The following is a 113440-nucleotide window of genomic DNA, read 5'->3' as shown; positions in this document are numbered from 1 at the left end:
AACCCTTAGCCTTGGGTTCGATAGTCCATTCGGAAATCAGATAGGAGCGCGCCCCTTGCCGAGTTTCTCGCGCAGTCTCGAACAGGCGCTTCACCGGGCTCTGGCTCTGGCCAACGAGCGCCGTCACGAATACGCCACCCTCGAACACCTCCTGCTCGCGCTGGTCGACGACCAGGACGCGGCGGCGGTGATGCGCGCCTGCAGCGTCGATCTCGACCTGCTCAGGCGCAATCTGGTCGATTACATCGACGCGGAATTGACCAATCTCGTCACCGACGGACGTGACGATTCCAAGCCGACCGCCGGCTTCCAGCGCGTCATCCAGCGCGCGGTGATCCATGTCCAGTCCTCGGGCCGCGAGGAGGTGACCGGCGCGAACGTGCTCGTCGCGATGTTCGCCGAGCGTGAGAGCCACGCCGCGTACTTCCTGCAAGAGCAGGACATGACCCGCTACGACGCGGTCAACTACATAAGCCACGGCATCGCCAAGCGTCCCGGCGCCAGCGAGAGCCGGCCTGTCCGTGGGTCCGAGGAGGAGGGCGAGCCGCAGCGCGAGCAGCGCTCCGAACAGGGCCAGCCCGAGGACAAGGACAAGAAGAAGAAGGAAAGCGCGCTCGACGCTTACTGCGTCAACCTCAACCGCAAGGCGAGGGACGGGCGCATCGATCCGCTGATCGGCCGCGAGGCCGAGGTGCAGCGCACGATTCAGATCCTGTGCCGCCGCCAGAAGAACAATCCGCTGCTGGTCGGCGACCCCGGCGTCGGCAAGACCGCGATCGCCGAGGGCCTCGCGCTCAAGATCACGCGCGGCGAGGTGCCCGAGGTGCTGGAGGACGCGACTGTCTTCTCGCTCGACATGGGCACGCTCTTGGCCGGGACGCGCTATCGCGGCGATTTCGAGGAACGCCTCAAGCAGGTGATGAAGGAGATCGAGCAGCACCCGAAGGCGATCATGTTCATCGACGAGATCCATACGGTGATCGGCGCCGGTGCGACCTCGGGCGGCGCGATGGACGCCTCGAACCTGCTCAAGCCCGCGCTGGCCTCGGGCTCGCTGCGCTGCATCGGCTCGACTACCTACAAGGAATACCGCCAGTATTTCGAGAAGGACCGGGCGCTGGTGCGCCGCTTCCAGAAGATCGACGTCAACGAGCCGTCCGTGCCGGACACGATCGAGATCCTCAAGGGGCTGAAGCCCTATTTCGAGGAGTTCCACAAGCTGCGCTACACCAACGACGCCATCAAGGCGGCGGTGGAGCTCTCGGCGCGCTACATCCATGATCGCAAGCTGCCGGACAAGGCGATCGACGTGATCGACGAGACCGGCGCCTCGCAGATGCTGGTGACCGAGTCGAAGCGCAAGAAGACGATCGGCGTGAAGGAGATCGAGGCGGCGATCGCGACCATGGCGCGCATCCCGGCCAAGACCGTCTCCAAGGACGATGCCGAGGTGCTGCGCAATCTCGAGACCACGCTGAAGCGCACGGTCTACGGCCAGGAGAAGGCGATCGAGGCGCTGTCCTCCTCGATCAAGCTGGCACGAGCCGGCCTGCGCGACGGCGAGAAGCCGATCGGCTGCTATCTCTTCGCCGGCCCGACCGGCGTCGGCAAGACCGAGGTCGCGCGGCAACTCGCGTCCTCGCTCGGCGTCGAGCTGATCCGCTTCGACATGTCGGAATACATGGAGCGCCACACCGTCTCGCGGTTGATCGGCGCGCCTCCGGGCTATGTCGGCTTCGACCAGGGCGGGCTCCTGACCGACCAGATCGACCAGCATCCGCATAGCGTGCTGCTGCTCGACGAGATCGAGAAGGCCCATCCCGACCTGTTCAACATCCTCCTGCAGGTGATGGACCACGGCAAGCTGACCGACAATAACGGCAAGCAGGTCGATTTCAGGAACGTCATCCTGATCATGACGACCAATGCCGGCGCCGCCGACATGGCCCGCAACGCCTATGGCTTCACCCGGACCAAGCGCGAGGGCGACGACACCGAGGCGATCAACAAGCTGTTCGCGCCGGAATTCCGCAACCGGCTCGACTCGGTCATCTCCTTCGGCCATCTGCCGAAGACGGTGGTCGCCCGCGTCGTCGACAAGTTCGTGCTGCAGCTTGAGGCGCAGCTCGCCGACCGCAACGTCACCATCGAGCTTTCGGACGAGGCGCGCGAATGGCTGGTCGATAACGGCTATGACGAGGCGATGGGCGCTCGCCCGATGGCCCGGCTGATCCAGCAGACGATCAAGACGCCGCTCGCCGACGAGGTGCTGTTCGGGCGCCTCAAGAACGGCGGCGCGGTCAAGGTCGTCGTCGTCCAGTCCGAGACCGGCATCAAGGTGCTCGGCCTCGAGTTCCCGGACGGGCCGGCCAGGCCCAAGCCGGAGAAGGATGTCGAAGCTGCCACGGCCAAGCGCGTGCCGAAGTCGCGCGCGAAAGCTGCGGCTGCCGGAAAAACGACCAAGACTCCGCCGCGGCGAGCGCCTAAAGGTGGCGGCAATCCCGATGGAACGGGTGGTGGTTCGCCGAAGGCTTCAGCCAAGGGCGTCCGCACCGTGCCGAAGGTTCCGCTGACGAAGGCCTGAGAACGTGTTGTTCAAGCGAAAGACCGCGAGCCTCGCCGCCGAGAGCGGCGAGGTGCTTCAGGAGGCGCCGGCGACGCCCGCGGCGCCGGCGCGTCCGAAGAAGGACAAGGAAAAGCTCGGCTGGTTCGAGAAGCGGGACCGTCGCCGCCGCCGCCGCAAGATTTTCGAGGAAGTGCTGGGCTGGATCCTGGTGCCGGCCTTCATCTACCTGATCTATCTCGGTATTCAGGCGATCGGCGGTATTCCCAAGGAACTGATCGACTTCGCCAACGAACTCATCGCCATCGCGATGAAGGGCGGCAAGGGCTGACCGGCGGCGCCAGCGGCCTGCGAAAGATGCAGGTCCGGCCGGCTTGCCGATGCCTAGGCAAGCGTCGCGTGCATGAACGATAGAGGAGACGGCTCGCGATCCTGCGGCCCGCAACCCTGTCGAGCCATCCCGCAGCGATGACCTCATGAGCGTATCCGCCGACTGGAGCTGGCAGCGCGTCGCGCTGGCCGGCATGCGCGATGCGCTGATGCTGCCGGCCTGGATCGTCGGCTTCGGATTGATCGGCATCGGCTCGCTTGCGCGCGATGTCGGCTACCCCGTCGATGTCGCGGTGCTCTCGACGATTCTTGTCTGGGCCGGCCCCTCGCAGGTGCTGTTCTTCGCCTCGATCGCCGCCGGCGCCGCCTGGAGCGCGATCGTGATCGCGATCGCCTTCGCCTCGCTGCGCTTTCTGCCGATGACGATGGCGATCCTGCCGCTGCTGCGCCGGCCCGGCCAGAGCATCTGGCAGCAGCTCATCCTCGCGCATTACGTCGCGGTCACCGCCTGGAGCGAGGGCCTGCGGCGCCTGCCCGGAATCGCCCCGCATCAGCGCGTCGCCTATTTCCTCGGCTTCGCCAATACCTGCATGGCGGTGAGTTCGATCGGGACCTTTGCGGGCTATTATCTGCTCGGGGCGCTGCCGGTGCCGTTCGCCGCCGGTCTGCTGTGCCTGACGCCGATGTTCTTTCTGATCTCGCTGATCGCGGGCCTGCGCCATCGTGGCGACAGCGCGGCGCTTCTCCTCGGGCTCGCCTTCGCGCCGATCTCCGCGCGCTTCATCGGCGGCGGCTTCGACCTGATCGTCGCCGGCCTCATCGCGGGAACGCTGGCCTTCCTCATCGGACGGAAGTGCAAGCCGGCATGACCCAGCCGATCGCCATGCTCGACGGGCCGCTCTGGCCCTATCTCGCGCTGCTGCTCTTCGCCGTTCTGCCGACGGAAATCTGGCGCTGGCTCGCTGTCGGCTTCTCGCGCGGGCTTTCCAACGATTCGCCATGGCTCGAATGGGTGAGGGCGGTCGCGACCGCACTGCTGGCGGGGATCGTCGCCAAGCTGATCGTCTCGCCGCCGGGCGTGCTGGCGGTGGCTCCCGGCTGGGTGCGCGTCGCCGCGCTGGCTGCCGCGGCTGCCGTCATGCTTCTCGACAAGCGCCGGATGATGCTCGCGGTGCTCGCCGGCGAGACGGTCCTGATCGGCGGCGTCTGGCTGTTCGCGGGCTAGGTCTCAGCCAGCAATCGCCGGACGTGGCCGAGCTTGTCGGGGTTGCGGATGATGTAGATCGCGGCGACCGCTCCGTCGCGGATGTCGAGCGCGATCGCCTGCACGGTCTCGCCGCGCTCCAGGCTGACATAGCCGGGCAGGCCGTTGATCATGACGAACTCATAGCGCGTGGTCGCGCGCGCATCCCGCTCGACATGGCGGTTGATGCCGGCGAAGAAGCGGCCGATCTTGTCGCTGCCGAGGATCGGGTTCAGCACTGAATTGACCTTGCCGCCACCATCGGCGCGCAGGATCGCGTCATGGGCGAGCATGCTCTTCAGAATCGTGGCATCGGTGCTGTGAGCGGCCTGGAAGAAGGCCTGGGCGTAGCGCCGGGCGTCGTCGGCCGAGAGCGGATGGCGCGGGCCGTCCTCCTCGCGGGCATGGCGGCGCGCCCGCGAGACCAGTTGCCGGCTGGCGGCCTCGCTGTGCCCGAGCGTGTCGGCGATCTCCGCGAAGGGCAGGTCGAAGACGTCGTGCAGGAGGAAGGCCGCACGCTCCAACGGCGATAGACGTTCCAGTGCGAGCTGGAGCGCATAGGGCACGTCGATCGCTTCATCGGCGCTGGGCACGCCGCCGATGGCCTCGATCAGGGGCTCGGGCAGCCAGGCGCCGACATAGGCCTCGCGCTTGCGCCGCGCCGATTTCATCAGGTCGAGGCAGAGCCGCGTCACCACGCGCCCGAGCCAGGCGCGCGGGTTTGCGATCGCCTCGGGCGCGGAATCATGCCAGCGCAGCCATGCATCCTGCACCACATCCTCGGCGTCGCTGAGCGAGCCGAGCATGCGGTAGGCGAGGCGGGTCAGGTAGGACCGGTTGGCCTCGAACAGGCTGGCAGGCGCGCCTGTCATGCGCGCAGGGTTGGTGTCATCAGGCGGCGGCCTCGGTCTTGCGCGGCCGGTCGGCCGGATGGCGCGTGCGGAAACCCGCATTGATGCGGTTCCAGGTGTTGATCGCGCCGATGGCGAAGGAGAGATCGACGCTGTCCTTCTCGCTGAAATGCTCCCGGAGTTCCGCGTACGCCGCGTCGCTCGGGCTACGCTCCGATACGCGGGTCAGTTCTTCCGTCCAGCGCAGGGCGGCGCGCTCGCGCGGCGTGTAGAGCTCCGACTCCTCCCAGGCGTTGAGCAGGTTGATGCGCGCCTCGGTCTCGCCGGCCTTGCGCGCATCGAGCACATGCATGTGCAGGCAATAGGCGCAGCGGTTGATCTGCGAGGCGCGGATCTTCACCAGCTCCATCAGGCTGTGCTCGAGGGCCGACTGATTGACGTATTCCTGCAGGACCAGCATGGCCTTGTAGGCTTCGGGCGCGATCTGGAAGGCGTTGAGGCGTTGGCTCATGATTGTCTCCATCGGTTGATGACGACAAGACGAGGCAGCGCGCCTCGCTGTGACATGGCCCGTCAGATTCTTTTCAGCGCCTCGCGGATTTTCTCGGCATTGCTGGCAAGGACCTCGTTCTTCTCCATCGCGCCGGTATGCGGGCGCAGCGCCACGCCCTCGAAACGCGGCATGACATGGACATGGAGATGGAACACGACCTGGCCGCCGGCGGCCTCGTTGAACTGCTGGATGGTGACGCCTTCGGCCGAGAAAGCGGCCTTCACGGCGCGCGCCAGCTTCTGCGTGGTCAGCGCCACCGCCTTCAGCGCATCGGCGGGCGCGTCGAAGACATTGCGGCAGGCCGTCTTCGGGATCACCAGCACATGACCGTCGGCGCGCGGCATGATGTCCATGATCGCGAGCGTCTCGGCGTCCTCGTAGACGGTGTGGGAGGGCAGTTCGCCACGCAGGATCTTGGCGAAGACGTTGGATTGATCATAGGCGGTCATGGCTGGTCCGGCAGGATCGAAAGGGTCGGCGCAAGCTGGGGCGCGCCAGCCGGGGCGTCAAGGCCGCGGACCGTCTGAGGGCCCTGCCTCAAGCGCCGAGCGGCAACACCGTCTCGACATGGGCATCGAGCACGAGATCGTCGCTCGCGCCCATGACCTGAAGCTCGGTGACGGTCAGGCCGAGCAATGGCCTATTCCACCAGCGCGCGACGATGTCGGCCAGCGCCGCGGTCTCGGCAGCGTCGAGATCGTCGGTGAGGTTGTAGAGCCCGACGAGCCAGAGATCGCCCGGTGCCCGGCCGAAGGCGCTCTGGACCTCCTGCAGTGTGTTCCGGCCGGCGCGCTTCTCCGGATAGACCGGGAGATAAAGGCGGCCGCGATTGACGTTGCCGGAGAAGAGCCCGCGCAGCTCGACCGCGAAAGGCTCGATCTTGCGCAAGGCTTCGCGCGTCTCGGCGGGGATGGCCGGCGGCTCGGAGAGGCTGAGAGAGCCGCAGACTGTCGCATGTAGCCGATCCTGCCGCTTCGGCAGGAGGTCCCAGGCGATCTTGTCCGCGAAAGGCGCGGCCTTCAGTTCTGCCTCCAGTGCGAGGAAGGCCGGGGAGGCGCGCAAAGCCTCATCTTCCAGGGGCAACACCAGCGAATAGACCGCCGGGTGGCGGCCCATCTCGTAGAAACTGCCTTCGCGCCGGGCGATCACGCCGGGATGATCCGGCGCTAACAGAGGCAGATGCGCCAGCCGGTAGCTCTCGTCGAGCGTCAGCGGCGTCGTGAAATCGGTGAGGCTGCGGCGATAGCCGAGCTTGTCGTCCTCGCAGAAGATCGGCGCGGAGGAGGTGGTGGTCGCGATCGCGGCGTCAGTCATCGGCGGTATCCGTCTTGCGGAAGGGGCTTTCGACCGCCAGCGCTTCGCGGGCCGCCGCGATCTGCTCGCGCTCCTGCGCGAGATAGGCGGCGACGGGCCGGCGCAGGCCGGGATCGGCGATATGGTGCAGCGAGCGGGTGATGACCGGCCGGTAGCCGCGCGCGAGTTTGTGCTCTCCCTGCGCGCCGGCCTCGACGCGGGCGAGACCATGGGCGATCGCATAGTCGATGGCCTGGTGGTAGCAGACCTCGAAATGCAGGAAGGGGTGATCCTCGATGCAGCCCCAGTTGCGGCCATAGAGCGTGTTGGCGCCGCGGAAATTGATGGCGCCGGCGATGTAGCGCTCGGCGCGTTTCGCCATAACCAGCACGATGCGTTCGCCCATCGCCGCGCCGACGCTCGAGAAGAACGCGCGGTTGAGATAGGGCCGGCCCCATTTTCGCGAGCCGGTATCCTCGTAGAACGAGAAGAAATCGTCCCAGACCGCCTCGGTGAGGCCGTTGCCGGAGAGGACTTCGATGCTGATTCCGCTGGTCAGCGCCTCGCGCCGCTCGCGCTTCAGCGCCTTGCGCTTGCGCGAGGCCAGCGTCGCCAGGAAATCGTCATAGGTCTTGAAGCCCTCGTTCTGCCAATGGAATTGCAGATCGTTGCGCTCGATATAGCCGGCCTGCTTCAGCGCGGCGATATCCGGCTCCTGCGCGAAAGTGATATGGACAGAGGAGGATTGCGTCTGCCCCCGCAAGGCCTCCAGCCCGCCGATCAGGGCGGCGCGAGCCTCCTCGGCACGCGGACCGTCAGCGACCAGCAGGCGCGGGCCGGTTGCCGGGGTGAAGGGCGCCGCGACCTGGAGCTTCGGATAGTAGCGTCCGCCGGCGCGCTCATAGGCATCGGCCCAGCTATGGTCGAAGACGTATTCGCCCTGGCTGTGGCTTTTCAGGAAGCTGGGCGTAGCCGCCAGTAACTGGCCGGCATTGTCCTCGACGAGGAGATAGGCCGGCGACCATCCGGTGCGGCCGCCGGTGCAGCGGCTGTCCTCCAGCGCCATGAGAAACTCGTGGCTGACGAAGGGGTTGTCCCGGTCGAGCGCGGAATCGTGCGAAGGCGTGGCGGGCGACGAGATCGCGTCCGCCAGCGCGTGGGGATTGGCGCAGGCGTTCCATGCGCCCGCGGGGACGGCCTTGAGGGAGGTCGCGACACGAACGGTGAGATCGCCGTTCCCCGCTTCGCTCAAGGGCGAAAGCCCTCGAAGACCATCTGGTCGGCCATGGCCGCGGCCCGCTCTCGCTCTTCCGGTGTGCGCACCGTCCAGCTCATCAGCGGCAGGCCCATCGCGTTGCGGCAGAGATAGGGCGCGGCGCTGTCGAGATCGGTGACCTTCCAGGAGATGAAGTCCGGCCGGCTCTCGGTGAAGTGCAGGAGATTGGCGAGGGCATGCTTCCGTTCGGCCGAGAGCTTGTCGTAGTCGCCGTAATCATAGGCGTTCATCGCCACGATGCCGCGCGGAATCTCCGGTGCGAGCTCGCGCAGGGCCGTCACGATCGCGGGATCGAAGGATTTGATCACGATCGGATGGTTCTTGTAGCCTGCGACGACCTCCACGGTCCGCTTGGTCAGGGTCAGATCGCCGTCGAAGCGACTCTTGATCTCGATCACGAGCGGCACGCGCCCGCCGATCAGGTCGAGGAAGGCCGAGAGCGTCAGGATTGGATCGCTCGAGCCCTTCAGCGTGATCGCGCCGAGTTCCGCCGCCTTGCGCGCGACGACGCCGCCGGTCTCGCCGGTCAAGCGGTCGAGCACGAAATCATGGAAGACGACAGCCTCGCCATCGGCGGTGAGCTGGACGTCGCATTCGATGCCGAAGCCGCCGGCGATCGCCGCCGTGGCGGCGGAGGGGCTGTTCTCGATCACGCCGGCGGCGAGATCATGCAGGCCGCGATGGGCGATCGGCTTCGCCACCAGCCAGCCCAGATCGGGCCGGCCGGCATCCTTGAGCATCCCTGCGGACATCAGGCGATCTCGAACATCGCTTCGACCTCGACGGCGGCATCGGCCGGCAATTCGGCGACGCCGACGGTCGAGCGGGCATGGCGACCCTTGTCGCCGAGCACTTCGACCATCAGGTCGGACGCGCCGTTCATGATCGCCGGCAGCGCGGCGAAATGCGGGGTCGCATTGATGAAGCCGCCGAGACGGACGCAGCGCACGATGCGGCCGAGATCGCCGCCGAGCGCGGCCTTGGCCTGGGCGAGAACGTTGATGGCGCAAAGGCGCGCGGCTTCGAGGCCGGCTTCGTTGAAGATCTCGGCGCCGAGCTTGCCCTTGTGCTTGTCGGCGAGCTTGCCATCCAGCCCGAAGCAGATCTGGCCCGAGATGACCAGCAGGTTGCCGGTGATCACATAGGGCACATAGTTGGCGATGGGCGCGGCCGGGGACGGCAGGGTGATGCCGAGTTCGGCGAGGCGGGTATCGGCGGCGTTCATGATCTTGGCTCCGCGAGCGAGGCAGGGTGCCTTCGGGCAGGCCTTTCATGGCCGATGCGGGCGGCCCTCGCAAGCATCGCGGCATGCCCGGCGGACAGGGCCGGTGCGATGCATGAGAGCGGCACTTTCGCCATGTTTGCGCCATTGCCGCGATGCACCTAGATTTCGCAAAGGGCCAGACACGGACAAGCGGCGCATGAACGGAACAATCTCGAAGCTCGCGACCCAGGCGAGCGGGGTTTTGGCTGGGGCGCTGGTTCTGGCCGCTATGCCGGCCTGGGCGCAGGCCGCGTCGGAGCGGGTGGTGCTGGCGCCGCATCGCGCGGTCTACGATCTCGTGCTCGACAGCACCAAGCCGTCCGGCAATATCGAGACGGCGAAGGGCCGCATCGCCTTCGAGTTCACCGGCGATGCCTGCGAGGGCTACGCCTTGTCCTTCCGGCAGGTGACGCAGCTCGGCACCGAATCCGGGCCGCGCCTGATCGACGCCCGCACCACCAGCTTCGAGGCCGGAGACGGCGCGAATTATCGCTTCAAGACCGAAAGCTCCACCAGCGGCGCCAAGCCGGACACGGTCGACGGCACCGCGCAGAAGAGCGGCAGCGGCTACGAGGTGAAGCTGCGCCAGCCCAAGGCCGAGACGCATCGCGAGGCGAGCGACGCCCTCTTCCCGAATGCACAGATGAAGGCGGTGATCCAGGCGGCGCGCGCCGGCCAGAAGACGCTGAGCGTCAGGCTCTATGACGGCGCGAATTCGGGCAAAGAGGTTTATGACACGCTCTCGATCATCGGGAAGCGGATCGAGGCCGAGCCTTCCGAGAAGCCGTTGCAGCGCCCGGAATTCGGGAAGATGGCGCGTTGGCCGGTGACGATCTCGTATTTCAAGGCGGGCTCCGGCGAATCGACGCCGGCCTACAGCATCAGTTTCGAGCTCTACGAGAATGGCGTCACCGGCGCGATCCGGCTCGACTACGGATCTTTCTCGTTGCGTGGCACGCTCACGCGTCTGGATCTTCTTCCTCAGGAGCCTTGCGCGAAATAACCGGCTCCGAAGCGCGGCGCTGGGGCAGGCGAAGGCTCAGGCCCTTGCCGATCGCCTCATCGCCGAAGCGGGCGCGCAATTTGTCGAGCGCGCCTTCCATCGCCTTCAGGCGCGGCGTCGCGGTATCGGCGAGGTCGCCATGGTCGGCGGCTTCCGGCGGGCTGAAGTCGCTCGCGCCGATGCCGATCAGGCGATAATGCGCGCCATTGCATTCGCGCTTCAGCAGATCGCGCCCCGCGGTGAAGAGGCGCGCGGCGAGCTGCGTCGGCTCCGGCAGGCGGGCGGCACGGGTGATGATCTGGAAATCGGCCGTCTTCAATTTCAGGGTGATGGTCCGGCCCGCAAGCTCCTGCGCCTTCAGCCTTTTCGAGGTCTTCTCGCAGAGCCGCCACAGGATCGGCTCCAGCTCCTCGAAGCGGGCGAGATCGACATCGAGCGTCGTCTCGCTCGAGACGCTCTTGGTCTCGCGTTCCGGCGTGACCTGGCGGGGGTCGATGCCGTTGGCGAGGTTCTTGAGGCGCGGGCCGTCCTTGCCGGCGAGTTTGAAGAGCTTGTCGACCGGGGCCTCGCGCAGGTCGCCGATCAGCTTGAAGCCGCCTTCCGCCAGCCTCGCGACGCCGGCCGGGCCCATGCCGGGGATGAGGCTGATCGGCTTGGTCGAGAGGAAGGCTATCGCCTCGCCCCGCCCGATGATCGAGAAGCCGCGGGGCTTGTCGAGATCGGAGGCGACCTTGGCCAGGAACTTGGCATAGGACAGCCCGACCGAAATGGTGATGCCGAGCTCGGCCTCGACATGCCGGGCGAAGCGGGCCAGCGTCACCGCGGGGCTGGCATGGTGGAGGCGTTCGGTGCCGGAGAGGTCGAGGAAGGCCTCGTCGATCGAGAGCGGTTCGACCAGCGGCGTGAGCTCCCGCATGAGCTGGCGGACCTGGCGGCCGACCGCGACGTATTTCGCCATGTTCGGCTTGACGACGACAGCCTCGGGGCAGGCCTTCAGCGCCTTGAACATCGGCATGGCCGAGCGCACGCCATAGGTGCGGGCGATATAGCAGCAGGTGGAGACCACGCCGCGCTTGCCGCCGCCGACGATCACCGGCTTGTCCTGCAGGCTCGGATCGTCGCGCTTCTCGATCGTGGCGTAGAAGGCGTCGCAGTCGATATGGGCGAGGCTCAAGCTGTCGCGCTCGATATGGCTGAGCAGCCGCGGCGAGCCACAGGCCGGGCAGCGCTTCATCGGCCCGGATGCGTCGTGATCCGCGAGGCAATCGCGGCAGAGCCAGCGCGGCGAGGGCGCGCCCGTGCTCAAGAGAAGTCGTCCGGCTCCGGCCCGGCGAGGACGCGCCTGGCATCGGCGACGATTTCGGGATTCAGCCTTAAATTTCCGGCAAACTCCAGCAGGAGCGAATCGCTCGAGCCGATATGGTCGAGCAGGGCGGCGAGGAAGCCGGGTTCGCCGGCTGCCTGGCGCAGATTGGCCGGGTTGAGGCCGGTCACGCTCAGAAAGGGCTCGATCCGCTCGGGTTCGGAGGCCAGGAAGGCTAGGGCCTGGAGCGCGAGCGCCTCGGCCTCGTCGGTGGTCGGTCGTCGGATCATGAGGGGCTTTAGTCGCGTATCCGGTTTGCGTTTCGTCAATAGCTCGCGTGTTACGCAATCATCTGATGACGCCGCCAATTTGGAAAGCCCGCCTTCGGCGTGAGCTTCCCGGCGCGAATGAAGGGCGGCCCGATGAAGACGGTTCTGATCGTCGAAGACAATGAGCTCAACATGAAGCTCTTCAACGATCTGCTCGAAGCCCATGGCTATGCGACGCTGAAGACGTCGGATGGCATCGAGGCGATCGAGCTGGCGCGGACGCATCATCCGGCGCTGATCCTGATGGATATCCAGCTTCCGGAGGTCTCCGGGCTCGAGGTCACCAAATGGATCAAGGAAGATGACGACCTGAAGGCGATTCCTGTCGTCGCGGTCACGGCCTTCGCGATGAAGGGCGACGAGGAGCGGATCCGGGAAGGCGGCTGCGAGGCCTATCTCTCCAAGCCGATCTCGGTCGCCAAGTTCCTGGAGACCGTCCGTACCTATGCCGGCGCGGCCTGAACCGCGGAAAGCCTTTTCATGACCGCCCGCGTCCTCGTCGTCGACGACATCCCCGCGAATGTGAAGCTGCTCGAAGCCAAGCTCTCGGCAGAGTATTTCGGCGTGGTCACGGCGACGAACGGGCGTGATGCGATCGCGCTCTGCGAGCGTGGCGAGGTCGATATCGTCCTGCTCGATGTGATGATGCCAGGGATGAACGGCTTCGAGGTCTGCCGGCGTCTGAAGGGGGCTCCGTCGACCGCGCATATTCCGGTGGTGATCGTCACCACGCTCGACCAGCCGCGCGACCGCCTGCAGGGCCTCGATGCCGGCGCCGACGATTTCCTGACCAAGCCGCTCGACGATACCGCACTCTTCGCCCGCGTGCGCAGCCTCGCCCGGCTGAAGGCGATGACCGACGAATTGCGCAGCCGCGCTGTCGCTTCCGTTCGGCTGGGCATTGCCGATCCGCTGGCGACGGCGGCGGCAGAAACCGGATTGAACGGCCGCATTCTCGTGATCGAGGATCGCCCGAGCGCCGCAGACAGGGTGCGGAGCGCACTGTCTGCCTTCCATGTGGTGGAGGTCGAGAGCGATGCCCAGCAGGCGGTGATGCGCGCCGCCGAGGGGGATTTCGACGCCGTCGTCGTCAGCCTGGGCCTACAAGGCCAGGACGGCCTGCGCTTGTGCAGCCAGTTGCGCTCGCTGGAGCGGACGCGCGACATCTCGGTGCTGCTGATGGGCGAGACCGAGGATCGCGAGCGCATCCTGCGCGGCCTGGAGATCGGCGCGCATGACTTCCTCGTCCGCCCGATCGATCGCAACGAGTTGCTGGCGCGGGTGCGCACCCAGGTACGGCGCAAGCGCTTCACCGAGCGGCTGCGCGACAGCGTGCAGTCCTCGATGGAAATGGCGGTGATGGACCAGCTCACCGGGCTGCATAACCGCCGCTTCATGGACAACCGGCTCGCGGTGATGTTCGACGAATCGGCGTTGCGCGCCCGCTCGCTCTCGCTGCTCGTGCTCGACATCGATCATTTCAAGTCGGTCAACGATAGCTGGGGCCATGATGCAGGTGACGAGGTCCTGCGCGAATTCGCCGACAGGGTCCGCGCCTGTACGCGCGGCATCGATCTCGTCGCGCGCATGGGTGGCGAGGAGGTCGTCGTCGTGCTGCCCGATACCGGGCGCGATGCCGCCTATCGCGTGGCCGAGCGCATTCGCGAGCGGGTCGAGAGCGCGCCTTTCGCCGTCCAGAACAACACGCGCGACATCAAGGTCACCGTTTCGGTCGGCGTCTCCAACCGGCGCGCCGGCGATGCCTCTTCCGCCGAGATGATGAAGCGCGCGGATGATGCGCTCTACCGGGCCAAGGCCAGCGGCCGCAATCGCGTGATCGTCGCCAGCGCGGCGTAAGGCCTTCCGGCGCCCGCGCCTGTTCCACCATGTCCCAAAGGCGACGACTGCAGTCCGAGCGTATGGCGGAGGCATCTTCACGTCGTCTTCAAGCTTATTCTCAGGCACCTGAGGCAAGCTGCTGATGTCGGCCAGTGAAACGCCTCGCAACCGGTTTGGTCGATGCGGGCTTTAAGCTTAGTGGGTAGGGTTAACGATCGATGAAAGCCGCCGATCGGTTGGATTTGATTGATTCGGATGCGCCGCATTGTAGAGATTGTGCGACGCAGCGATCGCAGAGATCGCTCCAAAATGCCCCTCGGGTGCTCAGGTCCGCCGCATCTCCTGGGAAACCGAAGGGCTCGGCCGGTCGGTGACGGATTTCTGGCCTCCTCAGAACCGCTACCGGCCGGCCACCTCGCGTCCCATGATTTCGGTAGTTGTGCGCCAGCGAATACTTGGCGTGTCTATTCCGCCTCGGCTGTGCGGTGTGCTATTCCTTCTCTCCAATCTTCAATTGCGTGCCGCATCGCTCTTCGGCGGTTGCGGTCGTGAAGTGTCGCCAGGCGGAACCGACCAGGTCGCCGTCCAGGTCTCGCTCAAGGTGCGGTTGCGCGCCCTCAGGAACATACGTAGCTCCGCCGACTGTCCGTCCGGCAGCGTCGCGTCGACGATGGCACGCACGCCTTTCAACGGCGGATTGAATGTCAGGATCTTCGTGGCGATCGCGCCGGCGGTCGTCGTCGCGACGAGCTCCAGGCGGTCGGGCTCGCTCTGGTAATAGGCAAGGTCGCCGCCGGCGAAATCGACGATGAAGCGTTTCGTGCCCTTGCCCTCGGAGACGCCGTCCTCGATATCCGAGCCGTTGAAGCTCTGCTGAACCTGCGCATAGGGGTGCAGGTGCCAGGTCGTCGACAGTGCCGAGATGCGGTAGCTGAACGTGGCGGCTTCTCCGACGGGCAAGGGCTTGCCGGGTGTCCAGCACGCGACGATGTTGTCGAAGGCTTCGTTATCCGTCGGTATCTCGATGAGGTCGATCCGGCCTTCGCCCCAGTCGCCCTGAGGCTGGACCCAGTAGCCGGGCCGCGCATCGTAGCGCGCTTCGAGGTCCTGATAGCTGCCGAAGTCGCGGTCGCGCTGCATCAGTCCGAAGCCGCGCGGGTTCTTGTCGCCGAAGCTCGATATGCGCAGCGCCTTGGGATTGCGTATGGGGCGCCAGATCCATTCTCCGCCGCCGGATTGCAGCATCAGCCCGTCCGAATCGTGGATTTCAGGGCGGAAATCTGTCCGCTGCACGAGATCGCCTTCGCCAGCCTGGAACATCGAGGTCAGCGGCGCGATGCCGATCCGCTCGATCTCACGGCGCGGGATGATGGTCGCCGTGACGTCCATATGCGTGTCCCGGCCCGGGCGGACGACATAGCGGAAGGCTCCCGCGACCGATGGTGAGTCGAGCAGGGCGTAGATGACGAGCTCGGTCGTGTCCCGCGACGGCTCCTCCAGCCAGAGCGCCCGCATGAACGGGAATTCCTCCGGCCCCTGGCCGCCGACATCCAGCGCCAGCGAACGCGCCGAAAGCCCGTAGCGGTGCCCGCGGCCGATCAACCGGAAATAGCTCGCGCCGAGGAAGGAGATGACCTCGTCCTGCACCTTCGGATCGTTCAGGTTTGTGGTCACCGCGAAACCCGCGAAGCCCAGCGCCGGCGAGAGGCCCTTGGGGACGGGCACCTTGCCATATTCGAACAGGCCTGTCGTGAACGGGATCGGGATCGCGTTGCCGTGGTTGATGATGTGAACCTGGACCGGCTTGTTGTGCAGGAAGCCGAGATGGAAGGGCAGCAGGCGGAAATCCGAGCCGTTCTCGCGCCAGAACGCCTTGTCGCGGCGAAAGCGGATTTCGCGATAGCTGTCATAGGTCAGGTTCGAGAGCTCGTCCGGAATCTTGGCGCTCTCGGCATCGAAAGGCTGTTTCGCCAGGGCCGTCGCCTGCTGGACCACATCCTCGTAGCCGAAGCTTTTCTTGGATCCTGCGGTCGCCTGGGCGTGCGCGGAGCGGTTCGCCAGCATGCAGGCGCCGGAGAGCAGGGCGAGCATCGCGCGACGAGACGGTGCGGACAAGGCGGATTCCCCCGAATTGATGGCCAGCCTCCAAAGGGCAGGCGCGTTTAGAACACCCGCGCGGCGCCGGGGGTTCCCCAGGGGCTCGATCATCGGTCGGGAGGGTGGCTCTCGGCGAAAGCAGGATCGGCCCCTGCGGCAAACCGGCCTGGAACCCGGCCTGCCGGTTTCGGTTCACTTCGCAAGGAGGATGGAGCGATGACCAAGGTTTCCGACCGCATCACGGATGCGCCGGCCCCCTACAGCACGGCCCGAAGGCCGGGCCAGCCCGGAGAGGAGAGCGAGAATCGCGCCGGCCCCAATCCGCGATCGGCTCACCCGACGGGGCCGCACGCCCCGTACGAGCCGGACGATCCGGAAGGGCTGGCGGCCGAGAAGCACCATTCGGAGCCCGTGCAGGCTTCGGACGAGGCGGCCGCCGAGCGCAAGCCGAGCGGGACGATCAGGGTCGTCGACCTCGCAAAGCCGTCGCATCGTTCCTGACAGCTTCAAGCGGATGCGCCAAGCTGGGGCGGCCCGCCGCGTCTGCGGGTGGGGACCGCCCCCTTAGCCGGTCGCGAGGTCCTTCACCTTGTCGGACGGCGCAATCTGATCGATGTGGGCTGGTCGTCAGGCCGTTGTTTTGTCATCGGGATGCGGCATCTCGCAGAACTTGCCGCCGAGATGGCGTCCCGCAGGCGATAGCGGGTCGAGGGCAGGAGCGTTCGCTTCGACCTTGGCCCGGAACGGCTCCGAACTGTCCTGCGGGTGATAGCCGAGATGGCTCGCACCGCTGTTGTCGACTGCCTTCACGGTGTTGTCGGAGGTGCCGAAAGCGATCGTGTGGCCGACGAAGGGCGCGGTCAGCGCCGCCGTGACGAGGCGCACGCAGTCGGCAAAGGACAGATAGGACCACAGCATCCGGCGATCGGCCGGCTCCGGGAAGGACGAGAAGATCCGCAAGCATGCCGTCTCGATGCCGTGCTTGTCCCAGTAGAGCCGGCTGAGGCTTTCCACGAAGGTCTTGCCGACACCGTAGAGGCAGTCGGGCCGAACCGGCGCATCGACCGGAATATGCGCGCCGATCTCGTGGAAGCCGATCGCGTGGACGGACGAGGCGTAGACGATGCGCTTGACCCCGTGTTTCCGCGCGCCTTCGTAGATGTGGTAGGAGCCGCGGATACTGGAATCGAGGATGATCTGCCATTCGCGTTCGGTCGGCGCGCCGCCGAAATGGACGATGGCATCGCAGCCTTCCGTCGCGGCGATCGTCGCTTCCATATCGGCGAGGTCGAAGATCGCCTCTTCCTCATGGGCGGCGAGCGGGCCGAGCGGCTCGCGATCGGCGAGGCGGATCACCTTCGCCAGCGGAGCAAGCCCGGCGCGGAGCTGCGAGCCCAGGCGCCCGGCCGCGCCGGTGATCAGGATGCGGTTGTAATGCGGCATGCGATCCTCGCGTCTGACGGCTGCATCGCGGTGATGCAGCCGTGCTTAGGCCATTCCTGTCGGAGGACGCAGTGAGGCATCGCCCGGTGATCGCTGGCAAGCCGCGGCACGGGCTACCTCACCGCTAGCGAGGCAACTCACCGCGTCGCGCCGTGGCCAGCACATTGGCCACGCGCTCCTCGGACAGCCCATAATCGGCGCACGCGGCCTCCGCCGAGACATAGCCCAGGGCGAGGTCACGCTCCACGCTGCTCGCTGGCCGCTCGGCGGGCGCGCCGTAGCCAGCACCGCCCGGGAAGGCCATGACGACCTTGCGGCCATGCGGCACGAATTGCTTGCCCTTGCCCTTCATCGCCGTGCCGTCGTCGAGCGCGATCGTCGTCGGCGCGCCGCCGCCGCCGCCGCGTCGACCGCGGGCTGGGTGATGGACGCGGTCGAACATCGCCTGGATGTCGAATTCATAGCCCTCCCAGGCGCCGACCTCCATGTGCTGGCCGAGGCCGCCGCGATGCTGGCCCTTGCCGCCGGAATCGGGCCGGAGCTCCTTGCGCCAGACGATGACGGGGCCGACCTGCTCGGTCGCCTCGACCGGCATCGTCATCACGCCGGAGGGGAAGGCGGTGGCGTTCATGCCGTCGAGCGCGGGCCGCGCGCCCGAGCCGCCGGAGTTGAAGGTCAGAACCTCGGCGCGCACGGCGTCAGTCGGCCAGGGGCCGTCGCTGCGCGGCCGGAGCGAGACCTGGAAGTTGCAGAGGCTGCCGGCGCCCTCGGCCGGGACGAGGCCGGGCAGCAGCTTGTCGAGTGCGTCATAGATCGTGTCCGGCACCATGTGGCCGATGATGTGGCGCAGCGCGACCGGCGCCGGCCAGACCGCATTGACGATGGTGTGCTCCGGCGCCGTGATGCGGAACGGCTCCAACGAGGCGGCGTTGTTCGGGATTTCCGGCGCGATGGCGCATTTCAGCGCGTAGCATGTATAGGCCTTCGTATAGACCAGCGGCACGTTGATGCCGTTCTTGTCGACGCCGGAGGTGCCGGCCCAGTCGCAGAGCACGCCGTCCGGCTCGATCGAGATCTTCACCTTCAGGTCGATTGGCCGGCTGTAGCCGTCGATCCGCATATGGCCCTCGGCTTCGCCACGCGGCAGGGCGGCGATCCTGTCGAGCGTCGCCTGGCGCGAATTGGTCAGGATGAAGTCGGAGATGCCGGCAAGGTCGGCGAGCCTGAACTCGACCATCATCTCGATCAGCCGGCGATGGCCGATCTCGTTGCAGGTCGCGAGCGCATAGACGTCGCCGACGAGCTGGTCGGGCTCGCGGACATTGCCGCGGATGATGGTGACCAGTGTCTCGTTGACCGTGCCGCGGTCGACGAACTTCATGATCGGGATATGCAGGCCTTCCTCATAGACCGAGTTGGCATCGGCACCGAAGCCGCGCCCGCCGATATCGACGATATGGGCCGTGCAGGCGAAGAAGCCGACATGGCTACCCCGGTGGAAGGAGGGCGTGACGACGGTGATGTCGTGCAGGTGGCCGGTGCCTTCCCAGGGGTTGTTGGTGATGTAGACGTCGCCCTCGGCGATGTTGTCGCGCCCGATCCGGCGGATGAAATGGGCGACGGCATCGGCCATGGCGTTGACGTGGCCGGGCGTGCCGGTCACCGCCTGCGCCAGCATCTCGCCCTTCTCGTTATAGACACCGGCGGAGAGATCGCCGGCCTCGCGCACCGAGGTCGAGAAGGACGTGCGGATCAGCGCCTGCGCCTGTTCCTCGACGACCGAGATCAGGCGGTTCCACATGACCTGATAGGCGACCTTGGAGATCTCAGACATGGGCGGGCTCCTTCCGCGCGGCGACGGCAGCGGCGGGTGCGGCTTCTGAAAGGCGGATATCGATGCAGCCGTCGTTCAGCGTGACGGCGAAGCGGCTCGACGGCAGGACGATGGTGGTCTCGTCCTCGGTGACGATGCCGGGGCCATCGATGCGGCTGCCAGGGGGCAGGGCGGTGCGGTCATGGGCTTCAGCCTCGACGCGGCGGCCGAGACCGGCATCGAAGACCGAGCGGCTGCCTTCCGCCGGGGCGTCGCGCATCTGCGAGACCGGCGCGACCGGAGCGACGGCCTCCTGCGGCGTATGGGCATTGACCGACCAGACCGTGATCTCGGCGGCAAGTCCCTTCACGGTGCGTCCGAACAGGTTGGCGTATTCGTGCTCGAAGCGCTGGAGGATGACGGCCGGGTCGGCGGCGCGGGCCTCTTCCGGCGTCAGCGTCACCGGGATTTCCCAGCCCTGGCCGGCATAGCGCATATAGATCTTGTATTCGGCCTGGATCGCGCCAGCCCAGCCGCAGGAGAGCACCACCCGCGTCGCTTCCTGCTCCATCTCGTCGAAGAGTTTCGTGACGCGCGCGGTGTCGAACTGGGCGAGCCGCATGAACAGGGTGCGGTTGGCCTCGAAGCTGAACGGCGCCCTGAGGAAGCCGATCGCCGAGCCGACGCCGGCGCCGGGCGGCACGAGGCAGCGGGCGATGCCGAGCTTTTCGCAGAGGCGGCCGGCATGGAGGGGCGCGGCGCCGCCGAAGGCGATCATCGTGTATTCCGAGAGGTCCTCGCCGTTCTCGACGGCATGGACGCGCGCGGCATTGGCCATGTTCTCGTCGACGACCTCGGCCACGCCCCAGGCGCTTTCCTCGGCAGCCATGCCGAGCCTGCCGCCGATTTCGCTCGTCAGCGCCGCGGCCGACTGGTCCGCGAAGAGCGGGATCGTGCCGGCCGCGAAATTGTCCGGGTCGATCTTGCCGAGGATGACGTCGGCATCGGTCACGGCCGGGCGCTTGCCGCCGCGGCCATAGCAGGCGGGTCCGGGCTCGGAGCCAGCGCTTTCCGGCCCGACGCGGATCTGGTTCATCGAGTCGACATGGGCGAGGCTGCCGCCGCCGGCCCCGATCTCGACCATGTCGATCACCGGGATCGAGATCGGCATGCCCGAGCCCTTCTTGAACCGGTAGGTCCGGGCGACCTCGAAGACGCGGGCGGTCTTCGGCGTGTAGTTCTTGATCAGGCAGATCTTTGCGGTGGTGCCGCCCATGTCGAAGGAGAGCACCTTCTTCAGCTCGTGCCGCGCGGCGATGTCGGCGGCGAAGACCGCGCCGCCGGCCGGGCCGGATTCGACGAGGCGGACCGGGAATTCCGAGGCGCTTTCCAGCGAGATGATGCCGCCGCCGGAATGCATCAGGAAGATCGGGCAGGAAGCGCCTTCCGCTGCGAGCCGCCCCTTCAGCCGGACGAGGTAGCTTTTCATCAGCGGCTTGATATAGGCGTTGGCGATCGTCGTGTTGAAGCGCTCGTACTCGCGCATCTGCGGCGAGACTTCCGAGGAGAGCGAGACCATTGCGCCCGGCAGGCGCTCAGTCAGTACCTCCTGGATCAGGCGCTCATGCGCGTCGTTGACATAGGAATGGAGCAGGCCGACCGCGACGCTCTCGTAACCGGCCTCGCGCAATTCATCGACGAGGATTTCGACGGCGGCGCGATCCAGGGGGACCAGGACCTTGCCGCGCGCATCCATGCGTTCCCTGACCGTGTAGCGCCGGTTGCGTGGCAGCAACGGCTCCGGCAGCGTCAGGTTGAGGTCGTACTGCTCGAAGCGGCTCTCGGTCCGCATCTCGATGACGTCGCGAAAACCCTCGGTGGTGATGAGCGCGGTCTTGGCGCCACGCCGCTCGATCAGCGCATTGGTCGCCAGCGTCGTGCCGTGGATGATCTGCCCGATGGCGGAAGCCGGAACGTTCGCCTTCTCGCAGACGCGGTGCATGCCCTCGATGATCGCATCCTCGGGCGCGGCATAGGTCGTCAGCACCTTGGTCGAGAACCGCTCTCCGCCCTGTTCCAGCACGACGTCGGTGAAGGTTCCCCCGATATCGACGCCCAGGCGGGCCCCGAGAATGGACATGGCTTACGCGCCTCCGTTGTCTGAGAAGCGGAAGATGGAGCGCGCCACCGATGTCGTCGAATTATTATTTTCAATGCTATTCGATAGGATATCTTTATCGCTGTGATGAATGCCCGGTGGCCTCCAAGGGCCATCGCAGATCGCCCTGGTGATGCCGTGCAGCCCTATCGCCAGCGAGCTCGGCAGCCCGCTTCAGCAGAAAGCTGGCCGGTGTGTGGGCATATGAAGCCGTGAAGATCAGGGCGCTCGGCTTCCATTCATAAGGGAACTCCACAAGCTCGCCGGTGTCGAGGAGCTTTTCGACGAGCGTGCGCGACATCGGCGCGATGCCGAGGCCGTCGATGGTCATCTGCAGGCTGGCCGCAAGGCTGCTCGACGGCACGATCCGGACCGGCCGCTCCCAGTTGTCGCGGAAATGCGCGGAAAGCTCGACGAAATGGCGGGTATTGCGCGCATGGGTCAGGATCGTATGCGAGGCCATCGTCGCCAGATCGGAGCCGGCGAGCCCAAGCCGCGGCGAGGCCACCCACAGATAGGGCACGGAGCCGAGATCGACATTGGTGATGTTGAAGTTCGAGATCGGGCCGTTCAGCAGGCACAGGTCGAGCGACCGCGACACCAGCTCTTCGCGCAGGTTGATCGTCAGATCCACCCTGAGCTCGACATCGACATTCGGGAAAACCTGCCTGAGGTCGAGCAGGTAATCGCGCAGCCAGGTCTGGGCGATGAGTTCGGCGACGCCGAGCCTGAGGATGCCGATCTGCTGGTCGGAGCGGATCGATTGCTGCGAGAACTCCTCGGAGGCCTGCAGCACGCGCTCGGCCTGTCCCAGCAGCGAGTGGCCGATCGGCGTCAGCGCGACCGAGCCGGAATCGCGATGGAACAGCCTGACGCCCAGCACGGATTCGAGCTGCGAGATGCGCACGGAGATGTTGGGCTGGGTCGTGTTCAGGCGCTCGGCCGTCGCCCGGAAGCTGCCGAGCTTGGCGACCCAGACAAAGCTCTCGAGTTGCTTCAGCGTCCAGTTCGGCATCGCGTGTTTCCGGCACAGCCGCGCGAGCGGATAACGGCGGCGTATCCTCGATAAAGAAAATGCATCGCAAAAACAGCAAAATTCAATTGGCTGCTATCGGCGGAACGCGGTGGACTATCGTTAGCCGTCGATCGGGCTTCGGCACGGCTCCGGCTCCTGAAACGCGCGCGGTCTCCGCAGCGCGACAAGAACGAGGGGAACCATGAACCGCAGAGCTTTGATCGCGTCCGCCGCCCTTGCCCTGAGCTTCGGGCTCGCCGCTCCCGCCGTCGCCCAGACGAGCTGGACCATGGCTTCGGGCTACCCGGAAAGCAGCTTCTTCACCCAGAATATCCGGGAGATGATCAAGGAGATCGAGGAGAAGAGCGGTGGCAAGCTCAAGATCGACCTGCGCTCGAACGACAGCCTGATCAAGCTCGACGCGGTGAAGCGCGCCGTCCAGTCCGGCCAGATCCAGATCGGCGAGATCCGCCTCGGCGTCTACGGCAACGAAGGCGCGATGTACAATCTCGACAACATCCCCGGCGTCGCCACGACCTATGACCAGGCGACCAAGCTGACCGAGGCGCAGGCGCCGTTCTTCGAGGCGATGTTCAAGAAGAACGGCCTGCGCGCCATCACCTATGTCGCCTGGCCGGGGCAGGGTTTCTATACCAAGGCCGAACTCAAGGGTCTGGCCGATCTCAAGGGTCAGAAGCTGCGCATCTATTCCAAGCAGACGCAGATCATGGGCGAGAAGCTCGGCATGGAAGCGCTGATCCTGCCCTTCGCCGAAGTGCCGCAGGCCTTCTCGACCGGGATGATCCAGTCGCTCTGGACCAGCGCCCAGACCGGCACCGACGTCCAGATCTGGGATTACGTCAAGAACTTCACCTATACCGGCACGATGCACAACAAGAACGCGATCCTCGTCAACGAGCGCGCCTTCCGCCAGCTCGACGCGGCGACGCAGAAGGTGGTGCTCGACGCCGGCGAGGCTGCGACCAAGCGCGGCTGGGAACTATCCAAGAAGGCCGGCGAAGAGCGCGAGGGCGTGCTCAAGAGCCATGGCGTGGCGATCGCCCAGTCCCCGAAGGACATCCTCGACGCCATCGAGGCAGCCGGCAAGGGCATGGTCGCCGACTGGCTCAGCACCGCCACCGCCGAGGAAAAGGCCGTCTACGAGACCTACCAGAAGAGCCTGAAGTAACCGGACCGGCTGCACGCTGCCTTTCCCGTCAAGCATGCCAGCGGAGTGACCGGGTGATACGCGGAGTTCTCGACAGGTTCTACGAGGCGTGCGGCTATATCGCCGCCGCCTTCATGGTCGGCATCGGGCTGGCCATCGTCGCCCAGATCGCCGGGCGCATGCGCGGCGTCACGCTCGATGCCACCGAGGCGGCAGGCCTGTGCCTGGCGGCATCGACCTTCTTCGGCCTCGCCCATACCTTCCGGCGCGGCGGCCATGTGCGGATCAACCTGATCGTCGACCGCCTGCCGCAGCGCTGGCGGCACGGCATCGAGATCTTCAACTGCCTGCTCGGCACGGTGGTGGTCTCGTTCCTTGCCTGGCATGTCGCATCGCTGGCGCTGCAATCGCGCGAGTTCAACGATGTCAGCCCGGGCCTGCTGGCCATGCCGTTCTGGATTCCCCAGACCGGCGTCGCCATCGGCATCGCCGCCCTGGCGATCGCCTTCATCGACGAGCTCATCTGGCTCCTTGCCGGCGGCAAGCCGCGCTACGAGGCGCCCGACGAGGTCGAGCTCGACAGGCCGGTGGCATAGGGGCGCCGATGATGGATACGACCGTTCTCGCCTCGCTGGTCCTCGCCAGCTCGCTCCTCCTGCTGCTCGCCAGCGGCGTCTGGGTCGCGCTCTCGCTGCTCACCGTCGGCATGGTGATGATGGGGCTCTTCACCACCGCGCCGATGGGTTCGCTGATCGCCTCCACGCTCTGGGATTCGAGCTGGGGCTGGGCACTGACCTCGCTGCCGCTCTTCATCTGGATGGGCGAGATCCTGTTCCGCTCGAAGCTTTCGGCCGACATGTTCCAGGGGCTTGCGCCCTGGGTGTCGCGGCTGCCGGGCCGATTGCTCCATGTCAACGTGCTGGGCTGCGGCATCATGGCGGCGGTCGCCGGCTCCTCGGCGGTGACCTGCGCCACGATCGGCCGCATCAGCGTGCCCGAATTGGAGAAGCGGAACTACCCGCTCAACATGACCATCGGCACGCTCGCCGGCTCCGGAACGCTCGGGCTGCTGATCCCGCCCTCGATCATCATGATCGTCTACGGCGTCACCGCCGAGGTCTCGATCGCGCGGCTGTTCATCGCCGGCGTGCTGCCCGGTATCCTGCTCATGGTGCTGTTCATGGGCTACACGGCGATCTGGAGCCTGCTCAACCCGGACAAGATGCCGCCGGCCGAGCCGCCAGTGCCGTTCCTGGAAAAGATCTATCGCTCGCGCCGATTGATCCCCGTCGCGCTGCTGATCGGCTCGGTGGTCGGCTCGATCTATGGCGGCATCGCCACCCCGACCGAGGCTGCGACGATCGGCGTGATCGGCGCGCTGATCCTGGCCGCGGTCGGCGGCGGACTGACGCGCGCAAGCTTCATGGACGGGCTGATGGCGGCCATGCGGACCTCCTGCATGATCTCCTTCATCATCGCCTGCGCGGCCTGCCTGACCATCGCCGTGGCCTTCGTCGACATTCCCCGCTCGCTGGCGAGCTGGGTCGACGCCATGCATCTGTCGCCCTATGCGCTGCTGGCGGTGCTGGCTGTGTTCATGCTGATCCTCGGCTGCTTCCTCGAGGGCATCTCGATCATCGTGCTGACTTCTTCGGTGATGCTGCCGATGGTGCAGGCGGCCGGCATCGACCTGCTCTGGTTCGGCATCTTCGTGGTGATCCTGATCGAGGCCGCGCAGATCACCCCGCCGGTCGGCTTCAACCTATTCGTGCTGCAGAGCATCACCGGCAAGGACATCCTCGCCGTGACGAAGGCTGCGATCCCCTATTTCTTCGTGCTGATGCTGCTGCTGGTGCTGATCACCGTGTTTCCGCAGATCGTGACCATCCTGCCGAAGATGATGACTGGGTGATCCGCGCTCAGGCGTCGCAAGCCAGCGTCGTCGCCTCGATGGCGAGGATCTCGCAATCGGCGGCGGAGCCATCTTGCCAGGACTGGACGAGGAAACGCGCATCCGCGCCGGTCGCCATGATCGGATGATGCCAGAGCCCGCGGCGATAGATCATGCCCTGCGCCGCGGAGAACGCGAAGGCGGCGAGGGTCGAGAGGTCGGGGGTGCCGTCGGGCTTGCTGTGGCTGACGATGACGATATGGCCGGCGCCATCTAGCGGCATGATCAACTGAACCGAGTTCACATGCCGTTCGAGCATCGCGATCGCGCTGGTCGGCGGTTGCTCCCTCGCTGCGAAGATCGAGGTGACGAGGCTGGAGCCCGGCCGGACATCGGCGGCGGCGTGCGCATGGATGTCATGCCGGCGCGCCGTACCGTTATTCGCGTCGCGGCCGGAATCGCCGGTTTCGACCAGCCAGCCGAAGGGCTCGAAGGCGGCCTTCGTGACCGGAACCACGCGCAGCGGGCGAGGGGAGGCAAGGCCGCCTTCGATCTGATCGCCTGATATCATCGCCGGGCTTTCTCCGTGGCATGCGAGGCGGAGGACCGCTTCGCGTGGTCCCGTTCTGGCGCAGGCGGTCGCCGTCTGTCGAGGGATGTGATCTCCCGCAAGTGCCGGAGCTTTCAGTTCCGGTCGGTAAAATGGCCCCTTGTGAATCGCGTCAGCCGCGCGAAATGCGCTACGAGAGCAGGGCCGGTAACCGGCCGAGCCAAGGGCAGAGCTTCTCGTAGAGGGAGGCCACGGCCAGCAGGTCCGCATCCCGGCGCGGTGCCGCGATGATCTGCAACCCCATTGGCAATCCGGCCTCGTTGAATCCCGCCGGAACGCTGACGGCGGGAGCGCCCGCGAAGGTCGGCCCTATGACGACCTCCATCCAGCGATGATAGCTGTCCATTCTGCGGCCGGCGATTTCGGTCGGCCAGCGAGTTTCCGCCGCGAAGGGGAAGACCTGCGCCGAGGGTAGCAACAGGAAATCGAAGCGCTCGAACGCCCGGAGCAGGGCCTTGTGCCAGGCGCCGCGCGCGAGGCCGGCCTCGTAGACCGCGAGCCCGCTCTGGCCATGGCCTTTCTCGATTTCCCAGATCGTCTGCGGGTTGAGGAGGCGCCGCGTCTCGGGATTGCCGTAGTCGTTCTGGTGCCGGCCGCTGATGCTGTGGCTACGCAAGGTCGCCCAGGCTTGCCAGAGGCGCTCGGGGTCGAACGCGATCGTCGCGGCCTCGACCTGTCCGCCCGCGGCCTCAAGGAGCCGGGAGGCCTCTTCGCAGAGCTGCAGGACGCCCGGCTCGAACGGTAGATGGCCGCCGAGATCGCCGAGCCAGCCGAAGCGCACGCCCTTGAGCGTCTGGCGGAGTCCGCGCCATTGCGTCAGCTTGGGATCGTCATGGGAGAGCGGCGCCCGCGGATCGGAACCCGCCTGCACCGACAGCAACATGGCGACGTCGTCGATCGAGCGGCCCATCGGGCCCTCGACGGCCATCTGGCCGTAGAACGGGTCCAGCGTTTCGGCCGGAATGAGCCCTTGCGAGGGGCGGAAGCCGAAGACGTTGTTGAAGGCGGCCGGGTTGCGGAGGGAGCCGCCCATGTCGCCGCCATCGGCGACCGACAGCATCCGCAAGGCCAGCGCGACGGCGGCGCCGCCGCTCGACCCGCCTCCCACCCTGGACTGGTCATAGGCGTTGCGCGTGAGGCCGAAGATCGGGTTGTACGAGTTGGAACCGTAGCCGTATTCGGGAACGTTGGTCTTGCCGATGATCAAGGCGCCGGCAGCCCGCATGCGCTCGACAATGATGGCGTCCTGGTCGGGCACGAAATCGGCGAAGAGATGCGAGCCGAAGGTCGTCCGGAGGCCCTTCGTCAGGGCGAGATCCTTGATCGCCTGGGGAACGCCGTGCAAGGGGCCGACGGCCTCGCCCCGCGCCAGCGCCTCATCGGCCTTGCGTGCTTCAGCCAGAAGCTCGGCCCGCGGCCGAAGCGAGATGATCGCGTTGACGGCGGGGTTCACGCGTTCGATGTGGTCGAGATGGGTACGCATCACCTCAGCCGCGCTGACATCGCGCCGGCGGATCAGCTCCGCCAGCGCCACGGCGCCGAAGGCGCAGAGCTCGGGAAACGCGCGCGCAGCGGGAACGCTTTCATTCATCGTGACGACCTCTAACCAAGGCTTTGGCGGATTTTGTCCTGGACCCTGTTAGGGACGCCCAGGCGCCGAAGGATCAGCGCGGCCCATCGTGCTCAGGAGAACGGCTTTCGTCAAAAAAGAAGCCTGCCGCGCGATGCAGGCAGGCCGTTTTGGGATGCGAGGGCAGAGGCACGGCCCTGACCATCGCTCGCTTCGTGCAGCCGCAACGCGATGTCATGTTCCTGAATTCCGCGACGGTGCTACCGAGGCCAGCAGCGAGGGCAAAAAGCTGCCGCGGGAAGGTTTCGCTACGACGATGTCGCGGCACTGGTTTCTCGGATGCGACTAGTGCGGAGGCGTCGACTCAGTCTGACCCGAGATCAGCAATATCCGGCCTGCTGCGCCTGGATGATTTCGACATCGTCGACCCGACTGAGCCGGTATCGGCGAGGCGGGCAATGCGGTCTCGACTATAACCTTATTCCAGCGGGTCCGCGATGTAGAAGCCAAAGGCCGAAGCGCAGGCCAGAACGACGCTGATTTCAAGCAAGCCCATGATCTCCTCCTCACAATGCCGAGGAAGCAACCACTTCAGCCTCGCCATTGTTCCGCCATGTTGCGTTATGCAGGGCGGAATCTTGTGGTGGCGACCCAGGTCCCCGGAAACAGCCGCATTTGCTCGCGGGCGATAGACTGGATCTCGCCGCAAAAGCCTGAACGAAAAGCCCCGTCAGTCGAGCTGCCGGGGCGAGTTTGGTTCCGAGGTGAAACGAGAGACAGGTGAACGCCGGTGGGCGGCCCGAGGTTCCATTGCTCACGACTGCTCCGATGCCATCGGTAAGAGGCTGGATTTGTGAAGGCCATGAACCCGGCGGCCAGTTTTTCAGGCGCTGGAATTCGCGAGCCGCAAGCCATGATGCGACCGCCGCAGCAGCGCCATGAAAGTGGGCGCCTGATCGAATATCTCGGAGAGGGACGAGGCGATGCTGACGCCGCTGGCGGACAAGGCCGTTTTCCTGAAAAGCGGAGCGGTGGATCGGTCGTACGGCATCTGCGGCGGCAAAGCCGCTTCTACCTCCCCGATATTGCTCAATGCCGGAATATACGTTGTTGAACGCGAGTGAGGTCTGCGACGAACCGGGCATATTCGCGAGACCGAGCATCCTCGTCCGGAAGGCGCAGCAGAAATGAGGGATGGACGGTGGCCAGCAGCGGCGTGCCGTCTTCGAGCGCGAGCTCGCTATCCCGTGCGCTTGCCAGCGAACCGGCATGCCCCGTCAGCGATCGCAGGGCGCTGGCGCCGAGGGCAACGACAAGCCGGGGTTTCACGAACTGCAATTCGAGATCGAGCCAGAACCGGCAGGCCTTGATCTCCCCGACATTCGGCTTCTCATGGATGCGCCGTTTGCCGCGCAGGTGGAATTTGAAATGCTTCACCGCATTGGTGACATAGGCGCGTGCGCGATCGAGACCGGCCTCCTTCATCGCCCGATCGAAAACCTGCCCTGCAGGTCCGACGAATGGCCGGCCAGCAAGGTCCTCCTGGTCTCCAGGCTGTTCGCCGACGAAGAGAACCGGCGCGTCCAGCGGACCCTCTCCGAAGACCGATTGCGTCGCGTTGCAATGAAGGTCGCAGCGCGTGCAGCGTTGCGCGGCGGCGGCGGCATCCTGCCAGGACGTCATCGCGGGTTCATCGGCCGGCATTTCGGGACGGTGCCGAAGCTGCCTGACATGACGCGCGGGTGGCTGCGTCGGGGCGCGCATCACCATATCCTCTGCTCGCCGGGCGGCGTTTGCGATCAGAGGCACAATCAATTCAGCCTCGGGCAAGTTCCGCCAGTATTTCACCGGCATCTCGCTTTTCATCGCCTTCGGCTTCAGGCGCGCCGGATTGAAGATATTGGCGTAGTAAGTGAGCCAATAGGCTTCCATGGCATCACCATCCGGCGCATCAGCCTTGCTGGCGGCGGGGCCGAACTGCAGCGTGCCGCCATCCCAGTGCAGCGATCCCTGCGGTGTCATGATCGACCAGGTCATCCCGGCGAAGCGTCCCGTGAAGAAGCTCGCGACCCGTTCGAGAATGAAATGCTCCGGCTCGAACCAGGCGATGAAAGGGCCGTCCTCCCCCGCGCCCGACACCGCCCGGAAGCGGACGAAGGCCGTCATCTTGTGTAGATCGCGGCGCACCGAGCGGGCCATCGCCTCGGCGCGTGCGATATCGGGATCGGCTGCATTGTCGAGCAAGCGCGGCTCGTCCTGCAAACGCAGCAGCAGGCGGTGCAGCAAGACGAAGCGGCCGGCATCCCGATGACAGACGACATTCTCGGCAAGCTCGATGAAACGGCGAGACACGGTTAGCGTGGCGCCTCTGTCTTCGACCGGGGCGACGCTCCCGATCACGAACAATCCGGCATCGTCCTCGCTCGTCAGCCAGGCGACGGCCTCGGGCCGAACGCCGGCCAGCGCCAGCCGGCGCGTTTCCCGACGCCAGCCGGCAAAATCCGCAGGGCCGTTCAGCCGGGCCGCAATCACGGGAAAAGCGACAATTGCCGCGGTTGCGGCATCAGCCGGGCCCGCAGGTTCTGGGCGTCGAGGCCGCCGCCCGGGCGCCAGCCCTCCGCCAGGATGAAATGCCGGATCGTCGCGAGCGATCGCGTCAGCCGGCCGACATCTTCCAGCCTGAGCCGGCGAAACCGCCGCGAGGCGAGGATGCGATCGACACTGCGCGTGCCCAGGCCCGGCACCCGCAGCAGGGTTTCGCGATCGGCCCGGTTCACGTCGACGGGGAAGCGTCCGCGCTCGCGCAGTGCCCAGGCGAGCTTGGGGTCGAGATCGAGATCGAGCATCTCGTTGCGCCCCAGAATTTCCTCGGTCTCGAAACCATAGAAGCGCGTCAGCCAGTCGGCTTGATAAAGCCGGTGCTCGCGCATCAAAGGCGGCGGCTGGAGCGGCAACTGGCGCGAGGCATCCGGGATCGGGCTGAAGGCCGAGTAGTAGACGCGCTTCAAGCCGAAGCTGCCATACAACCAAGCACTGCGCTTCAGGATGGCGGAATCGCTCGCGCCATCGGCGCCGACGATCATCTGCGTGCTTTGTCCTGCGGGCGAGAAGGCAGGGGCCTTCTCGCTCTTGTCACGTTCCTCCCGCGCTGCCTCGATCTTCAGCTTGAGGCCACCCATCGCGCTTTTGATCTCGCCGGCCTGCTTCTCCGGAGCGAAGCGGGCGAGCGCCGCTTCGCTCGGCAGTTCGACATTGATCGACACCCGGTCCGCGAACAGCCCCGCGCGCTCGATCAGATCGCGGCTCGCACCGGGGATCAGCTTCAGATGGATATAGCCGCGGAACCCATGTTGCCGGCGCAGCGTTTCGGCCACTCGCATCAGTTCCGCCATCGTGTAGTCGGCAGAGCGGATGATGCCCGAGGACAGAAAGAGACCTTCGATATAATTGCGGCGGTAGAAATTCAGCGTGAGTTCGACGACCTCTTCGACCGAAAAGCGGGCGCGGCGGACATTGCTCGACGAGCGGTTGATGCAGAAGACGCAGTCGAAGCTGCAGAAATTCGTCAGCAGTATCTTGAGCAGCGAGATGCAGCGGCCGTCAGGCGCGTAGGAATGGCAGATGCCGGCGCCGGTCGTCGAGCCAAGCCCCTTTCCGTCCCGCGAATCCCGCTTGGTGGTGCTGCTCGATGCGCAGGAGGCGTCGTATTTCGCGGCGTCGCTGAGAATTTCCAGCTTCTCCAGGACCGTAAGCTGTGCCATCGCCCTTCCTTTGTTCACTATATGTTCCTAAGACAATCTCAGGCCGAATTCAAGCCAGTCCATTGGACAGGGATGCCGTGCGGACCAGGAAGGGGAGAAAATCCGCAATGAAAACAGCGCGGATTTCACTGATATCGGGTTATAGCGATGCCGAGGCGGAACGATTCCAGGTGCCCACGGAATGATTGAGATCAGAAGTTTCCTGCGCGATGAGACCAACGAGCTTCATCGCGAGCTGGATGCCATCGTTGGCGTGTTTTCGAGCCGTTCCGAATATGCCAACTTTCTGCAGGGCACGTTTCGGCATCGCGCGCCGGTCGAGGCCGCCTTGCTCGAAGCGGCGGAATTTTCGCCCTGGCGACCGCGCAAGCTCCTGCCGGAACTGACGGCGGACCTCGCCGATCTGGCGCTACCGCTCCCGGCGGCCGACCCGTTCCATCTGTCAAATGACATCGCTGCCCAGCTCGGAGCCGCCTATGTTCTGGAAGGTTCGGCTCTTGGGGCTCGCGTGCTGGTAAAGGGAGTGGAAAACCTCGGCTTCGGGGCGGCTTTCGGCGCACGTTACCTCTCGGCGCAGGCCGGCTCGCTCGATCAGTGGCGCACGGTTCTGGTCGCTCTCGAAGGGCTCGACCGCCAAGTGTGGGATGCCGCGGCGCAATCGGCCAGGTCCGTTTTCCTACACGCCATCCAGGCCTTTACATCGGAAGAACTCTCTCCCGCATGACGACCGTTGATCTGACGAACTGCGATCGCGAGCCGATCCATATTCCTGGCAGCGTCCAGCCCCATGGCTGCATGATCGTGTGCGATGCCGAGGCGGTGACGATCCGGCGCCATTCCAGCAATGCCAGCGCCTTCCTCGGCCTTGGGGAGTTCGAGCTGGTCGGCCGCAGGCTCGAAGAGATACTGGGCGGACCGGTCGTGCATGAGATGCGCAATGCGCTAGCCCGTTCTGGCGTGCCCTCCCGCGCGGGCCTGATGCCCCGCTATCGCCTGCCTTCACTGGATCGCGAGTTCGATATCTCGATCCATGCTTTCAAGGGCAATGCCATCATCGAGTTCGAGGAGAGCGTTTCGGCCGGGCCGAGCTCGCCGCTCGAATTCGCCCGGACGCTGGTCGGCCGGCTCTCGGACGTGACGACTCCCGCGCAGCTCATCAAGAACGCGGCACGCCTGCTGCGGGCCGTGCTCCAGTACGACCGCGTGATGATCTACCAGTTCGCGCCCGACGGTTCCGGCAAGGTCGTCAGCGAGGCAAAGCGCCCCGACCTCGAAAGCTTCATGGGGCAGCATTTCCCGGCGAGCGACATCCCGCAACAGGCACGGCAGCTCTATCTGCTCAATCCGATCCGCGTCGTCTCCGACGCGAGCGGAGAGCGCTTCCCGATCATGCCCGTGCTGGATGCGGCGGGCGAGCCGCTCGACCTGTCTTATGCCCATCTGCGCAGCGTTTCGCCGATCCATTGCGAGTACCTGCGTAACATGGGCGTCTCTGCCTCGATGTCGGTCTCGATCATCGTCGACGGCGCGCTTTGGGGGCTGATCGCCTGCCACCATTACAGCCCGCGCTCGCTCCCGATGAACCGCCGGATCGCGGCGGAAATCTTCGGCGAGTTCTTCGCGCTTCAACTTGGCGCCCTGACGCAGAAGCAGATGCTGCTCGCAGCCGAGCGGGCGCGGGATTTCCTCGACGGCCTGCTTTCGTCCGCCGCCCATGTGACCGATGCTTCGGGTTTCCTCGGTCAGCACCTCGCCGCGTTCCGCAATCTCGTCGAAAGCGACGGGGTCGGGGTCTGGGTGAATGGCGAGTGGCGTGCCGAAGGCAGCGCGCCGCCGGCGGAATTCGCCGAGGAACTGGCCGCTTTCGCCGGCTCGGTCTGTGAAGGGCGGATCTGGGCGACGACGGCGCTGGCTGAGGGGTTGCCATCAGCGCGCACTTACGCCGACGCATTCGCCGGTATGCTCGCGATCCCACTCTCCCAGCTTCCACGCGACTACCTGTTCTTCTTCCGTAAGGAGCTGGTCCACACGATCGAATGGGGCGGAGACCCCAACAAGACCTATACGACCGGCCCCCATGGCGACCGTCTTACGCCTCGGCAGAGCTTTGCCGTCTGGAAAGAGACCGTGGCCGGCCATTCCAAGATCTGGACGCCTGTCGAGCGTGAGTTGGCCGAATCTGCGCGTCGGACCCTGATCGAGGTCGTGCTGCGCCAGAGCGAACTGCTGGCCGACGAGCGGAACAAGGCCGAAATCCGCCAGAAAATGCTCAATCAGGAGCTCAACCACCGGGTCAAGAACATCCTCGCCCTGATCAAGTCGATCGTCGCCCATCCGCTCGCCGAAGGCGCCACGATCGAGAGCTTGGTCGACTTGAACTGCTTGGGCTCGTTGACGAAGCTCGCCGTCGCGGTGCCGCCGCGGCCATAGATGAACTTCTGGACCGAATCGCGGTCGATCAGCAGGTTGATCGCCTCGCGCACCTTCGGGTCCGACAGGGTCGGGTGCTTGGTCTTGACGCTCGAACGCTCGCCATCGACCTCGGTCCACGGATCGGTCGTGTTCAGGATGATGAACTCGATATCGCCCGAAGCCACGGCGCTGATCTTGCCGCGACCGCCGGTCTCCATGCGCTTGAGAACCTCGTCCTCGACCTGCAGGTTCCAGGCGTAGTCGTATTCGCCGGTCTGGAGCACGGCGCGAGCGGCCGAGACCGCGTCACCGCCGCCCTTGACCTCGATCGTGTCGAAATGCGGCTGATTCTTGATGTGGTAATCGGCGAAGCGCTCGCCAGTCAGGACGTCGCCCGGCTTGAAGTCGACGAACTTGTAGGGGCCCGTGCCGATCGGCTTCAGGTTGTCCGGGGCTTCGCGAGACTTGGCGCCGACATAGTCGCCGAAGCGGTGCTTCGGCAGGATCTGGCCGACAGTGCCGACGAAGGGGTCGGCCCAGAACGGCGTCGGCTGCTGGAAGATCACCTTGACGGTGTGCTCGTCGACCTTCTCGACCTTGATGTTGTTGTAGGAGCCCGTGGTGTAGGCGGCCGTCGCCGGGTCCTTGGCGTATTCCCAGGTGAAGACGACGTCGTCGGCGGTCAGCGGCTTGCCGTCATGCCACTTCACGCCCTGCTTGATCTTCCAGGTGACGCTCAGGCCGTCGGCCGAGAGACCGCCATTGGCCTTGGTCGGAACCTCGGCAGCGAGGCACGGGATGAGATTGCCTTCCTTGTCCCAGCCGGCGAGGGGCTCGTAGAAGATGCGCGAGGCGATCTGGTCCTTGGTACCCGAGGCGAAATGCGGGTTCAGCAGGGTCGGGGCCTGCCAGAGCAGCATCTTGAGCGGTCCGCCGCCGCCGGCCTTGGTCGGCTTGTATTGCAGCGTCGCATTCGCCAGCGCGACGTCGTTCCACATCAGGATCTGGGTTGCGATCGGCGCGGCGATGCCGACCGCCGCCATTTTCTGCATGAAGGAGCGGCGCGACAACGTGCCTTCCTTCACATCCGCGACGAGCCCGCGGATTTCCTGTTCTTTCATCGAATGCCTCCACCTTTAAACAAAATTTATCCCCGGCGCCTTCGCACCGTGTTCTCGTTGATGGGGCCAGCAAGCCATGTGCCAACGAAAGCGTCAACTGTGCAGCGCAGGGCAGATGCGCGTCTGCCGCGATGCGTGGCTGCCTAAAATGGCTTCATTTGCATGAATGTGCCGAACTCAGTGGAATTGTGGCAATTTTATGCGGGCCGTACGACGAAGACGACAGTTTTCTTTCCGTTGAGAACGGCTCCCCCGAGACCGGCCCTGCACCGCTGAGACGCGCTCCGGGAAACGCCCGCCCTCCTGAAAGCCGAGCGGCTCCGCGGCATCTTTCACCACCGCGTCGATGCGCCTGCCGGTTCGCTTGACTCGTCCGTGCCGAAAATGGAATGTTTATTCCAACTAGCGGGAGGACTAAAAAAATCCTGCCATTCGCTCGGGAGGCGGGTCTTTGTCGCAAGCCGGTTCGTTCAGCCGTGATCTCCACGGCAAGGTCGCCATCGTCACCGGCGGCAGCCAGGGGCTGGGCGAGGCGATTGCCCGCGAATTCGCAGCGCGCGGCGCGCGCGGGCTCCTGCTGACCGGCCGCAATGCGGCGCGTGGCGAGGCGGTGGCGGAAAGCCTGCGGGCGGCGGGCTGCGATGCCCGTTTCCATCAGGTCGATCTCGCCGATCTCGACGCGGTCAGGCTGGTCGTCCCGGCGGCGGAACAGGCTTTCGGCCATCTCGACATTCTCGTGAATGCCGCGGGCGACACTGATCGCGGCACGATTTTCGATACCTCGCCCGCGCTCTACGAGCGCATCATGGCGGTCAACCTGCGCGCGCCCTTCTTCCTGATCCAGGATGCGGCCGATCTGATGCGCCGGCAGGATATCCCGGGCGCTGTCGTCAACATCCAGTCGATGTCGGCCCATGGCGGCCAGCCTTTCCTCTCCGCCTACAGCGTCTCGAAGGCGGCGCTCGCCGCACTCACCAGGAATGCTGCCTACGGCCTGTTGAAGCACCGCATCCGCGTCAACGGCCTCAATATCGGCTGGATGGCGACGCCGGGCGAGGATGCGATCATGAAGCTGCGCCATGATGCCAAGGACGGCTGGCTGGATGAGGCCAATGCCTCGCAGCCCTTCGGTCGCCTGATCGATCCGCGCGAGGTCGCCAAGGCGGTCGCCTATCTCGCCTCGACCGAATCCGGCCTGATGACCGGCTCGAACATCGACTTCGACCAGACCATTCTGGGCGCACACGACTAACTGGCGGATGAGAGCCTCATCCGCCCCTTTCTAAAGAGACGCGACGACGGGAATGACCAAGGCCATGAAGATCGGATTGCTGGGCGCCGGCCGCATCGGGCGCATCCACGGGCTGAACATCGCCGCGCGCGGCGATGTCGCGCTGGTCGCCGTCACCGACGCGATGCCGGAGGCCGCCGCCTCGCTCGCCGCCGCTACCGGCGCGAAGGCGACGACGACCGAGGCGATCCTCGCCGATGCCGCGATTGACGCGGTGCTGATCTGCACCCCGACCGACACCCATGCCGACCTGATCGAGCAGGCTGTCTCGACCGGCAAGGCGGTGTTCTGCGAGAAGCCGGTCGATCTCGATGCCGCCCGCATCCGCCGCTGCCTCGCCACGGTCGAGAAGTCCGGCAAGCCCTTGATGATCGGCTTCAACCGCCGCTTCGACCCGAATTTCGCGGCGTTGGAGAAGCGCCTGCGCGCGGGCGAGGCCGGCGCGATCGAGATCGTCACGGTGATCTCGCGCGATCCCTCGCCGCCGCCGGTCGATTACGTCAAGCGCTCCGGCGGGCTCTTCCGCGACATGATGATCCACGACTTCGACATGGCGCGCTTCCTGCTGGCCGAGGAGCCGGTGGAGGTCTTCGCGCTGGGTTCTGCTCTCGTCGACAAAGCGATCGGCGAGGCAGGCGATGTCGACACCGCCGCCGTCATCATGAAGACGGCCTCGGGCCGCATCGCGCAGATCTCGAACTCGCGTCGCGCCACCTATGGCTATGACCAGCGCATCGAGGTCCATGGCTCCAAGGGCATGCTGCGCGCCGGCAATATCCATGAGACCACAGTCGAGATCGCGACCGGGCAGGGCTTCCGCGCCGATCCCGTGCAGAACTTCTTCCTGGAGCGCTATGCCGCTGCCTATCGCGCCGAGCTCGATGCCTTCATCGCCGCCTGCAACGGCAAGGCAGCGGCCTCGCCGACCGGGCTCGACGGCCTGAAGGCGCAGATTCTCGCGGATGCCGCGACCGAATCCGCGCAGACCGGCAAGCCCGTCCGCGTCGACCTGGGAGCCAAGTGATGACACCGGCCGAACGCGACCTGCGCTATTATGCGGCGCTTGGCCTCGCGGCCGAGGCGAGCCATCTGGCGCTGGGCTATTTCAACAGGCGCGAGTCGCTCGGCATCACCATGAAGGGCGCGCAGGACTGGCTCACCGTCGCCGACGGCAAGGTCGAGGATTTCCTGCGCCGCCGGCTTTCGGAACTCTTCCCGAATGACACCGTCATCGGCGAGGAGGGCGGCGGTCAGGCGTCGGACGCCGTCTGGATTCTCGATCCGATCGACGGCACCGCGAATTTCGCCCATGGCGATCGCAACTGGTGCATCTCGATCGGCTTCCTGGCGGACCGCAAGCCGGAGATCGGCGTCGTCGCGGCGCCGGCCCTGGGCGAGGTTTATGCCGCCCGCCGCGGTGCGGGCGCGACGCTGAACGGCGACGCGATCAAGGTCTCCGGCGCGGCCGATATCGCCCGCGCCTCGGTTGAGCTCGGCTGGTCGACCCGCATTCCAGCGCAGAACTACCTCAAGGTGATCGAGCGCGGCTACACGGCCGGCGCCGCGATGAAGCGCGGCGGCTCGGGCACGCTCGGCCTCTGCCATGTCGCCAATGGCTCGAGTGATGCTTATGCCGAGCTCCATATCAACGCCTGGGACGTTGCCGCCGGCATCGTCATCGCCGGCGAGGCCGGCGCCTCGATCAACGACTTCTTCGCGGGCGAGGGCATGGCCAAGGGCAATCCGATCCTGTGCTGCACGCCGGGATTGGCCCAGCCGCTGCGGGAGATCACCGGAATCCTTTAGCCAGCACCATAGTCCATTGATCTTTCGCAAAAATTCATCTCAGCTTCGTCTCAAGCGACAAGAAACGAAAGATCCGAACAGGGAGGTTCACATGCAGACGAAATCATGGCTCAAGGCGGGGCTTTTCGCCGCGCTTGCCACCGCGGCCTTCGCCGCCACACCGGCCCGCGCTCAGGGCTCGCTCGTCATGTATTGCGGCGTCCAGGAGGAATGGTGCCGCGCCATGTCGAGCGCCTTCGAGAAGGAGACCGGCATCAAGGTCGCGATGACCCGCAAGTCGGCGGGCGAGATCTATGCCCAGCTCAAGGCCGAATCCTCGAACCCGCGCGGCGATATCTGGTGGGGCGGCACCGGCGATCCGCATCTGCAGGCGGCGGAAGAGGGGCTGACCCAGGAATATGAATCGCCGAAGAACAAGGAGCTGCATCCCTGGGCGCTCGACCAGTGGAAGGCGGCCAAGCAGCGCTCGGTCGGCATCTATGCCGGCGCGCTCGGCTTCGGCTTCAACACCGACCAGATCAAGGCGAAGGGCATCCCCGAGCCGAAATGCTGGGCTGATCTGCTCAATGCCAAGCTGAAGGACGACGTCCAGGTCGCCGATCCCAATTCCTCGGGCACGGCCTATAACCTGCTGGCGACGGTGATCCAGCTCATGGGCGAGGACAAGGGCTTCGAATACCTCAAGGCCCTGCACAAGAACATCAGCCAGTACACCAAGTCGGGCGCCGCGCCGGCCAAGGCCGCGAGCCTCGGCGAGACCGCCGTCGGCATCGTCTTCATCCATGACGCGGTGGTCTTCGCCGTGCAGGGCGATCCGATCAAGCCGGTCGCGCCCTGCGAGGGCACGGGCTACGAGATCGGCTCGATGTCGATCGTCAAGGGCGCGCGCAACCTGGACAATGCCAAGAAGTTCTACGACTGGGCCCTGACCCCGGCCGCGCAGGCGCTCGCCGCTCCCGCGAAGTCCTATCAGGTGCCGTCGAACAAGGCTTCGCCGGTGCCGGCGCAGTCGCCGAAGATGGATCAGATGAAGCTGATCAACTACGACTTCGTGAAATACGGCTCCTCGGCCGAGCGCACCCGCCTGCTCGCCAAGTGGGACAAGGAAGTCAAGGCGCTGCCGAAGTAAGGCTGCGTCTTTCCGGCGTGTTTCCAGGCCATCTCGGAAACACGCCGTCATCCCGGGCTTGACCGGGGATCCATGCCTGAACCTCCGCCGGATGCGCTCCGGCATGGCTCCCGGAACTTCGCTTCGCTGCGTCCGGGATGACGCTGGAGGTTCGGGCGCAAGACAAGGGCTGGGCCGTGAAAGCCGGGGCAACCGGTTCGGGCCGACGGGAAATGTGAGGGCAGGGCAACCATGGCGCCAGCGACGAGACTCGTGCTGCTGATCGGCTGGCTCGGCTATGCGCTGATGCCCTGGTACCTTGTCGAGGGCATGAGCCTGACGAACTGGGCCTGGCTCGCCGAATATCCGTTCGGCAAGGCTGGCAGCGCCTTGGCGCTCGCCCTCTCCGGTCAGGCGCCCTGGCTCCTGCCGATCGGTGTCGCGCTCGCCGCTGCGACGCTCTTCTGGGGCAGTGCCGACCGCCAGCGCACCGCGACAGTGCTGCTCTGGGCCGGCCTGCTCGGGATGACCCTGTTCTTCGCCCAGGCTTTCTCGATCGTGCTGAAGGATCAGGGCATCTCCTGGCTCGCCGCCTTGCTCGGCGGCGCCGGAGCCTCCCAGCGCGGTATCGGCGGCGGCGCCTTCCTGACGCTGCTCTCGCTGCTCTTCCTGCTCTGCCACGGTCTGGCCTATCGCGGCGTCTGCCGCGGCGACCTCTTCACGACCTCGACGATCGGTCTCGTCGTCCTGCTGATCGGCATCTTCATCTTCTTCCCGGTCGCGATCATCCTGAAGAGCGCGCTGGTCGACCAGAACGGCGCCTTCGCGCCTTCCGCCTTCATCGAGCGTTTCCTCGATTCCTCGATCTGGGGGCTGGGCTGCCTCAGCGCCAACGTCAATTGCGGCGTCGCCTGGAACACCCTGATCCTGGCCGTGCTCTGCGGCGTCATCACCACCTTGCTCGGTCTCGCCTGCGCCCTGCTGATCCTGCGCACCGGGATGCCCGGCAAGCGCGTCATGCGGGCGCTGACGGTGTTGCCGATCATCACCCCGCCCTTCGTTATCGGCCTTGCGCTGATCCTGCTCTTCGGCCGCGCCGGCGCCGTCTCGACCCTGCTCTACGAGTGGTTCGACATCCCGCGCTCGCGCTGGCTCTACGGCCTGCCGGGCGTGCTGCTGGCGCAGGTGCTGGCCTTCGCGCCGATCGCCTTCCTCGTTCTGATCGGCGTGGTGCAGGGCATTTCGCCCAGCCTCGAGGAGGCCTCGCAGACGCTCGGCGCCAAGCGCTGGCAGACCTTCCGCACCGTGACCTGGCCGCTGCTCAGGCCCGGCATCGCCAATGCCTTCCTGCTCGGCTTCGTCGAGAGCATGGCCGATTTCGGCAATCCGCTGGTGCTCGGCGGCAATTTCGAGGTGCTCTCGACCAAGATATTCTTCGCCGTGGTCGGCGCCTCCTACAATCAGGGGCAGGCGGCGGTGCTGGCCATCGTGCTGCTTGCCTTCACGCTGGGCGCCTTCTGGGTGCAGCAGCGCTGGCTCGGCGACAAGTCCTACACGACCGTCACCGGCAAGGGCGATGCCGGCCTGCCGACGCCGCTGCCGCGTCGCATCACCTGGCTCTCCGCCGCCGTGATCGTGCCCTGGGTCGCGCTGACGGTGGTGATCTACATCGTCATCCTGGTCGGCGGCTTCGTCCGCAATATGGGTCGGGACTACACGCCGACGCTGCAGCACTATCTCACCGGCTTCTCGATCGACTTCAGCAACGGCCTCTATTTCCAGGGCTCGGCCTGGCCGTCCTTCTTCACCACCGTGAAGGTCGCCGCGATCTCGGCCCCCCTGACGGCGGTGATCGGCCTGCTCACCGCCTATCTGCTGACGCGCCAGCGCTTCAGCGGCCGCGCCGGGCTCGAATTCGCGACGATGCTCTCCTTCGCCATTCCCGGCACGGTGCTCGGCGTCGCCTATATCCTCGCCTTCAACGTGCCGCCGGTCGAGATCACCGGCACCGGCCTGATCCTCGTCATCGCCTTCGTCTTCCGCAACATGCCGGTCGGCGTGCGCTCCGGCATCGCCGGCCTCTCGCAGATCGACAAGAGCCTGGACGAGGCCTCGACGACCTTGCGCGCCCGCAGCTTCACCACGCTCTGGCGCGTGGTGCTGCCGCTGCTCAAGCCGGCACTGGTCTCCGCGCTGGTCTATTCCTTCGTGCGCTCTATGACGGCGGTCAGCGCCGTGATCTTCCTGGTCTCGGCCGAGTACAATCTCTCCACCGCCTATATCGTCGGGCGCGTCGAGGCGGGCGAATTCGGCCTCGCCATCGCCTATTCCTCGGTGCTGATCGTCTTCATGGCGCTCGGGATCGTGCTCATCCAGTTCCTCGTCGGCGAGCGCAAGCTCGGCCGGCGGGCCCGCACCGCCACTGTTACCGCACCGGCCCCGGCCCCCGCGATCGGATAAGGACAGAGACCCAAGATGGCCAAGGCCGGACCCGCTTCCGTCGAATTCCGCAACGTCTCCATGCGCTACGGCGCGGTGACGGCGGTCGACAACATCAACTTCACCATCGAGGCCGGCAAGCTGGTCACGCTGCTCGGCCCTTCCGGCTGCGGCAAGACCACGACCTTGCGCATGATCGCGGGCCTCGAGATCGCCAGCGAGGGCCAGATCCTGATCGGCGGCAAGGACGTCACCAAGCTCTCGGCCGCCGACCGCGACGTCTCGATGGTGTTCCAGTCCTATGCGCTCTTTCCGCATATGAGTGTGCTCGACAACGCCGCCTATGGTCCGACTGTGAAGGGGCTCGGCAAGGAGCAGGCCAGGCAGATGGCGCTGGAGAAGCTGGCGCTGGTCGGCCTGAAGGGCTTCGAGAACCGCTACCCGTCCGAACTCTCGGGCGGCCAGCAGCAGCGCGTCGCGGTCGCCCGCGCCCTGGTGCTGGAGCCGCAGGTGCTGCTCTTCGACGAGCCGCTCTCCAATCTCGACGCGAAGCTACGCCGCCGCGTCCGCGAGGAAATCCGGGAACTGCAGCAGGACCTCAACCTGACCGTGGCCTATGTCACGCATGATCAGGAGGAGGCGCTCGCCGTCTCCGACCGCATCATCGTGATGTCGAATGCCCGGATCGCGCAGGAAGGAGCGCCGCGCGACCTCTACGAACAGCCCTCCAACGCCTTCGTCGCCGACTTCATCGGCGACGCCAATCTGGTCGATGTCACCGTGAAGGCAGTGGCGGACGGACGTGCCGATGTCGCCATCGGCACCGCCACGGTCAACCTGCCGGCGCGTGGTCTCGGTATCGGTCCCGCCAAGGTCGCGATCCGTCCTGAAGCGCTCTTGCTGGGTGGGACGGGGCAGGCCGGTTCGCTCCCCGGCACGATTCGCAAATGCGCTTATCTCGGCAATCATCTGGACATCATGGTCGAGACCGAGGTCGGCGAGCTCTTCGTCGTGCAGTATGGCGGGCGCGAGATGCTGGAGCCGGGCAGCCCGGTCGCCGTGTCCTTCGCGAACAAGGGCGTGACGCTGATCCCGCCGGCTTGAGCGCCGCGGAATCCGGCACCCATCCACTGGTCTGCGCGGCTTGAGGGCACTGCCCAAATATCAGCACTTTCAGTGTGTATTTCTGTTGAGTTGGCTAATCAAAAATTGATAGATTTGGCCGAAGATGAAGCCCTGAATCGGGGAAAGACCGCACGAAAATGGCCACGGGCGAGAGCGCAACCAACATCCTGATCCATCTTGCCGGTGGCGTCGCGCTGCTGATCTGGGCGGTCAGGCTGGTGCGAACCGGCGCGATGCGCGCCTTCGGTTCTCAGCTCAGGCAGGCGCTGCAGAGTTTCACGCGCAATCGCTTCGCCGCTTTCGGCAGCGGCGTCGCGGTGACCATGGTGCTGCAGAGCTCGACGGCGACGACGCTGCTGGTCTCTTCCTTCGCCGGTCAGGCCCTGATCGTGCCGGCCATGGCGCTCGCGGTGCTGCTCGGCGCCAATCTCGGCACCTCGCTCGCCGCCTTCGTCATCTCGATGGATCTGGGCTGGCTCTGGGGGCTCTGCGTCGCCATCGGCGTTGCCATGTATCTCTCCAGCGAGGCGATGGAGCGCGCGCGCAATATCGGCCGCGTGCTGGTCGGTGTCGGTCTCATCCTGCTCTCGCTGATCGAGCTCAATGCGGCCGCCGCCCCGCTGGCGCAGTCGCCGACCTTCCGCGTCGTCCTGGCCGCCATGGGCTCGGAGCCGCTGCTCGGCATCCTCGCCGCCATCGCCGCGACCTGGCTCGTGCATTCCTCGATCGCGATCATCCTGCTCGTCGCGACCTTCGCGGCTTCCGGCCTGTTCCCGCCCGCCACCGCGCTGACGCTGGTCATCGGCGCCAATCTCGGCAATGCCGTGATCCCGGTGCTCGACCAGCTCGGCGCGCCTGCCGCCCAGCGCCGCGCCGCCGTCGGCAACCTGCTGACGCGCGTGGTCCTGGCTCTCGCGGTGCTGCCCTTCGTCGGCCCGCTCTCGGCCTGGCTCCTCGGCTTCTCCTCTTCGCCGGCCCGGCTCGCCATCGAGTTCCACGTCGTGCTGAATGTCGTAGGCGCCCTGGTCTTCCTGCCCTTCGTCGGGCCGATCTCGGCGCTGGTCGAGCGCTTCATGCCCGGCAAGGAGGACAAGGCGGAAGCGGTGACGCCGCGCTATCTCGATCCCAACGCGCTCGACAGTCCGACGGAGGCGCTCGCCGGCGCGATGCGCGAGGCCCTGCGCCTGGGCGACCGCGTCGAGGGCATGCTGCGCGATACCATGACTCTGCTGGAGAAGGACGAGCTCAAGCTCTCTCGTGCCATCGCCCAGGCCGATGACGGTGTCGACACCATCCACGAGTCGATCAAGCTCTATCTGGTCAAGGTCTCCCGCAACGAGCTCTCCGAGGAGGAGAGCCGGCGCCTGTTCGAGATCATCACCCTGATCACGAACCTGGAGCATATCGGCGACATCATCGACAAGAACCTGCGCGAGCTCGCCGAGAAGAAGATCCGCAAGCGCTATGCCTTCTCGCCGGAGGGGCTGGCCGAGATCCGCGATTTCCACCATCGCGTCGCCTCGGCGCTGGCGCTGGCGCTCAACGTGTTCGCGACGCGCGATCTCGTGCTCGCCCGCCAGCTCTTCGCCGACAAGGCGGCGATGCGCGATGCCGAGCGGCGCGCCACCGACAGTCATTTCCAGCGCCTGCGCTCGGGCCGCCCTGAATCGATCGAGACCAGCGCGATCCATCTCGACATCATCCGCGATCTCAAGCGCATCCACGGCCATATCGTCTCGATCGCCTATCCGATCCTGGAGAGCGCCAACGAATTGCGCGAGAGCCGCCTGCGCGACACGAAGGCTGCCGCTGCGCAGCGCGAGACGCCGGCCGTGCTCATCCCCGCCGCGCATTCGGGCGGGTAAGGCCGGCCTTCAGCGCGGCGCGGCCAGGATGATCGCGGCGCCGGCGAGGCAGATGGCGCCGCCGGTCAGGTCCCAGCGATCGGGCCTGATCCCCTCGACCGTCCAGAGCCAGCCGAGCGAGGCGGCGATATAGACCCCGCCATAGGCCGCGAAGGCGCGTCCCGCCGCCGCGCTCTCGACCAATGTCAGCAGCCAGGCGAAGAGCCCGAGCGAGACCAGCCCCGGTAGCAGCCACCAGATCGGCTTGCCGAGCCGGAGCCAGCCCCAGAAGGCGAAGCAGCCGGCGATCTCGAAGAGCGCGGCGGCGATATAGGTGGCGATGGTCGGCATGGCGGGCGGTGGGTCTCGGGGCTTTGCGGTTAGAGGCCGCCAGTCTAAAGCCATGCCACGCAAGACGGAAAGACGTGGTCATCCCGGACAAGCGGCGAAGCCGCGCCGATCCGGGATCCATTCCTGAACCTCCAAGGAAAGGCCCTGGAATGGACCCCGGGTCTCCCTTTGGTCGCCCGGGATGACCGATGAGGGGTAAGGAACGCATGCCCGATATCGCCATCATCGGCGCCGGCCCCGCAGGCCTGATCGCCGCCGAGCGGCTGGCCGGTGCCGGGCATCGCGTCACGATCTACGAGCGCATGGCCTCGCCGGCCCGCAAGTTTCTGCTCGCCGGGCGCGGCGGCCTGAACCTCACCCATTCCGAGCCGTTCGACGTCTTCCTTCGCCGCTATCGCGGGGCAAGCGGCTGGCTGGAGCCGGCCCTTCGCGCTTTCCCGCCGCAAGCCTTGCGCGACTGGGCCGACGGGCTTGGCGCGGAGACCTTCATCGGTTCGAGCGGCCGTGTCTTTCCGCGGGCGATGAAGGCCTCGCCGCTGCTGCGGGCCTGGCTCGGCCGGCTCGACGCGCTGGGCGTGACGCTCTCGGCCGGCCGGCTCTGGACCGGTTGGAATACCGATGGCGCTCTGACATTCCGTTTGGCCGGCGGCGAAATCGAAACGGTTCGTCCGGATGCCACGTTGCTGGCGCTCGGCGGTGCGAGCTGGCCTCGCCTCGGCTCCGATGGCGGCTGGGCGCCGCTGCTGGCTGCGCGCGGCGTCTGTGTCTCGCCGCTCCGCCCGGCCAATGGCGGTTTCACTGTCGCCTGGTCGCCGCAGATGAGGGAGCGCTTCACTGGCCAGCCTCTAAAGCGCGTCGTTGTCCGGTGTGGGGACGAAACGGCGGCCGGCGAAGCGATGATCGATGCGGACGGCATCGAGGGCGGCGTGATCTATGCGCTGTCGGCGCCGATCCGCGAGGCGATCGCGCGTGACGGCGTGGCCATGATCGCGATCGATCTGCGGCCCGATCTCACGGAGCCGGAGCTAGCCGCCCGCCTCGCGAAGCGCCGCAAGGGCGAGACGTTGAGCAACCACCTGCGCAAGGCGGCGGGCCTCGCCCCTGCCGCGATCGCCCTGCTGCGCGATGCGGCGGGAGCAGCGCTCCCCGACGAGCCGGACGCGCTCGCGTCGCTGATCAAGGCGGCGCCGCTGCGGCTCGCTGCGCCCATGCCGATCGCACGCGCCATCTCGACGGCCGGCGGCATCGCCCGTGACGCCTGCGACGACGGCTTCATGCTGAAGCGCCTGCCGGGCGTCTTCGTCGCCGGCGAGATTCTCGACTGGGAGGCGCCGACCGGCGGCTATCTGCTGCAGGCCAGTTTCGCGACGGGCGTTGCCGCAGCGGTCGGCATTGGCGCATGGCTCGCCGAGCGAGTGTGAACCGATTTCCGCTTTGCTACGTTACTCCACAGGGGGAGTTGAACAGAGGGCCGAATGTCAGAGCCGCTGAAGCCCGGAACAAATGTGACATGGCGCTGGGGCGCGCATCGCGCCCACGGCCGCATCGAGCAGGTCTTTACCAGGCCGGTCAGCCGCACGATCAAGGGAACCCGCGTCCGCCGCAACGCGTCCGAGGAAAAGCCTGCCTATCTCGTGACGCAAGCCAAGGGCGGATACGCGCTCAAGTCTCATTCCGAGCTGGAGCGCCTGCAATAATCCAGATCGACCGAGCCTCTGTCTGAAGCGGCTCATCCTGTGCCGGTCAGGCGTCGCGCGAAATGCTGTCCACCGTCGAGCGTGGAGATTTCCCCGACGCGCGCCAGCGAGATCAGGATGTCGCGGATCGCCCGCTCCACCTTGAGGCCCTGGCGGAATTGCCCCGCCATGGCGGCTGCATCGATCGGCGCCGGCATTCCCGCCAGAGCCGCAAGCACGGCTGCGACGCGGCCCACGGCATCGGTCGGGAATGCAGGCTTGCTCGCTGCTGCCGGGACGGGCATCGGCAAGGCCGCCTCGACCTGCTCGCCCATGCGACCGGAAGTGCCGAAACGTGGACGCTGATAGTCCGGCCTGAGCCAGCGCATCATAGCCTGCGCTTCCTCCTGCATGCGTTGCCGGTTGAGGGCAACGAGCCGGGCCAGAACCTCTTCTTCGCTGAGGTCGACCGGCCAGCCATAGGCCGTTGCGACGGCGGCATCGATCGCCTCGTGGTATTCGTCGAGGATCAGGACGAGGCCGCGGTCGCGGATATCCAGTTCCGCGGCCTTCAGCGCGTAGCCGGCGAGGAGAGCCTCCCGCACGTTATAAAGCTTGGTCAGCGTCAGGTCTGGATAGTCGGCGATGACACGCTTGCGCAGGGCATCGAGCGCCTCCGCAGGGCGGCGGATGGCCTCTTTCTGCTGCTCGGTCGCATCCGGGAAGGGGAAGGGATCGAAGCAGCGGGATTTGGAGTAGCGCGGCCGATCTTCGAGCGTGCCACCCTGTGCCAGGCACCATGTGACATGGGCGCGCGACGACAGGACGCCGAGATGGAAGGAGTCGGACAGCCCGACGACGACCAACATATTGTCCGGCAGGATCGATGCGTCGAGAAACTGGAAGATGCGATGCTTGGCGGTCTCGGCCGTGGCGATATAGCGCTGAAGCGGAGCAAGCGCGGGGCGCAGCTCGCGTCGGGGCTCGCCGAATATCCACCAGAGCTCCCGGTAGCTTTCGCGCCGGTTCGCATCGCGGCCGATGAGCTTTCCGTCGCCGTCTTTTTCCTCTTTCACCATCCGTTTGATGTGCTGATAGACCTCCGGGAACCGCTCCCGGACCTCTTCCGCAGTGAGGCCGAGCAGATCGATCACCATGACGTCGCGCGAACGGGACGTCAGGTCCCGCCCGTTGCGATAGTCGCGGACATGACCTTCGAGGCCATCCCGGTGGCCCAAGCCGAGGGCCCGTGCCTCGGCGGGCGTCACGATGAAGCCCGCGCCGTGCAGCTTCATGCCGGGCGAGCAGAGCCCGTCATTGCTCCGCAGGGCCGCGGCCTGGGTCATGTCGGCGCCGATGGTCAGGTCGGAATTGATCCGCCCTTCGCTGACGCCGATCTCGATCTGCGGCTGGTCGGTGTCGAGTCCGATTTCGGACAGGACCGTGCAGAGCTTGCCGTCGTGACGGCCTGATTGCGCGACCGTCATCGCGATCCGCACGGCCGCGCTGTCACGGCCGGCTTTCGTCCAGGGATGGTCCGGGATCGCCATGACGATCGAAAGCGGGCGCTTGCTTGTGAGATGCCTCTCGACCGTACGACGCTGGAAGAGCTGCGTGATCGAATTCGTCGTGACGAAACCGAAACGGCGCAGGCACGTGCCCGGTCGTGTCAGCAACTCGGCGGCATGGTCCCACCAGTACATCACCAGATCGGCGCTCTCGTTCACTTGCGGATGGGCGGCCCAGAGCGCCTCGGCGTAGACGTTGCCCAGGCGTGCCCGCAGGTCCTTGCCACCGATGAAGGGCGGGTTGCCGACGATGAATTCGGCTTCGGGCCAGTCTGGCCGGCGGGGTGTCGGCAGGGCCTCATGGCCGTCGCGCCAGCCCGGAACCGGATAGCCGTCCCAGCTCAGCACCGCATCCTGCTTGTAGATATGGTCGAGCTTTTCGAGGATCGGCTCGCGCGGCGCATGGGCGCGCGTGCGGAAATGCCATTGCAGGTGGCCGATCCAGAGGACGAGATCGGCGATCGCGACGGCCCGGCGGTTGGTCTCCAGGCCCAGGAACTGATGCGGCCCGACCTGATGTGCAGCGAAGCCGGAGAGCTCCTCGTTGCGGCCGAGCTCGCCGGCGGCATCGAGGACTTCGCCCTCCAGTTTCTTCATAAGCTCCTGTGAAACATGCAGGAAATTCCCCGTTCCGCAGGCCGGGTCGAGAATCCGCGTCGTGCAGAGCGTTTCGTGAAAATCCTCGACCAGAGCGAGTGCCTTGCGTGCATCGCCGCCGTCGCGGGCCTGCTGCGCCGCGCCGAGAACCGCGCGCCAGTCTTCGCGCAGCGGCCCGATCACCGTCTCGACGACCAGCCGCTCGACATAGGCGCGCGGCGTGTAATGGGCCCCGAGACGGGCGCGCTCCTGCGGGTCGAGCGCCTGTTCCAGCAGCGTCCCGAAGATCGCGGGCTCGACCTCTTTCCAGTCATGCTCGGCAGCGGCGAGCAATTCCCCGATCTCCTCGCGCCCCAGCGGGAAGACGCGGGCATCCTCGTAGAGCTTGCCGTTGAAGCGCTTCATCCGCTCGCGCACGGAGGTCGAGTACTCACCCTTGTCCATCGCCTGCCACAGTTCCGAGACTAGAGGCAGGAAGGAATCCGGCACGTCGCGGCACTCGCGCAGCAGGGCCTTGAAGGCGTCCTTGCGGATCAGCCCGACATCCTCGGCGAACATCGTGAACAGGCAGCGCATCAGGAAGAGCGCGACCTCCTCCGGGTCATGCGCGCGCTCCAGCACCCGGGACACGGCGGCGAGCCGCTCGGCGATGGCGCGGGTGACGCGGGCGGCATGGCGGGCGGGGTCGAGCGAGAGCGGCTCGGTCCAGATCGTTGCAAGGCGCTTCCGCAAGGCGGGGTCGCGCAGGTCGTCGAGATAGACGCGGTAGCTCTGCCGGTCCGGGAACTGGACGTAGTTCTTACCTTGCCCGGTGAAGTCGGCATAGAACTCGAAGCAATGCCCGACATCGCAGACGATCAGGAAAGGCGGCCAGCCATGGCTCGCCGGCAGAGCCTTGGCATAATCCTCGGCCTGGCGTCTGGCATTGAGCATCAGCACGTCCCAGGCGCGATCGGCCCCGCGCCGGCCGCGCGGCCCGGCCGGCTCGGCGAAGGGCAGGGCGCCCTGCGCCGGCAGAACCTCCTTGGCCTGCCCCTTAAGGCGGCTCTGCTTGGCTTCGAGGACGAAGGCGCCTTTCCGGTAGAGGTCGATGCGGCCCGTGCTGTGCCCGCCCTGCCCATCCGGAAAGCGCACGGGATATTCGAAGCGGTAGGTCACGGCGCCGGAATCGCTGGTCGGCGGCTGCGGCGGCTCGACGCCGATCAATCGGCAGAGCTCGCTGAGAAACTGCGCATAGGCCGCCCGCTCCGCCCCTTCCGAGAGGCGCCAGCGGGCGATGAAGGCCTCGACCGCCGCCATCTCGGACTCGGACCCGCCCCCCGACATGGTCCATCTCCACAGGTTGTTGTTATCTAGTGTATACAACTTAAAGTTGCGTTACGTCACCCTGTCAACTCCTGTCATCAATCATGCCCGGAGAGCGCCACGCCCTCTCGCATCGCCGCGCGTTCCGTCCCATATTGCGGCCATGCCGAAAAGCTCCGACACCACCGCGACCAAGCCGAAAGCGGCCAAGAAGCCGTCCTCGGCCCGCACGCCCAATTCCAAGGCGACCAAGCCCGAGCTGAAGCCACTCGAAGGCTATCTCGCCGACCTCTTGAACCCGGCGATCAACCGCGGCACGGCGGTGCCCGGCGGCGCCTCAGGCTTCAGCGACAGGCCTCAGGCCGGCTACGAAACGAAGCAGGATTACGCGCTGGAACGGCCGGGCGGTGAGGAGCGGCCCAAGCGCAAGCTCTCCAAGAAGGCGGATTCGGCCTTCATCGGCGCCGAGGGCGCGGCGGCCGCGACGGCGAGTTCGCTGCAGCATCTGCTGGAGACCGGCAGCCCGTTCATCCAGCCCGGCAAGCCCTGGACGCCGCACCGGCCGGAGCGCCCCGAGAAATCGGAGGGCGGCATCGCCTTCACGATGAAGAGCGACTTCTCCCCGTCAGGTGACCAGCCGACCGCGATCGCCGATCTCGTCGACGGCATCCGCCGGCAGGAGCGCGACCAGGTTCTGCTCGGCGTCACCGGCTCGGGCAAGACCTTCACCATGGCCAAGGTGATCGAGGAGACGCAGCGCCCGGCCCTGATCCTCGCGCCGAACAAGACGCTGGCAGCGCAGCTTTACGGGGAGTTCAAGAGCTTCTTCCCCGACAACGCGGTCGAGTACTTCGTCTCCTATTACGACTATTACCAGCCGGAGGCCTATGTCCCGCGCTCGGACACCTATATCGAGAAGGAATCCTCGATCAACGAGCAGATCGACCGCATGCGCCATTCGGCGACGCGCTCCCTGCTCGAACGCGACGACGTGATCATCGTCGCCTCCGTCTCCTGCATCTACGGTATCGGCTCGGTCGAGACCTATACGGCGATGACCTTCTCGATAAAGCTCGGCGAGCGCATCGAGCAGCGCCAGCTCATCGCCGATCTCGTCGCGCTCCAGTACAAGCGCACCCAGCATGATTTCGCACGCGGCACCTTCCGGGTGCGCGGCGACGTGATCGAGCTCTACCCGGCGCACTATGAGGACCGGGCCTGGCGCATCGGCCTGTTCGGCGACGAGGTCGAGAGCATCAGCGAGTTCGATCCGCTGACCGGCCAGAAGACCGGCGAGCTCGAATTCATCAAGGTCTACGGCAATTCGCACTACACCACGCCGCGCCCGACGCTGACCCAGGCCGTGAAGTCGATCAAGGAGGAGCTCAAGGCCCGCCTCGACGAGCTCAACCGCATGGGCCGCTTCCTGGAGGCGCAAAGGCTCGACCAGCGCTGCACCTTCGACATCGAGATGATCGAGGCCACCGGCTCCTGCAACGGCATCGAGAACTATTCGCGCTATCTCACCGGCCGCAAGCCGGGCGAGCCGCCGCCGACCCTGTTCGAATACCTGCCCGACAACGCCCTCGTCTTCACCGACGAGAGCCATGTCTCCGTGCCGCAGATCGGCGGCATGTACCGGGGCGACTTTCGCCGCAAGGCGACGCTGGCCGAATACGGCTTCCGCCTGCCCTCCTGCATGGACAACCGGCCCTTGCGTTTCGAGGAATGGGACGCGATGCGGCCCCAGTCGGTGCATGTCTCGGCCACGCCCGGCGGCTGGGAGATGGACCAGACCGGTGGCGTCTTCACCGAGCAGGTCATTCGCCCGACCGGGCTGATCGACCCGCCGGTCGAGATCCGCCCGGCCAAGCATCAGGTCGCGGATCTCCTGGACGAGGTCAAGGAGGTCACCGAGCGCGGCTACCGCACCCTCGTCACCGTGCTGACCAAGCGCATGGCCGAGGACCTGACCGAATACCTGCACGAGAATGGCGTGCGCGTGCGCTACATGCACTCGGACATCGACACGATCGAGCGCATCGAGATCCTGCGCGACCTGCGGCTCGGCGCCTTCGACGTGCTGGTCGGCATCAACCTGCTGCGCGAGGGCCTCGACATCCCCGAATGCGGCTTCGTCGCCATTCTCGACGCCGACAAGGAGGGCTTCCTGCGCTCCGAGACCTCGCTGATCCAGACCATCGGCCGCGCCGCCCGCAATGTCGACGGCAAGGTCATCCTCTATGCCGACCACGTCACCGGCTCGATGGAGCGGGCGATGGCGGAGACCACCCGCCGCCGCGAGAAGCAGGAGGCCTACAACCTCGAACACGGCATCACGCCGCAGACGGTGAAGAAGAATATCGGCGACATCCTCGGCTCGGTCTATGAGCGCGACCATGTCACGGTCGACAAGGGGCTGGTGGCGCCGGCCTCGGGCCACAACCTCAAGGCCGCGATCGCCGATCTCGAGAAGCGCATGCGCGAGGCCGCGGCCGATCTCGAATTCGAGACGGCGGCCCGCCTGCGCGACGAGATCAAGCGCCTGCAGGCGACGGAGCTGACGATCGCGGACGATCCGCTCGCCCGGCAGGGCGATGTCGAGGCCTCCGCCGGCAAGTACAAGGGCGAGCGCTCTTACGGCTCCAGCGCCAACCTGCCGCCGACAAAAGCCTCGCCGGCAGGCGACGGCGTCTACAAAAGTCGCGCCCGCAAACCGACGGACGAGGACATGGGCCCGCATAACTGGGGCGGCGGCGAGGGCAAGCCGAAGGCCGGCGAGAAGCCGAACCCGCTTTTGACGGGCACCTCACGGGTGCGGAAGCCGACCCTGGACGAGATGGGCCCGGTGCCGGAATCGCGGCCGAAGGGGGCGGGGGAGAGAAGAAGGAGGAGGTAATAAGAGCTCAGTACTCTTTGCTGAGAGCTTCTCGTTCTAGAATTAACTGTTTGTATTTTCTCAAAAATATCTGGCGCTCATTGCCTTGAAGCGGGCAGTCGATTGTCCCGTACGATTTGGCGCGAAGGACATCCAGAATCCTCATGTCACCGACTATATATGGCTCAAGAGCCTCTCCTAAGAGCCATAGTGCAATTCTAGCTGCCTCAGTGTCGAGGGGCGGCTTTTCGCTAAAGTACGGATAGATAATTTTATTTGTTTCGTCGGATATGCTCAAGGCGAGAAGGTTCTCAATCTTCACGATGCAGTTTATTTCTTCCAATAGGAACTGAGTTTTGACCGATTGTTCGATAAGGACATAAGATTCATTCCTCCATCGTCTTTTCTCGTTCCACCAGCGCAAAAATCCATCCCTAAGTAATGGGTAAAGTCTCTTGGTGTTTTTTAGTTCCGCTATCCGCAATGGGATCTGAATTTGTAGATCAAGATTTCCAGCGACGTGGGCTTTCGCATCAGCCCAAAATGGCCCGAAAAAATCGCCGCCAGATTCCTTAAATCCCAGCAGTTTATTTCTTTCTTGCCGAATGTCGCTTCGTAGTAGTGCTTTTCTCTGCGAGGGCGAGGCATAAAATAATTGAAGGAGTTTTCTCAGATTGATTTTTTGGAGTGCCACGACAAAATAGTCTCCGGCTGTAAACATAACCTAGGGTTGTTTCAGGCCGATTCGCAAGAGCGCAAGCTACCAGCGGAAGCCATCTTCGTCCAAAGCGGGTGAAGATGGTGCTGGTGGGACCCGAAGCATCCTTTGGAATGAGCAAGTCTCATCCGGTGCGTCGCGCCACCTTCCCCTACCTGAAAGAGGGGCGCCGCAGTTCGAGAGTCTTCGTTCGTGGAGGCCTCAGGCCCCGTCGAAAGCCGCGTGATAGCGCACCGTGCCGGCCGGCAGTTCCGCGCCGAAGCCGAGGCGCATGAAGTACTCCGGCGGCACGCCCTCCAGCACCAGGGCCGGATCGTTGGCGAAGCCGAAGCGGCCGTAATAGGCGGGGTCGCCGAGCAGGACGCAGCCAGCGGCGCCCATCGCGCGCAGGCGCCGCAGGCCCTCGCGGATCAGGCCCGAGCCGATGCCGCCGCGCTGCCGGCTTGATTGCACCGAGACCGGCCCGAGCCCGAACCAGCCGCGCTCCGTCCCGTCGATCGTCACCGGCGAGAAGGCGACATGGCCGATAAGCTCGTCCCCCTCGACGGCAACGAGCGAGAGCGTCAGCGTCCCGGTCGCCCGCAAGGCGTCGACGATCGCCGCTTCGGTGCCGCTGCTATGCGGCGCCGTCGCGAAGGCCTCCGTGGTCAGGGCGCGGATGGCCTCAGTATCGGCGGGCTGTTCGGTGCGGATATCCATGCGGGTTTATGCCATGCCGGTATCGCCCATGAAAACTAATCCCCGCCCGCGCGTCTCCCGCCTATTCTCTGTTCACCTCACCCCGAGGGGCGGCCATCCGGAGGCATGCTGCATGGCGGGGCGGGGGCGGCGCCCTGCGGCCGGGTTTGCACCCCGGACTCGGGAGGCTGCGGGAACCGCCCTGGGGGTACTACGGCCCCTGCGCGAGGAGCCTCGCTAGGAGAGGCGGCGCGGCGGTGGCGAGATGGCAGACGCGCGACGACCCGCTGAGGGAAGCTGGCACGCCCTGTCCGTCCGCGATCGACGCTCCGCCCAACGGAAGCGCGGCCCGCAGCTTTCAAGAACGCCGGCAAGCGGAGCGCCACGGGGCGTGCGGATGGTGGCTCAATCCATCCGCGCCGCATCCTGGCTCAACGGAAGCGGCAAGATACCCCGCGCCTCGCGGCGCTCCGCTGCCCCTCATTCTCCCCGCACGCGGCGACGCGGGCGGCAGCAGGCGCTTGCGCGTTTCCCGGCGCCGCCAACGTAGATGTGATGGCCCCGCTGCAACCCGTCCGTGGCAGGCTGGTTGTTGGGAGGCGCGCGGCTCGCGCGCCCGAGCAGGGAGACGTTGCATGACGATGCTGAACCGCCGCCGCCTTCCCCTCCTTCTCGCCGGCCTCGCCGCCACCGTCGCGCTGCCGGCGCTGGCGCATCACGGCTGGGCCTGGGCCGAGGGCGAGCAGATGACGCTCAAGGGCAAGATAAGCAAGATCTCGATGGCCCCGCCGCATCCGATGCTGATGGTCGAGGCCGAGGGCAAGCTCTGGCAGGTCGATCTCGGCAATCCCAACCAGACCGAGCGCTCCGGCTTCCGCGGCGACACGGCCAAGCCGGGCGATGCCATCACCGCGCTCGGCAACCGCCATCTCGACAAGACCAAGCTGCATATGAAGGCGGTGCGCATCACCCTCGCCGGCAAGGATTACGACATGTATCCGGAGCGCATCCGCACGAACTAGCATCGGCCCGAAAAGTGGGAACCAGTTTTCGGAGACTGCCGATGCGGACAAGATATCCGAAAAGGCGCGCAGCGGCTTGAGCGTGGCCGGCCTGATCGAAGCATTGGGGCACTGGCCGGGCGCGCTGTGGCTGCAGCGCTCCGGCACGGCCTATCTCGTCGTCAACGCCGCCCATATCCTCGGCATCGGCCTGCTCGTCGGCGCGATCCTGCCGCTTGATCTCCGATTGGTCGGCCTGCTGCGCGGCGCCCCGCTCGCCGTGCTCGCGCCCTTCCTGACCCGCGCCGCCGCCTTCGGCCTCGCGCTGGCGCTTCTGACCGGCGCCTGGCTGTTCACGGTGAAGCCATCGGAATATGCGGGCAATCCCGCCTTCCTCGCCAAGCTCGCCCTGCTCGCGCTGGCGCTCGGCAATATTGCGCTCCAGCATCGGGGCAGGGCGCTGGCGGAGGCGCTCGCGACCGAGCGAGTGTCAGGGCGTGTACGGGCGAGCGCGCTCGCCTCCTTCACGCTCTGGCTGGCGGTGCTGTTGGCGGGGCGCTGGATCGGATTTGTGTGAAGCGCAGTCTCAGGCGGCGACGGCAAGCTGCGTGTCGAGCTTGCGGATCACGGTGCTGAGCTCCGGCTCGTCGACGAGGTCGGCGGCGTCGGCGAGCTTGAACCAGTGCAGCTCGCGCTGGTGCTGCTCGGCCCAGCTATCGAGCTGCTGCTCCACTTCGAGCAGATAGAGTTTCACCTCGCAGAGGGCGAAATGGTCGCTCATCCGCTTCCAGTAGGTGTAGCGCCCGGCCGGCTTCTCGCTGACGCGGCCGATCACGCCGGCCTCCTCATAGGCCTCGCGCGCGGCGGCGTCGCGGTCCTTCAGGCCCTTCATCGGCCAGCCTTTGGGCACGATCCAGCGGCGCGTGGTCCGCGATGTCACGAGCAGGATTTCCGTCGAGCCGTCGGCGGCGTGGCGGATCGGCATGGCGGCGATCTGCGACCGCTTCTCCCCCGGTTTCCGCTTGGCCTTCTTCATCGACGTTGAGAGCCCTTTCCTGGCTGCACATTCGTCCGGCTCCGAATCACAAATGATCGCCGGAGCGAATAAATATTGCATCGATTCGTAGAAATGGAAGAGGCGTTCCGCGGAATCGCATCAGGCTTTCGATTCGTGCATGCCCTCCGGCTTTGCCAGCCGCAGCAGGAGCCAGCCGCAGATGCCCGACAGCAGCGACCCCGCGAGCACGCCGATCTTGGTCTGGTCCTGCAGCGCTTCCGAGGCTGGGAAGGCGAGCAGCCCGATGAACAGGCTCATGGTGAAGCCGATGCCGCAGAGCAGGGCGATGCCGTAGAACTGCGCCCAGGAGGCGCGGGCCGGCAGATCGGCGAGCCCGGCGCGGATCGCCAGCCAGCCGAAGCCGAAGACGCCGATCTGCTTGCCGAGGAACAGCCCGAGCATGATGCCGAGGGGCACGGCCTGACTGAGCGTCGCGAGGCCCAGCCCGGTGAAGGAGACGCCGGCATTGGCGAAGCCGAAGATCGGGATGATCAGGAAGGCGACATAGGGATGCAGCGCGTGCTCCAGCCGGTGCAGCGGCGAGACGGCGCTGTCGGGCCTGGCCGGCGAGGGCGTGAGCGGGATGGTCAGCGCCAGCGCGACGCCGGCGAGCGTCGCATGAACGCCGGATTTCAGGGTGAAGTACCAGAGCGCCGCGCCGAGCAGGAGGTAAGGAGCTAGCCTGACCACGCCGAAACGGTTCAGCGCGATCAGCGCGACGAGCGTGGCAGCCGCGAGGCCGAGATGCAGGCCGGACAGGTCGGCAGTGTAGAAGATCGCAATGATGATGACCGCGCCGAGATCGTCGAGGATCGCCAGCGCCGTCAGGAAGACCTTGAGCGAGGCGGGCACGCGCGAGCCCAAGAGCGACAGGACGCCGAGCGCGAAGGCAATGTCGGTTGCGGCGGGGATCGCCCAGCCGCGCAGTGTCTCGGGCGAGCCGAGATTGAAACCGACATAGACCAGTGCCGGCGCTATCATGCCGCCGAGCGCGGCGAAGCCGGGCAGCGCCCGCCGCGCCCAGCTCGACAATTGCCCATCCAGCATCTCGCGCTTGATTTCGAGGCCAACGAGCAGGAAGAATACCGCCATCAGCGCGTCGTTGATCCAGTGCAGGACCGACAGCCCGAGCACATAGCTCTTCAGCACGCCGAAATAGAGCGGCGCCAGCGGCGAGTTGGCGACGACGAGGGCGAGCGCCGCGACGACCATCAGGACGATGCCGCCCGCCGCTTCGCCGTGCAGAAAGTCCCGCAAGGCGGAGAGGGGTTTCGTCCGGGTCGCGGGGGCGGCCATCAAGCTCTCCTTCGTCGATCAGACGCGGAGAGATACGACAGGCGGCCGGCGATGACCAATCCTGGCGACGCCGCAGGAGGCCTCAGGACTTCTTGCCGTCCTTGTCGAACTGCTTGAGGAAGGCGGTCAGGTCCTTGATCTCCTTCTCGCTCTTGATGCCGACGAAGATCATCTTGGTGCCCGGGATCTTGGCCCTGGGGTCCTTGATGTACTCGGCGAAGGTCGCCTCGTCCCAAGTCAGACCGGAATTCCTGTTGGCGGTCGAGTAGCTGTAGCCTTCGACCGCGCCGGAACGCCGGCCGATCAGCCCGTTGAGCTCCGGGCCGACGAGATTGCGCGCGCCCTCGCCGACCTGATGGCAGGACCGGCATTTGGCGAAGGAACGCTCGCCGGCGGAGATGTCCTGCGCCGCGGCGGGCAGGGCAAGGAAGGGGAGGAGGAGAGCAAGGCTGGAGAAGGTGGCGCGCATGATCATGTCTTTCGACTTGGAGACATTCTCAACGTAGCGCCGAGTCATCAGGTGGCGGCATGAGCCATTTCGCCGCGCGGCGCCCTGTTCAGAGTTCGCCGATCCACTCCGCCACGGTCGCGGTGAAGGCATCCGGCCGGGAGATCGGGAAGAGATGCCCGCCGGTTTCCATGATCGCCCGGCGGCAGCCGGGCAGGGCGGCCGCGAGTTCTTCCTGATGATAGACGGGAACGACCATGTCGTCCCGCGTGCCGAGGACGAGTACCGGCATCATCAGCGAGGCGACATCGGCGGTGCCATCGAAGGCGAGCAAGGCGTCGAGGCGCTCGCGCGTTACCGTCCGGGCCTGCTCGCTGACGGGCGCGGCCTCGATTGCGGCATCGTAGACGTGCCAGTTCGCCTCGATCCAGCGTGGCTGGTAGCCGCTCAGCACCGAAGCGGCGGCATAGGCGTGGGGGTCGCAGGCGAGGATCGCCCGCCGCGCGCCGAAGACGGCGTTGATGTAGCGGCCGGATTTCAGCCAGCTTGCGCTCAGGATCAGGCCGTCGAGCCGGCCGGGAGCCTGCTTGGCGATGGCCTGTGCGATGCAGCCGCCGGTGGAATGGCCGAGCACCACGGCCCGCGAGATGCCGGCTGCGTCGAGGACGGCGAGGCTATCCTGCGCGAGGAGGTCGATCGAGCAGGGCGCCTCGCCGCGCGTGCTGGCGCCGATGCCGCGCTGATCGAAGCGGATCACCTGGAAGGAGCGAGAGAGCGTTGCCGCGATCTCGCCCCAGAAGGCGGCGCTGCCGCTCAGTCCGCTGACGAGCAGCAGCGGCTGGCCATGGCCTTCCTTGAAGGCATGCAGCGTGGCGCCGTCGGGCGTCTCGATCTTGAAATCGGTGATGTCCGTGCTGGCCGTCATGCGTCACCTCGCGGATGGAGATGCCGAATGCTGCGCTGCCTGCGCATGATCTCGTCCATGGCCCCATCTCCCTGGAATACTAGGTCGCCCGCCCCGATCGCTCGGTCTTGATTGGCCGATGGGATCGCTTTGTGGCAGGATGGCGCATTGGAACCGCCCCCGCCATGGCTTGAGCGCAGGGGGCGCAATGTCCTTGACGCAGATCAAATAGACCAAAGACTAATTGGTCTGCGTCTGATGCATGTCTCCGCGCGTGATGCGGCGGACGGTCGACATGATGTCGTGCGCGGTCGCGGGATCAGGATGGATTGAGCCCTTCGCTCAGCGCGTAGGGGGCAAGCACGTCGCGGATGTCGCGTTCGATGCGCGGCGTCAGCAGCGCGCGGGTGACGACGGCCCGCAGATGGTGGTCCATCAGGTCGGCGGCTCGCGCGGCGTCGCCGGCCCGCAAGGCGTCGATCAACTGGCGATGCTCGGAGACGGCGCATTCGGTCGAGTGCGGACGCCCGTAGATCGCCAGGATCAGCGAGCAGCGCGACGAAGCCTCCTGGACATAGCGCAGCAGCAGCGCGTTGCCGGTCATCTTCGCAAGCTTGATGTGGAACTCGCCGGAGAGGCGGATCGATTCCGGTCCGTCCTGCTCATGCGCCTTCTCCTCTTGGCGGACATGGGCTTCCAGCTCGGCGACCTGGGCGGTCGTGATGCGGCCGGCCAGGCTTTCCGCCACGAGCCGCTCGAGGCCGCGGCGGACCTCGAAAACATCGCGTGCCTCTTCCAGCGTGGGATAGGCAACCGAGGCGCCGCGATTGGGCTTGAGCTCGACGAGTCCCTCGACGGCAAGTCGCCCGAAGGCCTCGCGCACGAGGGTGCGGCTGACGCCGAGCTGCTCGCCGATCGAATCCTCCGGCAGCTTCATGCCGGGTTTCAGCGCCTGCTCGATGATCGCCCGGCGCAGCGCCCGGTAGACGGATTCGGCGCGCAGAACCGGGGCTCGCTTCTCGCCCATCGTGGCTGTCCCTCGTGCTGGAACGACTTTGTCCGGGGGCGTCAATGTCACGATCGCGGGCTCCGCGCCAGTTTCCGCTTGTGTTCAATAATCGCATACAATACGCTTCTCACATCGTATGCAAGTATGCCTGATAATCGCACACGAAAATGGCGCGCAAAGCGCCAGGTGCATAACGGGACGGCAGAACGCGACCGACACTCGGCGGGTCCGGAGGCCTGTCGATGCAAAAAGGGGAGAAGTCGATGAAGAAGGCCTGGTTGCTGGCGGCCGTCGCTGCCTTTGCGCTCACGGGAGCTGCGGAAGCCAAGACGCTCAAATGGGGCGCGTCGCGCGAGATCGCCTCGCTCGATCCTTATTCCTATGGCGAGACCTTCACGCTCGCCGTCCTGAACCACGTCTATGAAGGGCTCGTGCGCTATACCGGCGATCTCAAGATCGAGCCGGCTCTGGCCGAGTCCTGGGAGACGGTGTCACCGACCGTCTGGCGCTTCAAGCTGCGCCAGGGCGTCAAGTTCCACAATGGCAACCCCTTCACCGCCGACGACGTCATCGCCTCGCTGGCCCGCGTCACCCACGACACCTCGCCGCTCAAGGGCAATCTTCCGGCCTATAAGAGCTCGAAGAAGATCGACGATTACACGATCGAGCTCGAGGTCAACGGCCCTTATCCTCTGCTGCTGAACGACCTCACCAACATCTTCATCTTCGACAAGGAGTGGATGGAGGCGAACAACTCGCTGCTCCCAACCGATTCCGGCAAGGGCGTGAAGGGCTACGCTACCGACAATGCCAACGGCACCGGCCCGTTCAAGGTCGAGAGCCGCCGTGCCGATTCCAAGACGGTCTTCGTCAAGAACGCCGGCTGGTGGGACAAGCCGAAGCACAATATCGACGTGATCGAGTTCTCGCCGATCACTTCGTCATCGACCCGTGTCGCGGCCATGCTGTCGGGCGAGATCGACTACACCAACGTCGCCCCGCTGCAGGACCTGCCGCGCCTCTCCGCCTCGCCGGACGTCAAGGTGCTGCAGACCAACGAATTGCGCTCGGTCTTCTTCGCCCTCAACCTCGGCGACAAGCTGATCGAGAGCGACGTCAAGGATAAAAACCCCTTCAAGGACATCCGTGTCCGCGAGGCGCTCTATCGGGCCATTGACATCGATGCGGTGCAGAAGCGCGCCATGCGTGGCCTGTCGCGCAACACCGGCGCGCTCGTCGCCCCGGCGATCCCTGGCTACGAGCCCTCGCAGGATGAGCGCCTGCCCTTCGACCTGAACGGCGCCAAGAAGCTCCTGGCCGATGCCGGCTATCCCAACGGCTTCTCGTTCCAGATCAACTGCCAGAGCGACTCGCTCGTCAACGAGGAGGAGTTCTGCCAGGCGGTCGCGGCGATGTGGTCGCGCGCCGGCCTGAAGCCGAATCTCAGCATGGCCCCGCGCAGTCAGCAGACGCCGAAGCGCGTCAAGGGCGAGTTCGACGTCATCTCTTTCGGCTGGGCCAACGAGCCGATGATCGACGCCTATTCCCTGCTGGTGCAGGTGCTGCGTTCCAAAAGCGGCACCGGCGGCGTCTTCAACTGGGGCAACTGGGGCGATCCGCGGATCGACGCGCTGATCGACAAGGCCGGCGTCGAGCTCGACACGCCCAAGCGCATCGAGATGATGAAGGAAGCGCTCAAGATCGCCAAGAAGGAGCAGCTCTTCATCCCGCTGCATCAGCAGCCGATGGCCTGGGCGATGCGCAGCACGGTCGTCTCGACGGTGCAGGCCTCGGACAATAAGCCGCGGCTGTGGCTGACCGTGATGAAGTGAGGCTGACGCGGTCGACCGCCATGGCCGGGCTTGACCCTGGCCGTGGCGCAAACCAGCGCCTCTTCTCCTGAAGTTCCCGGGTCTTCGCCGCGCGAAGCCCGGGAATGACGCCGGAACGCAGGAGTTCCCATGCCGGCCTTTCTCTTGAAGCGACTGCTCAATGCCGCTGGCGTCATGCTGGCGGTGGCCTTTCTCGCCTTCCTGATCTTTCGCTTCGTCGGCGACCCCGTGGAGCTGATGCTGAACGAGCAGGCGAGCCAGCAGCAGCGCGATGAATTGCGCGTCCGCCTCGGCCTCGACAAGGGCTTCGTGCTGCAATACGCGACCTTCGTCAGCAATGCCGTGCGCGGCGATTTCGGCATTTCCTACCGCAACCAGCAGGACGTGTTCACGCTGATCTCGGAGCGTTTCCCGGCGACCTTCGAGCTGGTTCTGGTCGCGACCTTCCTGTCGCTCGCCGTCGGCGTTCCCTTGGGCGTCTACACCGCGATCCGGCGAGACAGTTTCCTCGCCAAGACCCTGCAATTCGTCTCGGTGCTTGGAGTTTCCCTGCCGAGCTTCGCGCTCGGCATCCTGTTTATCCTGATCTTCTCGGTGACGCTGCAATGGCTGCCGGCCTTCGGGCGCGGCGAGGTTGTTCAGATCGGCTGGTGGAGCACGGGCCTGCTGACCGCCTCCGGCCGCAAGGCGCTGATCCTGCCGAGCATCACGCTCTCGCTCTTCCAGATCACGCTGGTGATGCGGCTCGTCCGCGCCGAGATGCTCGAGACCATGCGCACCGATTTCATCCGCTTCGCCCGGGCGCGCGGCCTGCCGTCCCGTGCCGTCCATTTCGGCCATGCTTTGCGCAACTGCCTGATGCCGGTCATCACCGTCACCGGCCTGCAGATCGGCAACCTCATCGCCTTCGCGCTGGTCACCGAGACGGTGTTCCAGTGGCCGGGCATGGGCATGCTCTTCGTCCAGGCGGTGACCTTCGTCGATATCCCGGTGATGGCAGCCTACCTGATCGTCGTCTCCTTCATCTTCGTCACCCTCAACACGCTGGTGGACCTGACCTATGCCTGGGTCGATCCGCGACTGCGCGAGGACGCGCTGACGGGAGGCGCAAATGCCCGCTGATACCGTGAAGAAACCAGGCCGCCTGCGCCGCTTCCTCGACAGCGATATCGGCTGGAGTTTCTGCCACACGCCGGTGGCCTGGCTCTCGACGCTGGTGCTGGCGCTGCTCGTCCTGAGCGCGCTCTTTGCCCCGCTGATCGCGCCGCAGAACCCCTACGACCTCGCCCAGGTCTTCATCGACAAGGCCGAGATCCCGCCGATCTGGCAGGATGGCGGCGAATGGCCCTTCCTGCTCGGCACCGATCCGCAGGGGCGCGACGTGCTCTCGGCCATCCTCTACGGCTCGCGAATCTCGCTGATCATCGGCTTCTCCGCCGTGGTCGTCTCGATGCTGATCGGCGTCTCGATCGGGCTCACGGCCGGCTTTCATGGCGGGCGCATCGACAACATCCTGATGCGGCTCGGCGACACCGTGCTCTCGATCCCGACGCTGCTGATGGCGATCCTGGTCTCGGCGATCTTCCGCGAGATGCTGCCGCCGGCCCTGCGCGAGCCCTTCTCCGCCGTGGTGCTTGTGCTGTCGATCGCGCTGACGAGCTGGGTGCAATATGCCCGCACCGTGCGCGCGCTGACCATGGTCGAGCGCCGCAAGGAATACGTGCTCGCCGCCCGCATCATCAAGGTGCCGGCGACGCGGATCATGGGCCGCCATATCCTGCCCAACACCATGACGCCTGTGATGGTCTCGGCGACGCTGAGCCTCGGCCTCGCCATCCTCTCGGAGGCGACGCTCTCCTTTCTCGGCGTCGGCATGCCGATCACCCAGCCTTCGCTCGGCACGCTGATCCGCATCGGCAACCAGTACCTGTTCTCCGGCTCATGGTGGCTCGTCGTCTTCCCTTCGCTTCAGCTCGGCCTGATCGTGCTCTCGGTCAACCTGCTGGGCGACTGGCTGCGCGATGCGCTGAACCCGAAGCTGCGCTGAGGCCATTGTCCGCAATGGCATTTTTGATGAGGACTAGCCTGTGAGCCTGCAAGCCAAGAAGCGCCCCGAAGGCCGCATCCTGATGACCGCCCGCTGGGTCGTCGGCCACAAGGACGGCCGCCATCGCCTCTATGAGAACGGCGAGGTCGTCTTCGAGAACGGCGAGGTCGTCTTCGTCGGCCACGGTTTCCCCGGCGAGGTCGCGCGCCGGATCGACTATGGCCATGCCCTGATCGGACCGGGCTTCGTCGATTGCGACGCCCTTTCCGACCTCGACACCACCATCCTCGGCTATGACAACCAGCCGGCCTGGAAGAAGGGGCGCGTCTGGCCGCGCAGCTATCTCGAGGCCGGCCCCTACGAGATGTATACGCGCGAGGAGCTGGCCTTCCAGAAGCGCTATGCCTTCTCCCAGTTGATCCGCAACGGCATCACCACGGCGCTGCCGATCGCCTCTCTGTTCTACCGCGCCTGGGGCGAGACGGTGCAGGAATTCGAGGATGCCGCGGCTGCCGCCGCCGATCTCGGCATGCGCGCCTATCTCGGCCCGGCCTATCGCACCGGCAATCAGGTCGTCGAAAGCGACGGACGCGTCGTCACCTATTACGAGGAGGAGCGCGGCCTCGCCGAGCTCGACGCGGCCATCGATTTCGCCAGGCGCCATGAGGGCCAGGCCGGTGGCTTGATCCGCGCGATGTTCGCGCCCGATCGCATCGAGACCTCGACGGCCGAGCTCCTGCGCCGCACCGCGGCCGCCTCGCGCGAGCTCGATATCCCCGTCCGGCTGCATTGCTGCCAGTCGAAGATCGAATACGATCTCGTCCTCGCCCAGCACGGCATGAGCCCGCCGGAATGGCTGGAGAGCCTCGGCTTCCTCAACGAGCGCTGTCTGCTGCCGCATGGCACCGTCGTCTCCGGCAGCCGCCTGATCGACCGTCCCGGCCGCGATCTCGAGATCATCCGCGATTCCGGCGCCAGCATCGTGCATTGCCCGCTCGTCTCGGGCCGGCACGGCAACAGCATCAATCATTTCGGTAGCTATCGCGCCATGGGCCTGAACATCGCCATGGGTACCGATACCGCCCCGCCGGACATGGTGATGAACATGCAGACCGGCATGATCCTCTCCCGCACCATGGCCGGCAATGTCGGCGCAGTGCGCTCCGAGGACTATTACGACGCCGCGACCATCGGCGGTGCGGATGCGCTCCAGCGCCCCGATCTCGGCCGCCTCCAGCCGGGTTCGCGCGCCGACATCACCGTCTTCGCGTTCGACCGGCCGCATAGCGGGCAGGTCATCGACCCGATCCAGACGATGATGCTGACCGGCCATGGCCGCGATTTCGCGACCGTGGTGATCGATGGCCGCTTCGTCATGGAGAACCGGGCGATCCCCGGCCAGGACGAGGCCGCCGACAACATCCGCGCCCAGAAGCAGTTCGAGGGCGTGATGGCACGTTATCCCGAGCGCACGCTCGGCCACCCGCCGATGAGCGAGATCTTCTCGTCGAGCTACGCCATCGAACGCAGCGAGGCCTCTGCATGAACGCGCCCGCCGCCCAGCCTCTCCTGTCCGTCCGCGACCTGCGCATTGTCTTCGATGGCCGCCACGGTCCGCTGACGGCGCTGGACGGCGTGTCCTTCGACATCGCGCCGGGGGAAATCCTCGGCGTGGTCGGCGAATCCGGGGCAGGCAAGTCCCTGACCGGCACGGCGGTGATCGGCCTGCTCGATCCGCCCGGCCGTGTCGACGGCGGCGAGATCCATCTTGCCGGCCAGCGCATCGACAACCTGCCGGCCGAGCAGATGCGCAAGCTGCGCGGCCGGCGCATCGGCGCGATCTTCCAGGACCCGCTGACCTCGCTGCATCCTTTGCTCAAGGTCGGCGACCAGCTCGTCGAGACCATCCTGACCCATCTGCCGGTCAGCCGGGCGGAGGCCCGCAAGCGCGCGCTCGACCTGCTCAAGGAGGTCGGCATCCCCGCCGCCGAGACGCGGATCGACCATTTCCCGCATCAGTTCTCCGGCGGCATGCGCCAGCGTGTCGTGATCGCGCTCGCGCTATGCGCCGAGCCCTCGCTGATCATCGCTGACGAGCCGACGACGGCGCTCGACGTCTCGATCCAGGCGCAGATCACCACGCTCCTGAAGCGGCTCTGCCGCGAGCACGGCACGGCGATCATGCTGGTCACCCACGACATGGGCGTCATCGCCGAGACCGCCGACCGGGTCGCGGTGATGTATGCCGGCCGCATCGTCGAGATCGGCCCGGTCCAGGAGGTGACGCGCCGGCCGAGCCATCCCTACACCGCCGGGCTGATGGCCTCGATCCCGAGCGTCCATGTCCGCCACGAGCATCTCAACCAGATCGACGGCGCCATGCCGCGTCTCAACGCCATCCCGCCGGGCTGCGCCTTCAATCCGCGCTGCGGCCGGGCGGAAGCCTTCTGCCGCGAGAACAAGCCCGGCCTGCCCCCGACCGGGCATGCCGCAGCCTGCCATTTCCCCCTGAAGGAGGCGGCCCATGCTTGAGCAGGTTTCGACGCTCGCCCCCGCCCGCGCCGTGGGCGACGACATCATCCTCGACGTCGCTGCCGCCTGCTGTCGCTTCGACGTCTCGGCGCCGGCCCTGTCGCGGCTGCTCTCGAAGGAACCGCGGCGCATCCTGCGCGCGGTCGAGAACGTCTCCTTCACGGTCAGGCGCGGCACCACCTTCAGCATCGTCGGCGAATCCGGCTGCGGAAAATCGACGCTTGCCCGCATGGTCGTAGGCCTCCAGCGCCCGACCGAGGGCCGGCTCAGCTTCCGCGACATCCGTCGCGCCGACGGCACCATCGGCCCGCCGCGCGTGCAGATGATCTTCCAGGACCCCTATGCCTCGCTCAATCCGCGCTGGCGCGTCGGCGACATCATCGCCGAGCCGATCCGCGAGTTGAACCTGCGCGCCGACGAGGCGGCGATCCAGCAGCGCGTCGGCGACCTGCTGGAAGTCGTCGGCCTGTCGCGCACCGATGCGAGCCGTTATCCGCACGCCTTCTCCGGCGGCCAGCGCCAGCGCATCTCGATTGCGCGTGCGCTCGCGACCGAGGCCGATTTTCTCGTCTGCGACGAGCCGACCTCGGCGCTCGACGTCTCCGTGCAGGCGCAGATCCTCAACCTGATGGTGCGGTTGCAGAAGGAATTCGGGCTGACCTATCTCTTCATCAGCCACAATCTATCGGTCGTCCGGCACATGTCGGACGATCTCGCGATCATGTATCTCGGCCGCTTCGTCGAGGCCGGGCCGGCCGAGCAGGTCTTCACCCGGCCGCAGCACCCCTATACGCGCCTGCTGCTCGACACGATCCCCGATGTCGAGCGGCCGAACCGGGAGCGTCGGCCGATGTCCGGCGAGGTGCCGAGCCCGATCAGCCCGCCGGCCGGCTGCACCTTCAACCCGCGCTGCGCGCAAGCCGCCGATCGCTGCCGAGTCGACCGGCCGGAGCTGCGGCAACTGGGTGGCGTCGAGGTGTCCTGCCATTTCGCCTGAGGCGACGGGTTACCCTGTGATTCCGGATTTACGTCTGTGCGAGGCGCCGGAATCATCTAGAGCAGTCTCGGTTCGAAGCGACTGGCTCGTCTTATGATTCAGGGTTCAATTTTAAGTTCGATAATTTTATTAGATATGCGATAGCCAAAGTTTCCTCAAAGAAGCTCTTTTTGTGAATCTTATGATTGCGTTCACAATAAAAAACTTCATACCCGCCACAATATTCTATGATACAGTACTTATCTTCCCATTTATAGTTTTCGTTGGTTTCCATAATTGAGATGGAGCGAGCCGACGGGTGATTTTCGGCAAATGATTTCAATTCAGATATGGTATTCAACTTTTTGAACATTCTGACACCAAGGCGTCACCGTGCTTTTGTGATTGGCTTGGATATCCGCCTCCGCGTCAAGCCATCAATCCGAAAGCCCCGCACCGATCGTTTGATGCAGGGCCAACGGTGGTCAGGGCGCGCTCAACCCACCAGCGTCGCTTCCAGCGTGATCGGCGCCTTGAGCAGCTTCGAGACCGGGCAGCCGGCCTTGGCCTTGTCGGCCAGCGACTGGAAGGTGGCCTGGTCGGTGCCAGGCACCTTGCCCTTGAGCGTCAGGTGGATCGCGGTGATGGCGTAGCCGTCATCGAGCTTGTCGAGCGTCACGCGCGCCGTGGTGTCGAGCGCATCGGCCTTGAGATCGGCCTCACCCAGGATCAGCGAGAGCGCCATGGTGAAGCAGGCGGCATGCGCCGCGCCGATCAGCTCTTCGGGATTGCTGCCGGGCTTGCCCTCGAAGCGGCTGGCAAAGCCGTAAGGATAGGCGTCGAGCGCCTTGGTCTCGGTCGAGATCGTGCCCTTGCCGTCCTTGATGCCGCCTTCCCAATGGGCCGAGCCGGTCTTGTTGATCGCCATGATGCTGTCTCCTGTTCGAGTTTCGGAGGGCTATCCTGCTTCCGGAAAGCTACCTTTTGACAACGGCCCAGCGCCCCTCGGGTTCACCGGCATATGAGCGCGACGAGGACAAGAACGCCGAATTGCCGTAAAGTCATCGCTCCGAACGCTGGAGGCTGCGATGACTGCATTCAATGCCGTTCGTTTCAAGGTGAAGCCGGGGATGGAGACCGCTTTTCTCGATGCCCACCGCAACGTCGCGGCCGACTGGCCGGGCCTGCGCCACGCCAACATCATCGCGGCCGGCGAGGGGCGCTACTGCATCATCGCGGAATGGGAGAGCATGGACGCGATGGCGGCGGCCCGCCCGCAGATGATCGCCACGCTCAACGGCTTTCGTCACACGCTCGACGATCTCGGCAACGGGCTCGGCGTCACCGATCCGATTGCCGGTTCAGTCGCTCTTTCGCTGAAATAGGACCCGCCGCTCCGCGCGGCCGTGGGCTGCGTCGCAAGAGAAAGACCCGCACCGATCGCTCGATGCGGGCCCTCGGATTGGCCGGTGATGTCGCTGCTCAGCGGAACAGCGCCAGTGACTTCGACAGCGTGATCCAGACGCCCCAGGCGATCGGCAGGCCGACCACGGCCCAGGCCAGCAGGGCCGTGCCGTCGAAACCACCCTTGCCGATGCCGTAGGAGCCGTAATGAGCGGCGGCGTCGACGCTCGCCGACCGCTTCTGCAGCGCCGCGACCTCGGCATCCTTCATGAACCATTTGGCCGCGACCGGGCGGACCAGCAGGTTGCAGAGGAAGCCGAGCACCAGCATGCCCGCGAGGATATACATGGTGCGGTCATAGACCTGCGCGCGTGGCACGCCGGCATTGATCTGGGCTTCACGGATATAGTTCACCACGACAGGGCCGATGATGCCGGCGGTCGACCAGGCCGTCAGCAGACGGCCATGGATTGCGCCGACGAACTGCGTGCCGAACATGTCGGCGAGATAGGCCGGCACCGTCGCGAAGCCGCCGCCATACATCGACAGGATGATGCAGAAGAAGCCGACGAAGAGCGCGAGCGACCCGGCATGGGCCGCCCAGGGCGAGAGCGCGTAGAGCAGGATGCCCAGTCCGAAGAACGTGGCATAGGTCAGCTTGCGGCCGAGCTTGTCCGAGAGCGAGGCCCAGAAGAAGCGCCCGGCGATGTTGAACAGAGAGAGCAGGCCGACAAAGGCCGCCGCGATCGTGGCGATCTGCGTCTTCTGCGCGGCGTCGAGCGCGGCAAAGCCGATCTCGGGCTTGCCGATCAGCGAGCCCGCGAAAATCTCCTGCAGCATCGGCGAGGCCATGCCGAGCACGCCGATACCGGCCGAGACGTTGAGCGTCAGCACCGACCAGATCAGCCAGAATTGCTTGGTCTTGTGCGCGTCCTTGAGATGCACATGGCCGGAGGTGATCATGGCGTTCTGGGTCGCCGGCGGGGTCCAGCCCTCGGGGCGCCAGTTGGCTGGCGGCACGCGATAGCCGAAGGTGCCGGCCATCATGAAGACGAAATAGATCGCGGCCATCGCGACGAAGGTCTGCCAGACGCCGACCGAGGCGGGCGTCTTGAAGTAGTTCATCAGCATGTCCGCCAGCGGCGAGCCGATCATCGCGCCGCCGCCGAAGCCCATGATCGCCATGCCGGTCGCCATGCCGCGCCGGTCCGGGAACCATTTCACCAGGGTCGAGACCGGCGAGATATAGCCGAGCCCGAGGCCGATGCCACCGATCACGCCGGAGCCAAGCCACATCAGCCAGAGCTGGTGCCAGTAGACGCCGAGCGCAGAGATCAGCAGGCCGCCGCACCAGCACAAGGTCGAGACGAAGGCGGCCTTGCGCGGACCGACGCGCTCGAGCCAGCCGCCCCAGATCGCGGCCGAGGAGCCGAGCAGCACGAAGAACAGCGTGTACATCCAGCCGAGATCGGCGACCTTCCAGTCGCAGGCCGTGGTGAAGAGCGAGCCGATCAGGCCGACATCAGCCGCGCAGGCGACGGGCTTGGTGATGCCGATCGCCTGGCTCAGCGGCAGCCAGAACACCGAGAAGCCATAGGCCATGCCGATGCACAGATGGATGCAGAGCGCGGCCGGGGGCACGAGCCAGCGGTTGAAGCCCGGCTTGGCGATGGTCCGTTCACGGTCGAGCAGGCCGATCCCGCCCCCGATCTGTCCGATATCGTCTGCGACACTCATTCCCCGGTTCCTTTCCCCATGGCTTCGCCGTTCGGGCCGGGTAGGGTCCCAGCTCGTTGTCATCTCTTGTCGCCGGCATGACCGGCGTCGGGCTGCTAACCTCCGCGCCCCGGCCTGATCTGCGGCAGGGCATGCCGCAGCAGGGGCGGAAGGTCCTCCGGCCGGTTGGCGAAGGCGGCGAGGAAGTCCCCGCGCATGCGTCCGGTCCAGAACTGGTTGATATGGTCGGCGACGGAATGGGCCGCTTCCGCCTCCGGATACGCCTTGAAGAAATCGGTGATCTGCCCGGCCATACGCCGGAGCTTCTCGACGTTCTCTGCGTGGTGATCGGTAGTCAGGCCAGCCTCCGTCATCGGGCGATCGTCTCGGATTCGGGCGCGAGCGCACCGGTGAAGACGATGCAGCCGTCGCGCCGCGCGACCGCCGCCAAGGTCAGGCCGAGATGCTTCGCCCGCTCGATTGCGAGCGAGGTCGGCGCCGAGATCGCGACCAGCGTGCCGGCGCCGAAGATCGCGGCCTTCTCGACCATCTCGAACGAGGCGCGGCTGGTGACGAGCAGGAAGCCTTCGCTCGCATCCGCGCCAGCCCGCAAGCGGGCGCCGATCAGCTTGTCGAGGGCGTTATGCCGGCCGACATCCTCGCGTACCGCCAGGATCGCGCCCGAGGCATCGCACCATGCGGCGCCATGAACGGCTCGGGTGAGCTGGTTAAGAGGCTGATGCTTGTCGAGTTCCGCGAGCGCGGCCTCGATCGCCGCGGCGGAGACAGCACGCGACGCTCGCGTCGCCGCATCGGCCATCGGGATTTCCTGGATGGTCTCGACGCCACAGAGGCCGCAGGAGGTCCGGCCCGAGAGATTGCGCCGCCGCGCCAGATGCTCGCGGAAGCGGCCCGGCGCGAGCTCGACCGTGACGATGACACCCTCGTCCTTGGGCTCGACGGCGATGCTGCGGATCTCGCCTGCGCCGCGCACGATGCCCTCCGTCAGGCTGAAACCGGTGACGAAATCCTCGAGATCGGACGGGCTCGCCATCATCACGGCATAGGGCATGTTGCCGTAGACGATGTTGATGGGAGTCTCGACCGCGACCTCGATCTCGCGCGCGTCATCCCGCGCCGCGCCGAAGCGCAGCGGCTGCGCCGTGACGGCGACCGAGGCCGGCGGCTGGGCTTCACGGTTATTCCGCGGCATCGGGCAGGCGCTCCGCGATCCGGCGCAAGGTCACGTCCTCCTCGAAATTCTTCTCCTGCCAGGCGGAGTAGGCGTTGGTGCGCCGGACGTCGACAGCGGTGACCTTGTATTCCGGGCAGTTCGTCGCCCAGTCCGAATAGTCGGTGGTGATGACGTTGGCGCCCGTCTTGGCGTGGTGGAAGGTGGTGTAGACCACGCCCGGCTGCATCCGCTCGGAAATCACGGCCCGGAGCGCGATGTCGCCCGAGCGGCTGGCGAGCGCCACGAGATCGCCGTCGCGGATGCCGCGGCTCTCGGCGTCGAAGGCGTGGATCTCCAGCACGTCCTCGTCATGCCAGGCGCCGTTCTCGGTCCGCCGCGTCTGCGCGCCGACATTGTATTGCGAGAGAATGCGGCCGGTGGTGAGCAGCAACGGGAAGCGCGGCCCCGTCCGCTCGTCGGTCGGGACGTATTCGGTGATCATGAACTTGCCCTTGCCGCGCACGAAGCGGTCGACATGCATCAGGGGCGTGCCGGTCGGGGCCTTGTCGTTGCAGGGCCACTGCACGGAGCCGAGCTTCTCCAGCTTGTCATAGGAGACGCCGGCGAAGCTGGGCGTCAGCCGCGCGATCTCGTCCATGATCTCGCTGGGGTGGCTGTAGCCCATCTCGTAGCCGAGCGCCCGCGCCAGCTCGATCGTGACCTGCCACTCGTCCTTGCCGGAGAGCGGCGCCATGACCTGCCGGACGCGGTTGATGCGCCGCTCGGCATTGGTGAAGGTGCCGTCCTTTTCCAGGAAGGAGGCGCCGGGCAAGAAGACATGGGCGTATTTCGCCGTCTCGTTCAGGAAGATGTCCTGGATGACGACGCATTCCATCGAGGCCAGCCCGGCCGTGACATGCTTGGTGTTCGGGTCGGATTGGGCGATGTCCTCGCCCTGGACATAAAGGCCCTTGAAGGTGCCCTCGACCGCCTCGTCGAGCATGTTGTTGATGCGTAGGCCCTGCTCGGGATCGAGCGGCACGCCCCAGAGCATCTCGAAGACCTGCCGGGTCGAATCGTCGGAGACGTGGCGATAGCCCGAGAACTCGTGCGGGAAGGAGCCCATGTCGCAGGAGCCCTGCACATTGTTCTGCCCGCGCAGCGGATTGATGCCGACGCCGTCGCGCCCGATATTGCCGGTCGCCATGGCCAGGTTGGCCATCGCCATGACAGTGGTCGAGCCCTGGCTGTGTTCGGTGACGCCGAGCCCGTAATAGATCGCGCCATTGCCGCCGGTGGCATAGAGCCGCGCCGCGGCGCGCACATCCGCCGCCGGCACGCCGGTATAGGCCTCGCTCGCCTCCGGCGAATTCTCCTCGCGGGCGACGAAACGGGCCCAGTGCTCGAAATCGCCGAGATCGCAGCGCTCGCGCACATAGGCCTCGTCGATCAGCCCTTCGGTGACGACGACATGGCTGAGCGCATTGAGCAGCGCGACATTGGTGCCGGGCCTGAGCGGCAGGTGGTAGTCCGCCTTGATGTGTGGCGACTGCACCATGTCGATCTTGCGGGGGTCGGCGACGATCAGGCGGGCGCCCTCGCGGATGCGCTTCTTCATGCGCGAGGCGAAGACCGGGTGGCCGTCGGTCGGGTTCGCGCCGATGACGAGAATGACGTCGGACTTGGCGACCGACTTGAAATCCTGCGTGCCAGCCGAGGTGCCGAGCGTCGTCCTGAGGCCATAGCCGGTCGGCGAATGGCAGACGCGGGCGCAGGTATCGACATTGTTGTTGCGGAAGGCGGCGCGCACCAGCTTCTGGACGAGGAAGACCTCCTCGTTGGTGCAGCGCGACGAGGTGATGGCGCCGACGGATTCACGACCGTACTTGGCCTGAATGCGCTTGAACTCCGAGGCCGCGTAATTGATCGCCTCTTCCCATGACACTTCGCGCCACGGGTCCGTGATCTTCGCCCGGATCATCGGCTTGGTCATGCGGTCGGTATGGGTCGCATAACCCCAGGCGAAGCGGCCCTTGACGCAGCTATGGCCCTCGTTCGCCTTGCCGTCCTTGTAAGGCACCATGCGGATGACGCGGTCGCCCTGCATCTCCGCCTTGAACGAGCAGCCGACGCCGCAATAGGCGCAGGTCGTGACCACAGAATGCTCGGGCTGGCCATGCTCGATGACCTTGTTCTCCATCAGCGTCGCCGTCGGGCAGGCCTGCACGCAGGCGCCGCAGGAGACGCATTCGGAGCCGAGAAAATCGGTCGGTCCCGCTGCGACGCGGGACTCGAAGCCGCGTCCCGTGATCGTCAGCGCGAAGGTGCCCTGCACCTCCTCGCAAGCGCGCACGCAGCGATTGCAGACGATGCATTTCGACGGATCGTAGGTGAAATACGGGTTGGACGTATCCTTCGCGAGCCAGTTCTCGTTGGCGAGCCCGTCCGATCCCTTGGCGAAGACGTGGTTCTCGCCCTCGTAGCCGTAGCGCACCTCGCGCAGGCCGACCGCGCCGGCCATGTCCTGCAATTCGCAATCGCCATTGGCCGAGCAGGTCAGGCAGTCCAGCGGATGGTCGGAGATATAGAGCTCCATCACGCCCTTACGCAGGCCGGAGAGGTTCTCCGACTGGGTGCGCACAATCATTCCGTCTTCTGCTGGAGTCGTGCATGACGCCGGCGTGCCGCGCCGCCCCTCGATCTCGACGAGGCAGAGCCGGCAGGAGCCGAAGGGTTCGAGCGAGTCCGTGGCGCAGAGCTTGGGGATCTTGGTGCCCAGGCTCATGGCGGCTGCCATCACCGAGGTGCCTGCCGGCACCGTGACGCTCTGGCCGTCGATGGTCAGCGTCACCGTCTTCTCGGAAAGCCGGATCGGCGTGCCGTAGTCGATTTCCTTGATCAGGCTCATTCTGGCCTCCTCACTCGGCCGCCAGAGGCAGCGGAGGACGGTCGAAATCCTCGGGGAAATGGTTCAGCGCGCTCAGCACCGGCATGGGGGTCAATCCGCCCATGGCGCAGAGCGAGGCATCGGTCATCAGCTTCGAGAGATCGCGCAGCACGGCGATGTTCTTAGGGATTTCGGCGCCGGCGATGATGCGATCCATCGTCTCGACGCCGCGCGTCGCGCCGATGCGGCAGGGCGTACACTTGCCGCAGGATTCCTTGGCGCAGAATTCGAAGGCGAAACGCGCTTGCTTCGCCATGTCGACGCTGTCGTCGAACACCACGATGCCGCCATGGCCGAGCATCGCGCGCATGGAAGCGAGCGCCTCGTAGTCCATCTGCACATCGAGTTGCTCGGCGGTGAGATAGGCGCCGAGCGGCCCACCGACCTGCACGGCCCGGATCGGCCGGCCCGACAGCGTGCCGCCGCCCATATCCTCGATGATCTCGCGGAGCGTGATGCCGAAAGCGAGTTCGATCAGCCCGCCGCGCTTGACGTTGCCGCCGAGCTGGATCGGCAGCGTGCCGCGCGAGCGGCCCATGCCGTAATCGGCATAGGCCTGCGCACCATGATCCATGATCCAGGGCACGGCCGCGAAGGAGAGCACGTTGTTGACGACGGTCGGCTTGCCGAAAAGGCCCTGCAAGGCCGGCAGCGGCGGCTTGGCCCGGACGATGGCGCGCTTGCCTTCGAGGCTTTCGAGCAGCGAGGTCTCCTCACCGCAGATATAGGCGCCGGCACCAAGCCTGACTTCGAGATGGAAGGCATGCTGCGAACCCAGCACCGAGGCGCCGATCAGCCCGGCGGCTTCGGCCTTCAGGATGGCGCGCTGAAGCGTGCGATGGGCATGCGGATATTCCGAGCGCAGATAGATATAGCCGCGCGTTGCGCCGACCGCGATCGCCGCGATCGTCATGCCCTCGATCACGAGATAGGGGTCGCCTTCGAACAGCATGCGGTCGGCGAAGGTGCCACTATCGCCCTCGTCGGCATTGCAGACGATGTATTTTTGCTCGGCCTTGGCGTCGTGGACGGTCTTCCACTTGATCCCGGTCGGGAAACCCGCCCCGCCGCGACCGCGCAGGCCGGACGCCTTCACAGCATCGACGATCTCGCCGCCGGTCAGGGCCAGCGCCTTCTCCAGCCCCTTGAAGCCGCCATGGGCGCGGTAATCGGCGATCGAGAGCGGGTCGGTGACGCCGACGCGCTCGAAGGTGAGGCGCTGCTGGCGCTTCATCCAGTCGAGCTCTTCGGTCTTGCCGAGGCGCAAGGCATGGGCGCCGCCCGAAGCGAAGCCGGCGTCGAAGAGCGCAGGCACATCCTTCGCCGTGGCCGGCCCGTAACCGATACGGCCCTCGGCCGTCTCGACCTCGACCATCGGCTCCAGCCAGAGCATGCCGCGCGAGCCGTTGCGGACGATCTCGACGGCAAGTCCGCGCGCCGCAGCCTCGCTGGCGATAGCCTGCGCGACAGCTTCCGCGCCGACCGACAGGGCGGCGGCGTCGATGGGAACGAAGATGCGAACCGGGTTGGCGCTCATGAATGCGCCCTTCCGTGCTGGCAGAGCCCGGCGATGCGAGCGGCATCGACGCGCCCGATCAATTCGCCGTCGACCAGGGCGGACGGCCCGAGCGCGCAATTGCCGAGACAATACACCGTTTCGACGATGGCGTCGCCAGCATGGTGATCATCGACCGCGATGCCATGCTTGGCGGATAGTTCTGCGACGACGCTTTCGCAGCCCAGAGCCTGGCAGGCCTCGGCGCGGCAGAGCTTGATCGTGCGCGCCGGCTGCGGGGCCGTCTTGAAGTCGTGATAGAAGGAGATCGCGCCATGGACCTCGGCGCGCGACAGGTTCAGCGCCTCCGCGATCAGCGGCACAGCCTGCGGGTCGACATAGCCGAACTCATCCTGAAGGGCGTGCAGCATCGGCAGCGTGGCGCCTTCGAGATGCGCCAGCCCCGCGACGATCATACGTGCGCTGTCCTGATCCCAGGCCGGATAAGCCGCCATCTTTCCTCCATAGGCCCGGTTCGCCGGACGCTCGTTGAAGCGAGGGGAGAGTGAAACTGGAATGATTTCAAATCGTTTCTTTTGAATGAGTGATAGTTTTTATCTATCAATATGCGGGGTGTCAGGGTGCTGGGGTGGTGTTGACGGGTCGCGTAGCCTTGAAAGTTTCGTGTCGAGGCGATTTTGCGCCGCACAATGCTGCGCTGCTTCTAAGACGATAGGCGAAGTCTATCGTATGATGGGCCGTCGCGGCAGCCCGGCATCCGCGACCGGCTTCGTCATCATCAGGAGGTTGCGCGCGAGCGGCGCCACCGGCTGCCGGTCCGCCACGATCAGGCCGATCGTGCGCTGCGCCTCAGGCTCGACCAGCGACAGCGCTTTCGTGCCGAGGGGCACGCCGAAGAATTCCAGCAATTGCAGCGAGACGATGCTGGCGACGCCCTGGATGCCGGCATGCGAGCACAGATTGAAGATCGAATTGGTCTCGATCATCGGCCGCGGCGCGGTGCCGACCGAGCGGAAGATGCCGTCGATGATGCGCCGGTTCTGCATGTCTCCGGTGAGCAGGCAGAGCTTCTGCTCGGCTGCTTCGGCCCAAGTGATGGTGTCGCGCGCGCCGAACGGGCCGTCCTCGCGCGTGAGCAGGACGTAGGATTCCTGGTAGATCGGCTTGGAGATCACCCGGTCGAGCGGCTCGTTGTCGAGATAGGTCAGCCCGACATCGAGCTCGAAATCGTCGATGCCCTGCTGGATTTCCTGCGAGGTCAGCGACAGCACGGTCAGCGACACCGCCGGATAGCGCTCGGAGAAGGGCGCGGTGATATGGGCGATCATCGGCAGCGCGGTCGGGATCGCGCCGAGCCTGATCCGGCCGGAGATGCCCTCGCGCAGCTCCGCGATCGAATCCTTCATCACCTCGGCTTCGGCGAGGATGCGCCGGGCATGGGCGAGCACGACCTCGCCCTCCTTGGTGAAGCCCTGGAAGCGCCGCCCGCGCTCGACGATCATCACGCCGAGCTCCTCCTCGAGCTGCACGATCGCAGCCGAGAGCGTCGGCTGCGAGACATGGCAGGCCTCGGCCGCGCGGCGGAAATGCTTCTCGCGGGCGAGCGCGTCGAGATAGACCAACTGGCGAATGATCATGGCGTCGGCTCGGAGGCGGCGGAAAGCGCCGCGCGCCCGAGCATCGGCAGCTTGCGCGGGCGATGCAAGCGCGGCGGTTGCATTCCTGCAAACAGCCTGTTGCTGGCGGGGCAACGCCCTGACAATTGCGCTGCGGCAATCCCGACCCTAACTCCCGGAGGCCGGGATGGCCGGCAGGCAAAAGGTCGCGCCGCGGCCTCGGGATGATCATGGCACAGGAACTGGAATTCGGGCTCGACACCTTCGGCGACGTCACCAACGGGGCGGACGGCAAACCGCTGCCGCATGCGCAGGTGATCCGCGATCTCGTCGACGAAGCCGTCCTGGCCGACCAGGTCGGCATCGATTTCATCGGTGTCGGCGAGCATCACCGCGCCGATTTCGCGGTCTCCTCGCCGGAGACGGTGCTGGCCGGCATGGCGACGCGCACCAGCCGGATCAAGCTCGGCTCGGCCGTTACCGTGCTGAGCTCGGACGATCCGATCCGCGTCTTCCAGCGCTTCGCGACGGTCGATGCGCTCTCGAGCGGGCGCGCCGAGGTCATTCTGGGGCGCGGCTCCTTCACCGAGTCCTTCCCGCTCTTCGGGCTCGACCTGCGCGATTACGAGAAGCTGTTCGAGGAGAAGCTCGATCTCTTCGCCGGCCTGCTGCCGCAGGAGCCGTTGACCTGGCAGGGCTCGACCCGACCGCCGCTGAAGGACCAACTCGTTTACCCGCCGGTGGAGAACGGTCCGCTCAAGACCTGGATCGGCGTCGGCGGCAGCCCGGAATCGGTGGTGCGCGCGGTGCGCTACGACCTGCCTTTGATGCTCGCCATCATCGGCGGCGATCCCTTGCGCTTCAAGCCGTTCGTGGATTTGTACCATCGCGCCTATGGCCAGATCGGCAAGCCGGCCAAGCCCGTCGGCGTGCATTCGCCGGGCTATGTCGCGGCGACCGACGAGCAGGCCAGGGAGGAGTTCTTCCCGGCCTACAAGCAGATGCGCGATCGCATCGGCGCCGAGCGCGGCTGGCCGCCGATGGGCCGCGACGAGTTCGAGCAGGAGGTCGCGCGCGGCTCGCTCTATCTCGGCTCGCCGGAAACGGTGGCCCGCAAGATCACTGCTACCGCCAAGGGACTGGGCATCGCCCGCTTCCAGCTCAAGTACAGCGCCGGCCCGCTGGCGCATGAGAAGGCGATGGAGTGCATCCGGCTCTACGGCGAGAAGGTCGTGCCGCTGGTGCGGGAGATGCTGGCCTGACGCCTTCCTGGAGGCCGTCATTCTCGGGTCAAGCCCGAGCGTGACGGCCGCTCACCCCACGACCTTCAGCGGATCGACCGACAGCGTCCGCTTCAGCGCCCTCAAGCCGAAGGTCGTCCGCGTCTGCCTGACGCCCGGAATGCGGTAGATCGTTCCGCGCAGGAAGCGCTCGTAATGGTCGGTGCCGCTGACCACGACCTTGGCGAGATAGTCGTACTCGCCGGTGACGAGATGCGCTTCGACCACCTCCGGCGCCCGGCTCAGCGCCTCGCCGCACTGGTCGAGCACCTTGTCGTCATGCTTGTCGAGCGTGATCTCGACGAAGACGATGTTGTTGTAGCCGAGCGCCTTGTGGTCGAGCAGGGCGACGTATTTCTCGATCGCGCCGGATTCCTCCAAGCGCTTTACCCGCGTCCAGCATGGCGAGGGCGAAAGTCCCACCTTCTCGGCCAGGGCCTGCGTCGTCAGCCGCCCGTCCTCCCGCAATGCAGCGAGAATCTTGCGATCGATCAGATCGAGAGCAGGACCATTCTGGCTCTTTTTGTTCATCGGATGATCATTCTGGAAATGGAAAGAAAGGCAGATGTTTCTTCTGTCTGATTTCGCCCTTTCCGGCAAATTCGGAATGAACCTCCGAACCGTCCTCGCTAGCGTTGGTTGCAAGGGGAACGATCGCCGGCCGGCTGTGCGTCCTGCCGCATCTCTGAAGAGCGCCCACAGGCGCTTGCGGGATGCGCGCGAAGGCGGAATGCTGGCGGCGTCAGGGATGGAGGCGCTCATGAGCAGCGACAAGTCAGGCCAGGCGCCGGCAGCAACCCAGCCACTGCAGTTCCATGTCCCCAAACCGGCGAGCCGTCCGGGCGAGAAGCCGGATTTCTCCCATGTCGTGATCCCGAAGGCCGGCTCCGTCGCGCGCCCGCCAGTCGATGTCGATCCCAAGGACATCCGCGACCTCGCCTATTCGATCATCCGCGTCCTCAATCGCGAGGGCGAGGCGGTGGGTCCCTGGGTGCCCGATCTCTCGCATGACGACCTGATCCGGGGCCTACGCCACATGATGACGCTGCGCACCTTCGACGGGCGCATGCAGATGGCGCAGCGCCAGGGCAAGACCTCGTTCTACATGCAGCACACCGGCGAGGAGGCGGTGAGCTGCGCCTTCCGCATCGCGCTCCAGCCCGGCGACATGAATTTCCCGACCTATCGTCAGGCCGGCCTGCTGATCGCGAACGACTATCCGCTCGTCGACATGATGAACCAGATCTATTCGAACGAGCGCGACCCGATGAAGGGCCGGCAATTGCCGGTGATGTACTCCTCCAAGGAGCACGGCTTCTTCTCGATCTCCGGCAATCTCGCGACCCAGTACGTTCAAGCCGTCGGCTGGGCGATGGCCTCGGCGATCAAGAACGACACCCGCATCGCCGCCGCTTGGATCGGCGACGGCTCGACCGCGGAATCGGATTTCCACGCCGCGCTGGTCTTCGCCTCGACCTACAAGGCGCCGGTCGTCCTCAATGTCGTCAACAACCAGTGGGCGATCTCGACTTTCCAGGGCATCGCGCGCGGCGGCTCCGGCACCTTTGCCGCAAGGGGGCTCGGCTTCGGCATCCCGGCGCTCCGCGTCGACGGCAACGACTACCTAGCCGTCTATGCGGTCGCGCAATGGGCGGTCGAGCGTGCCCGCCGCAATCTCGGGCCGACGCTGGTCGAATACGTCACCTATCGCGCCGGCGCCCATTCCACCTCGGACGACCCGTCCGCCTACCGGCCCAAGCACGAATCCGACGACTGGCCGCTTGGCGACCCGTTGATCCGCCTGAAGCAGCATCTGATCGCGGTCGGCGCCTGGTCGGAGGAGCGCCACAAACAGGCGGAGGCCGAGATCCTCGCCACCGTCATCGCCGCGCAGAAGGAGGCCGAGAGCTTCGGCACCCTGCATTCCGGCGGCAAGCCCTCGGCGCGCGACATCTTCGAGGACGTCTATGCCGAGCTGCCGCCGCATCTGCGCCGCCAGCGCCAGCAGATCGGAGTCTGACGCCATGGCCAAGATGACGATGATCGAGGCGATCCGCTCCGCCATGGACGTCTCCATGGGCCGCGACGACGATGTCGTGGTTTTCGGCGAGGATGTCGGCTTCTTCGGCGGCGTCTTCCGCTGCACCCACGGCCTCCAGCAGAAATACGGGGTGTCGCGCTGCTTCGATGCGCCGATCAGCGAGGCCGGCATCGTCGGCACGGCGATCGGCATGGCCTCCTATGGCCTCAAGCCCTGCGTCGAGATCCAGTTCGCCGACTACATGTACCCGGCCTATGACCAGATCGTCTCGGAGGCCGCCCGCCTGCGCTATCGCTCGGCCGGTGACTTCACCTGCCCGCTGGTGATCCGCATGCCGACCGGCGGCGGTATCTTCGGCGGCCAGACCCATAGCCAGAGCCCGGAAGCGCTCTTCACCCATGTCGCCGGCCTGAAGACGATCGTTCCGTCCAACCCCTATGACGCCAAGGGTCTGCTGATTGCGGCGATCGAGGACCCCGACCCGGTGATATTCCTCGAGCCGAAGCGGCTTTATAACGGCCCCTTCGACGGCCATCACGACCGCCCGGTCACGGCCTGGTCCAAGCACGAGCTCGCCGAGGTGCCGGAAGGCCATTACACCGTGCCGCTCGGCAAGGCGGTGACGCGGCGCGAGGGCTCCGCCGTCACCATCCTCGCCTATGGCACCATGGTCCATGTCGCGCTGGCCGCCGCCGAGGATACTGGCATCGACGCCGAAATCATCGACCTGCGCACGCTCGTCCCGCTCGATCTCGACGCGATCGTCGCCTCGGTCCAGAAGACCGGCCGCTGCATTGTGCTGCACGAGGCGACGCTCACATCCGGCTTCGGCGGGGAGCTTGCTGCCTTGGTGCAGGAGCACTGCTTCTATCATCTGGAGGCGCCGGTGATGCGCGTCACCGGTTGGGACACGCCCTATCCGCACGCGCAGGAATGGGACTATTTCCCCGGCCCCGCCCGCCTCGGACAGGCGCTGCTGGATATCATGGAGGCACGCTGATGGCCGAGCGCATCATCAAGCTGCCGGATGTCGGCGAAGGCATCGCGGAGGCGGAGCTCGTCGAGTGGCACGTCAAGGTCGGCGACATCGTCCGCGAGGACGATCTGCTTGCCGCCGTGATGACCGACAAGGCGACGGTGGAGATTCCCTCGCCGGTCGAGGGCGAAGTGACCTGGGTTGGCGCCGAGGTCGGCGACACCGTCGCGATCGGCTCGGCCATCGTGAAGCTCAGGGTTGCAGGGGAGGGCGGCGCGGCGGCGGAGCAATCCGTCGCGGATGAGGGCGCGCAAGAAGCCCCGGCCGACAAGCCAGCCGCGCCGCCGGCCCCGCCCAAGGCGGAAAAGCCTGCGGCACACGCGGCCACGGCCAAGCCCGCCGCACCACCTCAGCCGGCTCCCAAGCCCTCGCGTGCCGCCGCCCCCGCCCAGCGCCGCGCGCCGGGCGAGAAGCCGCTGGCCTCGCCGGCCGTGCGCCTCAAGGCGCGTGAGGCCGGGGTCGATCTGCGTCAGGTCCAGGGCACGGGCCCGGCCGGGCGCATCACCCATCAGGATATCGAAGCCTTCCTGCTGCGCGGCCCCGAACCGGCGCGCGGCGGCGGGCTCGTCGAGCAGAGTGCCGTCACCGAGGTCAAGGTCGTCGGCCTGCGCCGTCGCATCGCCGAGAAGATGGCGCTGTCGAAATCGCGCATCCCGCACATCACCATCGTCGAGGAGGTGAACGTCTCGCCGCTGGAGGATTTGCGCGCGACGCTGAACAAGAAGCCGACGCCGGAGCGGCCGAAGCTGACCCTGCTGCCCTTCCTGATGCGCGCCATGGTCAAGGCACTCGCTGAGCAGCCGGCGCTGAACGCGCTCTATGACGACGATGCCGGGATCGTGCGCCAGCATGCCGCGATCAATATCGGTATCGCCACGCAGACGCCGACCGGCCTGATCGTGCCGGTGGTGAAACATGCCGAGGCGCGCGATCTCTGGGGCTGCGGCATCGAGCTCTCCCGCCTCGCCGAGCGCGGCCGCGACGGCACTGCAACCCGTGACGAACTCACTGGCTCGACCATCACCATCACCTCGCTAGGTGCGCTCGGCGGCATCGCGACAACGCCGGTGATCAACTATCCGGAAGTCGCCATCGTCGGCGTCAACAAGATGGTCGTGCGCCCGGTCTGGGACGGCACCACCTTCGTGCCGCGCAAGATGATGAACCTCTCCTCCAGCTTCGACCACCGCGTCATCGATGGCTGGGACGCCGCCGTCTTCGTGCAGCGGCTGAAGGAGCTGCTGGAGAACCCAGCCACGCTCTTCGTGGACATCTGAGGAGCGTGCCATGACCGAGATCACCTGCAAGCTCCTCGTCATCGGTGCCGGCCCCGGCGGCTATGTCTGCGCCATCCGCGCCGGCCAGCTCGGCATCGACACCGTCATCGTCGAGAGCACCAAGCTCGGCGGTTCCTGCCTCAATGTCGGCTGCATCCCCTCCAAGGCGATGATCCATGTCGCTGAGGAATTCGAGAAGGCGACTGACGCCGCTGCCGGCAAGACGCCCTTCGGCCTGACCGCGGCCGAGCCGAAGCTCGACCTCAAGCAGGCCGTGGCCTGGAAGGACGGCATCGTCCAGCGCCTCAACAACGGCGTCGCCGGCCTGCTGCGCAAGGCCAAGGTCAAGATCGTCCATGGCAAGGCCCGCTTCCGCGACGGCAAGACCGTCGTTGTCGAAACTGAGACCGGCCCGAAGACGATCCAGGCCGAGGCCATCGTCATCGCCACCGGCTCGGCGCCGGTCGAACTGCCCTTCCTGCCCTTCGGCGGCAACGTCATTTCCTCGACCGGCGCGCTGGCGCTGACCGAGGTGCCCAAGCGCCTCGTCGTGGTCGGCGGCGGCTATATCGGGCTGGAACTCGGCACGGCCTTCGCCAAGCTCGGAGCCAAGGTCACCGTCGTCGAGGCGCAGGACAAGATCCTGCCGCTCTACGATGCCGAACTGACCGGCCCGATCTCCAAGCGCCTGACCGCGCTCGGCGTCGAGGTGTTGACCGGCGCCAAGGCGCTCGGCCCCACGCCCAAGGGCGACGGCCTGCGCATCGAGACGGCGGACGGAAAGGAACGCGGCCTGCCGGCCGACAAGATCCTGGTCACTGTCGGCCGCAAGCCGGTCACGGACGAGCTCGGGCTTGAGAACCTCGTGCTCGACATGGATGGCCGCTTCATCCGCATCGGCGAGCGTTGCGAGACCGCGATGCGCGGCATCTATGCCATCGGCGACGTGACCGGCGAGCCGATGCTGGCGCATCGCGCCATGGCGCAGGGCGAGATGGTGGCGGAGATCGTCGCCGGCCTGCCGCGCGCCTGGGACAAGCGCGGCATCGCGGCGATCTGCTTCACTGATCCCGAGATCGTCTCGGTCGGCCTTTCGCCCGACGAGGCCAAGCGCGCCGGCCACGAGCTCAAGATCGGCCAGTTCCCCTTCGCCGCCAACGGCCGGGCCATGACCCGCCATGCCGAGGCGGGCTTCGTCCGCGTCGTCGCGCAGGCCGGCAGCGATCTGGTGCTCGGCATCCAGGCGGTGGGCTCAGGCGTCTCGGAATTGTCGGCGGCCTTCGGGCTCGCGATCGAGATGGGCGCGACGCTGCAGGATATCGCCGGCACGATCCACGCCCATCCGACGCTGGGCGAGGCTTTTCCGGAAGCCGCGATGAAGGCGCTGGGTCACGCGCTGCATATCTGAGAAAGGCCCGCGACCGATCCGCGCAGGCAGTCAGCTAAGATGCATACAATCTTGACATTGTCTGCATCGAGCGCGATCTGAAGGGACGACGCCGAACGAGCGGCGCCGTCCTGAAGGAGATCAGTCCATGTCCGGCGAGCATTGGCCGCCACTCTCTCCGCTCAAGACCGGCCTGCGTGGCCGCTGCCCGCGCTGCGGGCAGGGCAAGATGTTCGAGGGCTTCCTGAAGCTGAAGCCGAAATGCGAGAATTGCGGCCTGGACTACGCCTTCGCCGATCCGGCCGATGGCCCGGCCTTCTTCGTGATGATGTTCCTCTGCATCCCGGCCGTCGCATTCCCGCTCTGGCTGGAACTGAACTACAATCCGCCGACCTGGGTGCATCTGGTCACGACGCTGCCGCTGATCCTGCTGACCTGCATCCCGCCCTTGCAGCCGCTGAAAGGCTGGCTGATCGCCTCGCAATATTTCCACAAGGCCGAGGAAGGCCGGCTCGCCAGCCCGGTGCTGCAGGACAAGCCGGTCGGCTCGAACTGAGGCGGCCCGTCGCGCTCAGCGCCCGTCGCGAATCAATCTGGCGAGCAAGCCGAGAGCCTCCGCCAGCCTTGCCCGTTCCGGGATCGCGCCGAGTGCGATCCGGATCGCATCCGGCGCCCTCCCATCCGTGCTGAATGCATCGGCGGCCATCACGCCAAGTCCCGCCACGCGGGCGCGCTCGATCAGGCTGTCGCGCTCCCAATAGGGCGGGAGCGGTTGCCAGACATGCAGGGCATAGGGGTGTCCCTGCATCGTCTCGGGCAAGATCTCCCGTGCCAGCGACTGCCGCTCGGCCGCTTCGCGCCGGACGGCTTCAATCAAGTCACGGGCCGTGCCGATCCTGATCCAATGCGTGGCCAGCGCCGCCATCAAAGGCGCGGGCATCAGGGCTGTTGAACGCAGCGCGGCGAGGAACGGAGCGCCGTCTACCCCTTCCGGCATGACGACGAACGCCGTGCGCAGGCCGGGCGTCAGCACTTTCGACAAGGTCGCGACATGCCATGTGCGCTCCGGCGCCAAGGCGGCCATAGGCGCGGGCGCATCGCCGGCAAGCAGGCTGTAGGGGTCGTCCTCGATCAGGACGAGGTCGCGTCGGCGGGCAACAGTGACGAGCTCCTGCCGGCGCTGTTCCGGAATGGTTATGCAGGTTGGGTTCTGCAGCGTCGGCGTCAGGGCAAACAGTCGCGCCCCGGAGCGCAGCGCGGCTTCGTCCAGCGCCTTGGGCAGCGGGCCATCGTCATCGCTGGCAACAGGCGCCATCACGAGCCCACGCTGCCGCGCCGCGCCGATCAGCCCGGGATAGGTCAGCGGCTCCGTCAGGATCGTGTCGCCGGGGCGGGCCAGCAGCGAGAGCAAGGCATTGAGCCCCGTCTGGGCTCCCGGTACGACCGCGATTCGCTGTGGTGGGAGCGTTCCCATCAAAGGCGCAAGCCAGGCAGCTCCGGCCGCGCGCTCGGCCAGCGAGCCCGCACCGCCATGATAGTTCATCAACTGGTCGGCATCGCTGCGCGCCAGAATTTCGGCGATGCCGCGCTGCATCAGTTCGCCCAGCCGCAGGCCTTTCGGCGCCGGCGGGATCGTCATGCTGAGATCGAGCGGCGGGCCTTCCTGCTCCTGCCGTGCCGAGATGAAGGAGCCGCGCCCCGTCACGGCATCGATCAGCCCGCGCTCGCGAGCCTCGCCGAAGGCGCGGGTCACCGTGGTGAGATCGACCGCGAGATGCTCGGCCAACCGGCGTTGCGGTGGGAGGCGATCGCCCGGCCGCAACAGCCCGGTCGCGACGGCCTGTTCGAGCTGTGCCACGATCTGCAGGTAGCGCGGTCCGGCTGCCGGATCGAGCCGGCTGGTCCAGCGGATCGCTTGGTCGCTTTCGGCCATAGCCAAGCTCGACTCCATACATTCAATGGATTGTAGGCATCGGATAGCGCGGCCGGCCTCTTCGCGCCAGTGTCATGCCGTCGCTGCCATCTGTTTTGGTGGAGATGCCGGTGGTGGCGGGCTTCCTCTCCTGTCATAGAGCGATCTCAGCCGGGACCGGAGACAGGGCATGGCACGCCTGCGCCTCGATGCGCTCGACCGCAAGATCATCGCGGAGTTGCAGATCAATTCGCGCCTGTCGGTGCAGGATCTCGCCGAGCGCGTGGGCCTGTCCGCCTCACCCTGCGCGCGTCGCATCCGCATCCTGGAGGAGGCGGGCGTGATCACCGGCTATGCCGCGATCATCGACCAGACCAAGGTCGGGCTGCCGATCAGCGTCTTCGTCTCGATCAAGCTGGAGCGCCAGCGCGAGGACGAGCTCGACCGCTTCTCGCAGGCCGTGGCGCGCTGGCCCGAGGTGGTCGATTGCTACCTGATGACCGGCCAGCGCGACTATCTCCTGCGCATCGTGGTGCGTGACCTGCCGGCCTATGAGCGCTTTCTCAAGGACAAGCTCACGCGCCTTGACGGCGTCGCCTCGATCGAGTCGAGTTTTGCGCTGGGACAGGTGAAGCGCTCCAGCGCGCTCCCGATCGCAGCGGTGTCGGAAGAGGATTGAGGCGCGCCTCTCATCGTCGGTCATCCCAGACAAGCCGCGTTAGCCGCGCCCTTCGGTCGCCCGGGATGACTGCAGAAAGGTAGTCGAGGCGTCTTACCGCTCCGCCGAAGCCGCCCAGATATTGATCCCGCCATCGACGGCATGCTTGTCGATCGCGGCCAACTCCTCGGCCGAGAATTCCGCGTTCTTCAGCGCCGCGACGCAGTCCGTGACCTGCTCCGGCCGGCTCGCGCCGATCAGTGCCGAGGTCACGCGCCCGCCGCGCAGCACCCAGGCGATTGCCATCTGTGCGAGGCTCTGGCCACGTGCCGCCGCGATCTCGTTCAGCGCCGCGATGCTCCTGAGATTGCCTTCGCTGAGAAAGCCGTCGCGGAAGGACGGTGCCTTCTTGTCGGCGCGGCTGCCGGCCGGCACGCCCTTGAGATATTTGTCGGTCAGCATGCCCTGCGCCAGCGGCGAGAACACGATCGAGCCGATGCCTTCCGCGTCGAGCGTGTCGAGCAGACGGTCCTGCTCGATCCAGCGATTGAGCATCGAATAGCTCGGCTGGTGGATCAGGCAGGGCGTGCCGAGCCGGCGCAGGATGGCGACCGCCTCCTGCGTGCGCTTCGCATTGTAGGAGGAGAGGCCGACATAGAGCGCCTTGCCCTGGCGCACGATGGCGTCGAGCGCGCCCATCGTCTCCTCCAGCGGCATGTTCGGGTCGAAGCGATGCGAATAGAAGATGTCGACATAGTCGAGCTTCATCCGCTTCAGGCTCTGGTCGAGGCTGGAGATCAGGTATTTGCGGCTGCCCCATTCGCCATAGGGGCCGGGCCACATCCGGTAGCCGGCCTTGGTCGAGATCACCAGTTCGTCGCGATAGCCGGTGAAGTCCTGGCGGAGGATTTCGCCAAAGGCGGTCTCGGCCGAGCCGGGGGGCGGCCCGTAATTATTGGCGAGGTCGAAATGGGTGATGCCGAGATCGAAGGCCGTGCGGCAGATCTCGCGCATGTTGGCGTGTTGGCCGGTCTCGCCGAAATTCTGCCAGAGGCCGAGCGAGAGCGCCGGCAGCATCAATCCGCTGCGGCCGCAGCGGTTATAGCGCATCGCGTCATAGCGGTTCGGATTGACCATGGCTCAGGCCTCTCAATCGATTGAAACGGGCATAAAATGAAGGCCCGGTGGCGTTTGGTCCACCGGGCCTCGTCGTCTTCGGATCGCTATTCGATCAGGCCGCGGCGTAACCGACCGTGCCCTTGATCTCCAAGAACTCCTCGAGGCCGAAGCCGGCATATTCGCGGCCGTTGCCGGACTGCTTGTAGCCGCCGAAGGGTGCGCCGGCGTCCCAGGCCGGGTAGTTGATGTAGACATTGCCCGAGCGCATCTGCGAGGCGACCTTGCGGGCGCGCTCCTGCGAGCCGGACTGGACATAGGACGCCAGGCCGTAAGGCGTGTCGTTGGCGCGCGAGACGACCTCGTCCTCGCTCTTGTAGGGCAGGATCGACAGCACGGGGCCGAAGATCTCCTCGCGGGCGATCGTCATGTCGTCGGTGACGCCGCCGAACACGGTCGGGCGGACATAGTAGCCGCGGTTCAGGCCTTCCGGGCGGCCCGCGCCGCCGGTAACCAGCGTCGCGCCTTCCTTGATGCCGGCCTCGATCAGGCGCTGGACCTTCTCGAACTGCGCCTCGCTCACGACCGGGCCGAGGAACACTCCGTCGGCGGAGGGAGCGCCGACCTTGAGCGGCTCGGCGACCTGCTTGGCGATGGCGAGCGCTTCCTCATGCAGCTTCTCCGGCACGAACATCCGGGTCGGCGCGTTGCAGGACTGGCCGGAGTTGCGCATCACGCTCTCGACGCCGAGCTTCACCGACTTCTTCAGGTCGGCATCGTCCAGGATGATGTTGGCCGACTTGCCGCCGAGCTCCTGATGCACGCGCTTGACGGTATCCGCCGCCGCCTTGGCGACGAGGATGCCGGCGCGGGTCGAGCCGGTGAACGACACCATGTCGACGCCGGGATGACGCGAGATCGCTTCGCCGACCGTCGGGCCGTCGCCGTTGATGAGATTGAACACGCCCTTCGGCACGCCGGCCTCTTCCATCGCCTCGGCGAAGATGATGGCGTTGAGCGGCGCGATCTCGGAGGGCTTCAGCACCATGGTGCAGCCGGCGGCTAGCGCGGGCGCGACCTTGCACATGATCTGGTTGAGCGGCCAGTTCCACGGCGTGATCATGCCGACGACGCCGATCGGCTCCTTGGCGATCAGGGTGGTGCCGCGCAGCTCTTCGAACTCGAAGTTTTCGAGCGTCTCGATCATCTTGGCGAGATGGGCGGTGCCCATCGCCGCCTGCGAGCGGTGCGCCAGTTCCTTCGGCGCGCCCATTTCGCGCGAGAGGATGTTGGCGATGTCGTCGTAGCGCTTCTTGTAGGCCTCGGCGAGGCGGCGCATCAGGGCGAGGCGATCGGCCTTGGAGGTCGCGGCAAACGCCGGGAAGGCGGCGCGGGCGGCGGCGACGGCTTTGTCGACATCGGCCTGCTCGCCGAGCGCGATCGTGGCGAAGACTTCCTCGTTCGACGGATCGACCACGCCGAGCGTGCGATTGCCCGACGGCTTCACCCATTGGCCATCGATATAGAATTCGAGCTCATGTGCCATGGTCTGGTCTCCTGCCTTCGTCTTGGCCCAGGGCGCACACGATCCGCCGGAAAGCGGCCGATCGTCCAAGTCCCGGGGCGGGAACTGTCGATGTCCAAGCGAAAGGCGGCCCTGCGCGATCATGCATCGCCGGCCGCCACCAACGCCGTATCTGACGAGACATAACGTTAGGGGGCGGATGCGCGCCTGTCACGGGGCGCCGCGCCGCTTTTACGGATGGCCGCCATGCAGCGGCGCTTCTTGTGGAGGCTATAGCCGCGCTTTGACGCTGCGCGGCGTCGCCAGCAGCAGACTGGTCTCGCTGTTGGTGACGCCGGGGATCATGCGGATGCGCCGGAGCACCTGGTCGAAGGCGATCAGGTCGGAGGTGCCGAGCTCGACCACCAGGTCCCAGTTGCCGTTGGTCGTGTGGATGCTGGAAACCTCGGTGAAGCCCGAGAGCGCGTCGATCACCGAATCCGCCGCCTGCCCGGCGATCTCGATCATGGTGATGCCGCGCACGGGCAGGTCGATCGCATCCGAGCGCAGGATCACGGTGAAGCCGATGATCTCGCCGGATTGCTCCAGCTTCTCCAATCGCGCGCGCACCGTCGCGCGGGTCAGGCCGAGATCGGCGGCGAGGTCGGAGATGCTGCGCCGCCCGTCATGGCGCAGCAGGGTGATGAGCTTGCGGTCGAGATCGTCCATTGTCCGAAATGGATAGATCACTTTGCCATTTCGATCAATCTTGCTCCCGATCTGGTCGTTTTGGCTTCTTTCGCCTACCGTTGAAAACGAGGACAATGGCTCCTTCAACGAGAACAGCGTGGGGAACCATGATTCAGCAGCTCAACGTCGTGCCTTTCGTCAGCGTCGACCACATGATGAAGCTGGTCCATGCGATCGGTATCGAGCGGATGCTGTCCGAGATCGCTGTTTATATCGAGGACGATTTCCGGCGCTGGGAGATATTCGACAAGACGCCGCGCATCGCCTCGCACAGCCTCGAAGGCGTGATCGAACTGATGCCGACCAGCGACGGCAAGCTCTACGGCTTCAAATACGTCAACGGCCACCCCAAGAACATGAAGGCAGGCCTCCAGACGGTCACCGCCTTCGGCCTGCTCTCGGATGTCGCGACCGGCTATCCCGTGCTGCTCTCCGAGATGACCATCCTGACGGCTTTGCGCACCGCGGCGATGTCGGCGGTGGCGGCCAAGCACCTCGCGCCGAAGAACGCCGCGGCCATGGCGATCATCGGCAACGGCGCGCAGTCCGAGTTCCAGGCCTTCGCCTTCCGCGCGATCCTCGGCATCGAGAACCTCAGGCTTTACGATGTCGATCCGGCCGCGACAGAGAAATGCGCCCGCAATCTCGCCCGCCATGGTTTCAGGATCACCCGCTGCGCCACCGCGATGGAAGCGGTCGAGGGCGCCGAGATCGTCACCACCGTCACGGCGGACAAGCAGTACGCGACGATCCTGACCGACAACATGGTCGGCGCCGGCATCCATATCAACGCGGTCGGTGGCGACTGTCCCGGCAAGACCGAGATCCACCGCGACGTGCTGCTGCGCTCCTCGATCTTCGTCGAGTATCCGCCGCAGACCCGCATCGAGGGCGACATCCAGCAGCTCGACGCCGATCATCCGGTCGAGGAGCTCTGGAAGGTCATCACGGGGGCGGCTCAGGGCCGCACCGATACCCGCCAGATCACGATGTTCGACTCGGTCGGCTTCGCGATCGAGGACTTTTCGGCTCTGCGTTATGTCTATGAGCGCATCCGCGGGGCCGGCACCTATGTCGATCTCGATCTGATCGCCGATCCCGACGATTCCCGCGATCTCTTCGGCATGCTGATGCGCGCCGCGCCGGGCGCTGCTGCGGCAGCCTGAGCTTCAGCCAGTCTGACAAAGCGCGAGGAACGCCGCCGCCGCCTTGGCGAGATAGCGTTCCCTATGGCGCAAAGCGAGGAAGCGGCGCTTCGGCAGCGGCAACGCCACGGTCGCGAGCCGCCCGGCTGCGATCGCGTTGGCGGCGACGAGCCGCGAAATTGCCGTCGCCCCGGCGCCGGACGCAACGGCGGCGCAGATCGCCTCGTTGGATGGCAATTCCAGCGCCACGGAGAGACCGTTCGCGGCGAGACCGAGTCCCGGCAGTGCCGCCTCGAACATGGCGCGCGTTCCCGAGCCCGGTTCGCGCAGGACCCACGCGCCTTGCTGCAATTCGGCAGCGGAAGGGGCCGCCTTGGCCCAGGGATGACCGGTCGGCACGACGATGACGAGTTCGTCCTCGTCGACCTCGGTCATCGCCAGCGCCGGGTCATCGATCTCGCCCTCGATGAAGCCGAGATCAGCTCCGCCGTCATGGATCGCGGCGCTGACCGTCTCCGTGTTGCCGAGAGCGAGCGAGACGGTGATGCCGGGATGCTCGCGGCGAAAGCGCTGGATCAGCGGCGGCAGCCAGTAATTCGCCACGGTCTGGCTCGCCATCAGCGCAAGCGAGCCGCGTGCCAGCCCCGAGAGGTCGGAGAGCACCGCTTCCGCTGCCGTCGCCCGTGCCAGCACGGCGCGGGCCTCGATCAGGAAGAGCTTCCCGGCCTCGGTCAGGGCGATGCGCCGGCCGATTCGGTCGAACAGCTTCGTCGCATAGCGCGCCTCCAGCGTCGTGATCGCGGAGCTCACGGCCGATTGCGTGAGATGGAGGGCGCGCGCGCCTTGCGTCAGATGCTCGCGTTCGGCGACGGCGACGAAGATGCGAAGCTGTTCGAGCGTCATGCTTGCACCTTAAGCCGTTTCACGGCGCCGGCATCTCCGCCAGGAAGGACAGATAGGCCGGGTTGTCACTCTCGCTCCAATAGGGATAGCCGAGCGCATCGAGCCGCTTGGCGAGCTGGCCGCGCTGGGAAGGCGGGATCTGGATGCCGGCGAGGATGCGCCCGTAATCGGCGCCGTGATTGCGGTAATGGAACAGCGAGATGTTCCAGTCGGCCGAGAGGCTGTTGAGGAACTTCAGCAGCGCGCCCGGCCGCTCCGGGAACTGGAAGCGGAAGATCAATTCGTCGCCGAGCCCCGGCGCCTTGCCGCCGACCATGTAGCGGATATGCAGCTTCGCAAGCTCGTTGTCGCTCATGTCGAGCACGGGATAGCCGTGCTCGGAGAGCATCGCGATGATCTGGCGTTTCTCGGCATCGCCCTCGGAGAGCTGCACACCAACGAAGATGCGCGCCGCCTTCGGATCGGAATAGCGGTAGTTGAACTCGGTGATCGCGCGCCGGCCGAGCAGTTCGATGAAGGCGCGGTAGGCACCGGGCCTTTCGGGGATGGTCACCGCCAGCAGCGCCTCGCGGTGCTCACCGATCTCGGCCCGCTCGGCGATATGGCGCAACCGGTCGAAATTCATGTTGGCGCCGCTGTTGATCGCGATCAGCGCGCCGGTGCGCTTGGGCTCGCGCGCCGCATAGGCCTTCAGGCCGGCGAGGCTGACAGCGCCCGAAGGCTCGGCGATGGCGCGGGTATCCTCGAAGATGTCCTTCACCGCCGCGCAGATCTCGTCGGTCGAGACGATGACGACCTCGTCGAGCAATTCGCGGCAGAGCCTGAACGTCTCCTCGCCGGCCTGCCGCACGGCGACGCCGTCGGCGAAGAGCCCGACCTGATCGAGCACGACGCGCTTCCCCGCCGCGATGGCGCCGGCCATGGAGGCGGCGTCCTCCGGCTCGACGCCGATCACCTTGATCTCAGGGCGCAGGAATTTCGCGTAGACCGCGACCCCGGCCGCGAGCCCGCCGCCGCCGATCGGCACGAAGATCGCCTCGATCGGCTCGGAATGCTGGCGCAGGATTTCCATGCCGACCGTGCCCTGGCCGGCGATCACGTCCGGATCGTCATAGGGGTGGACGAAGGTCAGCCCCTTCTCGGCTTCGAGCTTGCGGGCATGGCCATAGGCCTCGTCGAAATTCTCGCCATGCAGCACGACGCGTCCGCCCATGCTGCGCACGGCCTGCACCTTGATGTCCGGCGTGGTGCGCGGCATCACGATGGTTGCCTTGATGCCGAGCTTCTTCGCCGCCAGCGCCACGCCCTGTGCATGGTTGCCGGCCGAGGCGCAGATCACGCCGCGCTCGGCCTCGACCGCGGTGAGCCCGGCGATCTTGTTGTAGGCGCCGCGCAGCTTGAACGAGAAGACCGGCTGCAGGTCCTCGCGCTTCAGCAGGGCGCTGCCGCCGATGCGCGCGGACAATCGCGGCAGCGGGTCGAGCGGGCTTTCGATCGCGACGTCGTAGACGCGCGCCCCGATGATCTTGCGGATGTAGTCTTGCATGGCCGGCCCGTCCTTAGAGGCGGCGATAGTCCGATGTGCGGCTATGTCAATCGCGATCGTTGCGTGCGGCGAGGGGCGGTTGGTATCGGCCATGCGCCGGGCGGGATTGCCAAGCCCCCGGCCGGCGCGCCAAAGCGTTGGGGGAACAAGGTGCCGCGCAGCGACGGCGCCGCAGAGGTGGAGACGAGCATGAGCTGGGGCAATCGCGACTTCATGATCCCGGGCAGGCCGGTTGCGGTCGGCGATCGCGGCATGGCCGCGACCTCGCACCCGGCCGCGACGCTGGCAGCGGTCGAAATCCTGCGCAATGGCGGTAATGCCATCGACGCCGCGATTGCGGCGGTTGCCGTTCAGGCCGTCGTTGATCCGCACATGACCGGCATCGGCGGCGACTGCTTCGCGATCTATGCCCCGGCCAATGGCAAGATGGTCGCGATCAACGGCTCAGGCCGTTCGGCCGCCAAGGCCGAGCTCGGCTGGTTCCTCGGCCAGGGCATGACCGCGATCGCGGCGGATTCGCCCCACGCCGTCACCGTGCCCGGCGCGATCGACGCCTGGTGCCGCCTCGTCGCCGATCATGGCAGCAAGAGCCTCGACGAGATCTTCTCAGCCGCGATCCGCGCCGCCGAGGAAGGCTTCGTCGTCACGCCGCGCGTCGCGTTCGACTGGGCCAAGGCGCGGGGCCGCATCGAGAAGCACGGCCTCGGCAACGCCGTCTACCTGCCGGGCGGCAATCCCCCGGCCGTCGGCGACAAGATGGTCCACCCCGCGCTCGGCAACATGCTGCGCCGCATCGCCCGCGAGGGCCGCTCGGCCTTCTACGAGGGCGAGCTCGCGCAGGATATGGTCTCCGTGCTCAACGCCGCCGGCAGCCTGATCAGCCTCGAGGACTTCGCCGCCTCGAAGCCTGATTATGTCGACCCGATCGGCGCCGATTATCGCGGCCACCGCCTGTGGGAATGCCCGCCGAACGGCCAGGGCATCGCCGCGCTGCTGATCGCGCGCATCCTCGAAGGCTTCGACATGAAGGACGAGAAGCTCAGCGAGGCCGACCGCATTCATCTCCTCGCCGAAGCCAGCAAGGCGGCCTATCGTCAGCGCGACGCGTTGGTCGCCGATCCGGCCGTCAGCCCCTTCGACACCGAGGCCTTCCTGTCGGACCAGTTCGTCGGCCGCATCCGCCGGGAGATCAGCCTGGAGAAGGCTGCGGCACCCGAAGTCTTCGACATGCCGCTGCACAAGGACACGATCTATCTCTGCGTCGTCGACGGCCAGGGCAACATGGTCTCCTTCATCAACTCGCTGTTCTCCGCCTTCGGCAGCGGCATCTATGCGGCCAAGGCCGGCGTCATGCTGCAGAACCGCGGCTCGGGCTTCCGCCTGATCGAGGGCCATCCCAATGCGATCGCCCCGCGCAAGCGCCCTTTCCACACGATCATCCCCGGCATGCTGGCCAAGGACGGCAAGCCGATCATGCCGTTCGGTGTGATGGGCGGCCAGTACCAGTCGACCGGCCACGCCCATTTCCTCTCCGGCATCCTCGACCGCGGCTTCGATCCGCAGCAGGCTTCGGATGCGCCGCGCAGCTTCGCCTATGACGGCAAGCTTTCGCTGGAGACGACGATCCCCGCCAGCATCGCCGCCGATCTCAAGGCGCGTGGTCACGATGTCGTCTGGTCCGAGGAGCCGCTCGGTGGCTGCCAGGCGATCTGGGTCGATCACAAGCGCGGCGCGATGTTCGGCGCCTCCGACCATCGCAAGGACGGTTTCGCGCTTGCCGTCTGAGGAACCCGGCCTTAACGCCCCTCCGCTATCGCTCGTCGCCAGCGAGGGAGGGGCGCTTTGGCTCAGGACAAGCCATTCGGCTGGGGGATCATGGGCACCGGCGCCATTGCCGGGCTCTTCGCTGCCGATCTCGGCCTCTTGCCGCAGGCCCGCATCGTCGCCGTGCATTCGCGTTCCCTCGAGAAGGCGCAGAGCTTTGCGGCGCGCTTCGGCGAGGTGAAAGCCTATGACGACGAAGCCGCCTTCCTCGCCGATCCCGCGATCGAAGCGGTCTATATCGCGACGCCCAACCATCTCCACGCCGCGCAGGCGCTGATGGCCATCGCGGCCGGCAAGCCTGTCCTGATCGAGAAGCCGATCGCGCTGGCGAGCGCCGATGTCGAGGCGATCGCGCAGGCGGCAGATGAGCGCGGCGTCTTCGCGATGGAGGCTCTGTGGAGCCGCTTCCTGCCGGCGGTTCGCCGGGCGCGCGAGCAGATCGCCGCGGGTCGCATCGGCAAGGTCCGGCGCATCCGCGCCGATCTCTCCTATCTCCATCCCGAAGAGCCGGGCAGCCGCTTCTTCGATCCCGCTCTTGGCGGTGGTGCAGCCTTTGATCTCGGCGTCTATCCGCTGTCGCTGGCCCTGCATCTGCTGGGCGAGCCGCAGGCCGTGAGCGGGAGCTGGCTCGCCGCTGGAACCGGCATCGACCGGCGCAGCAGCTTCCGGCTGGATTATCCGGCGGCAACCGCAGAACTGTCCTGCGGCTTCGACCGGAACGGGACGAACCGGTTCCTGGTCCAGGGCGAGCGCGGTGGGCTCATCTTCGAGGCACCGTTCCTGAAGGCCCAGCGATTGAGCTGGCATGCCGATGCCGGCCGTGCAGCCGCGGCTTACGAGCGTGGAACAGGCGGGATGGCGCGCCTGCTCGACCGTCTTCCCCAGTCAGGCCGGATCAGCGAAAAAGTCGCCTTTCCCGGCAACGGCCTTCGGTTCCAGGCCGAGGCGGTGATGGCGACGGTTCGTGTGGGGAAAAGCGCTTGCGCGGAGATGCCGCTCGGCGAAAGCGCGGCCGTCTTGCGGATCATCGAAGCGGTGCGGGCACAGCCGGCCAGAGCGCCCTGACCAACCTGCTCAGTGGCGCGTGCCGCAGGTGAAGGCGCCGCAGCGGACCTTGTCGGCCAGCGTTTCGGCGAATGTCGCGGTCGCGTCCTCGCCATAGGTCTCGACCAGCGTGCGCAGGGCCGCGAACAGGGCGGCATGGGCCATGGCGTCGGGATCGAGCCCGTCCTGCTGCGCCTCGTTGAACGCGTCCTCGACATAGCCATAGGCCACGCGGCGGACGTCGCCGTGGTCGTCTTCGGCGAGATTCGGGTCGAGCATCGTGTCGTCTGGCTGGATCGGCATCGAAACGGGACTCTTGAGCCTTCTGTCTGACGCGAATCGCGGCGCTTTTGCTCCGGATCGCGACGGTTGGGCGATGCCCAAGACATAGGCCGTGCCAGAGCGGCACGCTACCGTGGCCTTTAAGAAAGGTTAACGCGACCGGGAAAATCCGGTGGAAGAAGCGCTACGGCAACAGCTGTTGCCTATCCGCCATAGCGCCCGGCGAGCGCCCGCGACAGCACCTCGCCCTCGGCCGCCAGTCGCGAGGAGGCCTCCTGGCTGGCCTCGGTACAGGAGCGATGGGTCAGGGAATAGGCCTTGAAGCCGCGATTGAACGCTGCGGCTAACCGATCCCGGCGCTGTGGCGTCCGGCCCTCGGCCTCGATCAGGGCGGCCATGCGCGCCCGCCAGTCCTGCGCCTCCCGGCCGCCGCAAAGCGTCCTGAGATAGGCGAGCGAGCCCATGATCTCGGAGAGCTGCAGGAGCTGCGGCTCGTAGGGCGGGGCGGCCGGTTCAGCCGGCTGTTGTTCGATGGGCTTGGTCGCAGGAGGCTTCGCGACCGGCTGTTGGGGTCGCTGCTGCGCCTCCGCCGTAATCGGCAGCAGGAGCAGGGCGGCCAGCAGCGCCGGATGGCGAAGCCGGGGAATCATGATGCCGACAAGTCGGCACTGAAGAGCTGGTGCGCGCGGCGCAGCACGTCGCCAAGTTCGCGCGTGGTTGCGAGGCCACCGAGCTTGAGCGGGTCGGCCCACATCACCGCCCCTGCCTCCGGCCCCGTCCGGGGCTCGCCGGAAAGCCACTCGCCGATGAAGGAGGCGACGACGAAATGATGGGTCACCGCGCCCTTCGAATCGCGCCCGAAGATCTCGACATGGCGGTTGAAGCCGAGGATGCGGGCGCTGACGCCGACCTCTTCCTCCAGCTCGCGCAGGGCCGCTTCCTCGAGCGTTTCGCCGGCCTCGACCTTGCCGCCCGGCAGCGACCAGAGCTGGTCGGCCGGGGGCTTGGTCCGCGTCGCCAGCAGCACCTTGCCATCGCGGAACACGGCGATGGACGCCGCCAGCACCGGCCGCGCCGCGGCCCGGCCGGGCGTGGGGAAGCGGATGACCTGGCCGCTGTCGTCGCTCATGCCAGGAACTCACGCATCAGACGTGCTGCCCGCCATTGATGTGGAGCTCCGAGCCGGTGACGTAGCTTGAGGCGTCCGTGCAGAGGAAATAGATCGCCTTGGCGACCTCGTCGGGCCTGCCGAGGCGCTGCATCGGCAGGGTCGCGACGATCTTCTCGGTACCCGGCGACAGGATCGAGGTGTCGATCTCGCCGGGCGAGATCGCGTTGACGCGCACGCCGAGCGGGCCGAAATCGGCGGCCATCTCGCGGGTCAGGCTGGCGAGCGCCGCCTTCGAGGTCGCATAGGCCGCCCCGGCGAAGGGATGGACGCGCGAGCCCGCGATCGAGGAGACGTTGACGATCGCGCCCTTGGCGGCGGTCAGCTCGTCGAGCAGGCCGCGCGCCAGCATGATCGGCGCGAAGAAATTGACCTGGAAGACCTTGTGCCAGTCGTTGAACGAGGTGGTGGCGGCGCCGAGACGTTCGCCATTGCGCCCCTTCGGCGAGATGCCGGCATTGTTGACCAGCGCGTTGAGCTTGCCACCCTCGACCGCGAGCCGCTTCTTGATCTCGGCAATGCCGCGCATCGTGTCTTCGGGGTCGCCGAGGTCGATCTGGACATGGTCGTCGGCGCCCGACGGCCAGGGGCACTTGTCGGAGAAGGCCTGGCGCGAGCAGGACAGGATGCGCCAGCCCGCCATGGCGAACTGCATCACCGTGGCGTGCCCGATGCCGCGGCTCGCGCCGGTCAACAGCATGACCGGGCGCTTGCCCGGTTCGGTCTTCGGAAAATCGAACTTCGGCATCGCCATGGGGCTGATTTCCTCAGGGGTAGAAGCGCGTCTTCGTCCAGGGCGCGTCGGACGCCTCGCGACGGAAGATGATGCGGTCATGCAGACGGAAGGCGCCGTCGCGCCAGAACTCGATATAGGTCGGGGTGATGCGAAACCCGCGCCAGTAGGCCGGGCGCGGAATCTCGCCGATGCCGAATTTCAGCGTGTAGCTCGCGACGGCCTTCTCCAGCGCGAAGCGGCTTTCCAGCGGGCGCGACTGCTGCGAGGCCCAGGCACCGATGCGGCTGTCACGCGGGCGGGACTGGAAATAGGCATCTGACTCGGCGTCGGTGACCTGGGTCACTGTGCCGCGGATGCGGATCTGCCGGCGCAGGCTCTTCCAGTGGAACAGCGCGGCGGCCTTGGGCTGGCCGATAAGCTCCTGCCCCTTCTGGCTTTCGGTGTTGGTGTAGAAAACGAATCCATCCGGTCCGTGACCCTTGAGCAGCACCATGCGGCTGTTCGGCATGCCTTCGGCGTCCACGGTCGAGAGCGCCATGCCGGTCGGATCGTTCGGCTCCGATTTCGTGGCCTCGTCCAACCACTTCTGGAACAAGGCGAAAGGCTCGTTTTCCTCGGTGAAGTCACCGCTCGTTAACGGTTGCACGTTCTAATCCTCGGTCAGTGAAAATGGGCGTTGGGCGAGCGCAGAAGTGATCCGGGTTCAATCGGCTGGTCTATATAGGGCAGGGGCGGGGGCGTTCCAAAGCCTCAACCGTTGCGCAGCCCCCATGCGCCCGCTGGCTGCCGCCATGCTGTTGGGGCTGCTGAGCGCCGGCTGTTCCGTCTCCTTCCCGATTCTCGGGCTGTCGAGCAAGAGCGAGGACGAGATCGTCGCAACCGCGGCAATGACGACCTCTTCGGTCCTCCCGGCCCGCGGCGCAGACCACGCCGGCCCGCTCGCCAGCCTGGCGGCGGATCTGGGACCGGAAGACATGCGCCGTGCCGATGGCGCGATGGGCGTGGCGCTCGATCCGCAAGGCAACGGAGCCGCCGTTTCCTGGGACAATCCCCAGAGCGGAATCAAGGGCTCCTTCATACCCGTGGGCGGCCCGTTCCTGCGCTCCGACGAGATCTGCCGCGCCTTCATCGCCAGCGTTCAGACGCAGGCCCGGCCGGTCAAGCTGCAGGGCACGGCCTGCCGCCCCTCCGGCGGCGAATGGGCCGTCAAGGATATGGGCCCCTGGAAGGGCCTGAGCTGAGGTTTTTCACGCCGCTTGCGTCCTCGTCGCGCCGGGTGCAAAACGGCCTCGATCAGGTGTTGCGCATGCGCCACACCGTCCCCACATGAGGTGAAGCGGACGGCTGGCGGCATTGGCGCCGGCCGTCTGACCTAGATCGCCGCGCGTCCGCACGGACGCGACAACGGTGATCTATATATTTGTTATCGCGTCGGATTTTTCCGAAAAGTGGTATCCACTTTTCGGTCCGATGCTATGGCGTGGAAACGAGGTTTTGGATGCGCGATCCCTATCAGGTTCTGGGCGTCGCCCGCGGCGCGAGCGATGCGGAGCTGAAGAAGGCTTTCCGCAAGCGCGCCAAGGAGCTGCACCCGGACCGCAACCGGGACGACCCCAAGGCGCAGGACAAGTTCTCCGAGCTCAATGCCGCCTATGAAATCGTCGGCGACGAGACCAGGCGCAAGCAGTTCGACCGCGGCGAGATCGATGCCGAGGGCAAGCCGCGCTTCCAGGGCTTCGAGGGCATGGGTGCCGGCCGGGGCGGGCGCAGCGGGGGCTTCGAGTTCAATTTCGGCCAGGGCGGCGGCCATCCCTTTGGCGGTCGCGGTGGCCCGGGCGCGGGGGGCGGCGATGCCGGCTTCGACGCCTCCGACATCTTCTCCTCGCTCTTCGGCGAGGGCTCCCGGCGCGCTCGTGGCAAGCCCGAGCCGCAGAAGCCGCCGGAGCAGAGTTTTACGCTCGAGGTGACTTTGGCGCAGGCCACGACCGGTGGCACGCGCCGGGTCAAGCTGCCGGGCGGGCGCGAGGTCGAGATCACCATTCCCGAGGGGGTGAGCGACGGCAAGGTCATGCGCCTGCGCGGGCTCGGCCAGACCGATCCGTTCTCCGGCGAGGTCGGCGACGTGATGATGACCATCAAGGTGAAGCCGGATTCCCGCTTCGCCGTCGATGGCAACGATCTGCGCACCCGCGTCGCGGTGCCGCTGGCCAAGGCGGTGCTCGGCGGGCCGCTGCATGTGCCGACGCTGACCGGCGCAGTCGAGATGAACATCCCGCCGCTGACCGGCACGGCCCGGCAGTTCCGCCTGCGCGGCAAGGGTCTCAAGGGCGAGAAGGGCGCTGTCGGCGATCTCTTCGTCGCCATCGATATCGAGATGCCTGCGAGCGATGCCGAACTCACCGCGCTGATGAAGGCGCGGGACGAGGCGAACTGAGCCGGCGAGATGCCGGTTCGGCCGAAAGCCGGGTTGGATCGCGCGCTCATGCGCGATTCAGCCGTGGAGGCTGGCATCAAAGCGGTTCCCGTTTTCCTGCGACTGTTCTAAGAGACCTGCTCGTCATTCATCTGCGGGTCTCCCATGCCTGATTCCAACGCCGTTTCGCCGACCGCAAATCTCCTCAAGGGCAAGCGCGGGCTCGTGATGGGCGTCGCGAATAACCGGTCCATCGCCTGGGGCATCGCCAAGGCTGCGGCCGATGCGGGTGCGGAACTCGCCTTTACCTATCAGGGCGATGCGCTGAAGAAGCGCGTGGAGCCGCTCGCCAAGGAGCTCGGCGGCCATGTCGTCGGCCATTGCGACGTCACCGATGGCGCCACGATCGACGCGGTCTTCGCCGAGGTCGAGAAGCTCTGGGGCAAGCTCGATTTCGTCGTCCACTGCATCGCCTTCTCCGACAAGGACGAGCTGACCGGCCGCTATGTCGAGACGAGCGAGGCGAACTTCACCAAGTCGCTGCTGATCTCCTGCTATTCCTTCACCGCGATCACCCAGCGCGCCGAGAAGCTGATGCCGGATGGCGGCGCCATGCTGACGCTGACCTATTACGGCGCCGAGAAGTGGATGCCGCACTACAACGTCATGGGCGTCGCCAAGGCTGCTCTCGAGTCGAGCGTGCAGTATCTCGCCGCCGATCTCGGCCCCTCGAAGATCCGCGTCAACGCGATCTCGGCCGGCCCGATCAAGACGCTCGCCGCCTCCGGTATCGGCGATTTCCGCTACATCCTGCGCTGGAACGAGTACAACTCGCCGCTGCGCCGCACGGTCACGATCGAGGAGGTCGGCGAGACCGCGGTCTTCCTCGTCTCCGACATGTCGCGCGGCATCACCGGCGAGATCATGCATGTCGATGCCGGCTACCATGTCGTCGGCATGAAGGTGCCGACCGCGCCGGACATCTCGCTCGACAAGGGCGAGTGATTACGTCGGATCGACCGGCCGCTCGGCCTGATCGATCCGATGCGATGCGCTAGGCAGCCAGCAGAGCCTTCAAACGATCCGTCGCGGTCTCGTCGCGGCGGATCGTTTCGTCTGTGGCGGCCGCCAGAAGCTCGGCCACGCTGCGCCCGCCGATCCGGCGCTGCGGCAGGATCTCCGCCAGCGGCGTCAGCACGAAGGCGCGCTCCGGGATGCGCGGGTGCGGGATCTGCAGGCGCGCCTGGTCGATGATCGCGTCGCCATAGGTCAGGATGTCGATGTCGAGCGTGCGCGGTCCCCAGCGCTCGCGGCGCTCGCGACCGCCGGCGCGCTCCAGCTCCAGGCAGAAGGCGAGCAGGTCCGCCGGTTGCAGCGAGGTCTCTACCAGCGCGGCCATGTTGAGGAATTCCGGCTGGTCGGTCTTGCCCCAGGGGGGCGTGCGATAGACCGAGGACAGCCGGCCGAGCGTGACGGCCGGATGCGCGCGCAGTCCCTTCAGCGCCGCGGCGAAGGCCGCGACGGGGTCGCCGATATTGCCGCCGAAGGCGAGTGCGGCTTCAACCTTCACGCTGGAACCTCAACTGGATGCCGACCGAGCCGAGCGTCGCCGGGATTGGCGGTGCCGGTTTGCGCAGCGTGACCTCGACAGCCTCGACAGTCGGGAAAGCCTCGAAGATCGCCAGTGCCACGGCACGGGCCGCGCCTTCGAGCAGATGGTAGCGCTGGGCGGTGAAGGCCTCGGCGACGATGGCGACGGCCCGGCCGTAATCGACGGTATCGGCCAAGCGGTCGCTGGCGGCGGCGGCGCGCAGATCGGCGTCGAGCACGAGGTCGAGCACGAAGCGCTGGCCCAGCCGCTCCTCTTCCGAGAAGAAGCCGTGATAGGCGTAGATATCGAGTTTCTCGATCAGGATGCGGCCGGTTTCGCTCACAGGTCTGCTTTCATGCTGTCTTCGATGGCCGCCCAGGTCTTCAGCGCGTCGATATGCGGGGCGACGTCATGGGCGCGGATGATCGCGGCGCCGCGGCTCGCGCCGTAGAGATGCGCGGCGATGCTGGCGGCGAGCCGTTCGGCCGGAACCTCCCGGCCGGTGATGCGCCCGAGCGTCGACTTGCGGGAGGCGCCGAGCAGGACCGGGCAGCCGAGCACGGCGAGCCGGTCGAGATGGCGGATCAGGTCGAGATTCTGACGCACGGTCTTGCCGAAGCCGATGCCGGGGTCGACGACGATCTGGCTCCGGGGCACGCCCGCTTGCGTCGCGATCGCGATCGAGCGTTCGAGGAAGCGCAACACATCGTCGAAGATGTCGATGGAGGCGTCTATGCTCTCGCGGTTATGCATGAGGATGATCGGCGCGCCGGTCCGTGCGGCGACCGCGGCGATGCGCGGGTCGCGCTGGGCACCCCAGACGTCGTTGACGATCGAGGCGCCCGCGGCGAGCGCCGCTTCCGCGACCTCGGCCTTGTAGCTGTCGATCGAGATCGGCGTGTCGACCTTGGCCTTCAGCCCGGCGATGACCGGCAGCACCCGGCCCATCTCGGTCGCGGCATCGACGGTGGCGTGGCCGGGCCTTGTCGACTCGCCGCCGATATCGACGATGGCGGCGCCTTCCGCCGCGAGGCGTGCGCCATGGGCGACAGCCGCTTCGGCACTCTTCAGCAGCCCGCCATCCGAGAACGAATCGGGCGTGATATTGACGATGCCCATGACGAGCGGCGTCGCGGACAGGACGAGGCTGCGGCCGTCGGGCAAGGTGAGGGCAGGGGACATGTGGTTCCGCGGGTGACTAGCTAGGGCGCTATACACAGGCCGTGTAAATTCGGCCACAGAAAGCGGCCGATTGTCGCCATCGGCGGAAAGCGGGTCTCCGGGCGGCCCAAGGGCTTTGACCCTGCCGGTGCCGGCGTGCAGAAGCGTGACATGGTTCCGCTCACGCTTCCCCACCGCCTTATCCTCGTCCGTCACGGCGAAACCGACTGGAATCGCGAGGGCCGGCTGCAAGGCGGGCAGGACATTCCGCTCAACGATCTTGGCCGCCGCCAGGCCGCCGAGGCCGCCGGCCGCCTGAAGGCGCTCGAGCCGGCCTATGCCGATCTCGACTATATCGGCTCGCCGATGCAGCGGGCGCGTGAGACCATGGATATCCTCCGGCGCGAGCTCGCCCTGCCCGAAGACGGGTACACGATCGACGACCGCCTGCGCGAATTGACCTTCGGCGAGTGGGAGGGCTTCACCTGGCGCGACATTCGCAAGGCCGAGCGCGAGCAGGCGCATCTGCGCGAGCGCGACAAATGGGGCTTCGTGCCGCCGGGCGGCGAGAGCTATCGCATGCTGGCCGAGCGCGTCCGCCCGGTTCTCGAAGAGCTCAAGCGCGAGACGGTGATCGTCAGCCATGGCGGCGTGGCGCGTGCCGTGCTGGCGCTGGTCGGCGCGGTGGCGCCGCGCGAGGCGTCGATGGTCGAGATCTGGCAGGGCAAGCTGCTCGTCGTCAGCGGGAACAAGGCGGACTGGCTCTGAGTTTGCACACAGCCGGACCGTGATGGGCCCGGTGGCATTCATGGGCGGTTCAGGCGTGATCTTGCAGGGAGAATATGCTAGCGAAGCGGCGTGATGCGGCGGCCTGCCCGGCCGGGGGGCTCACGCGGATGTCGCGGCGCGGGAGCGGCGATTCCGGTTTTCTTCACGGGGTGCGTGATAGGGCGCTACAGGACCGAGGGCAGGGTCTGCCGCGGTGTCAGCGGCGGGCCTTTCAGCGCAGCGGGGCGCGATGAACGATATGACGAAGCTGTCGGCGGCGTCTGACGCGGCTGCCGCCAACACTCTTGCCATGCTGGCTGGCGAGAAGCGTCCCGATTTGATTCGGGACGAGGTTCTGGCCGAAATTTTCGCGGCGACCGTCGCGACCCGCCCCGATCATCCCGCGCTCACCGATCTCACCCGCCGCCTGAGCTATGCCGAGGTTTGGGCACAGGCCGGGCGCCAGGCCCGGGGCCTCCAGCTCGCCGGTATCGGGCCGGGCGACATGGTCGGCCTGTGGATGCCACGCGGCATCGACCTTCTCGTCGCGCAGATCGCGATCACGCGGGCCGGTGCGGCCTGGATTCCCTTCGACGCCGAGGCGCCGGTCGAGCGCATCGCGACCTGCCTCGACGATGCCCAGGCCAAGGGCATCGTCACCTGCACCGGCTGGGCCGGCCGGGCGGAGGCGACCGAGCGCGCCATCTGGACCCCCGAGGGCCTGGTGGCCAGCGCCGATGGCGCGGAACCATTGGCGCGTCCCGCCGGCCTGACGTCGGACCATCCCGCCTACCTGATCTACACCTCCGGCTCGACGGGTACGCCCAAGGCGATCATCATCAGCCACCGCAACATCTGCCATTTCCTGCGCTCGGGTAACGCGCTCTACGGCTTCGGGCCGGACGATGTCGCCTTCCAGGGCGCCTCGGTCGCCTTCGACCTGTCGATGGAGGAGATCTGGACGCCCTATCTCGTCGGCGCGACGCTGTTCGTTGCCACGCCCGAGATGATGGGCGATGCCGAGAAGCTGCCGGCGATCCTGAACGAGGCCGGCGTCACCATCATCGACACCGTGCCGACGCTGCTCGGCATCCTGCCGGCCGACGTGCCCTCGCTGAAGTTGATCCTGCTCGGCGGCGAGGCGCTGCCGCCCGCGATCGTGCAGAAATGGTCGAAGCCCGGCCGGCGCATCCTCAACACCTATGGGCCGACCGAAGCGACGGTGGTCGCGACCGCGGCCGAGGTCGTCCCCGGCGAGACCGTGACCATCGGCAAGCCGATCCCGAACTACACCGCCTATGTCGTCGGCGAGGATATGCGCCTCGTCCAGCCGGGCGAGCAGGGCGAATTGCTGATCGGCGGGCCGGGCGTGGCCAAGGGCTATCATGGCCGGCCCGAGCTGACGGCCGAGAAGTTCATCGCAAACCCTTTCGCCGGCGTGGCGGGCGAGGGCGATCCGATCCTCTACCGCTCGGGCGATGCCGTCAGCCTCGACGAGAACGGCAATATCGTCTTCCACGGCCGCATCGACGACCAGATCAAGATTCGTGGCTTCCGCGTCGAGCTTGGCGAGATCGAATCGAAGCTCGCCGACGAGCCGGGCGTCGCCCAGGCCGCGGTCGTGCTGCGCACGGATGACGGCATCGAGAGGCTCGTCGCCTTCGTCGTGCCGGAGCCCGGCGTCGCGGTCGACGGACCCGTGCTGCGCGCGGCGCTGCGCGAGAAGCTGCCGCCCTATATGGTGCCGGCGCATTTCGAGGCGGCGGGCTCGCTGCCGCGCATGGTCTCCGGCAAGCTCGACCGCAAGATGCTGAAGGCTGCGCCATTGACGGCGCCGAGCGCCGATGGCGAACAGGAGCCGCCACGAAACGCGACCGAAGCTGCGCTGCTGGAGGCGGCCAAGCGCGTGCTCGGCACGGCCAGCTTGCCGCTGGAGGCCGATTTCTTCGTCGATCTCGGCGGCCATTCGCTGCTCGCGGCCCGTTTCATCTCGATCGTTCGCGAGACGCCGGCCTATGCCGGGATCACGCTGCAGGACGTCTATGGCGCCCGCACGCTCCGGGCGATGGCGGCGCTCCTCGACGAGCGCGGCGCCGCGGTGGCCGAGGACCTGTCATTCACGCCGCCGCCCTTCCTGCGCCGCTTCCTCTGCGGCCTCGCGCAGGCTGTGGCGCTGCCGGTCATCATCGGCCTCGCGACGGCGCAGTGGCTCGGCGTCTTCGTCACCTACATGATCCTCTCGGGCGAGGACCTGCCGCTGCTCGGCCAGATCTTCGCGCTGCTCGGCGTCTATGTCGCGATTATCGTCGTGACCGGCCTGATCGCCATCGCGCTGAAATGGCTCGTGCTCGGCCGCACCAAGCCGGGCGTCTATCCGCTCTGGGGGGTCTATTATTTCCGCTGGTGGTTCGCCGCCCGCGTCGCCGGGCTGGTCCATATCAAATGGCTGCAGGGCACGCCGGTGATGCGCTTCTACTGGCGCCTGCTCGGTGCCAAGGTCGGCCGCGACGTCATCATCTCCGATTACGAGGCCGGCGCCATCGACCTGATCGAGATCGGCGACGGCACGAGCTTCGGCTCCAAGACAACCTTCGCGAACGGGGAGGCGATCGGCGACAAGCTGATCATCGGCCGCATCAAGATCGGCAAGGACGTCTCGGCTGGAGCCTCCGTCGTGCTCGGCCACGATGCGGTGATCGGCGACCATGCCGAGATTGGTGACCTAACCGCCATCCCGCCCGGCGCGCATGTTCGCGACGCCGAAATCTGGGACGGCACGCCCGGCCGCAAGATCGGCACGGTCGATGTCGCGGCGCTGCCGCCGCAGGCCGATGCCTCGCCCGGCCGGCGCGCGCTGCTGACGGCCTTCTACATCCTGATGCTGGTGGTGCTGCCGCCGGTCAGCCTGCTGCCGATCTTCCCGGCCTTCTGGCTGTTCGACAAGATCGACTACTTCATCGCCGGCTGGACGGACGTCAGCTATCTCTGGTTCCTGCCGATCCTGACCTGGCCGACCGCGATCGGCCTGATCGCCTTCACCGTGCTGCTGATGGCCGGCCTGCGCTGGGCAATCCTGCCGCGCGTGACCTCCGGCTCCTGGTCGATCCATTCCAGCTTCTACGCCCGCAAATGGACGGTGGCGCTGGCGACCGAGGTGACGCTGGAGACGCTTTCCTCTCTCTTCGCCACCATCTACATGCGTGCCTGGTACCGTCTGATGGGCGCCAGCATCGGCAAGGGTGCGGAAATCTCGACCAATCTCTCCGGCCGCTACGACCTGACTGGCATCGGCGCCGGCAATTTCATCGCCGACGAGGTCGTCTTCGGCGACGAGGACATGCGCCGCGGCTATATGCGGCTCGACGCGACGCGCACCGGCGATCAGGTCTTCGTCGGCAACGATGCGGTGGTGCCGCCCGGCGCCCTCATCCCCGACCGCGTACTGATCGGCATCAAGTCCAAGCCTCCGGCCAATGACCGGATGCAGCCGGGCGATACCTGGTTCGGCTCGCCGCCGATCCGCCTGCCGACGCGACAGAAGGTCGACCTCGGCGCCGACTGGACCTACAAGCCCTCCTTCGCAAAGCAGTTCGGGCGCGGCCTGTTCGAGGCGCTGCACACCTCATTCCCGGCGATGCTGTTTATCACCTTCGGCACGATCGCCGTCGACATGGTGCTGCAGCAGAGGATCAACGAAGGCGACTGGCTTGGCCTCGTCCTGTCCTTCATGGGGGTAGCAGTCGCGATCGCCGTCGTGCAGGCGCTGATCTGCGCCGCCGTGAAATGGCTGATGATGGGCGTCTACAAGCCCGTGATGAAGCCGATGTGGTCGTGGTGGGCGATGCGCACCGAGGCTGTCGCCGTGATGTACTGGGGTCTCGGCGGCAAGGTGCTGTTCGACTATCTGCGCGGCACGCCGTTCCTGCCCTGGTTCCTCATGCTGTTCGGCGCGAAATACGGCAAGGGCGTCTGGCTCGATTCCACGGATATCACCGAGTTCGACTGCATCAAGGTCGGCGATTTCTGCACGGTCAATGCCCATTCGGCGCTGCAGACCCATCTCTACGAGGACCGGGTGATGAAGGTCGGCCGCGTGCGCCTCGGCAAGGGCGTCTGCGTCGGCGCGGGCGCGACCGTGCTCTACGACACCCATGTCGGCGACTACGCCCAGATCGGCCTGCTGACCGTCATCATGAAGGGCGAGAACCTGCCGGCGCACACGCGCTGGGAAGGTGCGCCGGCGGTGCCTGCGAAGACGTCGGCGCATTGAGGCGCGGGCTTGCCGTTTGACCGCCGGTCCCGGCCCGGACTAAGACCCTGCACGGATTTTCGCGCAGGCTCCCATGTCGCATAACAGCTTCGGCCATCTCTTCCGCGTCACCACCTTCGGCGAGAGCCATGGTCCCGCCATCGGCTGTGTCGTCGACGGCTGCCCGCCGCTGCTGCCGCTGACGGAAGCCGATATCCAGGGCGATCTCGACCGGCGCCGGCCCGGCCAGTCGCGCTTCACCACGCAGCGCCAGGAGCCGGACCAGGTCCGCATCGTCTCCGGCGTCTTTGCCCGCGAGAACGACGGCGTGCAGGTCACGACGGGCACCTCGATCGGCCTCCTGATCGACAATGTCGACCAGCGCTCGAAGGATTATTCCGACATCAAGGACAAGTATCGGCCCGGCCATGCCGACTACACCTATGACGTCAAATACGGCATCCGCGACTATCGCGGCGGCGGGCGCTCCTCGGCACGCGAGACGGCGATGCGGGTTGCCGCCGGCGCCATCGCCCGCAAGGTCGTACCCGGCATGATCGTGCGTGGCGCCCTCGTCCAGATGGGTCCGCACAAGATCGACCGCGCCAACTGGGACTGGGATGAGGTCGGCCGCAATCCGTTCTTCTGCCCGGATGCCAAGGCCGCGGCCTTCTTCGAGGGCTATCTCGACGGTGTCCGGAAGTCCGGCTCCTCGATCGGCGCCGTGCTGGAGATCGTCGCCGAAGGCGTGCCGGCAGGCCTTGGCGCGCCGATCTACGCCAAGCTCGATTCCGAGATCGCCGCCGCGCTGATGAGCATCAACGCGGTCAAGGGCGTCGAGATCGGCGAGGGCTTTGCTGCAGCCGCACTCTCCGGCGAGGAGAATGCAGACGAGATGCGCGCCGGTAATGACGGCAAGCCGCTCTTCCTCTCCAACCATGCCGGCGGCATTCTGGGCGGCATCTCGACCGGCCAGCCGATCGTCGCGCGTTTTGCCGTGAAGCCGACCTCCTCGATCCTGGCGACGCGCGCGACTGTGACCCGCACCGGCGGCGAGGCCGAGATGTTCACCAAGGGCCGCCACGACCCCTGCGTCGGCATCCGCGCCGTGCCGGTCGGCGAGGCGATGGTCGCCTGCGTGCTGGCCGATCAGTATCTGCGCCATCGCGCGCAGGTCGGTGTGGTCGAGCCGCGCTGGCCGTTCCAGGAGTGACGCTAAGCGGGGCTCGCCGCAGTGTCGCATCTTGCATTTCAGCAATACTGAAAATGCATCGATCATTCATTGCCGATGAAGCCGTGCCGTATTAGCTTCACGGCATGAAGCTCGACGTCTGGCTCCGGCAGAACAAGATCGCGCGCAGCGCCTTCGCGAAGCAGGTCGGCCTGTCGCCGGCCAGCGTGACCGCGCTCTGCAATGATCCGGCTGCCTGGATTTCCCGCGAAAGCGCCGAGCGCATCACCGCCGCCACCGGCGGCGCCGTCACCCCCAATGATTTCCTCGGCCTGTCCGGGCCGCGCGAGGCTGCCATGTCCAACAATGTCGCCGAGACCATCGAAGCCTTCGCCCGCGGCGAGATCGTCATCGTCACCGATGACGATGATCGTGAGAACGAGGGCGATCTCATCGTCGCGGCCTCGCTCTGCACGCCGGAGAAGATGGCCTTCATCATCCGCAACACCTGCGGCATCGTCTGCGCGCCGCTGACGGCGGCCGAGGCCCGCCGTCTGCGGCTCGACCCGATGGTCTCGTCCAACGATGCGCCGCTCGGCACGGCCTTCACCATCACGGTCGACGTCAAGCACGGACTGACCACCGGCATCTCGGCCGAGCAGCGCACCAACACGGTCCGCGCGCTGGCCAACGGCAATATGGGCGCCGCCGATTTCGTGCGCCCCGGCCATGTCTTCCCGCTCATCGCGAGGGATGGCGGCGTGCTGATGCGCTCCGGCCATACGGAAGCCGCCGTCGATCTCTGCAAGCTCGCCGATCTCCCGCAGGTCGGCGTCATCTGCGAGCTCGCCAATGACGATGGCACGGTGATGAAGGGCGCGCAGATCGCCGCCTTCGCCGAGAAGCATGGGCTGAAGCAGATCACCGTCGCCGATCTGATCGCCTATCGCCAATCGCGCGAGAAGCTGGTCGAGCGCGTGCATTCCTTCCCGGTCAAGACCGAGTTCGGCGACGTGACCGGCCATGTCTATGTCACGCCCTTCGACAGCACCCAGCATTTCGCCTTCGTGATGGGCAAGCTCGGCGATGGCGAGAAGGTGCCGGCCCGCCTGCACCGTGCCGATGTCGTCGCCGACGTGCTCGGCGGCGCCGGCTCGATCCAGTGCGCGCTGCGCCGCTTCCAGCAGGAGGGCAAGGGCGTGCTGATCTATCTGCGCGACGGCAGTGCCGGCGTGCCGATCAAGCCCGTCGACGACGAGAATTCCGATGCGTTGCGCAGCCAGCAATGGCGCGAGGTCGGGCTCGGCGCGCAGATCCTGCGCGATCTCGGCGTCCGCTCGATCGTGAACCTCGCCTCCTCGCCGCGCTCCTTCGTCGGCCTCTCCGGCTTCGGCATCGAAATCGCGGGGACCTCGCCGCTGGAATAAGTGCGGCGCCCCGGCGCTCAGCCCTCCATCAGGGCCGAGACATGGGCGGCCGCCGATTTCGCGAGCGCGTCGAGATCGTAGCCACCCTCCAGCACAGAGACGATCCGACCGCCGGCATGGCGGTCGGCAGCCTCCATCAGCTTTTGCGTCGCCCAGGTGAAGTCCGCCTCGCGCAGGTTGAGACTGGCGAGCGGGTCGCGCCAATGCGCGTCGAAGCCCGCGGAGATCACCACGAGATCAGGGCGGAACGCATCGAGCCGCGGCAGGATCGTGGTCTCGAAGGCGTCGCGGAATTCGTCGGAACCGTCGCCCGCCCGCAGGGGAACATTGACGATCGTGCCTCGCGTGCCGCGCTCCGAGGCTGCGCCGGTGCCGGGATAGAGCGGCATCTCATGCACGGAGGCGTAGAGCACGCCGGCATCGTCCCAGAAGATGTCCTGCGTGCCGTTGCCGTGATGGACGTCCCAGTCGACGATGGCGACGCGCGCGGCCCCATGCGCTGTCTGCGCGTGGCGCGCCGCGATCGCCGCCTGGTTGAAGAAGCAGAACCCCATGGCGCGCTCGCGCTCGGCATGGTGGCCGGGCGGGCGCATCGCGACGAAGGCGTTGCGCGCCTTTCCGGCCATCACCTCGTCCACCGCGGCGACGGTACCGCCGACGGCCCTCAGCGCCGCCTCGATCGTGCCGGGCGACATCAGCGTGTCCGCATCGACCTGCACGAACCCGGCAGCAGGCGCCGAGGCGATCAGCGCCTGCGCATAGGATTCGGGATGGCACAGCACCACCTGATCGAGCGTGCCGAGCGGGGCTTCCAGCCGAATCAGCGCCGCGAATCGTTCGGCTTCGAGGGCTTGCTCGACCGCCCGGATCCTGTCGGCGCATTCAGGATGGCCCGGCGGCATCGCATGGGCGAGGCTGGACGGATGGGTGAAGAGCAGGGTCGTCAAGAGCCGCTATCCGCGCGCTGGAGCCGGCTGGAGGGCCAGCGTGGCCGGTTTACCACGCCTGGCAGCCTTCCGAATGCCACAAAGGGAACCAGATTGCGCCATGGCCGTTTGGGGCCTAGTGCTTCGCCAGGCCGTCGCTTTTGGGGAAGCGCTGCGGCGATACGAAGCGTTAACGTTCGATTCATCATAAAGGCTGCCTTCGGGTCGGCTGGGTGGAGGCTATGAAGAAGACCGTTTTCGTTGCACTGGCGCTGTCCGCCCTGCTGGGCGCCTGCCAGTATAAGAGCGTGGCCGCTCCGGAGCTGTCAGCCCGCGACGCCGAATATATCGCGCTCGTCC

102 protein-coding genes and 1 pseudogene (1 of these 103 cut by a window edge) are annotated in these 113440 nt (G+C 66.3%); 51 read left to right on the top strand and 52 right to left on the bottom strand.

Annotated elements, in window-relative coordinates:
• Positions 1–55: 55 nt before the first annotated feature.
• From clpA to Q9235_RS23070, 4 genes are all read left to right on the top strand, one after another.
• On the top strand, positions 56–2584 hold the full coding sequence (gene clpA / locus Q9235_RS23085) for an ATP-dependent Clp protease ATP-binding subunit ClpA (protein WP_306224112.1): 2529 nt from the start codon (positions 56–58) through the stop codon (positions 2582–2584).
• A 7-nt stretch (positions 2585–2591) separates the two neighbouring features.
• Positions 2592–2894: a hypothetical protein gene (locus Q9235_RS23080; RefSeq protein WP_306224111.1), complete on the top strand. Its 303-nt coding sequence runs from the start codon at positions 2592–2594 to the stop codon at positions 2892–2894.
• Between the two features lie 145 nt (positions 2895–3039).
• Complete coding sequence (locus Q9235_RS23075; protein WP_306224110.1) at positions 3040–3762, top strand: AzlC family ABC transporter permease; 723 nt, start codon at positions 3040–3042, stop codon at positions 3760–3762.
• The gene (locus Q9235_RS23070) at positions 3759–4118 is read left to right on the top strand and encodes an AzlD domain-containing protein (RefSeq protein WP_306224108.1); all 360 of its coding nucleotides are present in this window, start codon (positions 3759–3761) and stop codon (positions 4116–4118) included. The genes Q9235_RS23075 and Q9235_RS23070 overlap by 4 nt, the downstream gene beginning before the upstream one ends.
• Here the strand turns inward: Q9235_RS23070 and Q9235_RS23065 are convergent.
• The 7 genes from Q9235_RS23065 to Q9235_RS23035 all read right to left on the bottom strand — a co-directional run bounded on the left by Q9235_RS23065 (position 4115) and on the right by Q9235_RS23035 (position 9334).
• Complete coding sequence (locus tag Q9235_RS23065; RefSeq protein ID WP_306224107.1) at positions 4115–5008, bottom strand: sigma-70 family RNA polymerase sigma factor; 894 nt, start codon at positions 5006–5008, stop codon at positions 4115–4117. The two genes, Q9235_RS23070 and Q9235_RS23065, sit on opposite strands and share 4 nt — an antisense overlap.
• A 19-nt stretch (positions 5009–5027) precedes the next feature.
• Positions 5028–5498: a carboxymuconolactone decarboxylase family protein gene (locus Q9235_RS23060; protein ID WP_306224106.1), complete on the bottom strand. Its 471-nt coding sequence runs from the start codon at positions 5496–5498 to the stop codon at positions 5028–5030.
• Between the two features lie 62 nt (positions 5499–5560).
• Positions 5561–5989: an HIT family protein gene (locus tag Q9235_RS23055; RefSeq protein WP_306224105.1), complete on the bottom strand. Its 429-nt coding sequence runs from the start codon at positions 5987–5989 to the stop codon at positions 5561–5563.
• 88 nt (positions 5990–6077) lie between these two features.
• Complete coding sequence (locus Q9235_RS23050) at positions 6078–6854, bottom strand: 2'-5' RNA ligase family protein (protein ID WP_306224104.1); 777 nt, start codon at positions 6852–6854, stop codon at positions 6078–6080.
• The gene (locus tag Q9235_RS23045; RefSeq protein ID WP_306224102.1) at positions 6847–8085 is read right to left on the bottom strand and encodes a GNAT family N-acetyltransferase; all 1239 of its coding nucleotides are present in this window, start codon (positions 8083–8085) and stop codon (positions 6847–6849) included. Before Q9235_RS23045 ends, Q9235_RS23050 begins: the two co-directional genes overlap by 8 nt.
• Complete coding sequence (locus Q9235_RS23040; RefSeq protein WP_306224100.1) at positions 8082–8861, bottom strand: glycerophosphodiester phosphodiesterase family protein; 780 nt, start codon at positions 8859–8861, stop codon at positions 8082–8084. The genes Q9235_RS23045 and Q9235_RS23040 overlap by 4 nt, the downstream gene beginning before the upstream one ends.
• On the bottom strand, positions 8861–9334 hold the full coding sequence (locus tag Q9235_RS23035; RefSeq protein ID WP_061967573.1) for a RidA family protein: 474 nt from the start codon (positions 9332–9334) through the stop codon (positions 8861–8863). The genes Q9235_RS23040 and Q9235_RS23035 overlap by 1 nt, the downstream gene beginning before the upstream one ends.
• Before the next feature lie 196 nt (positions 9335–9530).
• Here Q9235_RS23035 and Q9235_RS23030 point away from each other — a divergent pair, with 196 nt between their 5' ends.
• Positions 9531–10376, top strand: a complete 846-nt coding sequence (locus tag Q9235_RS23030; protein ID WP_306224098.1) for a cell envelope integrity EipB family protein — start codon at positions 9531–9533, stop codon at positions 10374–10376.
• On the opposite strand, the gene Q9235_RS23025 is transcribed toward Q9235_RS23030, so the two are convergent.
• Together Q9235_RS23025 and Q9235_RS23020 are read right to left on the bottom strand one after the other, a co-directional pair.
• On the bottom strand, positions 10333–11682 hold the full coding sequence (locus Q9235_RS23025) for a DNA polymerase IV (protein WP_306224097.1): 1350 nt from the start codon (positions 11680–11682) through the stop codon (positions 10333–10335). The two genes, Q9235_RS23030 and Q9235_RS23025, sit on opposite strands and share 44 nt — an antisense overlap.
• Positions 11679–11969 carry a DUF3572 domain-containing protein gene (locus Q9235_RS23020; RefSeq protein WP_306224096.1) on the bottom strand — a complete coding sequence of 97 codons (291 nt, stop codon included), beginning with the start codon at positions 11967–11969 and terminating at the stop codon, positions 11679–11681. Before Q9235_RS23020 ends, Q9235_RS23025 begins: the two co-directional genes overlap by 4 nt.
• Before the next feature lie 132 nt (positions 11970–12101).
• Here Q9235_RS23020 and Q9235_RS23015 point away from each other — a divergent pair, with 132 nt between their 5' ends.
• Positions 12102–12470: a response regulator gene (locus Q9235_RS23015; RefSeq protein ID WP_047574547.1), complete on the top strand. Its 369-nt coding sequence runs from the start codon at positions 12102–12104 to the stop codon at positions 12468–12470.
• A gap of 18 nt (positions 12471–12488) precedes the next feature.
• On the top strand, positions 12489–13865 hold the full coding sequence (locus Q9235_RS23010; RefSeq protein ID WP_306224094.1) for a PleD family two-component system response regulator: 1377 nt from the start codon (positions 12489–12491) through the stop codon (positions 13863–13865).
• A gap of 492 nt (positions 13866–14357) precedes the next feature.
• Here Q9235_RS23010 and Q9235_RS23005 read toward each other — a convergent pair whose 3' ends face one another.
• A complete protein-coding gene (locus Q9235_RS23005) occupies positions 14358–15962 on the bottom strand; it encodes an OpgD/OpgG family glucan biosynthesis protein (protein ID WP_306224093.1) in 1605 nt (534 codons plus the stop codon).
• A gap of 198 nt (positions 15963–16160) precedes the next feature.
• Here Q9235_RS23005 and Q9235_RS23000 point away from each other — a divergent pair, with 198 nt between their 5' ends.
• Positions 16161–16445, top strand: coding sequence for a hypothetical protein (locus Q9235_RS23000; protein ID WP_306224091.1), 285 nt, complete (start codon positions 16161–16163; stop codon positions 16443–16445).
• 126 nt (positions 16446–16571) lie between these two features.
• On the opposite strand, the gene Q9235_RS22995 is transcribed toward Q9235_RS23000, so the two are convergent.
• The 4 genes from Q9235_RS22995 to Q9235_RS22980 form a co-directional block, all read right to left on the bottom strand.
• On the bottom strand, positions 16572–17387 hold the full coding sequence (locus tag Q9235_RS22995; RefSeq protein ID WP_306224090.1) for an NAD-dependent epimerase/dehydratase family protein: 816 nt from the start codon (positions 17385–17387) through the stop codon (positions 16572–16574).
• A gap of 124 nt (positions 17388–17511) precedes the next feature.
• Complete coding sequence (locus Q9235_RS22990; RefSeq protein ID WP_306224089.1) at positions 17512–19221, bottom strand: hydantoinase B/oxoprolinase family protein; 1710 nt, start codon at positions 19219–19221, stop codon at positions 17512–17514.
• Positions 19214–21340: a hydantoinase/oxoprolinase family protein gene (locus Q9235_RS22985; RefSeq protein ID WP_306224088.1), complete on the bottom strand. Its 2127-nt coding sequence runs from the start codon at positions 21338–21340 to the stop codon at positions 19214–19216. The genes Q9235_RS22990 and Q9235_RS22985 overlap by 8 nt, the downstream gene beginning before the upstream one ends.
• A gap of 94 nt (positions 21341–21434) precedes the next feature.
• Entirely contained in the window at positions 21435–22373 is a 939-nt protein-coding gene (locus Q9235_RS22980) for a LysR family transcriptional regulator (protein ID WP_306224087.1), read from the bottom strand.
• 202 nt (positions 22374–22575) lie between these two features.
• On the opposite strand from Q9235_RS22980, the gene Q9235_RS22975 reads away from it, so the two are divergent.
• Genes Q9235_RS22975 through Q9235_RS22965 form a run of 3 tightly spaced genes read left to right on the top strand, consistent with a single transcriptional unit; the run spans position 22576 to position 25453 of the window.
• On the top strand, positions 22576–23562 hold the full coding sequence (locus Q9235_RS22975) for a TRAP transporter substrate-binding protein (RefSeq protein ID WP_306224086.1): 987 nt from the start codon (positions 22576–22578) through the stop codon (positions 23560–23562).
• A gap of 53 nt (positions 23563–23615) precedes the next feature.
• Positions 23616–24137 carry a TRAP transporter small permease gene (locus Q9235_RS22970; RefSeq protein WP_306224085.1) on the top strand — a complete coding sequence of 174 codons (522 nt, stop codon included), beginning with the start codon at positions 23616–23618 and terminating at the stop codon, positions 24135–24137.
• 11 nt (positions 24138–24148) lie between these two features.
• Positions 24149–25453 (top strand): TRAP transporter large permease, encoded by a 1305-nt coding sequence (locus Q9235_RS22965; RefSeq protein ID WP_306228422.1) that lies wholly within the window; start codon positions 24149–24151, stop codon positions 25451–25453.
• A gap of 7 nt (positions 25454–25460) precedes the next feature.
• On the opposite strand, the gene Q9235_RS22960 is transcribed toward Q9235_RS22965, so the two are convergent.
• Entirely contained in the window at positions 25461–26003 is a 543-nt protein-coding gene (locus Q9235_RS22960; RefSeq protein ID WP_306224083.1) for an ureidoglycolate lyase, read from the bottom strand.
• A gap of 169 nt (positions 26004–26172) precedes the next feature.
• Entirely contained in the window at positions 26173–27633 is a 1461-nt protein-coding gene (locus tag Q9235_RS22955) for an amidase (RefSeq protein ID WP_306224082.1), read from the bottom strand.
• Positions 27634–28595: 962 nt separating this feature from the next.
• Here Q9235_RS22955 and Q9235_RS22950 point away from each other — a divergent pair.
• The gene (locus tag Q9235_RS22950; protein ID WP_306224081.1) at positions 28596–28736 is read left to right on the top strand and encodes a hypothetical protein; all 141 of its coding nucleotides are present in this window, start codon (positions 28596–28598) and stop codon (positions 28734–28736) included.
• Here Q9235_RS22950 and Q9235_RS22945 read toward each other — a convergent pair.
• Both Q9235_RS22945 and Q9235_RS22940 read right to left on the bottom strand, forming a co-directional pair.
• Positions 28702–30144, bottom strand: coding sequence for a UdgX family uracil-DNA binding protein (locus Q9235_RS22945; RefSeq protein ID WP_306224079.1), 1443 nt, complete (start codon positions 30142–30144; stop codon positions 28702–28704). The genes Q9235_RS22950 and Q9235_RS22945 overlap by 35 nt on opposite strands.
• On the bottom strand, positions 30141–31373 hold the full coding sequence (locus Q9235_RS22940) for a putative DNA modification/repair radical SAM protein (RefSeq protein ID WP_306224078.1): 1233 nt from the start codon (positions 31371–31373) through the stop codon (positions 30141–30143). The genes Q9235_RS22945 and Q9235_RS22940 overlap by 4 nt, the downstream gene beginning before the upstream one ends.
• Positions 31374–31554: 181 nt before the next feature.
• On the opposite strand from Q9235_RS22940, the gene Q9235_RS22935 reads away from it, so the two are divergent.
• The gene (locus Q9235_RS22935) at positions 31555–32097 is read left to right on the top strand and encodes a biliverdin-producing heme oxygenase (protein ID WP_306224077.1); all 543 of its coding nucleotides are present in this window, start codon (positions 31555–31557) and stop codon (positions 32095–32097) included.
• On the top strand, positions 32094–33803 hold the full coding sequence (locus Q9235_RS22930; RefSeq protein WP_306224075.1) for a GAF domain-containing protein: 1710 nt from the start codon (positions 32094–32096) through the stop codon (positions 33801–33803). Before Q9235_RS22935 ends, Q9235_RS22930 begins: the two co-directional genes overlap by 4 nt.
• Here Q9235_RS22930 and Q9235_RS22925 read toward each other — a convergent pair.
• Positions 33734–34906 (bottom strand): annotated as a pseudogene (locus tag Q9235_RS22925) (peptide ABC transporter substrate-binding protein); the annotation flags it as partial. The gene Q9235_RS22930 and the pseudogene Q9235_RS22925 sit on opposite strands and share 70 nt — an antisense overlap.
• 451 nt (positions 34907–35357) lie before the next feature.
• On the opposite strand from Q9235_RS22925, the gene Q9235_RS22920 reads away from it, so the two are divergent.
• From Q9235_RS22920 to Q9235_RS22890, 7 genes are all read left to right on the top strand, one after another.
• Positions 35358–36158 (top strand): SDR family oxidoreductase, encoded by an 801-nt coding sequence (locus Q9235_RS22920; protein WP_306224074.1) that lies wholly within the window; start codon positions 35358–35360, stop codon positions 36156–36158.
• Between the two features lie 52 nt (positions 36159–36210).
• Positions 36211–37221, top strand: a complete 1011-nt coding sequence (gene iolG / locus Q9235_RS22915) for an inositol 2-dehydrogenase (protein ID WP_306224073.1) — start codon at positions 36211–36213, stop codon at positions 37219–37221.
• Entirely contained in the window at positions 37221–38003 is a 783-nt protein-coding gene (locus Q9235_RS22910) for an inositol monophosphatase family protein (protein WP_306224071.1), read from the top strand. The genes iolG and Q9235_RS22910 overlap by 1 nt, the downstream gene beginning before the upstream one ends.
• 91 nt (positions 38004–38094) lie before the next feature.
• On the top strand, positions 38095–39132 hold the full coding sequence (locus Q9235_RS22905) for an ABC transporter substrate-binding protein (protein ID WP_422678231.1): 1038 nt from the start codon (positions 38095–38097) through the stop codon (positions 39130–39132).
• Between the two features lie 231 nt (positions 39133–39363).
• Positions 39364–41571: an ABC transporter permease gene (locus Q9235_RS22900; protein WP_306224070.1), complete on the top strand. Its 2208-nt coding sequence runs from the start codon at positions 39364–39366 to the stop codon at positions 41569–41571.
• A 15-nt stretch (positions 41572–41586) separates the two neighbouring features.
• Positions 41587–42654: an ABC transporter ATP-binding protein gene (locus tag Q9235_RS22895; protein ID WP_306224069.1), complete on the top strand. Its 1068-nt coding sequence runs from the start codon at positions 41587–41589 to the stop codon at positions 42652–42654.
• 158 nt (positions 42655–42812) lie between these two features.
• Entirely contained in the window at positions 42813–44540 is a 1728-nt protein-coding gene (locus Q9235_RS22890; RefSeq protein ID WP_306224068.1) for a Na/Pi cotransporter family protein, read from the top strand.
• A gap of 9 nt (positions 44541–44549) precedes the next feature.
• On the opposite strand, the gene Q9235_RS22885 is transcribed toward Q9235_RS22890, so the two are convergent.
• Positions 44550–44870, bottom strand: a complete 321-nt coding sequence (locus Q9235_RS22885; protein WP_306224067.1) for a YnfA family protein — start codon at positions 44868–44870, stop codon at positions 44550–44552.
• A gap of 188 nt (positions 44871–45058) precedes the next feature.
• Here Q9235_RS22885 and Q9235_RS22880 point away from each other — a divergent pair, with 188 nt between their 5' ends.
• Positions 45059–46291 (top strand): BaiN/RdsA family NAD(P)/FAD-dependent oxidoreductase, encoded by a 1233-nt coding sequence (locus Q9235_RS22880; RefSeq protein WP_306224066.1) that lies wholly within the window; start codon positions 45059–45061, stop codon positions 46289–46291.
• A gap of 54 nt (positions 46292–46345) precedes the next feature.
• Entirely contained in the window at positions 46346–46567 is a 222-nt protein-coding gene (locus Q9235_RS22875) for a hypervirulence associated TUDOR domain-containing protein (RefSeq protein ID WP_306224065.1), read from the top strand.
• Between the two features lie 32 nt (positions 46568–46599).
• Here Q9235_RS22875 and Q9235_RS22870 read toward each other — a convergent pair whose 3' ends face one another.
• Positions 46600–50037, bottom strand: a complete 3438-nt coding sequence (locus Q9235_RS22870; RefSeq protein ID WP_306224064.1) for a class I SAM-dependent DNA methyltransferase — start codon at positions 50035–50037, stop codon at positions 46600–46602.
• Positions 50038–50179: 142 nt separating this feature from the next.
• Between Q9235_RS22870 and uvrB the strand changes: the two genes are divergently transcribed.
• Positions 50180–52915, top strand: a complete 2736-nt coding sequence (uvrB, locus tag Q9235_RS22865; RefSeq protein WP_306224063.1) for an excinuclease ABC subunit UvrB — start codon at positions 50180–50182, stop codon at positions 52913–52915.
• 7 nt (positions 52916–52922) lie between these two features.
• Here uvrB and Q9235_RS22860 read toward each other — a convergent pair whose 3' ends face one another.
• Together Q9235_RS22860 and Q9235_RS22855 are read right to left on the bottom strand one after the other, a co-directional pair.
• Positions 52923–53588: a hypothetical protein gene (locus tag Q9235_RS22860; RefSeq protein WP_306224062.1), complete on the bottom strand. Its 666-nt coding sequence runs from the start codon at positions 53586–53588 to the stop codon at positions 52923–52925.
• Positions 53589–53813: 225 nt separating this feature from the next.
• Positions 53814–54311, bottom strand: coding sequence for a GNAT family N-acetyltransferase (locus Q9235_RS22855; RefSeq protein WP_306224060.1), 498 nt, complete (start codon positions 54309–54311; stop codon positions 53814–53816).
• A gap of 614 nt (positions 54312–54925) precedes the next feature.
• On the opposite strand from Q9235_RS22855, the gene Q9235_RS22850 reads away from it, so the two are divergent.
• Positions 54926–55312 (top strand): DUF6152 family protein, encoded by a 387-nt coding sequence (locus tag Q9235_RS22850; protein ID WP_306224059.1) that lies wholly within the window; start codon positions 54926–54928, stop codon positions 55310–55312.
• An 82-nt stretch (positions 55313–55394) separates the two neighbouring features.
• Positions 55395–55868, top strand: coding sequence for a DUF6644 family protein (locus Q9235_RS22845; RefSeq protein WP_306228418.1), 474 nt, complete (start codon positions 55395–55397; stop codon positions 55866–55868).
• A 9-nt stretch (positions 55869–55877) separates the two neighbouring features.
• On the opposite strand, the gene Q9235_RS22840 is transcribed toward Q9235_RS22845, so the two are convergent.
• The 5 genes from Q9235_RS22840 to Q9235_RS22820 form a co-directional block, all read right to left on the bottom strand.
• Entirely contained in the window at positions 55878–56327 is a 450-nt protein-coding gene (locus Q9235_RS22840; protein ID WP_306224058.1) for an NUDIX hydrolase, read from the bottom strand.
• A gap of 120 nt (positions 56328–56447) precedes the next feature.
• On the bottom strand, positions 56448–57644 hold the full coding sequence (gene nhaA / locus Q9235_RS22835) for a Na+/H+ antiporter NhaA (RefSeq protein ID WP_306224057.1): 1197 nt from the start codon (positions 57642–57644) through the stop codon (positions 56448–56450).
• Between the two features lie 82 nt (positions 57645–57726).
• On the bottom strand, positions 57727–58113 hold the full coding sequence (locus Q9235_RS22830; RefSeq protein WP_422678230.1) for a c-type cytochrome: 387 nt from the start codon (positions 58111–58113) through the stop codon (positions 57727–57729).
• Positions 58114–58201: 88 nt separating this feature from the next.
• Entirely contained in the window at positions 58202–59017 is an 816-nt protein-coding gene (locus tag Q9235_RS22825; protein WP_306224056.1) for an alpha/beta fold hydrolase, read from the bottom strand.
• 298 nt (positions 59018–59315) lie between these two features.
• A complete protein-coding gene (locus tag Q9235_RS22820; protein WP_306224055.1) occupies positions 59316–60023 on the bottom strand; it encodes a GntR family transcriptional regulator in 708 nt (235 codons plus the stop codon).
• Positions 60024–60268: 245 nt separating this feature from the next.
• Here Q9235_RS22820 and Q9235_RS22815 point away from each other — a divergent pair, with 245 nt between their 5' ends.
• The 6 genes from Q9235_RS22815 to Q9235_RS22790 all read left to right on the top strand — a co-directional run bounded on the left by Q9235_RS22815 (position 60269) and on the right by Q9235_RS22790 (position 67413).
• Positions 60269–61837, top strand: coding sequence for an ABC transporter substrate-binding protein (locus Q9235_RS22815; protein ID WP_306224053.1), 1569 nt, complete (start codon positions 60269–60271; stop codon positions 61835–61837).
• 129 nt (positions 61838–61966) lie between these two features.
• Positions 61967–62959 (top strand): ABC transporter permease, encoded by a 993-nt coding sequence (locus Q9235_RS22810; RefSeq protein ID WP_306224052.1) that lies wholly within the window; start codon positions 61967–61969, stop codon positions 62957–62959.
• The gene (locus tag Q9235_RS22805; RefSeq protein ID WP_306224051.1) at positions 62949–63884 is read left to right on the top strand and encodes an ABC transporter permease; all 936 of its coding nucleotides are present in this window, start codon (positions 62949–62951) and stop codon (positions 63882–63884) included. The genes Q9235_RS22810 and Q9235_RS22805 overlap by 11 nt, the downstream gene beginning before the upstream one ends.
• Before the next feature lie 82 nt (positions 63885–63966).
• Positions 63967–65430, top strand: a complete 1464-nt coding sequence (locus Q9235_RS22800) for an amidohydrolase family protein (protein WP_306228416.1) — start codon at positions 63967–63969, stop codon at positions 65428–65430.
• Complete coding sequence (locus Q9235_RS22795) at positions 65427–66416, top strand: ABC transporter ATP-binding protein (RefSeq protein ID WP_306224050.1); 990 nt, start codon at positions 65427–65429, stop codon at positions 66414–66416. The genes Q9235_RS22800 and Q9235_RS22795 overlap by 4 nt, the downstream gene beginning before the upstream one ends.
• Complete coding sequence (locus Q9235_RS22790; protein ID WP_306224049.1) at positions 66409–67413, top strand: ABC transporter ATP-binding protein; 1005 nt, start codon at positions 66409–66411, stop codon at positions 67411–67413. The genes Q9235_RS22795 and Q9235_RS22790 overlap by 8 nt, the downstream gene beginning before the upstream one ends.
• Before the next feature lie 475 nt (positions 67414–67888).
• Here Q9235_RS22790 and Q9235_RS22785 read toward each other — a convergent pair whose 3' ends face one another.
• Positions 67889–68320, bottom strand: a complete 432-nt coding sequence (locus Q9235_RS22785) for an OsmC family protein (RefSeq protein WP_173048390.1) — start codon at positions 68318–68320, stop codon at positions 67889–67891.
• A gap of 160 nt (positions 68321–68480) precedes the next feature.
• Between Q9235_RS22785 and Q9235_RS22780 the strand changes: the two genes are divergently transcribed.
• Positions 68481–68777 carry an antibiotic biosynthesis monooxygenase gene (locus Q9235_RS22780; protein ID WP_306224048.1) on the top strand — a complete coding sequence of 99 codons (297 nt, stop codon included), beginning with the start codon at positions 68481–68483 and terminating at the stop codon, positions 68775–68777.
• 97 nt (positions 68778–68874) lie between these two features.
• Here the strand turns inward: Q9235_RS22780 and Q9235_RS22775 are convergent, their stop codons facing one another.
• The 7 genes from Q9235_RS22775 to Q9235_RS22745 all read right to left on the bottom strand — a co-directional run bounded on the left by Q9235_RS22775 (position 68875) and on the right by Q9235_RS22745 (position 77786).
• A complete protein-coding gene (locus Q9235_RS22775) occupies positions 68875–70533 on the bottom strand; it encodes an OFA family MFS transporter (RefSeq protein WP_306224047.1) in 1659 nt (552 codons plus the stop codon).
• 95 nt (positions 70534–70628) lie between these two features.
• A complete protein-coding gene (locus Q9235_RS22770; RefSeq protein ID WP_306224046.1) occupies positions 70629–70886 on the bottom strand; it encodes a formate dehydrogenase subunit delta in 258 nt (85 codons plus the stop codon).
• Positions 70883–71725 (bottom strand): formate dehydrogenase accessory sulfurtransferase FdhD, encoded by an 843-nt coding sequence (gene fdhD / locus Q9235_RS22765; protein ID WP_306224045.1) that lies wholly within the window; start codon positions 71723–71725, stop codon positions 70883–70885. The genes Q9235_RS22770 and fdhD overlap by 4 nt, the downstream gene beginning before the upstream one ends.
• Positions 71712–74594, bottom strand: a complete 2883-nt coding sequence (fdhF, locus tag Q9235_RS22760) for a formate dehydrogenase subunit alpha (protein ID WP_306224044.1) — start codon at positions 74592–74594, stop codon at positions 71712–71714. The genes fdhD and fdhF overlap by 14 nt, the downstream gene beginning before the upstream one ends.
• Before the next feature lie 10 nt (positions 74595–74604).
• Positions 74605–76170, bottom strand: a complete 1566-nt coding sequence (locus tag Q9235_RS22755; protein WP_306224043.1) for a formate dehydrogenase beta subunit — start codon at positions 76168–76170, stop codon at positions 74605–74607.
• Positions 76167–76643 carry an NAD(P)H-dependent oxidoreductase subunit E gene (locus Q9235_RS22750; protein ID WP_306224042.1) on the bottom strand — a complete coding sequence of 159 codons (477 nt, stop codon included), beginning with the start codon at positions 76641–76643 and terminating at the stop codon, positions 76167–76169. The genes Q9235_RS22755 and Q9235_RS22750 overlap by 4 nt, the downstream gene beginning before the upstream one ends.
• 228 nt (positions 76644–76871) lie before the next feature.
• A complete protein-coding gene (locus tag Q9235_RS22745; RefSeq protein WP_306224041.1) occupies positions 76872–77786 on the bottom strand; it encodes a LysR family transcriptional regulator in 915 nt (304 codons plus the stop codon).
• Between the two features lie 209 nt (positions 77787–77995).
• Between Q9235_RS22745 and Q9235_RS22740 the strand changes: the two genes are divergently transcribed.
• Positions 77996–79027 carry an LLM class flavin-dependent oxidoreductase gene (locus tag Q9235_RS22740; RefSeq protein WP_306224040.1) on the top strand — a complete coding sequence of 344 codons (1032 nt, stop codon included), beginning with the start codon at positions 77996–77998 and terminating at the stop codon, positions 79025–79027.
• A 51-nt stretch (positions 79028–79078) separates the two neighbouring features.
• On the opposite strand, the gene Q9235_RS22735 is transcribed toward Q9235_RS22740, so the two are convergent.
• Positions 79079–79576, bottom strand: a complete 498-nt coding sequence (locus tag Q9235_RS22735; RefSeq protein ID WP_149131193.1) for an Lrp/AsnC family transcriptional regulator — start codon at positions 79574–79576, stop codon at positions 79079–79081.
• A 229-nt stretch (positions 79577–79805) separates the two neighbouring features.
• On the opposite strand from Q9235_RS22735, the gene Q9235_RS22730 reads away from it, so the two are divergent.
• The 5 genes from Q9235_RS22730 (at position 79806) to Q9235_RS22710 (ending at position 85342) form a co-directional block, all read left to right on the top strand.
• The gene (locus Q9235_RS22730) at positions 79806–81065 is read left to right on the top strand and encodes a 3-methyl-2-oxobutanoate dehydrogenase (2-methylpropanoyl-transferring) subunit alpha (RefSeq protein ID WP_306224039.1); all 1260 of its coding nucleotides are present in this window, start codon (positions 79806–79808) and stop codon (positions 81063–81065) included.
• Between the two features lie 4 nt (positions 81066–81069).
• Positions 81070–82086, top strand: a complete 1017-nt coding sequence (locus Q9235_RS22725) for an alpha-ketoacid dehydrogenase subunit beta (protein ID WP_306224038.1) — start codon at positions 81070–81072, stop codon at positions 82084–82086.
• Positions 82086–83399, top strand: a complete 1314-nt coding sequence (locus Q9235_RS22720) for a dihydrolipoamide acetyltransferase family protein (RefSeq protein WP_306224037.1) — start codon at positions 82086–82088, stop codon at positions 83397–83399. The genes Q9235_RS22725 and Q9235_RS22720 overlap by 1 nt, the downstream gene beginning before the upstream one ends.
• Before the next feature lie 10 nt (positions 83400–83409).
• The gene (gene lpdA, locus Q9235_RS22715; protein ID WP_306224036.1) at positions 83410–84807 is read left to right on the top strand and encodes a dihydrolipoyl dehydrogenase; all 1398 of its coding nucleotides are present in this window, start codon (positions 83410–83412) and stop codon (positions 84805–84807) included.
• Positions 84808–84934: 127 nt separating this feature from the next.
• Positions 84935–85342, top strand: a complete 408-nt coding sequence (locus Q9235_RS22710) for a DUF983 domain-containing protein (protein ID WP_306224035.1) — start codon at positions 84935–84937, stop codon at positions 85340–85342.
• A 15-nt stretch (positions 85343–85357) separates the two neighbouring features.
• Here the strand turns inward: Q9235_RS22710 and Q9235_RS22705 are convergent, their stop codons facing one another.
• A complete protein-coding gene (locus Q9235_RS22705; RefSeq protein WP_306228414.1) occupies positions 85358–86719 on the bottom strand; it encodes an aminotransferase-like domain-containing protein in 1362 nt (453 codons plus the stop codon).
• Positions 86720–86888: 169 nt separating this feature from the next.
• Between Q9235_RS22705 and Q9235_RS22700 the strand changes: the two genes are divergently transcribed.
• The gene (locus Q9235_RS22700) at positions 86889–87377 is read left to right on the top strand and encodes an Lrp/AsnC family transcriptional regulator (RefSeq protein WP_306224033.1); all 489 of its coding nucleotides are present in this window, start codon (positions 86889–86891) and stop codon (positions 87375–87377) included.
• A 93-nt stretch (positions 87378–87470) separates the two neighbouring features.
• Here the strand turns inward: Q9235_RS22700 and mgrA are convergent, their stop codons facing one another.
• The 3 genes from mgrA to Q9235_RS22685 form a co-directional block, all read right to left on the bottom strand.
• Complete coding sequence (mgrA, locus tag Q9235_RS22695) at positions 87471–88493, bottom strand: L-glyceraldehyde 3-phosphate reductase (RefSeq protein ID WP_306224032.1); 1023 nt, start codon at positions 88491–88493, stop codon at positions 87471–87473.
• Between the two features lie 94 nt (positions 88494–88587).
• A complete protein-coding gene (locus Q9235_RS22690) occupies positions 88588–90018 on the bottom strand; it encodes an aldehyde dehydrogenase family protein (protein ID WP_306224031.1) in 1431 nt (476 codons plus the stop codon).
• Between the two features lie 249 nt (positions 90019–90267).
• A complete protein-coding gene (locus Q9235_RS22685) occupies positions 90268–90705 on the bottom strand; it encodes an Lrp/AsnC family transcriptional regulator (RefSeq protein ID WP_293799244.1) in 438 nt (145 codons plus the stop codon).
• A gap of 128 nt (positions 90706–90833) precedes the next feature.
• Here Q9235_RS22685 and Q9235_RS22680 point away from each other — a divergent pair, with 128 nt between their 5' ends.
• Complete coding sequence (locus Q9235_RS22680; protein ID WP_306224030.1) at positions 90834–91892, top strand: ornithine cyclodeaminase; 1059 nt, start codon at positions 90834–90836, stop codon at positions 91890–91892.
• A gap of 3 nt (positions 91893–91895) precedes the next feature.
• Here Q9235_RS22680 and Q9235_RS22675 read toward each other — a convergent pair whose 3' ends face one another.
• Both Q9235_RS22675 and ilvA read right to left on the bottom strand, forming a co-directional pair.
• A complete protein-coding gene (locus tag Q9235_RS22675) occupies positions 91896–92774 on the bottom strand; it encodes a LysR family transcriptional regulator (RefSeq protein ID WP_306224029.1) in 879 nt (292 codons plus the stop codon).
• Between the two features lie 19 nt (positions 92775–92793).
• Complete coding sequence (ilvA, locus tag Q9235_RS22670; RefSeq protein WP_422678229.1) at positions 92794–94320, bottom strand: threonine ammonia-lyase, biosynthetic; 1527 nt, start codon at positions 94318–94320, stop codon at positions 92794–92796.
• 189 nt (positions 94321–94509) lie between these two features.
• Here ilvA and ggt point away from each other — a divergent pair, with 189 nt between their 5' ends.
• Together ggt and Q9235_RS22660 are read left to right on the top strand one after the other, a co-directional pair.
• Complete coding sequence (gene ggt, locus Q9235_RS22665) at positions 94510–96105, top strand: gamma-glutamyltransferase (protein WP_306224027.1); 1596 nt, start codon at positions 94510–94512, stop codon at positions 96103–96105.
• 90 nt (positions 96106–96195) lie between these two features.
• A complete protein-coding gene (locus Q9235_RS22660; protein WP_340355927.1) occupies positions 96196–97209 on the top strand; it encodes a Gfo/Idh/MocA family protein in 1014 nt (337 codons plus the stop codon).
• Positions 97210–97218: 9 nt separating this feature from the next.
• Here the strand turns inward: Q9235_RS22660 and Q9235_RS22655 are convergent, their stop codons facing one another.
• The 5 genes from Q9235_RS22655 to pdxH all read right to left on the bottom strand — a co-directional run bounded on the left by Q9235_RS22655 (position 97219) and on the right by pdxH (position 100020).
• Entirely contained in the window at positions 97219–97491 is a 273-nt protein-coding gene (locus Q9235_RS22655) for a hypothetical protein (RefSeq protein WP_306224024.1), read from the bottom strand.
• A gap of 182 nt (positions 97492–97673) precedes the next feature.
• Positions 97674–98120 carry a TIGR02301 family protein gene (locus tag Q9235_RS22650; protein ID WP_306224023.1) on the bottom strand — a complete coding sequence of 149 codons (447 nt, stop codon included), beginning with the start codon at positions 98118–98120 and terminating at the stop codon, positions 97674–97676.
• Positions 98117–98599, bottom strand: a complete 483-nt coding sequence (locus tag Q9235_RS22645; RefSeq protein ID WP_306224022.1) for an NUDIX hydrolase — start codon at positions 98597–98599, stop codon at positions 98117–98119. Before Q9235_RS22645 ends, Q9235_RS22650 begins: the two co-directional genes overlap by 4 nt.
• A gap of 16 nt (positions 98600–98615) precedes the next feature.
• The gene (locus Q9235_RS22640) at positions 98616–99338 is read right to left on the bottom strand and encodes an SDR family NAD(P)-dependent oxidoreductase (RefSeq protein ID WP_306228412.1); all 723 of its coding nucleotides are present in this window, start codon (positions 99336–99338) and stop codon (positions 98616–98618) included.
• Between the two features lie 67 nt (positions 99339–99405).
• Positions 99406–100020: a pyridoxamine 5'-phosphate oxidase gene (pdxH, locus tag Q9235_RS22635; protein ID WP_306224021.1), complete on the bottom strand. Its 615-nt coding sequence runs from the start codon at positions 100018–100020 to the stop codon at positions 99406–99408.
• 124 nt (positions 100021–100144) lie between these two features.
• Here pdxH and Q9235_RS22630 point away from each other — a divergent pair, with 124 nt between their 5' ends.
• The 3 genes from Q9235_RS22630 to fabI all read left to right on the top strand — a co-directional run bounded on the left by Q9235_RS22630 (position 100145) and on the right by fabI (position 102792).
• Positions 100145–100615: an RT0821/Lpp0805 family surface protein gene (locus Q9235_RS22630; RefSeq protein ID WP_306224020.1), complete on the top strand. Its 471-nt coding sequence runs from the start codon at positions 100145–100147 to the stop codon at positions 100613–100615.
• 257 nt (positions 100616–100872) lie between these two features.
• Entirely contained in the window at positions 100873–101808 is a 936-nt protein-coding gene (locus tag Q9235_RS22625; protein ID WP_306224019.1) for a DnaJ C-terminal domain-containing protein, read from the top strand.
• Between the two features lie 144 nt (positions 101809–101952).
• The gene (fabI, locus tag Q9235_RS22620; protein WP_306224018.1) at positions 101953–102792 is read left to right on the top strand and encodes an enoyl-ACP reductase FabI; all 840 of its coding nucleotides are present in this window, start codon (positions 101953–101955) and stop codon (positions 102790–102792) included.
• Positions 102793–102841: 49 nt separating this feature from the next.
• Here fabI and folK read toward each other — a convergent pair whose 3' ends face one another.
• Genes folK through folP form a run of 3 tightly spaced genes read right to left on the bottom strand, consistent with a single transcriptional unit; the run spans position 102842 to position 104560 of the window.
• Positions 102842–103357: a 2-amino-4-hydroxy-6-hydroxymethyldihydropteridine diphosphokinase gene (gene folK / locus Q9235_RS22615; RefSeq protein WP_306224017.1), complete on the bottom strand. Its 516-nt coding sequence runs from the start codon at positions 103355–103357 to the stop codon at positions 102842–102844.
• Positions 103347–103721 carry a dihydroneopterin aldolase gene (folB, locus tag Q9235_RS22610; protein WP_306224016.1) on the bottom strand — a complete coding sequence of 125 codons (375 nt, stop codon included), beginning with the start codon at positions 103719–103721 and terminating at the stop codon, positions 103347–103349. Before folB ends, folK begins: the two co-directional genes overlap by 11 nt.
• The gene (folP, locus tag Q9235_RS22605) at positions 103718–104560 is read right to left on the bottom strand and encodes a dihydropteroate synthase (RefSeq protein WP_306224015.1); all 843 of its coding nucleotides are present in this window, start codon (positions 104558–104560) and stop codon (positions 103718–103720) included. Before folP ends, folB begins: the two co-directional genes overlap by 4 nt.
• Positions 104561–104710: 150 nt before the next feature.
• Between folP and Q9235_RS22600 the strand changes: the two genes are divergently transcribed.
• The 4 genes from Q9235_RS22600 (at position 104711) to ribB (ending at position 112154) form a co-directional block, all read left to right on the top strand.
• The gene (locus Q9235_RS22600; protein WP_306224014.1) at positions 104711–105307 is read left to right on the top strand and encodes a histidine phosphatase family protein; all 597 of its coding nucleotides are present in this window, start codon (positions 104711–104713) and stop codon (positions 105305–105307) included.
• A gap of 250 nt (positions 105308–105557) precedes the next feature.
• Entirely contained in the window at positions 105558–109577 is a 4020-nt protein-coding gene (locus tag Q9235_RS22595; protein ID WP_422678228.1) for a Pls/PosA family non-ribosomal peptide synthetase, read from the top strand.
• 73 nt (positions 109578–109650) lie between these two features.
• Positions 109651–110769 (top strand): chorismate synthase, encoded by a 1119-nt coding sequence (gene aroC / locus Q9235_RS22590; RefSeq protein ID WP_306224012.1) that lies wholly within the window; start codon positions 109651–109653, stop codon positions 110767–110769.
• Positions 110770–110873: 104 nt separating this feature from the next.
• Positions 110874–112154 (top strand): 3,4-dihydroxy-2-butanone-4-phosphate synthase, encoded by a 1281-nt coding sequence (gene ribB, locus Q9235_RS22585; RefSeq protein ID WP_306224010.1) that lies wholly within the window; start codon positions 110874–110876, stop codon positions 112152–112154.
• 17 nt (positions 112155–112171) lie between these two features.
• Here the strand turns inward: ribB and Q9235_RS22580 are convergent, their stop codons facing one another.
• Positions 112172–113101, bottom strand: a complete 930-nt coding sequence (locus Q9235_RS22580) for a histone deacetylase family protein (RefSeq protein ID WP_306224009.1) — start codon at positions 113099–113101, stop codon at positions 112172–112174.
• A gap of 221 nt (positions 113102–113322) precedes the next feature.
• Between Q9235_RS22580 and Q9235_RS22575 the strand changes: the two genes are divergently transcribed.
• Positions 113323–113440, top strand: partial view of a L,D-transpeptidase gene (locus tag Q9235_RS22575; protein ID WP_306224008.1) — the beginning only. Its footprint extends 479 nt past the window's final position; 118 of the gene's 597 nt are visible here — the first part of the coding sequence; the start codon lies at positions 113323–113325; its stop codon lies off the right edge, out of view.

The sequence above is a fragment of the Bosea beijingensis genome, from assembly GCF_030758975.1.
In the GTDB taxonomy this organism is placed as follows: domain Bacteria; phylum Pseudomonadota; class Alphaproteobacteria; order Rhizobiales; family Beijerinckiaceae; genus Allobosea; species Allobosea beijingensis.
This window is presented reverse-complemented; position numbering and strand designations above follow the sequence as displayed.

Excerpts from the sequence above, each read along its gene's own strand:
- Q9235_RS22895 (WP_306224069.1), top strand. The coding sequence starts at position 41,587 with ATGGCCAAGGCCGGACCCGCTTCCGTCGAATTCCGCAACGTCTCCATG.
- Q9235_RS22675 (WP_306224029.1), bottom strand. The coding sequence starts at position 92,774 with ATGACGCTCGAACAGCTTCGCATCTTCGTCGCCGTCGCCGAACGCGAG.
- mgrA (WP_306224032.1), bottom strand. The coding sequence starts at position 88,493 with ATGGTCAATCCGAACCGCTATGACGCGATGCGCTATAACCGCTGCGGC.
- Q9235_RS22735 (WP_149131193.1), bottom strand. The coding sequence starts at position 79,576 with ATGAACAAAAAGAGCCAGAATGGTCCTGCTCTCGATCTGATCGATCGC.
- Q9235_RS22800 (WP_306228416.1), top strand. The coding sequence starts at position 63,967 with ATGACCGCCCGCTGGGTCGTCGGCCACAAGGACGGCCGCCATCGCCTC.
- Q9235_RS22965 (WP_306228422.1), top strand. The coding sequence starts at position 24,149 with ATGGATACGACCGTTCTCGCCTCGCTGGTCCTCGCCAGCTCGCTCCTC.
- Q9235_RS22600 (WP_306224014.1), top strand. The coding sequence starts at position 104,711 with ATGGTTCCGCTCACGCTTCCCCACCGCCTTATCCTCGTCCGTCACGGC.
- Q9235_RS22830 (WP_422678230.1), bottom strand. The coding sequence starts at position 58,113 with ATGCGCGCCACCTTCTCCAGCCTTGCTCTCCTCCTCCCCTTCCTTGCC.
- Q9235_RS22755 (WP_306224043.1), bottom strand. The coding sequence starts at position 76,170 with ATGAGCGCCAACCCGGTTCGCATCTTCGTTCCCATCGACGCCGCCGCC.
- Q9235_RS22725 (WP_306224038.1), top strand. The coding sequence starts at position 81,070 with ATGGCCAAGATGACGATGATCGAGGCGATCCGCTCCGCCATGGACGTC.
- Q9235_RS22795 (WP_306224050.1), top strand. The coding sequence starts at position 65,427 with ATGAACGCGCCCGCCGCCCAGCCTCTCCTGTCCGTCCGCGACCTGCGC.
- Q9235_RS23000 (WP_306224091.1), top strand. The coding sequence starts at position 16,161 with ATGACCAAGGTTTCCGACCGCATCACGGATGCGCCGGCCCCCTACAGC.
- Q9235_RS22740 (WP_306224040.1), top strand. The coding sequence starts at position 77,996 with ATGGCACAGGAACTGGAATTCGGGCTCGACACCTTCGGCGACGTCACC.
- fabI (WP_306224018.1), top strand. The coding sequence starts at position 101,953 with ATGCCTGATTCCAACGCCGTTTCGCCGACCGCAAATCTCCTCAAGGGC.
- Q9235_RS22630 (WP_306224020.1), top strand. The coding sequence starts at position 100,145 with ATGCGCCCGCTGGCTGCCGCCATGCTGTTGGGGCTGCTGAGCGCCGGC.
- Q9235_RS22975 (WP_306224086.1), top strand. The coding sequence starts at position 22,576 with ATGAACCGCAGAGCTTTGATCGCGTCCGCCGCCCTTGCCCTGAGCTTC.
- Q9235_RS23010 (WP_306224094.1), top strand. The coding sequence starts at position 12,489 with ATGACCGCCCGCGTCCTCGTCGTCGACGACATCCCCGCGAATGTGAAG.
- Q9235_RS22775 (WP_306224047.1), bottom strand. The coding sequence starts at position 70,533 with ATGAGTGTCGCAGACGATATCGGACAGATCGGGGGCGGGATCGGCCTG.
- Q9235_RS22720 (WP_306224037.1), top strand. The coding sequence starts at position 82,086 with ATGGCCGAGCGCATCATCAAGCTGCCGGATGTCGGCGAAGGCATCGCG.
- Q9235_RS23075 (WP_306224110.1), top strand. The coding sequence starts at position 3,040 with ATGAGCGTATCCGCCGACTGGAGCTGGCAGCGCGTCGCGCTGGCCGGC.
- Q9235_RS22685 (WP_293799244.1), bottom strand. The coding sequence starts at position 90,705 with ATGGACGATCTCGACCGCAAGCTCATCACCCTGCTGCGCCATGACGGG.
- Q9235_RS22980 (WP_306224087.1), bottom strand. The coding sequence starts at position 22,373 with ATGCCGAACTGGACGCTGAAGCAACTCGAGAGCTTTGTCTGGGTCGCC.
- Q9235_RS22955 (WP_306224082.1), bottom strand. The coding sequence starts at position 27,633 with ATGAATGAAAGCGTTCCCGCTGCGCGCGCGTTTCCCGAGCTCTGCGCC.
- Q9235_RS22645 (WP_306224022.1), bottom strand. The coding sequence starts at position 98,599 with ATGAGCGACGACAGCGGCCAGGTCATCCGCTTCCCCACGCCCGGCCGG.
- Q9235_RS23015 (WP_047574547.1), top strand. The coding sequence starts at position 12,102 with ATGAAGACGGTTCTGATCGTCGAAGACAATGAGCTCAACATGAAGCTC.
- Q9235_RS22705 (WP_306228414.1), bottom strand. The coding sequence starts at position 86,719 with ATGGCCGAAAGCGACCAAGCGATCCGCTGGACCAGCCGGCTCGATCCG.
- Q9235_RS22825 (WP_306224056.1), bottom strand. The coding sequence starts at position 59,017 with ATGACGGCCAGCACGGACATCACCGATTTCAAGATCGAGACGCCCGAC.
- Q9235_RS23035 (WP_061967573.1), bottom strand. The coding sequence starts at position 9,334 with ATGAACGCCGCCGATACCCGCCTCGCCGAACTCGGCATCACCCTGCCG.
- Q9235_RS22655 (WP_306224024.1), bottom strand. The coding sequence starts at position 97,491 with ATGCCGATCCAGCCAGACGACACGATGCTCGACCCGAATCTCGCCGAA.
- ilvA (WP_422678229.1), bottom strand. The coding sequence starts at position 94,320 with ATGCAAGACTACATCCGCAAGATCATCGGGGCGCGCGTCTACGACGTC.
- Q9235_RS22905 (WP_422678231.1), top strand. The coding sequence starts at position 38,095 with ATGCAGACGAAATCATGGCTCAAGGCGGGGCTTTTCGCCGCGCTTGCC.
- Q9235_RS22810 (WP_306224052.1), top strand. The coding sequence starts at position 61,967 with ATGCCGGCCTTTCTCTTGAAGCGACTGCTCAATGCCGCTGGCGTCATG.
- aroC (WP_306224012.1), top strand. The coding sequence starts at position 109,651 with ATGTCGCATAACAGCTTCGGCCATCTCTTCCGCGTCACCACCTTCGGC.
- Q9235_RS23070 (WP_306224108.1), top strand. The coding sequence starts at position 3,759 with ATGACCCAGCCGATCGCCATGCTCGACGGGCCGCTCTGGCCCTATCTC.
- Q9235_RS23050 (WP_306224104.1), bottom strand. The coding sequence starts at position 6,854 with ATGACTGACGCCGCGATCGCGACCACCACCTCCTCCGCGCCGATCTTC.
- Q9235_RS22710 (WP_306224035.1), top strand. The coding sequence starts at position 84,935 with ATGTCCGGCGAGCATTGGCCGCCACTCTCTCCGCTCAAGACCGGCCTG.
- Q9235_RS22910 (WP_306224071.1), top strand. The coding sequence starts at position 37,221 with ATGACACCGGCCGAACGCGACCTGCGCTATTATGCGGCGCTTGGCCTC.
- Q9235_RS22885 (WP_306224067.1), bottom strand. The coding sequence starts at position 44,870 with ATGCCGACCATCGCCACCTATATCGCCGCCGCGCTCTTCGAGATCGCC.
- Q9235_RS22870 (WP_306224064.1), bottom strand. The coding sequence starts at position 50,037 with ATGTCGGGGGGCGGGTCCGAGTCCGAGATGGCGGCGGTCGAGGCCTTC.
- ribB (WP_306224010.1), top strand. The coding sequence starts at position 110,874 with ATGAAGCTCGACGTCTGGCTCCGGCAGAACAAGATCGCGCGCAGCGCC.
- Q9235_RS22900 (WP_306224070.1), top strand. The coding sequence starts at position 39,364 with ATGGCGCCAGCGACGAGACTCGTGCTGCTGATCGGCTGGCTCGGCTAT.
- Q9235_RS22595 (WP_422678228.1), top strand. The coding sequence starts at position 105,558 with ATGAACGATATGACGAAGCTGTCGGCGGCGTCTGACGCGGCTGCCGCC.
- Q9235_RS22680 (WP_306224030.1), top strand. The coding sequence starts at position 90,834 with ATGATTCAGCAGCTCAACGTCGTGCCTTTCGTCAGCGTCGACCACATG.
- Q9235_RS22815 (WP_306224053.1), top strand. The coding sequence starts at position 60,269 with ATGAAGAAGGCCTGGTTGCTGGCGGCCGTCGCTGCCTTTGCGCTCACG.
- Q9235_RS22780 (WP_306224048.1), top strand. The coding sequence starts at position 68,481 with ATGACTGCATTCAATGCCGTTCGTTTCAAGGTGAAGCCGGGGATGGAG.
- Q9235_RS23060 (WP_306224106.1), bottom strand. The coding sequence starts at position 5,498 with ATGAGCCAACGCCTCAACGCCTTCCAGATCGCGCCCGAAGCCTACAAG.
- Q9235_RS22950 (WP_306224081.1), top strand. The coding sequence starts at position 28,596 with ATGCTGACGCCGCTGGCGGACAAGGCCGTTTTCCTGAAAAGCGGAGCG.
- fdhF (WP_306224044.1), bottom strand. The coding sequence starts at position 74,594 with ATGAGCCTGATCAAGGAAATCGACTACGGCACGCCGATCCGGCTTTCC.
- ggt (WP_306224027.1), top strand. The coding sequence starts at position 94,510 with ATGAGCTGGGGCAATCGCGACTTCATGATCCCGGGCAGGCCGGTTGCG.
- Q9235_RS22840 (WP_306224058.1), bottom strand. The coding sequence starts at position 56,327 with ATGAAGAAGGCCAAGCGGAAACCGGGGGAGAAGCGGTCGCAGATCGCC.
- lpdA (WP_306224036.1), top strand. The coding sequence starts at position 83,410 with ATGACCGAGATCACCTGCAAGCTCCTCGTCATCGGTGCCGGCCCCGGC.
- Q9235_RS22850 (WP_306224059.1), top strand. The coding sequence starts at position 54,926 with ATGACGATGCTGAACCGCCGCCGCCTTCCCCTCCTTCTCGCCGGCCTC.
- Q9235_RS22995 (WP_306224090.1), bottom strand. The coding sequence starts at position 17,387 with ATGCCGCATTACAACCGCATCCTGATCACCGGCGCGGCCGGGCGCCTG.
- Q9235_RS23065 (WP_306224107.1), bottom strand. The coding sequence starts at position 5,008 with ATGACAGGCGCGCCTGCCAGCCTGTTCGAGGCCAACCGGTCCTACCTG.
- Q9235_RS22660 (WP_340355927.1), top strand. The coding sequence starts at position 96,196 with ATGGGCACCGGCGCCATTGCCGGGCTCTTCGCTGCCGATCTCGGCCTC.
- Q9235_RS22880 (WP_306224066.1), top strand. The coding sequence starts at position 45,059 with ATGAGGGGTAAGGAACGCATGCCCGATATCGCCATCATCGGCGCCGGC.
- Q9235_RS22745 (WP_306224041.1), bottom strand. The coding sequence starts at position 77,786 with ATGATCATTCGCCAGTTGGTCTATCTCGACGCGCTCGCCCGCGAGAAG.
- Q9235_RS22960 (WP_306224083.1), bottom strand. The coding sequence starts at position 26,003 with ATGATATCAGGCGATCAGATCGAAGGCGGCCTTGCCTCCCCTCGCCCG.
- Q9235_RS22820 (WP_306224055.1), bottom strand. The coding sequence starts at position 60,023 with ATGGGCGAGAAGCGAGCCCCGGTTCTGCGCGCCGAATCCGTCTACCGG.
- Q9235_RS22940 (WP_306224078.1), bottom strand. The coding sequence starts at position 31,373 with ATGGCACAGCTTACGGTCCTGGAGAAGCTGGAAATTCTCAGCGACGCC.
- Q9235_RS22700 (WP_306224033.1), top strand. The coding sequence starts at position 86,889 with ATGGCACGCCTGCGCCTCGATGCGCTCGACCGCAAGATCATCGCGGAG.
- Q9235_RS22770 (WP_306224046.1), bottom strand. The coding sequence starts at position 70,886 with ATGACGGAGGCTGGCCTGACTACCGATCACCACGCAGAGAACGTCGAG.
- Q9235_RS22935 (WP_306224077.1), top strand. The coding sequence starts at position 31,555 with ATGATTGAGATCAGAAGTTTCCTGCGCGATGAGACCAACGAGCTTCAT.
- Q9235_RS22855 (WP_306224060.1), bottom strand. The coding sequence starts at position 54,311 with ATGGATATCCGCACCGAACAGCCCGCCGATACTGAGGCCATCCGCGCC.
- iolG (WP_306224073.1), top strand. The coding sequence starts at position 36,211 with ATGACCAAGGCCATGAAGATCGGATTGCTGGGCGCCGGCCGCATCGGG.
- fdhD (WP_306224045.1), bottom strand. The coding sequence starts at position 71,725 with ATGCCGCGGAATAACCGTGAAGCCCAGCCGCCGGCCTCGGTCGCCGTC.
- Q9235_RS22730 (WP_306224039.1), top strand. The coding sequence starts at position 79,806 with ATGAGCAGCGACAAGTCAGGCCAGGCGCCGGCAGCAACCCAGCCACTG.
- Q9235_RS22985 (WP_306224088.1), bottom strand. The coding sequence starts at position 21,340 with ATGTCCATTCTCGGGGCCCGCCTGGGCGTCGATATCGGGGGAACCTTC.
- Q9235_RS23055 (WP_306224105.1), bottom strand. The coding sequence starts at position 5,989 with ATGACCGCCTATGATCAATCCAACGTCTTCGCCAAGATCCTGCGTGGC.
- Q9235_RS22650 (WP_306224023.1), bottom strand. The coding sequence starts at position 98,120 with ATGATTCCCCGGCTTCGCCATCCGGCGCTGCTGGCCGCCCTGCTCCTG.
- Q9235_RS22690 (WP_306224031.1), bottom strand. The coding sequence starts at position 90,018 with ATGGCACATGAGCTCGAATTCTATATCGATGGCCAATGGGTGAAGCCG.
- Q9235_RS22750 (WP_306224042.1), bottom strand. The coding sequence starts at position 76,643 with ATGGCGGCTTATCCGGCCTGGGATCAGGACAGCGCACGTATGATCGTC.
- Q9235_RS22875 (WP_306224065.1), top strand. The coding sequence starts at position 46,346 with ATGTCAGAGCCGCTGAAGCCCGGAACAAATGTGACATGGCGCTGGGGC.
- folP (WP_306224015.1), bottom strand. The coding sequence starts at position 104,560 with ATGTCCCCTGCCCTCACCTTGCCCGACGGCCGCAGCCTCGTCCTGTCC.
- Q9235_RS23040 (WP_306224100.1), bottom strand. The coding sequence starts at position 8,861 with ATGTCCGCAGGGATGCTCAAGGATGCCGGCCGGCCCGATCTGGGCTGG.
- Q9235_RS22805 (WP_306224051.1), top strand. The coding sequence starts at position 62,949 with ATGCCCGCTGATACCGTGAAGAAACCAGGCCGCCTGCGCCGCTTCCTC.
- Q9235_RS23020 (WP_306224096.1), bottom strand. The coding sequence starts at position 11,969 with ATGATCCGACGACCGACCACCGACGAGGCCGAGGCGCTCGCGCTCCAG.
- Q9235_RS23030 (WP_306224098.1), top strand. The coding sequence starts at position 9,531 with ATGAACGGAACAATCTCGAAGCTCGCGACCCAGGCGAGCGGGGTTTTG.
- Q9235_RS22990 (WP_306224089.1), bottom strand. The coding sequence starts at position 19,221 with ATGTCTGAGATCTCCAAGGTCGCCTATCAGGTCATGTGGAACCGCCTG.
- Q9235_RS22930 (WP_306224075.1), top strand. The coding sequence starts at position 32,094 with ATGACGACCGTTGATCTGACGAACTGCGATCGCGAGCCGATCCATATT.
- Q9235_RS22625 (WP_306224019.1), top strand. The coding sequence starts at position 100,873 with ATGCGCGATCCCTATCAGGTTCTGGGCGTCGCCCGCGGCGCGAGCGAT.
- Q9235_RS22890 (WP_306224068.1), top strand. The coding sequence starts at position 42,813 with ATGGCCACGGGCGAGAGCGCAACCAACATCCTGATCCATCTTGCCGGT.
- Q9235_RS22640 (WP_306228412.1), bottom strand. The coding sequence starts at position 99,338 with ATGCTGTTGACCGGCGCGAGCCGCGGCATCGGGCACGCCACGGTGATG.
- uvrB (WP_306224063.1), top strand. The coding sequence starts at position 50,180 with ATGCCGAAAAGCTCCGACACCACCGCGACCAAGCCGAAAGCGGCCAAG.
- Q9235_RS22785 (WP_173048390.1), bottom strand. The coding sequence starts at position 68,320 with ATGGCGATCAACAAGACCGGCTCGGCCCATTGGGAAGGCGGCATCAAG.
- nhaA (WP_306224057.1), bottom strand. The coding sequence starts at position 57,644 with ATGGCCGCCCCCGCGACCCGGACGAAACCCCTCTCCGCCTTGCGGGAC.
- Q9235_RS22790 (WP_306224049.1), top strand. The coding sequence starts at position 66,409 with ATGCTTGAGCAGGTTTCGACGCTCGCCCCCGCCCGCGCCGTGGGCGAC.